The 113,779-nt window shown below is 70.4% G+C and carries 99 protein-coding genes, 6 pseudogenes and 2 riboswitches (2 of these 107 running past the window's edge); of the genes and pseudogenes, 59 read left to right on the top strand and 46 right to left on the bottom strand.

Going from position 1 to position 113,779, the window contains the following annotated elements; genetic code table 11:
* Positions 1-241, top strand: the final stretch of a protein-coding gene (locus ABZ642_RS01785) for a winged helix-turn-helix transcriptional regulator (RefSeq protein ID WP_360475404.1). Its footprint begins 629 nt before the window's first position; 241 of the gene's 870 nt are visible here — the last part of the coding sequence; its start codon lies off the left edge, out of view; the stop codon is at positions 239-241.
* Positions 242-364: 123 nt separating this feature from the next.
* Here ABZ642_RS01785 and ABZ642_RS01780 read toward each other — a convergent pair whose 3' ends face one another.
* Together ABZ642_RS01780 and ABZ642_RS01775 are read right to left on the bottom strand one after the other, a co-directional pair.
* On the bottom strand, positions 365-1,000 hold the full coding sequence (locus ABZ642_RS01780) for a molybdopterin-dependent oxidoreductase (protein WP_360475401.1): 636 nt from the start codon (positions 998-1,000) through the stop codon (positions 365-367).
* A gap of 128 nt (positions 1,001-1,128) precedes the next feature.
* Positions 1,129-1,548 (bottom strand): TOBE domain-containing protein, encoded by a 420-nt coding sequence (locus ABZ642_RS01775; RefSeq protein WP_360475398.1) that lies wholly within the window; start codon positions 1,546-1,548, stop codon positions 1,129-1,131.
* A 280-nt stretch (positions 1,549-1,828) separates the two neighbouring features.
* Between ABZ642_RS01775 and ABZ642_RS01770 the strand changes: the two genes are divergently transcribed.
* The gene (locus tag ABZ642_RS01770) at positions 1,829-2,518 is read left to right on the top strand and encodes a M24 family metallopeptidase (RefSeq protein ID WP_360475396.1); all 690 of its coding nucleotides are present in this window, start codon (positions 1,829-1,831) and stop codon (positions 2,516-2,518) included.
* A gap of 243 nt (positions 2,519-2,761) precedes the next feature.
* On the opposite strand, the gene ABZ642_RS01765 is transcribed toward ABZ642_RS01770, so the two are convergent.
* The 5 genes from ABZ642_RS01765 to ABZ642_RS01745 all read right to left on the bottom strand — a co-directional run bounded on the left by ABZ642_RS01765 (position 2,762) and on the right by ABZ642_RS01745 (position 7,728).
* Positions 2,762-3,676, bottom strand: a complete 915-nt coding sequence (locus tag ABZ642_RS01765) for a hypothetical protein (protein WP_360475393.1) — start codon at positions 3,674-3,676, stop codon at positions 2,762-2,764.
* A gap of 4 nt (positions 3,677-3,680) precedes the next feature.
* Positions 3,681-4,763: an NlpC/P60 family protein gene (locus ABZ642_RS01760; RefSeq protein WP_360475390.1), complete on the bottom strand. Its 1,083-nt coding sequence runs from the start codon at positions 4,761-4,763 to the stop codon at positions 3,681-3,683.
* A gap of 453 nt (positions 4,764-5,216) precedes the next feature.
* Complete coding sequence (locus tag ABZ642_RS01755; RefSeq protein ID WP_360475387.1) at positions 5,217-6,179, bottom strand: aminoglycoside phosphotransferase family protein; 963 nt, start codon at positions 6,177-6,179, stop codon at positions 5,217-5,219.
* A gap of 98 nt (positions 6,180-6,277) precedes the next feature.
* A complete protein-coding gene (locus ABZ642_RS01750; RefSeq protein WP_360475384.1) occupies positions 6,278-6,697 on the bottom strand; it encodes a hypothetical protein in 420 nt (139 codons plus the stop codon).
* Between the two features lie 173 nt (positions 6,698-6,870).
* The gene (locus tag ABZ642_RS01745; protein ID WP_360475381.1) at positions 6,871-7,728 is read right to left on the bottom strand and encodes a helix-turn-helix transcriptional regulator; all 858 of its coding nucleotides are present in this window, start codon (positions 7,726-7,728) and stop codon (positions 6,871-6,873) included.
* A 234-nt stretch (positions 7,729-7,962) separates the two neighbouring features.
* Here ABZ642_RS01745 and ABZ642_RS01740 point away from each other — a divergent pair, with 234 nt between their 5' ends.
* The 4 genes from ABZ642_RS01740 to ABZ642_RS01725 all read left to right on the top strand — a co-directional run bounded on the left by ABZ642_RS01740 (position 7,963) and on the right by ABZ642_RS01725 (position 11,166).
* Entirely contained in the window at positions 7,963-8,838 is an 876-nt protein-coding gene (locus ABZ642_RS01740; RefSeq protein ID WP_360475378.1) for a helix-turn-helix transcriptional regulator, read from the top strand.
* A gap of 126 nt (positions 8,839-8,964) precedes the next feature.
* Positions 8,965-9,804: an SDR family NAD(P)-dependent oxidoreductase gene (locus ABZ642_RS01735; protein WP_360475375.1), complete on the top strand. Its 840-nt coding sequence runs from the start codon at positions 8,965-8,967 to the stop codon at positions 9,802-9,804.
* 141 nt (positions 9,805-9,945) lie between these two features.
* Positions 9,946-10,728, top strand: coding sequence for an SDR family oxidoreductase (locus ABZ642_RS01730; RefSeq protein ID WP_360475372.1), 783 nt, complete (start codon positions 9,946-9,948; stop codon positions 10,726-10,728).
* A 102-nt stretch (positions 10,729-10,830) separates the two neighbouring features.
* Positions 10,831-11,166, top strand: a complete 336-nt coding sequence (locus ABZ642_RS01725; protein WP_360475369.1) for a hypothetical protein — start codon at positions 10,831-10,833, stop codon at positions 11,164-11,166.
* Between the two features lie 38 nt (positions 11,167-11,204).
* Here ABZ642_RS01725 and ABZ642_RS01720 read toward each other — a convergent pair whose 3' ends face one another.
* Positions 11,205-14,108 (bottom strand): alpha-L-rhamnosidase, encoded by a 2,904-nt coding sequence (locus ABZ642_RS01720; protein ID WP_360475366.1) that lies wholly within the window; start codon positions 14,106-14,108, stop codon positions 11,205-11,207.
* A gap of 593 nt (positions 14,109-14,701) precedes the next feature.
* Between ABZ642_RS01720 and ABZ642_RS01715 the strand changes: the two genes are divergently transcribed.
* Positions 14,702-16,321: a glycoside hydrolase family 76 protein gene (locus ABZ642_RS01715; RefSeq protein WP_360476059.1), complete on the top strand. Its 1,620-nt coding sequence runs from the start codon at positions 14,702-14,704 to the stop codon at positions 16,319-16,321.
* Between the two features lie 55 nt (positions 16,322-16,376).
* On the opposite strand, the gene ABZ642_RS01710 is transcribed toward ABZ642_RS01715, so the two are convergent.
* The 3 genes from ABZ642_RS01710 to ABZ642_RS01700 form a co-directional block, all read right to left on the bottom strand.
* Positions 16,377-17,975 (bottom strand): Na+/H+ antiporter, encoded by a 1,599-nt coding sequence (locus tag ABZ642_RS01710; RefSeq protein WP_360475363.1) that lies wholly within the window; start codon positions 17,973-17,975, stop codon positions 16,377-16,379.
* 70 nt (positions 17,976-18,045) lie between these two features.
* Complete coding sequence (locus ABZ642_RS01705; RefSeq protein WP_360475360.1) at positions 18,046-19,437, bottom strand: amidohydrolase family protein; 1,392 nt, start codon at positions 19,435-19,437, stop codon at positions 18,046-18,048.
* An 80-nt stretch (positions 19,438-19,517) separates the two neighbouring features.
* Complete coding sequence (locus ABZ642_RS01700; RefSeq protein WP_360475357.1) at positions 19,518-20,279, bottom strand: Atu4866 domain-containing protein; 762 nt, start codon at positions 20,277-20,279, stop codon at positions 19,518-19,520.
* 272 nt (positions 20,280-20,551) lie between these two features.
* Here ABZ642_RS01700 and ABZ642_RS01695 point away from each other — a divergent pair, with 272 nt between their 5' ends.
* From ABZ642_RS01695 to ABZ642_RS01680, 4 genes are all read left to right on the top strand, one after another.
* Complete coding sequence (locus ABZ642_RS01695) at positions 20,552-20,842, top strand: Atu4866 domain-containing protein (protein ID WP_360475354.1); 291 nt, start codon at positions 20,552-20,554, stop codon at positions 20,840-20,842.
* 213 nt (positions 20,843-21,055) lie between these two features.
* A complete protein-coding gene (locus ABZ642_RS01690; protein WP_360475351.1) occupies positions 21,056-21,595 on the top strand; it encodes a MarR family transcriptional regulator in 540 nt (179 codons plus the stop codon).
* Positions 21,596-21,617: 22 nt separating this feature from the next.
* Positions 21,618-22,520: a sugar phosphate isomerase/epimerase family protein gene (locus ABZ642_RS01685; protein WP_360475348.1), complete on the top strand. Its 903-nt coding sequence runs from the start codon at positions 21,618-21,620 to the stop codon at positions 22,518-22,520.
* Entirely contained in the window at positions 22,517-23,287 is a 771-nt protein-coding gene (locus tag ABZ642_RS01680; RefSeq protein WP_360475345.1) for an IclR family transcriptional regulator C-terminal domain-containing protein, read from the top strand. The genes ABZ642_RS01685 and ABZ642_RS01680 overlap by 4 nt, the downstream gene beginning before the upstream one ends.
* 30 nt (positions 23,288-23,317) lie before the next feature.
* Here the strand turns inward: ABZ642_RS01680 and ABZ642_RS01675 are convergent, their stop codons facing one another.
* Positions 23,318-24,730, bottom strand: a complete 1,413-nt coding sequence (locus ABZ642_RS01675; protein ID WP_360475342.1) for a carboxylesterase family protein — start codon at positions 24,728-24,730, stop codon at positions 23,318-23,320.
* A 331-nt stretch (positions 24,731-25,061) separates the two neighbouring features.
* Here ABZ642_RS01675 and ABZ642_RS01670 point away from each other — a divergent pair, with 331 nt between their 5' ends.
* The 5 genes from ABZ642_RS01670 to ABZ642_RS01650 all read left to right on the top strand — a co-directional run bounded on the left by ABZ642_RS01670 (position 25,062) and on the right by ABZ642_RS01650 (position 28,406).
* Positions 25,062-26,369 carry a Rieske 2Fe-2S domain-containing protein gene (locus ABZ642_RS01670; RefSeq protein WP_360475339.1) on the top strand — a complete coding sequence of 436 codons (1,308 nt, stop codon included), beginning with the start codon at positions 25,062-25,064 and terminating at the stop codon, positions 26,367-26,369.
* The gene (locus ABZ642_RS01665; protein ID WP_360475335.1) at positions 26,366-27,319 is read left to right on the top strand and encodes a PDR/VanB family oxidoreductase; all 954 of its coding nucleotides are present in this window, start codon (positions 26,366-26,368) and stop codon (positions 27,317-27,319) included. The genes ABZ642_RS01670 and ABZ642_RS01665 overlap by 4 nt, the downstream gene beginning before the upstream one ends.
* 39 nt (positions 27,320-27,358) lie before the next feature.
* Positions 27,359-27,592 (top strand): hypothetical protein, encoded by a 234-nt coding sequence (locus ABZ642_RS01660; protein WP_360475332.1) that lies wholly within the window; start codon positions 27,359-27,361, stop codon positions 27,590-27,592.
* 121 nt (positions 27,593-27,713) lie between these two features.
* A complete protein-coding gene (locus ABZ642_RS01655) occupies positions 27,714-27,986 on the top strand; it encodes an LLM class flavin-dependent oxidoreductase (RefSeq protein WP_360475329.1) in 273 nt (90 codons plus the stop codon).
* A 69-nt stretch (positions 27,987-28,055) separates the two neighbouring features.
* Positions 28,056-28,406: a flavin reductase family protein gene (locus tag ABZ642_RS01650; RefSeq protein ID WP_360475326.1), complete on the top strand. Its 351-nt coding sequence runs from the start codon at positions 28,056-28,058 to the stop codon at positions 28,404-28,406.
* 37 nt (positions 28,407-28,443) lie between these two features.
* Here ABZ642_RS01650 and ABZ642_RS01645 read toward each other — a convergent pair whose 3' ends face one another.
* A complete protein-coding gene (locus ABZ642_RS01645) occupies positions 28,444-28,977 on the bottom strand; it encodes a GNAT family N-acetyltransferase (RefSeq protein ID WP_360475323.1) in 534 nt (177 codons plus the stop codon).
* 244 nt (positions 28,978-29,221) lie between these two features.
* Entirely contained in the window at positions 29,222-29,887 is a 666-nt protein-coding gene (locus ABZ642_RS01640) for a GNAT family protein (RefSeq protein WP_360475320.1), read from the bottom strand.
* Positions 29,888-30,148: 261 nt separating this feature from the next.
* Between ABZ642_RS01640 and ABZ642_RS01635 the strand changes: the two genes are divergently transcribed.
* Together ABZ642_RS01635 and ABZ642_RS01630 are read left to right on the top strand one after the other, a co-directional pair.
* A complete protein-coding gene (locus tag ABZ642_RS01635) occupies positions 30,149-31,846 on the top strand; it encodes a stealth family protein (protein WP_360475317.1) in 1,698 nt (565 codons plus the stop codon).
* Between the two features lie 15 nt (positions 31,847-31,861).
* Positions 31,862-33,733, top strand: a complete 1,872-nt coding sequence (locus ABZ642_RS01630; RefSeq protein WP_360475314.1) for a stealth family protein — start codon at positions 31,862-31,864, stop codon at positions 33,731-33,733.
* Positions 33,734-33,784: 51 nt separating this feature from the next.
* Positions 33,785-33,945: riboswitch (cobalamin riboswitch) on the bottom strand.
* A 3-nt stretch (positions 33,946-33,948) separates the two neighbouring features.
* Here ABZ642_RS01630 and ABZ642_RS01625 read toward each other — a convergent pair.
* A pseudogene (locus ABZ642_RS01625) lies at positions 33,949-34,416 on the bottom strand (isocitrate lyase); the annotation flags it as partial.
* On the opposite strand from ABZ642_RS01625, the pseudogene ABZ642_RS01620 reads away from it, so the two are divergent.
* The 3 genes and pseudogenes from ABZ642_RS01620 to ABZ642_RS01610 form a co-directional block, all read left to right on the top strand.
* Positions 34,416-34,886 (top strand): annotated as a pseudogene (locus ABZ642_RS01620) (short-chain fatty acyl-CoA regulator family protein); the annotation flags it as partial. The pseudogenes ABZ642_RS01625 and ABZ642_RS01620 sit on opposite strands and share 1 nt — an antisense overlap.
* 14 nt (positions 34,887-34,900) lie before the next feature.
* Positions 34,901-35,078: riboswitch (cobalamin riboswitch) on the top strand.
* 53 nt (positions 35,079-35,131) lie between these two features.
* Positions 35,132-35,335 (top strand): hypothetical protein, encoded by a 204-nt coding sequence (locus ABZ642_RS01615; RefSeq protein ID WP_360475311.1) that lies wholly within the window; start codon positions 35,132-35,134, stop codon positions 35,333-35,335.
* On the top strand, positions 35,313-35,720 hold the full coding sequence (locus tag ABZ642_RS01610; RefSeq protein ID WP_360475308.1) for a (2Fe-2S) ferredoxin domain-containing protein: 408 nt from the start codon (positions 35,313-35,315) through the stop codon (positions 35,718-35,720). Before ABZ642_RS01615 ends, ABZ642_RS01610 begins: the two co-directional genes overlap by 23 nt.
* A 218-nt stretch (positions 35,721-35,938) precedes the next feature.
* On the opposite strand, the gene ABZ642_RS01605 is transcribed toward ABZ642_RS01610, so the two are convergent.
* Positions 35,939-36,604 (bottom strand): TetR family transcriptional regulator, encoded by a 666-nt coding sequence (locus tag ABZ642_RS01605; protein ID WP_360475305.1) that lies wholly within the window; start codon positions 36,602-36,604, stop codon positions 35,939-35,941.
* Between the two features lie 115 nt (positions 36,605-36,719).
* Here ABZ642_RS01605 and ABZ642_RS01600 point away from each other — a divergent pair, with 115 nt between their 5' ends.
* The 4 genes from ABZ642_RS01600 (at position 36,720) to ABZ642_RS01585 (ending at position 40,677) form a co-directional block, all read left to right on the top strand.
* Positions 36,720-37,424: a DUF2993 domain-containing protein gene (locus ABZ642_RS01600; protein ID WP_360475302.1), complete on the top strand. Its 705-nt coding sequence runs from the start codon at positions 36,720-36,722 to the stop codon at positions 37,422-37,424.
* Positions 37,425-37,601: 177 nt separating this feature from the next.
* Positions 37,602-39,869, top strand: coding sequence for an MMPL family transporter (locus ABZ642_RS01595; protein ID WP_360475299.1), 2,268 nt, complete (start codon positions 37,602-37,604; stop codon positions 39,867-39,869).
* Between the two features lie 145 nt (positions 39,870-40,014).
* Complete coding sequence (locus ABZ642_RS01590; protein ID WP_360475296.1) at positions 40,015-40,230, top strand: restriction endonuclease; 216 nt, start codon at positions 40,015-40,017, stop codon at positions 40,228-40,230.
* A gap of 9 nt (positions 40,231-40,239) precedes the next feature.
* The gene (locus tag ABZ642_RS01585; protein WP_360475293.1) at positions 40,240-40,677 is read left to right on the top strand and encodes a tyrosine-type recombinase/integrase; all 438 of its coding nucleotides are present in this window, start codon (positions 40,240-40,242) and stop codon (positions 40,675-40,677) included.
* Between the two features lie 287 nt (positions 40,678-40,964).
* Here the strand turns inward: ABZ642_RS01585 and ABZ642_RS01580 are convergent.
* Together ABZ642_RS01580 and ABZ642_RS01575 are read right to left on the bottom strand one after the other, a co-directional pair.
* Positions 40,965-41,147 (bottom strand): annotated as a pseudogene (locus ABZ642_RS01580) (CorA family divalent cation transporter); the annotation flags it as partial.
* A gap of 455 nt (positions 41,148-41,602) precedes the next feature.
* Positions 41,603-45,673, bottom strand: a complete 4,071-nt coding sequence (locus ABZ642_RS01575) for a hypothetical protein (protein WP_360475290.1) — start codon at positions 45,671-45,673, stop codon at positions 41,603-41,605.
* A gap of 734 nt (positions 45,674-46,407) precedes the next feature.
* Between ABZ642_RS01575 and ABZ642_RS01570 the strand changes: the two genes are divergently transcribed.
* Both ABZ642_RS01570 and ABZ642_RS01565 read left to right on the top strand, forming a co-directional pair.
* Positions 46,408-53,145 carry an RHS repeat-associated core domain-containing protein gene (locus tag ABZ642_RS01570; protein ID WP_360475287.1) on the top strand — a complete coding sequence of 2,246 codons (6,738 nt, stop codon included), beginning with the start codon at positions 46,408-46,410 and terminating at the stop codon, positions 53,143-53,145.
* A gap of 2 nt (positions 53,146-53,147) precedes the next feature.
* Complete coding sequence (locus ABZ642_RS01565; RefSeq protein WP_360475284.1) at positions 53,148-53,567, top strand: hypothetical protein; 420 nt, start codon at positions 53,148-53,150, stop codon at positions 53,565-53,567.
* Positions 53,568-53,874: 307 nt separating this feature from the next.
* Here the strand turns inward: ABZ642_RS01565 and ABZ642_RS01560 are convergent.
* A pseudogene (locus tag ABZ642_RS01560) lies at positions 53,875-54,012 on the bottom strand (ISL3 family transposase); the annotation flags it as partial.
* A gap of 310 nt (positions 54,013-54,322) precedes the next feature.
* Between ABZ642_RS01560 and ABZ642_RS01555 the strand changes: the two are divergent.
* On the top strand, positions 54,323-54,883 hold the full coding sequence (locus ABZ642_RS01555) for an NUDIX domain-containing protein (protein ID WP_360475281.1): 561 nt from the start codon (positions 54,323-54,325) through the stop codon (positions 54,881-54,883).
* A gap of 3 nt (positions 54,884-54,886) precedes the next feature.
* On the opposite strand, the gene ABZ642_RS01550 is transcribed toward ABZ642_RS01555, so the two are convergent.
* Together ABZ642_RS01550 and ABZ642_RS01545 are read right to left on the bottom strand one after the other, a co-directional pair.
* A complete protein-coding gene (locus ABZ642_RS01550) occupies positions 54,887-55,465 on the bottom strand; it encodes a transposase (protein WP_360475278.1) in 579 nt (192 codons plus the stop codon).
* A 785-nt stretch (positions 55,466-56,250) separates the two neighbouring features.
* Positions 56,251-57,372, bottom strand: a pseudogene (locus tag ABZ642_RS01545) (transposase); the annotation flags it as partial.
* Positions 57,373-57,445: 73 nt separating this feature from the next.
* Between ABZ642_RS01545 and ABZ642_RS01540 the strand changes: the two are divergent.
* Positions 57,446-57,910: a hypothetical protein gene (locus tag ABZ642_RS01540; RefSeq protein WP_360475275.1), complete on the top strand. Its 465-nt coding sequence runs from the start codon at positions 57,446-57,448 to the stop codon at positions 57,908-57,910.
* On the opposite strand, the gene ABZ642_RS01535 is transcribed toward ABZ642_RS01540, so the two are convergent.
* The gene (locus ABZ642_RS01535; RefSeq protein WP_360475272.1) at positions 57,907-58,116 is read right to left on the bottom strand and encodes an ATP-binding protein; all 210 of its coding nucleotides are present in this window, start codon (positions 58,114-58,116) and stop codon (positions 57,907-57,909) included. The two genes, ABZ642_RS01540 and ABZ642_RS01535, sit on opposite strands and share 4 nt — an antisense overlap.
* Positions 58,117-58,468: 352 nt before the next feature.
* Positions 58,469-59,650 carry a magnesium and cobalt transport protein CorA gene (locus tag ABZ642_RS01530; RefSeq protein ID WP_360475269.1) on the bottom strand — a complete coding sequence of 394 codons (1,182 nt, stop codon included), beginning with the start codon at positions 59,648-59,650 and terminating at the stop codon, positions 58,469-58,471.
* 192 nt (positions 59,651-59,842) lie between these two features.
* Between ABZ642_RS01530 and ABZ642_RS01525 the strand changes: the two genes are divergently transcribed.
* From ABZ642_RS01525 to dmpI, 3 genes are all read left to right on the top strand, one after another.
* Entirely contained in the window at positions 59,843-60,946 is a 1,104-nt protein-coding gene (locus ABZ642_RS01525) for a winged helix DNA-binding domain-containing protein (RefSeq protein WP_360475266.1), read from the top strand.
* 84 nt (positions 60,947-61,030) lie between these two features.
* Positions 61,031-61,897, top strand: a complete 867-nt coding sequence (locus ABZ642_RS01520) for a LysR family transcriptional regulator (RefSeq protein WP_360475263.1) — start codon at positions 61,031-61,033, stop codon at positions 61,895-61,897.
* A gap of 92 nt (positions 61,898-61,989) precedes the next feature.
* A complete protein-coding gene (gene dmpI / locus ABZ642_RS01515) occupies positions 61,990-62,172 on the top strand; it encodes a 4-oxalocrotonate tautomerase DmpI (RefSeq protein ID WP_360475260.1) in 183 nt (60 codons plus the stop codon).
* Positions 62,173-62,270: 98 nt separating this feature from the next.
* Here dmpI and ABZ642_RS01510 read toward each other — a convergent pair whose 3' ends face one another.
* The 3 genes from ABZ642_RS01510 to ABZ642_RS01500 form a co-directional block, all read right to left on the bottom strand.
* Positions 62,271-63,062, bottom strand: a complete 792-nt coding sequence (locus ABZ642_RS01510; RefSeq protein WP_360475257.1) for a serine protease — start codon at positions 63,060-63,062, stop codon at positions 62,271-62,273.
* A gap of 201 nt (positions 63,063-63,263) precedes the next feature.
* Positions 63,264-66,080 (bottom strand): AAA family ATPase, encoded by a 2,817-nt coding sequence (locus tag ABZ642_RS01505; RefSeq protein WP_360475254.1) that lies wholly within the window; start codon positions 66,078-66,080, stop codon positions 63,264-63,266.
* A 143-nt stretch (positions 66,081-66,223) separates the two neighbouring features.
* Entirely contained in the window at positions 66,224-67,057 is an 834-nt protein-coding gene (locus ABZ642_RS01500) for a helix-turn-helix transcriptional regulator (protein ID WP_360475251.1), read from the bottom strand.
* Positions 67,058-67,185: 128 nt separating this feature from the next.
* Here ABZ642_RS01500 and ABZ642_RS01495 point away from each other — a divergent pair, with 128 nt between their 5' ends.
* Positions 67,186-68,856, top strand: a complete 1,671-nt coding sequence (locus ABZ642_RS01495; RefSeq protein WP_360475248.1) for an AMP-binding protein — start codon at positions 67,186-67,188, stop codon at positions 68,854-68,856.
* Between the two features lie 2 nt (positions 68,857-68,858).
* Complete coding sequence (locus ABZ642_RS01490; protein ID WP_360476056.1) at positions 68,859-70,460, top strand: AMP-binding protein; 1,602 nt, start codon at positions 68,859-68,861, stop codon at positions 70,458-70,460.
* Between the two features lie 90 nt (positions 70,461-70,550).
* Here ABZ642_RS01490 and ABZ642_RS01485 read toward each other — a convergent pair whose 3' ends face one another.
* A complete protein-coding gene (locus tag ABZ642_RS01485) occupies positions 70,551-71,222 on the bottom strand; it encodes a hypothetical protein (RefSeq protein WP_360475245.1) in 672 nt (223 codons plus the stop codon).
* 199 nt (positions 71,223-71,421) lie between these two features.
* Here ABZ642_RS01485 and gcl point away from each other — a divergent pair, with 199 nt between their 5' ends.
* Positions 71,422-73,206, top strand: coding sequence for a glyoxylate carboligase (gene gcl / locus ABZ642_RS01480; RefSeq protein WP_360475242.1), 1,785 nt, complete (start codon positions 71,422-71,424; stop codon positions 73,204-73,206).
* Between the two features lie 293 nt (positions 73,207-73,499).
* Here gcl and ABZ642_RS01475 read toward each other — a convergent pair whose 3' ends face one another.
* The 4 genes from ABZ642_RS01475 to ABZ642_RS01460 form a co-directional block, all read right to left on the bottom strand.
* Complete coding sequence (locus ABZ642_RS01475) at positions 73,500-73,745, bottom strand: hypothetical protein (protein WP_360475240.1); 246 nt, start codon at positions 73,743-73,745, stop codon at positions 73,500-73,502.
* Positions 73,746-74,118: 373 nt separating this feature from the next.
* Positions 74,119-75,576 (bottom strand): catalase, encoded by a 1,458-nt coding sequence (locus ABZ642_RS01470; RefSeq protein ID WP_360475237.1) that lies wholly within the window; start codon positions 75,574-75,576, stop codon positions 74,119-74,121.
* A 173-nt stretch (positions 75,577-75,749) separates the two neighbouring features.
* A complete protein-coding gene (locus tag ABZ642_RS01465) occupies positions 75,750-76,658 on the bottom strand; it encodes a 2-hydroxy-3-oxopropionate reductase (RefSeq protein WP_360475234.1) in 909 nt (302 codons plus the stop codon).
* 42 nt (positions 76,659-76,700) lie between these two features.
* Positions 76,701-77,558: a TIM barrel protein gene (locus ABZ642_RS01460; protein ID WP_360475231.1), complete on the bottom strand. Its 858-nt coding sequence runs from the start codon at positions 77,556-77,558 to the stop codon at positions 76,701-76,703.
* 133 nt (positions 77,559-77,691) lie between these two features.
* Between ABZ642_RS01460 and polX the strand changes: the two genes are divergently transcribed.
* Complete coding sequence (polX, locus tag ABZ642_RS01455) at positions 77,692-79,434, top strand: DNA polymerase/3'-5' exonuclease PolX (protein ID WP_360475228.1); 1,743 nt, start codon at positions 77,692-77,694, stop codon at positions 79,432-79,434.
* 18 nt (positions 79,435-79,452) lie between these two features.
* Here the strand turns inward: polX and ABZ642_RS01450 are convergent, their stop codons facing one another.
* The gene (locus tag ABZ642_RS01450) at positions 79,453-79,881 is read right to left on the bottom strand and encodes a zinc-binding dehydrogenase (RefSeq protein WP_360475225.1); all 429 of its coding nucleotides are present in this window, start codon (positions 79,879-79,881) and stop codon (positions 79,453-79,455) included.
* Positions 79,882-80,167: 286 nt separating this feature from the next.
* On the opposite strand from ABZ642_RS01450, the gene ABZ642_RS01445 reads away from it, so the two are divergent.
* The 8 genes from ABZ642_RS01445 to ABZ642_RS01410 all read left to right on the top strand — a co-directional run bounded on the left by ABZ642_RS01445 (position 80,168) and on the right by ABZ642_RS01410 (position 86,669).
* The gene (locus ABZ642_RS01445) at positions 80,168-80,725 is read left to right on the top strand and encodes a YbhB/YbcL family Raf kinase inhibitor-like protein (RefSeq protein ID WP_360475222.1); all 558 of its coding nucleotides are present in this window, start codon (positions 80,168-80,170) and stop codon (positions 80,723-80,725) included.
* A 153-nt stretch (positions 80,726-80,878) separates the two neighbouring features.
* Entirely contained in the window at positions 80,879-81,133 is a 255-nt protein-coding gene (locus ABZ642_RS01440; RefSeq protein WP_360475219.1) for a hypothetical protein, read from the top strand.
* The gene (locus ABZ642_RS01435; protein WP_360475216.1) at positions 81,130-81,498 is read left to right on the top strand and encodes a helix-turn-helix domain-containing protein; all 369 of its coding nucleotides are present in this window, start codon (positions 81,130-81,132) and stop codon (positions 81,496-81,498) included. The genes ABZ642_RS01440 and ABZ642_RS01435 overlap by 4 nt, the downstream gene beginning before the upstream one ends.
* Before the next feature lie 126 nt (positions 81,499-81,624).
* Positions 81,625-82,137, top strand: a complete 513-nt coding sequence (uraD, locus tag ABZ642_RS01430; RefSeq protein ID WP_360475213.1) for a 2-oxo-4-hydroxy-4-carboxy-5-ureidoimidazoline decarboxylase — start codon at positions 81,625-81,627, stop codon at positions 82,135-82,137.
* A gap of 4 nt (positions 82,138-82,141) precedes the next feature.
* Positions 82,142-82,546 (top strand): hydroxyisourate hydrolase, encoded by a 405-nt coding sequence (uraH, locus tag ABZ642_RS01425; RefSeq protein ID WP_360475210.1) that lies wholly within the window; start codon positions 82,142-82,144, stop codon positions 82,544-82,546.
* A gap of 3 nt (positions 82,547-82,549) precedes the next feature.
* A complete protein-coding gene (gene pucL / locus ABZ642_RS01420) occupies positions 82,550-83,506 on the top strand; it encodes a factor-independent urate hydroxylase (protein WP_360475207.1) in 957 nt (318 codons plus the stop codon).
* 119 nt (positions 83,507-83,625) lie between these two features.
* Positions 83,626-85,002, top strand: a complete 1,377-nt coding sequence (locus ABZ642_RS01415) for an 8-oxoguanine deaminase (protein ID WP_360475204.1) — start codon at positions 83,626-83,628, stop codon at positions 85,000-85,002.
* Positions 85,003-85,280: 278 nt separating this feature from the next.
* A complete protein-coding gene (locus ABZ642_RS01410; protein WP_360475201.1) occupies positions 85,281-86,669 on the top strand; it encodes a nucleobase:cation symporter-2 family protein in 1,389 nt (462 codons plus the stop codon).
* Positions 86,670-86,885: 216 nt separating this feature from the next.
* Here the strand turns inward: ABZ642_RS01410 and ABZ642_RS01405 are convergent, their stop codons facing one another.
* Both ABZ642_RS01405 and ABZ642_RS01400 read right to left on the bottom strand, forming a co-directional pair.
* Positions 86,886-87,488 (bottom strand): exonuclease, encoded by a 603-nt coding sequence (locus ABZ642_RS01405; protein ID WP_360475198.1) that lies wholly within the window; start codon positions 87,486-87,488, stop codon positions 86,886-86,888.
* A 44-nt stretch (positions 87,489-87,532) separates the two neighbouring features.
* Positions 87,533-88,327: a helix-turn-helix domain-containing protein gene (locus ABZ642_RS01400; protein WP_360476053.1), complete on the bottom strand. Its 795-nt coding sequence runs from the start codon at positions 88,325-88,327 to the stop codon at positions 87,533-87,535.
* Positions 88,328-88,420: 93 nt separating this feature from the next.
* Between ABZ642_RS01400 and ABZ642_RS01395 the strand changes: the two genes are divergently transcribed.
* On the top strand, positions 88,421-89,284 hold the full coding sequence (locus tag ABZ642_RS01395; RefSeq protein WP_360475195.1) for an NAD(P)H-binding protein: 864 nt from the start codon (positions 88,421-88,423) through the stop codon (positions 89,282-89,284).
* Between the two features lie 40 nt (positions 89,285-89,324).
* Here ABZ642_RS01395 and ABZ642_RS01390 read toward each other — a convergent pair whose 3' ends face one another.
* The gene (locus tag ABZ642_RS01390; protein WP_360475192.1) at positions 89,325-90,779 is read right to left on the bottom strand and encodes an MFS transporter; all 1,455 of its coding nucleotides are present in this window, start codon (positions 90,777-90,779) and stop codon (positions 89,325-89,327) included.
* Between the two features lie 132 nt (positions 90,780-90,911).
* Between ABZ642_RS01390 and ABZ642_RS01385 the strand changes: the two genes are divergently transcribed.
* Positions 90,912-91,313: a helix-turn-helix domain-containing protein gene (locus tag ABZ642_RS01385; RefSeq protein ID WP_360475189.1), complete on the top strand. Its 402-nt coding sequence runs from the start codon at positions 90,912-90,914 to the stop codon at positions 91,311-91,313.
* A 109-nt stretch (positions 91,314-91,422) separates the two neighbouring features.
* Here ABZ642_RS01385 and ABZ642_RS01380 read toward each other — a convergent pair whose 3' ends face one another.
* From ABZ642_RS01380 to ABZ642_RS01360, 5 genes and pseudogenes are all read right to left on the bottom strand, one after another.
* Positions 91,423-91,845 carry an acyl-CoA thioesterase gene (locus ABZ642_RS01380; RefSeq protein ID WP_360475186.1) on the bottom strand — a complete coding sequence of 141 codons (423 nt, stop codon included), beginning with the start codon at positions 91,843-91,845 and terminating at the stop codon, positions 91,423-91,425.
* Positions 91,846-91,930: 85 nt separating this feature from the next.
* Positions 91,931-92,560 (bottom strand): hypothetical protein, encoded by a 630-nt coding sequence (locus ABZ642_RS01375; protein ID WP_360475183.1) that lies wholly within the window; start codon positions 92,558-92,560, stop codon positions 91,931-91,933.
* A 133-nt stretch (positions 92,561-92,693) separates the two neighbouring features.
* Positions 92,694-93,302: a histidine phosphatase family protein gene (locus ABZ642_RS01370; protein ID WP_360475180.1), complete on the bottom strand. Its 609-nt coding sequence runs from the start codon at positions 93,300-93,302 to the stop codon at positions 92,694-92,696.
* Positions 93,303-93,305: 3 nt separating this feature from the next.
* Positions 93,306-93,835 (bottom strand): annotated as a pseudogene (locus ABZ642_RS01365) (hypothetical protein).
* A gap of 62 nt (positions 93,836-93,897) precedes the next feature.
* The gene (locus ABZ642_RS01360; RefSeq protein ID WP_360475177.1) at positions 93,898-95,106 is read right to left on the bottom strand and encodes a pyridoxal phosphate-dependent aminotransferase; all 1,209 of its coding nucleotides are present in this window, start codon (positions 95,104-95,106) and stop codon (positions 93,898-93,900) included.
* 81 nt (positions 95,107-95,187) lie between these two features.
* On the opposite strand from ABZ642_RS01360, the gene ABZ642_RS01355 reads away from it, so the two are divergent.
* A complete protein-coding gene (locus ABZ642_RS01355; protein WP_360475175.1) occupies positions 95,188-95,814 on the top strand; it encodes a winged helix-turn-helix transcriptional regulator in 627 nt (208 codons plus the stop codon).
* A 52-nt stretch (positions 95,815-95,866) separates the two neighbouring features.
* Here the strand turns inward: ABZ642_RS01355 and ABZ642_RS01350 are convergent, their stop codons facing one another.
* The 3 genes from ABZ642_RS01350 to ABZ642_RS01340 form a co-directional block, all read right to left on the bottom strand.
* Positions 95,867-96,673 (bottom strand): hypothetical protein, encoded by an 807-nt coding sequence (locus ABZ642_RS01350; RefSeq protein WP_360475172.1) that lies wholly within the window; start codon positions 96,671-96,673, stop codon positions 95,867-95,869.
* Complete coding sequence (locus tag ABZ642_RS01345) at positions 96,673-97,938, bottom strand: VWA domain-containing protein (protein ID WP_360475169.1); 1,266 nt, start codon at positions 97,936-97,938, stop codon at positions 96,673-96,675. The genes ABZ642_RS01350 and ABZ642_RS01345 overlap by 1 nt, the downstream gene beginning before the upstream one ends.
* Before the next feature lie 107 nt (positions 97,939-98,045).
* Positions 98,046-99,551 carry an IucA/IucC family protein gene (locus tag ABZ642_RS01340; protein WP_360475166.1) on the bottom strand — a complete coding sequence of 502 codons (1,506 nt, stop codon included), beginning with the start codon at positions 99,549-99,551 and terminating at the stop codon, positions 98,046-98,048.
* A gap of 93 nt (positions 99,552-99,644) precedes the next feature.
* On the opposite strand from ABZ642_RS01340, the gene ABZ642_RS01335 reads away from it, so the two are divergent.
* The 6 genes from ABZ642_RS01335 to ABZ642_RS01310 all read left to right on the top strand — a co-directional run bounded on the left by ABZ642_RS01335 (position 99,645) and on the right by ABZ642_RS01310 (position 105,836).
* The gene (locus tag ABZ642_RS01335) at positions 99,645-101,171 is read left to right on the top strand and encodes an IucA/IucC family protein (protein ID WP_360475163.1); all 1,527 of its coding nucleotides are present in this window, start codon (positions 99,645-99,647) and stop codon (positions 101,169-101,171) included.
* An 84-nt stretch (positions 101,172-101,255) separates the two neighbouring features.
* Positions 101,256-102,077: an SDR family oxidoreductase gene (locus ABZ642_RS01330; RefSeq protein WP_360475160.1), complete on the top strand. Its 822-nt coding sequence runs from the start codon at positions 101,256-101,258 to the stop codon at positions 102,075-102,077.
* 440 nt (positions 102,078-102,517) lie between these two features.
* Positions 102,518-102,916, top strand: coding sequence for a nuclear transport factor 2 family protein (locus ABZ642_RS01325; protein WP_360475157.1), 399 nt, complete (start codon positions 102,518-102,520; stop codon positions 102,914-102,916).
* 117 nt (positions 102,917-103,033) lie between these two features.
* A complete protein-coding gene (locus ABZ642_RS01320; protein WP_360475154.1) occupies positions 103,034-104,176 on the top strand; it encodes a PP2C family protein-serine/threonine phosphatase in 1,143 nt (380 codons plus the stop codon).
* Between the two features lie 135 nt (positions 104,177-104,311).
* Entirely contained in the window at positions 104,312-105,094 is a 783-nt protein-coding gene (locus ABZ642_RS01315; protein ID WP_360475151.1) for a hypothetical protein, read from the top strand.
* Positions 105,081-105,836 (top strand): Fic family protein, encoded by a 756-nt coding sequence (locus tag ABZ642_RS01310; protein ID WP_360475148.1) that lies wholly within the window; start codon positions 105,081-105,083, stop codon positions 105,834-105,836. Before ABZ642_RS01315 ends, ABZ642_RS01310 begins: the two co-directional genes overlap by 14 nt.
* 42 nt (positions 105,837-105,878) lie before the next feature.
* Here the strand turns inward: ABZ642_RS01310 and ABZ642_RS01305 are convergent, their stop codons facing one another.
* A complete protein-coding gene (locus tag ABZ642_RS01305) occupies positions 105,879-106,811 on the bottom strand; it encodes an AraC family transcriptional regulator (RefSeq protein WP_360475145.1) in 933 nt (310 codons plus the stop codon).
* Positions 106,812-106,903: 92 nt separating this feature from the next.
* Here ABZ642_RS01305 and ABZ642_RS01300 point away from each other — a divergent pair, with 92 nt between their 5' ends.
* From ABZ642_RS01300 to ABZ642_RS01275, 6 genes are all read left to right on the top strand, one after another.
* Positions 106,904-107,524 carry a non-oxidative hydroxyarylic acid decarboxylases subunit B gene (locus tag ABZ642_RS01300; protein WP_360475143.1) on the top strand — a complete coding sequence of 207 codons (621 nt, stop codon included), beginning with the start codon at positions 106,904-106,906 and terminating at the stop codon, positions 107,522-107,524.
* Between the two features lie 32 nt (positions 107,525-107,556).
* Positions 107,557-108,978, top strand: a complete 1,422-nt coding sequence (locus ABZ642_RS01295) for a non-oxidative hydroxyarylic acid decarboxylases subunit C (RefSeq protein ID WP_360475140.1) — start codon at positions 107,557-107,559, stop codon at positions 108,976-108,978.
* A 37-nt stretch (positions 108,979-109,015) separates the two neighbouring features.
* Positions 109,016-109,276: a non-oxidative hydroxyarylic acid decarboxylases subunit D gene (locus ABZ642_RS01290; RefSeq protein WP_360475137.1), complete on the top strand. Its 261-nt coding sequence runs from the start codon at positions 109,016-109,018 to the stop codon at positions 109,274-109,276.
* A gap of 247 nt (positions 109,277-109,523) precedes the next feature.
* The gene (locus ABZ642_RS01285) at positions 109,524-110,156 is read left to right on the top strand and encodes a UbiX family flavin prenyltransferase (protein WP_360475134.1); all 633 of its coding nucleotides are present in this window, start codon (positions 109,524-109,526) and stop codon (positions 110,154-110,156) included.
* A 119-nt stretch (positions 110,157-110,275) separates the two neighbouring features.
* Entirely contained in the window at positions 110,276-111,181 is a 906-nt protein-coding gene (locus tag ABZ642_RS01280) for a HipA family kinase (protein ID WP_360475131.1), read from the top strand.
* Entirely contained in the window at positions 111,178-111,453 is a 276-nt protein-coding gene (locus ABZ642_RS01275) for a SelT/SelW/SelH family protein (RefSeq protein ID WP_360475128.1), read from the top strand. Before ABZ642_RS01280 ends, ABZ642_RS01275 begins: the two co-directional genes overlap by 4 nt.
* Positions 111,454-111,464: 11 nt before the next feature.
* Here ABZ642_RS01275 and aceB read toward each other — a convergent pair whose 3' ends face one another.
* Entirely contained in the window at positions 111,465-113,087 is a 1,623-nt protein-coding gene (gene aceB / locus ABZ642_RS01270; RefSeq protein WP_360475126.1) for a malate synthase A, read from the bottom strand.
* Positions 113,088-113,271: 184 nt separating this feature from the next.
* Positions 113,272-113,779, bottom strand: the 3' portion of a protein-coding gene (locus ABZ642_RS01265; protein ID WP_360475123.1) for a nucleotidyltransferase family protein. 92 nt of this gene lie beyond the right edge of the window; the window shows 508 of its 600 coding nt (coding positions 93-600); the start codon falls outside the window, past its right edge; it ends in the stop codon at positions 113,272-113,274.

Below are 113,779 nucleotides of genomic sequence, written 5' to 3'. Positions count from 1 at the left end.
GCAGGAGTTCGCTCGCGTCGAGGAGATCCCGTACCCCCTGCTCTCGGACGCCGCCCACCAACTGGCGGCGGCCCTGCGGCTGCCGACCTTCCGTGGCGCGGGCCGGCTGCGCCACAAGCGCCTGATCCTGGTCGTCGACGCCGAACGCACCGTACGGCACGCGCTGTTCCCGGTCGACGACATCCCGCACGCGGTCACGGAGACCCTGCGGCTGACGGCGAGGCGCGCCCGCGCGACCTGAACCGGACGCCTCCCCGCCGAAGCGGCTCGGACGTCCGCCGCCAGGAGTCGGTAACCGACGTCGACGGCGTCACGCGCCGCCGGGCCGGGGGAGCCGGAGTCGACCGGGTGCGGCCGGGTGGGGCTAGGTACCCGCGGGTGTCGGTCCGTCGGCTTCCGCCTCCTGGTAGGAGTAGCGCTGCTGCTTCCACGCGTCGGCGATGTTGTGGTAGCCCCGCTCCTCCCAGAAACCACGCCGGTCGGCGGTCATGTACTCGATGCCGCGCAGCCACTTGGGGCTCTTGTAGCCGTACAGGTGGGGGACGACCAGGCGGAGCGGGAAGCCGTGTTCGGCGGTGAGGGGTTCGCCGTTGTGGTGGGTGGCCATGAGGGTGTGCGGCGAGGTGAAGTCGCTCAGGCGCAGGTTGGCGGAGAAGCCGTACTCCGCCCAGGCCATGACGTGGGTGACCCCGGGGGCGGGCGGGACCCGGTCCAGGACGGTGGCGGCGGGGATGCCGTACCACTCGTGGCCGGTGGAGGTGGGGCCGCTCGCGCAGTGCAGGTCGGCGGCGACCGTGACATGGGGGAGCGTGGCCAGGTCGTCGAAGTGCCACTCGTGGGTCTCGCCCGAGGCGGTGGCGCCGAAGACCCGCAGGTTCCAGCGCTCGGGGCGGAAGCGGGGGACCGGACCGTAGTGCGAGACCGGCCAGCCGTGCACCAGGCGCTGGCCGGGAGGGATCCGGCCGGCGGTCTCGGCCGTGCCTACTCGGTCGCTCGCCATGCGGTTCCCCTCTCCTCACCGGTGCCCTGGTCGTGGCTGCCTTCCCTGTGCAGGGTAGGCGCTCACGCGGGACACGGCCCGACCGGGACGCGGCGGGTGTCCACAGGTGGGCCCGGCTTCGGCCGGGGTCATGCGGTGGCGAGGGAGACCTCGGTCGACTTGATCAGGGCCACGACCGGTGATCCGGCCGTCAGGCCGAGGTCGGCCACCGCGTCCTTGGTGATCGCAGAGGTGAGCTCGCCCCCGTCGACGGTGACCTTGACCGTGGCCATCGCCCCGCCCACGGCGACATCACTGACCGTGCCGGGCAGCCGGTTGCGGATGGACAGCCCCGTCACCGGGCCGGTGGCGAGCGCGACCTCGGTGGACTTCATCATGGCCCGGACGGCCGACCCCTCGGCGAGCCCCAGGTCCTTGACCGCCTCCAGGGTGATCGCGGCGGTGAGGTCCTGGCCGCCGTCCAGGCGTACCTTCACGGTCGCCATCACCTCGCCGGGGGTGACGGCGGTGACGGTGCCGGGGATCTGGTTGCGGATGCTCAGGCTCATGACTAGGCGCCTCACAGAGACAGAAGGGGGACGGTGGTGGGGGATGGGGGATGGGGGATGGGGTGAATTGCCGGGTTTGTGCTGTCGTGCGTTCATAAACTAGCCCGCTTCGGCAACATCCGTGGCGCCCCCTGTCTCATCCGCCACCGGGCTGCCCGCCCGGCCCTGGCAAATCCGAGAATGCGCTGAGACGGAGTCCTCGACCAAGCCGGACGCGCACGGGGCGGGCGAAGTCCAATCTGTTTGACTCGCGAGTGCAGCCAAACTTACCTTCGCTGCTATGGCTCATGACGAACCCACACGGGCGGCCCGACTGCTGGACGCCCAGGCCAAGGCCGAGCGGCTCTTCGCCGAGATGGAGAAGCGAGGGCTGGTGGCGCCGGGCGAAGGAGAGCGGGCGGTCAGCGACCGCGTCCGTGACCTGGCGAACGAACTCTTCGGTACGACCAGGCACTGGCACAAGCGGATCGTGCGCTCGGGCCCGAACACCCTCAAGCCGTACCGGGAGAACCCGCCGGACCGCCTGATCGGAGCGGACGACATCGTGTTCGCCGACTTCGGGCCGATCTTCGAGGAGTACGAGGCCGACTTCGGGCGGACCTTCGTACTCGGCGACGATCCGGTCAAGCGACGGCTGCGCGACGACCTGCCGAAGGTCTTCGCCGCCGGCAAACGGTTCTTCGAGGCCGATCCGGACATCACCGGGAAGCGGCTGTACGCCGAGGTGGAGCGGCTGGCCACCGAGGCGGGCTGGGAACTGGGCGGCTGGCACGCCGGCCACCTGGTCGGAGAGTTCCCGCACGAGAAGATCGACGGCGCGGACACCGAGTCGTACATCGCACCCGCCAACGACACGCCCCTGCGCCGTACCGACAAGGCGGGCCGTACCTGCCACTGGATCCTGGAGATCCATCTCATCGACCGGCAGCGGGAGTTCGGCGGCTTCTACGAGGAGCTGCTCACGCTCTGAGCCGACTCGGGCGGCCTCGCCGAGCCCCGTCCTGCCTCCGCGGGGCTCCGGCAGGGACCGCGCACCGCGCTGGGTCGCGGGCGCGGGGATCACGGTCACCGTGGTCGAGCCGGGCGGCTTCACCACCGACCGGGCGGCTCCTCCGGCGGGGCCGCCGAGCCGAACCCCGCCCACGACGAGGCAGCACGTCTCCCGCGCCGCCCACGGCTGATCCGTTCCCTCGGCGGTGCGCGCCGCGCCGGCCTAGGACGATGGCTCGGTGGACCGGCCGGGCCACCGGGTGAAGCGGCTGAGCCCCCGCCGCGTGGGCTTGAGCGGCTTGTCCTCGGGAGCGACCGGCCCCTGGCCCGCGGTCACGGCCGGAACCGTGGCCGACGCCGGTACGGACCGGCCGCCCCGGCCGAGCCGGCTCCGGACGGCCTTGGCCATGGCCTGATGGGACGGTTCCAGCAACAGGCCCTCCGTCGACAGGTGCTCCCACATGTGCAGCAACTCCTGCCCCCGGGTCGCCACCTGGCCCTCGTCGATCAGCCGCTGCCATGCCGCGGTGGCGCGGGCCACCTCGGGCGCCGCCCGGTTCAGATCGGTGCGGCAGCGGATGCGCGCGACAGTCAGCGCGAGGACGGTGGAGAGCATGTAGTCGCCGCGCTGGTACGCGAGGTACGCCTCGATCGCCCGTGCCTCCAGCGAGAGTTCGTCCTCCGCGCCCCTGCGCAGCGTGAGGTGCTCCCGCAGCGCGCTGGCGAGGACGAACGCGGCGTGCAGTTCCTCGCGCTGCGCGTGCTGGATGATCCGCTCGACGCGGGCGAGCGGCGGGAACGACTCCTCCTCCGCGGCCGTACGCTCACGCCCGGGCGGCAGGTCCTCCTCGTCGGCGATGGTCCGGCTGGAGCCGTCGGGGTACACACGCAGCCGTGCCACCTGCTGCACGGTCCGGTCGATGACGGTGGCCGCCACCGGTGCCCGCAGGGTGCGGGCGAACATGGCGATGGCGTCGAGTATCGCCTCGTTGGGCGGCCGGGCGCCGCCCATCTCCAGCAGATGGCCGTTGACCACCGTCGACCCGTCCTCGGCCACATAGGCGTCGAGCCGGATCAGCGGCGGTGCGCTGAGCGCGGGCAGGTTTCCCCCGTCACGGGGGGTCAGCGAGTAGGTCATCCGTTCAGACTCCGGGTCGGACGACACCGACGATGGGCATGGAGGCGGCCGGTGCGATCGTGACCGTGCGTCCGGGACGCGGGGCGTGCACGATCTGCCCGCCCCCTATGTACATGCCCACGTGCGTGGCGTCGTAGTAGATGATCAGGTCCCCGGGCTGCACGGAGGCCAGGCTGACCCGGGTCAGCCCCTGCCACTGCGCCTGCGAGGTACGGGGTATGGGGTGCCCGGCCGCCGCCCAGGCCGTGGAGGTGAGTCCCGAGCAGTCGTACGACGAGGGGCCCACGGCGCCCCACACGTACGGTTTGCCGATCTGGGCCATCGCGAAGTCGACGGCCCTCGCGGCCGCTCCGCTCGCCTTCGTCCCGCCGCTGCCCGAGCCGGTACCGGTCGAGGTGCCGCCGGAATCGGGGCCCGTCCACCTGGACTTGGCCTCCTGCGCCTCCTGCTTCTCCAACTGGGCGAGCTTGCGGGTCTGTTCCTTCTTGAGTCCCGCCTCGATCCGCTCGGCCTCGGCGATCTTCTTCTCGATCTTCCCCTTGGCCTCGGCCTTGTCCGCGCGGCTGCTCTTCAGCTCCCGCAGTTTCCCGGCGGCGGCGTCGGTCTGCCGGTCCAGCTCCGCGCGGGCGCTCTGCTGCGTCTCGGAGACGTCGACCAGGCTCCGCATGGCCTGGCGGGCCTGGGCGGCCTCGTCGAGGGCCTGGTCGGGGTGGTCGCCGAGCAGCAACTGGATGCCCGTGGCGTCGAGATTGCCCCCGCGGTACTGCGTCCGGGCGGCCACACCCACGAGGGCGTGCAGATCGTCCAGCTTGCTCTGGGTGCGGGTCAGATCCTTGCGGAGCGACACCAGCCGCTTCTCCTGCGCGGCCGCCTTCACGTTCGCGGTGTCGTACGCCTCGGTGGCCACCTCCGCCTGGCGGTAGAGGCCGTTCAGCTCGTTGTGGATGTCCTCGATCGACTGGTCGTTCCGTGGATCGGGTGTGCCCGGGGCCGCGTAACTCGGGCCGGGTAACAGCGTGATCGCACAGACGAGGGCTGCTGCGGCGGCACGGCTGCGCAGCCGTCCGCCGCCGGTCGACACGTTCATCGGCTCCATCTTCAGAGGTCGCGTGCAGGCGGCTCGGACGGGTGACTTGCCCATCGCGGTTGCCACCGCGGTTCTCACGGAGCACCGTTCGAGCCTCGAACACACTACCTCCCCCTGAACGGCAGCCCCTTGTATCCCCACACGTGTCGCAAACAGCACACAGTGCCTGATCGGGTGCCGGCCGCCCCGCAGTCACTCCCCGAGCCCGTGATCTCAACGACTCAACCCGCAACCGGTTGCCGGGGCAGGGGAGGAGAAAGACGCGCAGATGAACACCGGTACCGCCAGGAAGCCTTGGCCGACGTCCACGGACGCCGAAGCGGGACGCCCCGGCAGGGCCCGGACGGAGAGCGATGTACGCGTTGTCCCTGGCGGCCGGCCCGATCCGGGCCCTGGCGATCTCGTCCGGGCTGCTCTGGCTTCCGGGCTGCCGGGCTGCCTCGCCGCCCTGGCTCAGCCCAGCGCGTCCATCAGGATGGTGACGTAGGCGTCCAGCCGCTTCTCCACGGCCCGCGTCGTCAGTTCCGTCCGCCCCGCCTCCCGCCACGGCCGGGCCACCCACGGCACACCCGACGCGAACGCCAGAGCGTCCAGCAACCGCCAGTACAACCGCTCGTCCTCAGCCGCGGCCAGCACCCCACCGGCCTCCTCGTACGCCTCGGCGAACCGCAGACCCCACATCGGGCCGTGCAGCAGCGCGAGATTGGTGGAGCAGTGCGCCACATCGAGGTCCGCCGGGCCCCAGGAGGTCTGCACCCAGTCGACGACCCCGGTGATCCGGGGACCCGCCAGGCTCGGGGACGGTACGTCGAACAGTACGTTGCCGGGGTGGAAGTCCCGGTGCAGGAACCGCCCCTCGTAGGACGGCGGGGGCTTGCGGATCACGTCGGCCGCCGCGGCCCACGCCGCCGCGTCGGCGCCGATGGGAGGGACGACGGCGTCGGCGGTCGTCCACGCCTCGTACGTCCGGGGACGCTCGGCGGGTCGCAGCGCGTGCACGGCCACGAGCTGACGGGCCAGCACCGGGATGCGCGTCTCCAGTCCCTGGTCGTCAAGGACCGTCCGGCCCGCCAGATGTGTCATCAGGAGCGACGGATACTCGCATTGCGCGGCGGTGGGATCGACCGCGACCGGTCCGGGAGCCGGTACGCGGGTCCCCGCGAGGTAGGTGAGGGCGTCGGTCTCCCGGTTCAGCAGGTCCTCGGCGTGCTCCACGAAGGACGGGTCGACGAAGCTCCGCAGTACCAGGTCGCGGGTGTCCCCGTGCTGCGTGCCGATGGTCAGCCGCCGCATCTCGGCGGTGATGCCGCCGTGCAGCGCCTGGGTTCTGACGATCCGTTCGCCGGCCTTCAGCTGTCGGCTCACCCAGGCCAGGGTCGACGGTCGGACGGCCCCCGCCTCATCGTGGTCGGTCACCGGGCCACCCCACCATCCGGACGACGGCCCGCGCAAAGGCTTTCGCCGGAGGCGACGGCCGCACTCCGGATTCCGCTGCCGGCGAGTCGTCCGCACGGTCAGAGATCTCTGGACCTGATCCAGGCGACCGAGAGCACCAGAGCTGCGCCGATCACGGCGCCGCCGGCCTCCTGGGCCGCATGAACAAGCAGGTCGGAGCGGTCGGCCACGGCCCAGTCCCGGCCCGCGTAGAGCGGTATGCCCGTCACGAGCTCTTCGTCGTCCTGGAAGGACAGCCCTTCGATCTCACCCCGCCCCTGCTGTCCGCCGGGCAGCCGCCACGCGCCCCGGCACGGGCCGTCCCATGCACAGCGAACATGTCCTTCCGTCGACGTCCGGTGACCGTCGACGAACCGGTAGACGTTCTTCGCGGCGAACCACAACGGCAGCGTGAGCGCACCCAGGCACACGATCAGCACCGCTCGTTGCCACCACTTGAGCCCCGTCATCAGATCGGCGCCCCACGACCATGGGGCCATGCCCCGCACCTCGCTCTCCGCGAATCCCTGGCCTGTTCGCTCGACGTTGGCGAAGCGTGATCATGCCTGCTCCCGGTGCCGTGCGGTCTGTGGCATCGAGTGTCGGCAGCCGGGGGCACCGGAATGAAGGCCGCGTTCTTCCCGGGTGCGCCACTACCAGCCTCCGCCGGAACTCACCTGCCGGCGTCGACCGCTCCTGTCGGGGCCTGCTTCGGCCGGGTGGCCATGGCCCCCAGTGCCTCGAAGGCGGTCGCCGTCGGGCTGGCCGGTTCGGCCTGGTAGACCACCAGCTGCTGGTGCGGGGCCCCGTTGACGGTGAAAGCCGCGAACTTGATGTGCAGGTCCCCGACCTGAGGGTGTTTCAGGTGCTTGCCCTCCTGGGACTTGCTCTTGACGTCGTGCAGTTGCCAGAGCGCGGCGAACTCCGCGCTCCGGTCGGACAGTTCCGCCACGACCTCGGCGATGCGGGCGGAATCGGGGTCATGGCCGTAGGCGGCCCTGATCTCGGCGACGCAGGAGTGCGCGGCCCGCTCCCACTCCTGGTAGAAGTCGCGCCCTGCCGGGTCGACGAACACCATCCGGGCGAGGTTGTCGAACTCCTCGAAACCGCTGTGCAGGGCCGTGGCCAGGGAGTTGCCCGCCAAGATGTCGAGGGCCGGGCCGACGACGAAGGCCGGAGTGTGGTCCCATCCGTCCATCAGCTGCAACAACTGCCCGCTGACGTCGGCCACACCCCAGTCGCGCGGACGCTGCGAGGCGGCGAGGCAGAGGCGGTTGAGATGGTCGGTGGATTCCGAGTCCAGTTTGAGCGCTTGCGCCACGGCATCGAGGACCTGCGCGGACGGGCTGTTCTCACGGCCCTGTTCCAGCCTGATGTAGTAGTCGGAGCTGACTCCGGCGAGCAGCGCGACTTCCTCTCTGCGCAGTCCCGGCACCCGACGCCGCCCGTGTTCGGGCAGATCGACGTCGTGCGGCTTCAGGGCTTCTCTGCGGGCTCGGAGAAAATCACCCAAAGGCGTCCCATTGCTCATGCGGCAAGACTAGATGGATTTCGTCCTGTGAGAAGTGCCGGGCGTCCAGTATCACATCAGGTCGCGCGTTCGTCGCGGAGGGTGATTCGTGCCGGGGGTGCCGGAGAGGGAGGGCGACCGAGATGTCAGGGCGTGGTCAGACATCGCCCGGCGCCGTGGAGTCCGTAATCCTGGGTGTAATGCACCCACCGTCCGCGGAACTTTTCCGGGCGTTTTCCGCCTAGCCTCGACGGCATGGACAACGACACGCACCTCGGCTCGGTGGAAGGGCTGGGTCGGTTTCTCCGCGCCCGCAGAGAACGCCTGAGCCCCATGGCGGCGGGGCTGCCCGCCGCAGGTCGGCGACGGGTGCCCGGGCTGCGGCGCGACGAGGTCGCGACGCTCGCGGGGGTCAGCCCGAGCTACTACAGCCGGCTGGAACAGGGCCGTGAGCTCAGTCCGTCGCCCCGGGTCCTCGAGGCCATGGCCCGGGTGCTGCAACTCGGGGACGAGGACAAGCGGGAACTCTTCCGGCTGGCCCGGCCGGCGGCCCGCCGTACGAAGGCACCCGCCCGGGTCGAGCATGTCCGGCCGCACCTGCGCCGGCTGATCGAGGGCTGGAGCAGGACACCGGCGTTCATCATCGGGCACGCCCAGGACCTGCTGGCCACCAACGCGCTGGCCGACGCCCTCTACCGCGACTTCGCGGAGCGCGACAACGTCCTGCGCATGCTCTTCCTGGACCCCGCCGCGAAGACCTTCTACCGCAGCCCGGAGCGGGCCAGGCACCGGGCCGTCGCCGACCTCCAGCAGACCGCCGCGAGCACCCCGGAGGACCCCCGCATCCTGGAGCTGGTCGGAGAGCTGTCGGTACGCAGCGGCGAGTTCCGCGCGCTGTGGGCACGCGCGTACACCAGGGTCCCGCCCTACGAGATCAAGCAGGTGCACCACTCCGTCGTGGGAGACCTGGAGCTGCGGCACGAGGCCCTGAGCATCCGCAGCGTCCCGGGGCAGCAGCTCGTCGTCCTGCAGGCCGAGCCGGGCTCCCCCTCCGCCGACGGGCTGGCCCTGCTGGGCTCCGTCAGCGCGCCCGAGGTGCCGCACCAGCAGAGCCCCGCGCACGGCATCTGAGCCGCATCCTGGGTGCAGGACTCCCAGGAAAACCGCTGCCTTCATATCGACGTGGAGGAGGGACAGACTCGAATACGTCAACAGGAAATCCCCACCGAGGGGAAATCGACGAAAGAGGTTTTTCCCATGGCTACGTGGTTTGTCACCGGTGCTTCCCGCGGAATCGGCGCGGAAATCGCCCGTGCGGCGCTGGCAGGCGGTAACGATGTCGTGGTCGCCGTGCGAAATCCGGAGCGGGTACCGGACGATCTCAAGAGTTCCGACAAGGTATTCGCGGTCGCCCTGGACGTCACGGACAACGACAGCATCCCGAGTGCGGTCGAGGCGGCCGTGGAGCGGTTCGGCGGCATCGACGTCCTGGTGAACAACGCCGGCCGCGGTCTGCTCGGCGCGCTGGAGGAGATCAGCGACGCGGAGGCCCGGTCGCTGTTCGACCTCAACGTCTTCGGTCTGATCAACGTGACCCGCGCCGTGCTGCCCGTGATGCGCAAGCAGGGCTCGGGCCGGCTGGTGCACATCGGGTCCCGCTCCGGCTTCGAGGGCGAGCCGGGCGTCAGCCTGTACTCCGCCTCGAAGTTCGCCGTCGCCGGCATCAGCGAAGCGCTCTCCGCCGAAATGGCGCCGTTCGGAATCCAGTCGATGGTCGTCGAGCCGGGCGTCTTCCGCACCGACTTCCTGGACGCCAGCTCCCTGTCGGTCGCCCAGAACCGCATCGGCGACTACGACGACACCCCCGCGCACGTGACGCTCGACTGGATCGACCAGGCCAACCACGCCCAGCTCGGCGACCCCGTCAAGGGCGCCGCCCTCATCGTCGAGGTGGCCTCCGCCGAGAAGCTCCCGACCCATCTCTACCTGGGGCGCGACACCATGGAGCGGCTCGACGTCAAGTACCGGCAGGTGCAGGACGACCTCGCCCTGTGGCGCGAGAAGTCCGCGGCCACCGCGCACGACGACGCCGCCTGACGCTCCGCCGGGTGCCCGACGCGTTCGGGCACCCGCGCCGGCCCGGTGCTCCCCGCACCCCCACGAACCGACGCCTTCCGGACCCCCTGCTTTCCGAACCCTCTGTTTTCCGAACCCCACGATCAAAGAGATTGAGGTTTTGTGATGTCTGCTGCCCTGCTCACCGGTACCCCCCTCACCGGCCGTGTCGCGGTCGTCTCCGGCGCCTCCAGCGGCATGGGTGCCGTCACCGCCGAGCGCCTCGCCGAACTCGGCGCCACCGTGGTCGTACTGGCCCGGCGCAGGGAGCGCCTGGACCGTGTGGTCAAGAACATCGAGGCCGCCGGCGGCACCGCGCTCGCCCTGGCCGTCGACGTGACCGACCGCGCCGCCGTCCAGGCCGCCGCCGACCGGGTCGCCGAGCGTTTCGGCAAGGCCGACCTCGTGTTCAACAACGCCGGTGTCCAGCTCATCTCCGGTATCGAGGAGCTCAAGGTCGACGACTGGCAGCGTCAGATCGACCTCAACATCGGCGGCCTGATGAACGTGATCGCCGCGTTCGTCCCGCACCTGACGGAATCCGCCGCCGCGGGCAGGCCCGCCGACCTGATCAACACCTCGTCGATCGCGGCCACCCGCATCCTGACGAAGTTCTCCGTCTACTCCGGCACCAAGGCGTACATCAGCCACCTCACCCGGCTGCTGCGCGTCGAGCTCGGCCCCAAGATGGTCCGCGTGGCCACCATCGAGCCCGGCATGGTCGACACCGAGCTGCCCGACCACGTCACCGACCCCGACGCCTCCAAGCTGATGGCCGACCTCATCCACGACATCGACGTCCTGCAGAGCGCCGACATCGCCGAGACCGTCGCCTTCATGGCCGCCGTCCCGCGCCACGTCAACCTCACCGAGATCACCGTCCTGCCCACCGCCCAGGCCGTCTAGGCCAAGGACGTCACCGCCCGGCTCGTCGGCGGCCCCGACGGCACCTCTGAGGCTCCTCAAGTCGCTTGGTGGACGGAGGACATGGCCGTCAGGCTGGGCCTCATGACAGGAATCACGGGACTGAGCAAGAAGCACACCTTCGTGCTGGCCATCCGGGACGCGGACGTGGTCGCGGCGGCCCTGCGCCAGGCACTGGCGGAAGCCTCGCCGGAGGAACGCCCGGGCCTGGAACGTGCCGCCGCGCTCGTGGAGTCCACCGCCTCCGCCACCGAGAGCGGGCTGCGCGCCCGCTGGGTCCGCTCCCGGCTGGCCGCCGTCGGCTTCACCGGGGACATCACCTCCGTCGCCGCGGTGAAGGCGCTGCGACAGGCGGAGCCGAAGCTGAGCCTGCTCGCGGCGGTGCAGCTGCAGAAGGAGGCGGTGGCGCACCCCGAGTGAATCCGGCAGCCCGCGCGCCGCCGGAGGTGTCGTACCGCTCAGGGGGTGAGGTAGCAGCCCTTCCGGACGCCCGGCAGCGGGTCGGTGCCGCCGAACGCCGCCGTCGTGCAACCGGTCCCGCCGGTGAACGTCCGGTAGACGAAGGTGCCCCGCGCGCCGTAGGCCACGGTCCGCTGCCCGCCGAAGGCGCAGGTCCCGGTTTCGTCCGAGCAGTTCGTGGCGTACCCGGCCGGGCCGCCGGTGGCGGTGTAGCACGCTTTCGACTCGCCGGGGATCGGGTCGCCGAACGCCGCGTCGGTGCACGGGGTGTCGCCGGTGGCCTTGAGCGTGGTGAACGCTCCGAACGCGCCGTACATCACCGGCTGTCCGGCGGCGGCCGGGCAGGTGCCGTTCTGGTCCGCGCACTTGGTCCAGCCGCCGGCCGGTGCTCCGGCGGACGGCAGGTAGCAGGACTTGGCGACACCGTCGACGGGATCACCGAAGTGGGCGTTGGAGCAGGTGACGGAGCCGTTGGTGACCTGGTGCACGAAGTTGCCGTTCGCGCCGTAGACGACGTCACGGTTGTAGCCGGGCACGGCGCAGGTGCCACCCTCGGCCGCGCAGACGGTGTAGCCCGGCGGGCCGCCCGCGTCGGCGACGTAGCAGGACTTCAGGAGGTTCGGCGCCGGGTCGCCGCCGAAGGAGTCGCTGGTGCAGGCGGTGCTGTCGGTCACGGTCTGGTACGTGTACGTCCCGGCGCCGTAGGCCACCGAGCGGGTGCCGCTGAAGGAGCAGCTGCCGCCCTCGCCCGCGCACCGGGTGTAGCCCGCGCGCAGTGCACCGGTGGTGGCCGGGTCGGCGGACGCGGCCGGGTTGCCGAGGCCGGTGGCGGTCACGGTGTAGCTGCCCGGGGCGACGCCGGTGAGGTAGACGTACGTGTCGTCCTGGCTCGCGCCGGTGATGCCGGAGGCGGGCGTGAAGGATCCGCCGCGCCAGACGACGGTGCCGTTCACGGACACCGAGACGTCTCCGCCGCCGAACTTCGGCACGCCGATACGGCCACTGGTGCCGGACGGGCTGGTCAGGTGCGCCGTGTAGGTGCCGGCGGCGGGGTCGCGGGACCAGGATGCGCCGACGGCGCCCTGGGGCAGGGTGATACGGCCCTCGGCGCTGGTCAGGTCGCCGGGGTGCGGGACGAAGCGGTAGGCGCCGGCCGCCGACTCGGGTGCGGTGCCCAGCACGTCGAAGGTGAGCGTGGAGGTGGGCGCGGTGGACCAGCCGTGGGCCAGGCTCATGAACGAACCGCCGTAGGCGAGCCCGCCGTCGGCCTTGACGCCCTCCCAGAAGGTGCTCTTCGTGCCGATGTCGCTGTCGAGCATGTGACCCCAGGTACGGCGGATCTGGTCCAGGGCGGTGTAGTCGTCGTTCGCCGTGAAGCGGGCGTTGAGCTCCATGCCGCCCGCGAAGGGTGAGACGTTGCCGCCCCATTCGGGGGTGGTGGGGCCGTACGCGCCCCAGTTCTTCCCGAGCCCCGCGACGACGCTCTTCGCCTTGGCCGCGGAATCGGTCAACCCGTACCAGACGGCCAGGGAGTTGCCGTCCTGCGGGTACAGACCGCTGGTGGGGTTGTCCTTGTACAGGCCCTTCGTGGCGTCCCACAGACGGGAGTTGGCCGCGGCCTTGATCGCGTCCGCCTTGCCGGCCCAGCTCGCGGCGAGCGCCGTGTCGCCCTCGGCCGTGGCCAGGGTCGCGCCGCCCCTGAGCGCCGAGTACAGCAGCGCGTTGGCGGAGATGTTCTCACCGCCCTGGCCGACCCGGGCCCAGTCCTGGGTGCGGGTCACGTTGAGCAGGTTATTGCCGTCGATCTTGTTCGTGATGAAGGCCATCCCGCGCTTGTAGGCGGCCCATTCCGAGTCCAGCCACGTCCGGTCGGCGGTGTACGTGTAGTACGTCGACGTGCCCAGCAGCGTCCAGGTGTGGTAGGTGTCGGAGCCGGTGAGGTTGAACGGCGGCCCCGACCAGGGGATCTCACCCGCCGCCGACTGCGCGTCGTACATCGTCGTCAGCGCGTTGCGGGTGGAGGTGAGGTCGCCCGAGTACGCGTACTGCGTGGGTACGGCGATGCCCATGTCGCCGGGCCACACCGTGCGGTCGCGCTTGGCGCCGTCGACCAGGACGGAGTCACCCACCCCGACGGTCGCGCCGTTGTCCCACGCGGCGGACGGCGGGGGCCAGGCACGGCCCTGGTTCGAGGCGATCGTGTTGAGCTGCACCGTGTAGGCCCCGGCGTACCAGATACGGTTGAGCAGGTCGTCGCTGGAGTGGAAGTAGTTGGGGTAGTCGGCCGGGTCGGACTTCCCGGGCGCCGCCGTGAAGCCGAGGCTGACGCCCGTGAGGTCGACCCAGCCCGAGGTGTCCAGGAAGACGGTCAAGTAGCGGAATCCGCCGCGGAGTTGAGCGGTGGGCACCGTATAGGTGCCGTTGGCGGAGGCCGTGGCGTAGAGGGCCCCGTCCTCGCCGTCGCGGCCGCTGCTGCGGTCGCTGTTGTTGCCGGCGTACCGGGACGACTCGCTGAAGGCCAGGCCGACCCGTTGACCGCTGTCGCTCGCACTCCCGAAGAACAACGTTGTCACACCGCCGACCTCCTTGCCGAAGTCGAGGGTGACGGCCGACTGGGAGCCGGAGATCCGGGTCGGCTGTCCGCTCAGTACGTTCTGCGGATTCGCGACGCTGCCGGACGTCCGGTAGACGGCGGTCGGCTTCAGGGTGCGCGAGGTCGGCGAGTAGTTCAGCGGGTCGACCGCCGCCGCCCGGGCGCCCGTCGGGGTCACCGCGGCGGAAGCCGGTGCGACGGCGCCGGCGGCCGGGGCCGGGCCCGCGGCGAGCGTGGTGGCCGCGACGACGGCGAGGCCGAGCAGATGATGCCGGCCCGGCGGTCTGTTCAGCGGGGAGCGACGGCGCATGGAGACCTCCTGGGTGGGGGGTGCGGGTGCCGGGGGCGCAGTCTCTGAAACGATTCAAATCCGTGCCGCACGAAGCCCGTTGTCTGTGGTGGCTGTTGGATGCACGAGGAGCCTCGCCGAAGTTCCACCGATGATGGGCGCCCGGAAACGGGGTGTCAACCCGTCACGGCCACCTCTCGACTCCCTTGGAACAGAGCCTCCTTGCGGCATTGACAGGACCCCGCCAAGCCGGTTCACTGCCTCGCAGACAGGTATGGACCAGTGCTCGAATCCGGCCCGGCTCGACCAGAGCCACCGGCCCCCGTCACGCGCGTCGACCGTCGTCCCCCATCGTGGAATCGAGGCGAGTCCCGGTGTCCTCACGCAGCTCAGACATCGTTGTCAGATCACGCCTGCTCGGCTTCCTGCTGGCGGCCGCGCTGGCGTTCGCCGCCCTGGTCCCGGCCGCGACACCCGCGGCCGCCGCGACCCAGGTCTGCGTCCTGGCCTGCGACACGCTCGACCCCTCGCAGGCCCGTCAGGAGACCTTCCCGGTACCGGACAAGGACCTCAACGGCCGTCGCCTGGAACTGCACGTGTCCGACGCCGACGACATGGCGTGGGCCAGCATCGACGACGGCGTGACCGGGGACTCGGTGTGGCTGGACCGCTCCTGGGACGGTGGTGCCACCTGGGAGGGACTGCTCGGCAAGGCGAGCATCCCGGGCACCTGGACCGGCACCAGGACGCTGATGTACAACATCACGGACCCCCGCAACCACCGCCGGGGGCTGGTCCGGGCCTGCGGTGACGCGGCAGGCGTGGGCTGCACGAGCTGGGTCTATCCCACCGTCTGCGACACCCTCTGTGACGGCACGAGCGCGGACCGGGCGGCCGGCGACGACCAGCCGGTACCGTCCACCACCCTCTACGGCCGCACGATCCGGCTGCACGTCGACCAGCGGAACTCCATGGCCTGGGCGAGCATCGACACCGGTGGCGCCGGCGACGAGATCTGGCTCGACCGCTCCTGGGACGGCGGCTCGACCTGGCCGGACGGTTCCTCCCTCGGCCGTACCGCCACCCCGTCCGGTGCCACCGGCACCCGTACCGCGATGTACGCCACCCGTGACCCGCGCGGCCTCCTCTACGGCGGCGCGGTCCGCGCCTGCGGGCGGGAGGCGAGCCACAACGAGGGCAGCTGTACCGCGTGGGTCAGGCCCGCGCCGACCCGGGCGCGCGCGGCGGCGGACGCGCTGATGACGTCCTACGACCCCTACAACGGCTGGTGGCCGAGCAGTTGGTGGAACTCGGCGGCCACGCTCACCTCCCTCATCGACTTCGCGAAGACCACCGGCACGCACGACTACGACTGGATCGTCGCGCGTACCTTCGACCGGAACAAGGGCGTCTTCGCCGCCGGGGTGCGCAGCTCGGACGCGATCGAGGGCGACTTCATCAGCCGGTCCGTCGACGACTCGGGCTGGTGGGCCATCGCCTGGATCGACGCGTACGACTACACCCACGACTCCCGGTATCTCGACGAGGCCGTCACCATCGCCAACTACGTCCAGCAGTACTGGGACACCGGCACCTGCGGCGGTGGCGTGTGGTGGGACCGGGAGCGGACCTACAAGAACGCGGTGACGAACGGGCAGTACCTGTGGCTGACCACCGCACTGCACCAGCGCATCCCGGGCGACACCGTGTGGCTCCAGCGGGCGAAGACGTCCGCCGCCTGGTACCGGGCCAGCGGGATGATCAACTCCTCGGGTCTGGTGAACGACGGCCTGACCTCGTCCTGCGCCAACAACGGCTCCACCGTGTGGAGTTACAACCAGGGACTGGCCATCGGCGGCTTCACCGAGCTGTGGAAGTCCACCGGGGACGGCTCGCTGCTGACCACCGCGCGGACCCTGGCCGACGCCGCGGTCAGCCGTCCGGCGCTGACGGTCGGCGGAGTGCTCACCGAGTCCTGCGACGTCGGCTCGGCGTCCTGCGACGACAACCAGAAGCAGTTCAAGGGCATCTTCGTGCGGAACCTCGCCGACCTGGCGACCGCCACCGGCTCCAGCGCGTACCGGAGTTATGTCCAGAAGCAGGCGGACACCCTGTGGGCACAGGACCGGACCTCCCTCAACGCCCTCGGTGAGCGCTGGGCCGGCACCAGCCCCAACCAGACCGACTGGCGGACCCAGGCCAGTGCCCTCGGAGCGCTCACCGCCGCCGGGTGAGGCGGGAACCGGTCGGCGCCGGGGCGCACTTCGGGCCGGGCCGCAGCCGGGTCCTTCACGGGTACGGGGGCTCATCCGGGCAGGCCGGAGACGCGGCCGTGGGATTCGCCTTGCCTTGCAGCCGGACCTCCTCCACGTCGAGCATGCGCTGGACGCTCCGCAGGACGATGTCGTCGATGCGGCCGGCGTCGCGCAGGTCCGTGAGGGTGTCCCGCTTGACCCGGAGCAGGGCGAGTTCGAGTCGACGCACGCTCTCCCGGCGCCGCGCGGTGCCGGGAGCGGGGGCCGTATGGTCCTCGATGTCCTGGACCAGGCGCCGGGTGTCCCACTCGGGGACCCCGAACCGCTGCGCCAGCTCCGGCAGGGCGTGCAGTGCGGCACTGCTCATACGGCAGCGGACGAGGGTGAGTTCGGCGGTCCTGTCCGTGTCCTCGGGGAAGCGGGCCCGGCGGACCACGGCGGGCAGCGTGGGGCCGAGGACCGTGAGGGTGACGACGATGACGACGGTCGTGAGGAACACCACGGCGTCACGCTGCCCGACGACCTGTCCCCCGGCGGTCGTGGCGGGCACGGTCAGCGCGGCGGCCAGCGAGATGGCGCCACGCATCCCCGCCCACGCCAGCGGCAGCCGCTGGCGTCCGGTGATCCGGCGCTCGCGCTGCCGGGGACGCCGGTCCACGAGCCTGACGAGATAGGGGACCGAGTAGAACCAGGCGATCCGGGTCCCGATCACGGCGACGCTCACGGCGAGGGCGGCGAACATCGCCTGGACCAGCGAGACAGAGGTCAACGCCCGCACAGCCGCAGGCAGTTGGACACCGACGACGACGAACAGCGCGCTGTTGAGCAGATAGCTGGTCACTTCCCAGAAGGCGACCGCCTGGATGCGGGCGTCGGGACCGATGACACGAGGGCCGAACCGGGTGGTCACCAGGCCGCAGGTGACGACGGCGAGGACGCCGGACACCCGCAGGAGTTCGGCGGGCAGGTAGGCCAGGAAAGGCGTGGCGACGCTCAGCACGCTGTGCAGCAGGGGGTCGGGCAGCCGGCGCCTGACCGGGATCAGGAGCAGCGCGACCGCGCCGCCGACCAGGATTCCGCCGGCGTAGGACTCGGCGAAGGCGACCGCCGTGCCGGACCAGGAGAAGGGCCGCTCGTCGGTGACGACATCGACGGCCACGGCCAGCAGGACCAGCGCGGTGCCGTCGTTGAGCAGGCTCTCGGTGCGCAGCACGGTCAGGATGCGGCGCGGCATCGCCCTGGCGACGGCGGCGACCGCCGCGGCGTCGGTCGGGGCCAGGACGGCGCCGAGGACGAAGGCGACGGGCCAGCCGTAGCCCAGCGCATGGGCCACGGCCGCGACGGCGACGGCGGTGGCGAGGACCAGCCCGGTGGACTGCAGGGCGATGCTGCGGAAGTTGTCGCGGATCTCGCGTACCGAGGAGGTGAGCGCCTCCCAGTACAGCAGGGCGGGCAGAAAGAGGAACAGGACGACCTCGGGGGACAGCGTGAACGACGCGAAGGGCGGTGTCAGTCCCACGAGGCAGCCCGCGCCGAGCAGCAGAAGCGGTTCGCTCAGGCCGGTACGACGCGACAGCCAGCCCATCAGGAGCACGCCGACGGCGACGACGGCGATCAGTTCCAGGCTTGCCATGGCGGATTCCTTCGCTGTGCGTACGTCCGGGACCGGGCGGCCGGGGGACCACGGAACGGGGTGGGGGCCTTCAGACGGCCGGGGTGTTCAGCACGTACTCCCGCGAGGCGTGCACCTCGGAGCGCAGGGCGGCCAGGTCGACGTCGAGGACCCGGCCGTCCCACTTGCGGGGCTCGCCGTTGATGAGGACGGCGCTGATGTTGCGGGCGTCGGAGCCCAGCACGATCGTGCCGATCGGGTCGTTGAGGGGCATGTTGTTGAGGTCCTCGGCCCGGATGACCAGCAGGTCGGCCTTCTTGCCCGGGGTGAGTGAACCGGTGACACCGGCCAGGCCGTTGGTGCGGGCGCCCTGGAGGGTGGCGAAGTCGAGCACGTCGTGGGTGGTGATGCGGAAGGGCTGCCGGCCGGTGCCGTAGGCGGCGTTGACCGCGCGCATCCGCTGGATGGCGTGCAGGGCCCGCATCTGGGTGAACATGTCGCTGGCCAGAGCCACTTCGACGTCGATGCTCAGTCCGGGGCGGATGCCGACGGACAGCGCCTCGTCGACGGCGGGGACCGCGGTCTCCAGGCCGATCTGGGCGTCGGAGGTCGGCGCGAGGGCCACCGTGGTGCCGGACTCGCCCATCGCCTGCCACGCCTCGGGGGTCAGGCCGGTGGAGTGGATGAGGGTGACGTCGGGGCCGAGGATGCCGTCCTTGGCCCAGCGCAGGACCGCTTCGGAGGAGGCGGTGCCGAAGACGGCGTCCACGCTCACCCCGATGCCCAGTTCCTCAGCGACCCGCGCGAGTTCGGGGCCGTAGGCGAGGTCGGGTCCGGCGATCTCGTCGGTGGCGAGGGTCGCCAGGCGCAGGGTGAGCAGTTGGTCGTCGCTGCTGAAGTAGCGGTCCTTGAGGCGGGTGAGGTCGCCGGGCCACTGCCGGTCCCAGTCGCCGAAGTGCGGGCCCATGGAGGCGTGCACGCCACGGATGCCGGTGTCGCGCAGCGCCTGGACGGCGGCGTCGGAGTGCCGGCGGGTACGGGAGTTGTGGGAGAAGTCGAGCATGGTCGTGATGCCGCTGTCGATCGCGGTCAGGGCGGCCAGTCTGGTGCCTGTGTACATGTCCTGGGGCCGGTAGACGGTGGCGTAGCCGGCCAGGGTGGCCATCACATAGCCGCCGAGGTCGTCGACGTCCGGCATGATCCGGCGCAACTGGGCCTCCCAGGCGTGCCGGTGGGTGTCCACGAAGCCGGGGGCGAGGATCGTGCCGGTGGCGTCGACGACCACGGCGTCCGCCGCGTCGAGGCGGGGGCCGACGGCGGTGATCGTGTCGCCCTCGACGAGGAGGTCGCCGTCGGCCACGACACCGAGACCGGGGTCCATGGTGACGACGGTCGCGCCGGTGAACAGGATGCGCCGCCGGTCGGCGGGCCGACGCCGGAGCTCTTCGAGTACGGCGGCGCTGGTGGTGTCGTTGACGTTCATGAGGGTTCTTCTTTCAGTACGGGGGAGGGGGGCCGGGAAGAAGGCGGGGGGAGGACGGGGGGAGGGCGAGGGGAGGGAGGTCAGCCGAGCTTCATGACGTAGCCCGCGTGGTGGAGTTCGTCGCCCCGGAACTCGCCGTAGGCCCAGAACCCGAGGTCGTCCAGGTAGTCGATGCGGTCTCCGGCGACCCAGTAGCGGCCCTGGTAGGCGTGCGGGCGTCCGCCCCGGGTCTCGTCGTAGCGGCCGTCGGCGGTGAGTTCCTGGTGCAGGAAGTCGTTGCGGTCGATCCAGACGCCGACGCGCGGGCTGCCGGTCAGGTCCGCGGCGGCCGGTACGCCCGTCTCGGGTGCGGTGGCCCGGCCGGGGACGTCGGTGCCCGCCCACAGGACCGGGAGCCCGGTCGCGACGAGCGCGCGGACCTGATCCGGCCGGGTCAGGAGGGTGGCCACCGCGCCCGGCACGTCGTCGGCGAGTTCGTCGGGCACCACCAGGAAGTCGGCCGCGTTGCCCGGTGCCAGTGTCGCGACGTACTCGGAGCGCCGGCCGCGGCCGCCGGCCAGCGCCACGGTGTCCAGGACGGCGGGGACGATGGTCATGCCGGTGCTGTCGACGACGATGGCGTTGTCGTCCCCGGCCGCGGTGACGATGCCCGGGCCGACCCCCACGATCAGTGAGCCGACGAACAGGATGTCGGCGCCGACCATGGCCCCGATCAACGGGTCCGTCGTCAGGATCCGGGCGTTCGTGAACAGGACGGGACGCCCCTCGTCGTTCGCGAGGATCTCGTCCAGGGCCTCGGGGTTCCAGCTCATGGTGTCGGCGTCGGTGAGGGTGATGGTCATCGCGTGCTCCTCGATGGAGTCGCCTCGTATCGGAGCGTCCGCTGCGGGAGTGAGCGTCGACGCGGGTCCGAGGCGCGTGTGGGGCGGCTGGGGCAGCCGCCTGACCATCAGGTTCGTCGGGCGCCGGAACCGGAACCAGGCCGCCTTGTCCCTAGGTGTCGGGCACCCACGATCCGGCCGGCTCGCGATGGTGGGTGCGCGGTACCCAGGAAGCCCTCACCTGGGAAGACGGCGGCCTGGTCGCCACCGGCCGCCGGGCCGATCGTAGAAACATGACCAGCGACGACACGCCCCGCGACCCGCACCCGTACGTCGGGATGTGGGTGACCGGCGACGGATTCATCCGCCAGGAACTGCTCCCGAACGGCCGCTACGACGAAGCCCGCGGCAACCGCGCGAGCGCCTACACCGGCAGTTACACCGTCACCGGCAACCACCTCGACTACGTCGACGACACCGGCTTCACGGCCACGGGTGACGTCCGTGACGGCGTTCTCCACCACGAGCACCTGGTGCTCTACCGCGAGGGCGACACTCCGCACGGCTCCGTCGGCGAGGGATAGCCGAAGACCCTGGTCACGGCCCTCATGCCGACGGTGCGCTGCGTTCCGGCCGGGGTCGTGCGGCACTCGTAACCCCGGGTGGGTGGCTCCTGCGCTCGGACTCGGTGACGGCTCGGCGATTGACGTGCGACGACGCGAAGATTAGACTTCCATGGAAGTTAGCTTCCGAAGAAGTCCGATGCTCGCGGAGCTCGGTCGAGGAGAGTGGTTCTCGTGGCGCTGCGGGCGGACAGGCATTCCCGGACCGAGACGTCGGAGCTGAGCGAGAGCGCCGCTGCCTGGGCAGGCGAACTGCCCGGTCTGGATCTCACGCCCTTTCTGGTTTCCGCCGGAATCCTGCGCCTCGCGCAGCAGGTCGAGCAGGCCTTCACGGCCCTTGCGCGAAGCAGCGGTATCGGGCCCGGTGATCTCCGCGTGCTCCTGGCGCTGCGCAGGTCCCCGCCGCAGTACGCGATGAGCCCGACGGCGTTGTTCAAGCGACTGATGATCACTTCGGGAGCGGTCAGCAAGCAGGTCGACCGCCTCGCCGAACTGGGGCTGGTCGAACGCGTACCGGATCCCGAGGTGTTGCGCGGGGTGCTGATCAGCCTTCGGCCGGCCGGCCGCACGATCGCGGAGAACGCGATGCGTCGGATCGCGACGTCCTTCTGCGGCCTGGAGCACCTGAGCGCCGCCGAGGCGAGCCGGACGATCGACGTGCTCAGCGACTTGCAGCGGACGATGGACGCGGCCGCGACCACAGAACAGACATGACGGGCGTGAGACGGAGGCCATGATGCCACTCGATGTTCCCTTCGCCGTGAACGCCACCTCGATGCCGCACTCGACGGTCTGGGACGACATCGAGAACGTGACCGCGACCGGCGTGCGCGGCCTGGGGCTCTGGGAGCGCAAGCTGGCCGGCGTCTCGGACGCGGAGGTCGTGCACCGGATGCGTGCGGCCGGGATCTCCGCGACCTTCTGCGTGCCGACCGTCAACTGCGTCCTTCCCTCCCAGATCGACCCACCCGGCGCGCCCCAGGACATCCTGGCCAGACGCGACCTCATCTGCGCGAGCATCGAGCGGCTCGCGGCGTTCGGGCCGGAGGTGATCACGATCGCCCCCGGGGCGTCCGGAGACCCCGATGAACCGGCGGGTCCGCTGTCAGCCGTCCTTGAGGTCCTGCCCGACATCGCGGACGCCGCCGCGGCCTGCGGCGTCCGCATCGGACTGGAACTGCTGGCCCGGCGGAGAGGCTCGGCGGTTCCGTCGATGCACGAGCTGGTCGACCTCGTCGACGCCGTGGGCCGGGACAACGTGGGGATCATGTTCAGCGTCTTCCACAGCTGGTCGGAGCCCGGTCTGCACGAGGACCTGCGCCGGTATGCCTCGCGGATCAACAGCGTCCAGGTGTGCGACATCCGCGATCCGGAGCGATGCGCGTTCGATCGTGAGCTTCCTGGAAAGGGCCGAGGTGTCGCACCGGAGATCATGGCCACTCTCATCGAGGCCGGGTACAGCGGATGGTGGGAGCTGGAGATCTTCTCCGACGACGGAACCTACGGCACGGTACTCCCGGACTCCTACTGGGCCATGCCGCCGCGGCGTTTTCTGCGCCAGGCGCGAGAGGCCTTCGACCGGACTCACGCCGCGGCTCTCGACATCCTGGCGAGCCGGGAAGGCCGAAGGACGCGATGACCGTGCCCGAGGACATCCCCGGACGCTCGCTGCCAAGACGCATCTTCGGCCTCCTCGACATCGTCGCAACGGCCCCGCACCCCCTGACGCTGAGTGAGATCGCACGCCGCGCCGGCCTCCCGGTCTCCACGGTTCACCGCTTGCTGGGCGAGCTGCTCCAGAGCGCCGTGCTGGTCCGCACGGCAGCCGGCCGGTACCGGCTCGGGGAGCACATCTGGCGCCTCGGCGCCGCCGCGCCCTGGGAGCGGGAGCTGCGCAGAGCCGCGGCGGTGCACCTGCACGCCTTGGCGCGCCGCACCGGCGCAGGGGTGGCACTGGCGACACTCAGCGGCGATCACCTGGTGTGCCTCGACACCATTGCCGCCCCCGGCACCGGCCTTGTCCTCGCCGCTTCCGGCGACGAACTCCCCCTGACGGCCACGAGCGCGGGAAGAGCACTCCTGGCGACCACGGCACGGGACCGGCTGAGCAGCGTGCTGAGCAGACCGCTGCCACGCCTGACCCCCTTCACTCTCGTGGCACCGCACCTGCTGGTGGCACAAGTGGAACGTGCCCGCCGGAACGGCTACGCGACCGCGCACGACGAAGCGGTCGCCGGCCAGGCTTCTCTCTCGGTCGAGGTGCCTACCGGGCCGGACCGCGTGCCGATGGCACTGACCGTGCTGACGCCTGCGCCTCCCCACACGCTCATGCGGATGCTGCCCCCGCTTCGCGCGGCCGCCGCCGCCATCTCGGCCGCCGTGGCGGCCCCACACCCCCAGGCCTGACACGGTCCCACTGCCCACTCGGCTCTCGCCTCACAGGAACCGCTGCACGTAGGCGTCGCCGGGGAGCCAGGGGCGCCACGGGTGTTCGGCGGTCGCCGGGGTACCGGTGTGGAGGAAACGGGACCACGCCCGCTGCAACGTGGCGGACAGCTCCCGCGCCCGGGTGTCGCGTGCGTAGAGCACGGCGAATTCGGAAGCGGCGAAAGTGCCGAACAGCAAAGGGATCTCGATGGTGTGAGTCGCGCCGAGCCGACCGTCCCAGGCCGGGCCGGGATGCGCGTACCGGGCGCGGAACACCCTCGAACCGGTCGCCGCCGCACGGCCGGCCCACTGGTCGGCCGGCACGGTGTACAACCGCTCGGTGATGACCGCCGCCGCCGCGGAACTCGGCGTCTCGGCGTGCTGAACCGCCGCTGCGTACCGTCGCGCGACAGCCGGCCCCAGCATGGCGGTGAGCACCGAGACCGCCTTGTCCCGGCTGACGTCCGCGGGCCATTCGTCGTCGACGAAGAAGAAGGTTCCCTCGTCCGCCGTGGTCGTGATCAGAGTCGGCCGCACAGGTGCGGTGGACTGCAGATCGGCGAGCGGACTTGCCAGCCACCCGGTGGCGGTCGGCCAGAAGCGATGTTCTGCGGCGATGTCCCGGGTCGCGGAGAGGACGCGCGCACCGGGCACGGTCACCAGTTCGGGCACCCGGACGCCGAGCCGGGACGCCAACGCCTCGACCGCTCGCTCCGAAGCCGCCGGTGACTGCAGAGCCGGGACACCGCTGTGCAGCACCGCCTGGGCGAAGAGATGGCTGTACGCGGGGGCCAGGGACAGCAGGGCGACGCACATCGCTCCCGCGGATTCACCGCCCAGCGTGACGCGCCCCGGGTCACCGCCGAACGCGGCGATGTTCTCGCGCACCCATTCGAGTGCCGCCACGAGATCGCGCAGGCCGAGGTTGGCCGTGTCCGCCCCCGCCGTTTCCGCCCCCAGCGAGCCGTGACAGGCGAAGCCCAGGGCTCCCAACCGGTAGTTGACCGTCACGACCACGGCCGACGCCGCCTCCGCGAGCGACGCGCCGCGCAACGCGGGCACGGAACCCGCCCCGTTCATGAAGGCACCGCCGTGCACCCAGACCAGTACCGGGAGGCCGGACGGCGCGTCCGCCGGTGTCCACACATTGAGGCTCAGGCAGTCCTCGTCGGTGGCTCCGGGATCCCCCTGCAGCAAGCGAGCGCGGGCGCTCCCGGGTTGCAGGGGCGCCGCACCGAACCGGGTGGCATCGCGCACGCCGCCCCAGGCGGGGGCGGGCCCCGGCGGCAGAAACCTCCTTGGCCCGACGGGCGCCGCCGCATACGGGATTCCGAGGAACTCGTCGACGGTTCCCGTGCGACGGCCTCGCAGACGACCGGTGCGCACCTGGATCTCGACCGAACTCCTGGGCGTAACTCTCATGTCTCGGCCCCCAGCCGGCTATGAGCGGGCTCGACGTCCTGACCGGCCACCGCTCCTCCTGGAACAGACCGTCGGACGTTGAACAGTCCGTCCGGCGTTGAACAGGCCATTCGACGTTGAACAGGCCGTCCGGCGTTCGGCCTGTCAGCCAACGCCCTCGGCTCAGGGCTTGGCAAGCAAGGTTTTCCGCCTCGTGGGAAACGGGACCGGGCCTGCTGGGGCCGTTGACATCGACCGAATCCCCGCTTAGCTTCCAAGGAAGTTCGCTTCCATGGAAGTAGCCGCGTGGGCGGCGAAAACGGGGGACCATCAACGACGAAAGGACCCCACCATGCTCACCACCGAGGAGAACGAGATCCTCACCCGCGTGGGACCCGACACCCCCATGGGCCGCATGATGCGCCGGTTCTGGTTCCCGATCTGCACCTCCGCACAACTCCCCGCGCCCGACGGCGACCCCCTGCGGACCAGTCTGCTCGGCGAGAACCTCGTCGTCTTCCGCGACTCCGACGGCCAGGTCGGCGTACTGGAAGAGCTGTGCATGCACCGCGGCGTCTCCCTGGCCCTCGGCCGAGTCGAGAAAGGCGGCATCCGCTGCCTCTACCACGGCTGGAAGTTCGCCGCGGACGGCACGATTCTCGACACTCCCAACCACTGCAACGCCCGCTTCCGCCAGCGCATGAAGGCTCCGGCGTTCCCCGTCCACGAGGCCGGCGGACTGGTGTGGACCTACATCGGGCCCAAGGACCAGCAGCCGCCCTTCCCCCATTACGCGTTCATGGACGGCCCCGCCGAGCACCGTGCCGTGATCCGGCTCAACACGCCGGCCAACTATCTCCAGCTCTTCGAAGGCGGCGTCGACAGCTCACATGTCGGCATCCTGCACAGCGACCAGGCCAATCCGACATGGATGGACGACCAGTTCACCGCTCGCGACGACGAGGACTTCAACCCCGGCGCCCTGGCCAGCGGCGACAACGCGCCCGCCCTGGACGTCGAGGACACCGCCTTCGGCTTCCACTACGTGGCCAAGCGGCAAGGACCGCCCGCCGCGGACGGCTCACCCACCCACAGCATCCGCGTCACCCCGGCCATCCTGCCCGTCACCCGCATCATCCCCGCCCCCGCCTTCCAGTTCTTCGTCTTCGAAGTCCCGCAGAACGACACGGTCACCAGCACCTACATCGTCGCCCACGGTCCCAAGCCCATCGACCGTGCCGAGATCATCCGCATCATGGGCCTCAAGGAACCGTTCTGGAACGACGAGGACTGCGACTTCCGTGCCACCTGGGCCAACGGACTCGGCCAGGACCGCTCCCGGATGACCACCAACTGGACCGGCTTCGACGGCATCGAACAGGAAGACGCCATCCTCGCCATCAGCATGGGCCCCATCCTCGACCGCAGCAAAGAACACATGGTCGCCGCCGACCGCGCCGTCATCCACCTCCGCGCCCGCCTCCTCGAATCCGTCCGGCACCACGAAGAGGGCCACGACCCGATCGCCCACGGCATCGACCTCACCGGCGTACGGTCGCTGCCGGACACCGTGATCGCAGCCGACGACCACTGGCAGGACCTGGTCCCGGGCAACGTCGACGCCGGCGCGACCACCACGGCGGAGACCGCGCAATCATGATCGACACCGTCGTACGCAGCACACGCCAGGCCGCCGAATCCGTGCGGCTCCTCGAACTCGCGCCGGTCGACGGCGGCCCGCTCCCCGCGTTCGCCGCCGGCGACCACATCGACGTCGTGCCGGCGCCCGGACTGACCCGCAGCTACTCCCTGCTCGGCGCCCCCGGACCGAACCCGTCGTCCTACCAGATCGCGGTGGCACTCGACCCGGCGAGCAGGGGAGGCTCACGCGCCGTCCACGAGTCCGTCCAAGCCGGCTCCCGCCTGGTGATCAGCGCACCGGTCAGCGATTTCCCTCTCACCGAAACCGCCCCGCACAGCGTCCTGATCGCCGGTGGCATCGGCATCACCCCCATCCTGAGCATGGCCCGCCGGCTCACCCGGCTCAACGCGTCCTGGGAGGTGCACTACGCGGCACGCTCACGCCACACCGCCCCGTTCCTCCCCGAGTTGTCCGCCCTTGCCGCATCCGGCGCCGGCCACCTGCGGACCTACCTCGCCGACGAGGACGGGCCACGCACACTCAAGATCACCTCTCTGGTGGCCGACACCCCTGGTACAGCCCACCTCTACTGCTGCGGACCGGCCTCGATGCTGGCCGACTTCGAGGAGGCGACCCAGGGAATCGAACCGGAACGCGTGCACCTGGAACGGTTCCGGGGAGACCCGCCGACCGCCTTCGGCCGAGGCTTCACCGTCGAACTCGCACGATCCGGCAGGACGCTCCACGTAGCCCCCGACGAGACCATCCTCGACGCGGTGCTCGACGCGGGTGTCGACGTCGACTTCTCCTGCATGGAAGGCATCTGCGGCTCCTGCCGCACCCCCGTGCTCTCCGGGGAACCCGAGCACCACGACACCGTCCTGACACCACAAGAACGCGCCGCCGCCAACACCATGATGATCTGCTGCTCCGGCACCACAGGCACGCGCCTCGTCCTCGACCTCTGACCACACCACCCCAGACAGCCACCACCACAAGGGGAGCAGATGAACACCGACGGATGGATCTGCTCGGTACTCGACCGCGCCAGCGCCCAACTGCTCGCCCTCGAGTACCTCGGCGTCCACCCCACCGAACTGCGGGTCAGCAGCCCCGTCTACCGCAGCTTCCTGCGGCTGCGGCACCGCGAACTGACCGACGGCAACCCCCTCCTCGTCCTCGGCACCCCGGTCACCGAAGACCCCCGGCTCACCGCCGACGCCTTTCTTCTCCGACCGTGAACGCCCTGCCTGTCGCGGACATCTCACCAAAGGACCCGGAACACCATGGCATTCAGCTTCGGAATCTTCGACTCCTTCGATCTGGGTGACTCCACTCCCGGTCAGGTCATCGCGGACCGCCGTGCACGTACTGCCCGCCTACGACCCGCTGCGCCTCACCGAAGAGATCGCCACCCTCGACCAGATGAGTCACGGGCGGCTCGACGTCGGCGTCGGCAGCGGGGTCAGCCCCTACGAGCTGGCGTTCTTCGGCGTCGCCTCCGATCAGGCGCGCGCCCTCTACGCGGAGACACTGGAGGTCCTCACGCAGGGGCTGAGCACCGGTCGCATCGACCACCGCGGCCGCCTGCTGCGGGACTACGGCGTCGAGCTGTCCATAAGACCTGACGCCTGAAGAGGCCAGGGCCAACCTGGACGCGTTCGCGACGACCGTCATGCCCGCCGTGCGCGAGGCGGCCGCCCGATGAGCGCGCCGACACGGGCACGGGCCGTCGGCCCCGCCGCCTTCCGTTCCGTCCTCGGCACCTTCTGCAGCGGAATGACCGTCATCACGGCACTGGGCCCCGACGGACCGCTGGGCTTCTCCTGCCATTCCGCGTCGAGTGGGACACCACCCCTGGGCGCGCCGCGTCTCGGCGGTGCCCTCGCCTGGCTCGACCGCGCCGTCACCGCGGAGTACGACGGGGGTGATCACACCATCGTCGTGGCCGCGGTCCACGACCTCGCCGCGTCGCCGGACGGCACACCGTCGCTCTACTACCGGAGCAAGTACGCCGCCCTCGACCAGAACGGAGAGCGAGCGGTGTCTTCGTGATGATCCGGCGGTCGTGACGGTCGACGGCCCGGCCGTCTCACGCCTGGAACTCGGTGAGATCGATGGCGTGAACGTGCAGCGGATAGCCGTACACCGGGTGCACCGTCTCTCGCTCCGGCACCATGCCGAGCTTGCGGATGACGTTCTCGGAGGCGTCGTCACCGACACGGTTGATGCCGATGACGCGGTCGAGGCCACGGTCCTGGAGCGCGAATTCCAGCGTGGCATGGGCGGCTTCGGATGCGTACCCCTGGCCCCAGAACTGTGAGCCGAGCCGCCAGTTGATCGCCACGGCGGGCAGTACCTCCGGCAGGAATTCGGGCACGGACAGCCCCGTGAGGCCGGCGAGCTCGCCCGAACCCAGTAGCTCGACGGCGAAGAGCCCGAAGCCTTCCTCGTCCCACTCCTCCTCCCACTGCTCGATGGCTTCCGCGGTCTGGTCCAGGTCGCGCACCGAGCCGTCGTCGATCCAGCGCATGACCCGAGGGTCCGCGTCGATGTCCGCCATGGGCGCGAGGTCGTCGTCATTCCAGCGACGGAGGAGAAGGCGGGGTGTACGGATCTCGGTCATGGCGCTCATCCTGCCGAAGGCGACGGCCTCATGGGTAATCGACACCCACCCGTACCGCCGCTCCGGTACGGCCCTGAGCTCGGATTTCACGGAAGCCTCGGGTGGGCGAGAACGCCGGCGGACGGCGCCCGACGCGAACGGCACCTGTTACACGCGGTGTTCGCGACCGACGATCCGAACGCAGGGGCGGATTACTGCCGCCCTGCAGCGCTGGTACCGGCGATGCTCGACATCACCGGACAGATCACGAACCCGCACCGGAGTCCTGGCCGATGCCCAGGACGGGCAGGCACTCCTCGACGCCGGTCAGCTCGATGTCGTCCCGGCGGATCCGCTCCCACGCGTCCCGGGTGAGGTGCCACCGCTGGATCCGCGCGGGCTCACCGCGGCGGGTGTCCCAGTCCGTGCCGTTCGGTACGTAGCCCAGGCCACGGGATACGCGGTTGGACGCTTCGTTGTCGATGAAGGCGTCGCTGCCGGCTTCGCGTGCGCCCAGCCCGGCGAAGGCCAACTGCAGGATCGCCGACCGCATCTCCTTGCCGAGCCCCTGTCCGCGGCTGCCGGGGGCCAGCCACGAGAAGCTGGACACCGTGCCGAACCGCGTGAAGTTCGTGCCGATGAGGTCCTGCATGCCGACCGGTTCGCCGTCGACGAGCACGGCGAAGTACAGCCGCCACGAGTCCGGGCTCACGCGGGAGCGGCCGGCCCAGATGGCGCGCAGCCATTGCCATTCCCGTTCCGGGCTGTCGGCGTAGAACGAGATCGGGTCGTCGAACGGCCACGGTTCGGCGTCGGCGACCCCGGCCCGCACGAGCGGCACGAGACGTTCCAGCAGTTCGTCGGAGGCACCGGCCAGCGTCAGACGCGGTGTGCGGACTCCGACGTTCAGTGGGGGATAGGTATGGGCCACGCCCGGACGGTAGCCAGCCCGCCCGGCCGCCGCATCCGGTTTTCCCCAGGCGTCGGAGGGGCGCCCCACGGCCGGGGAACGCCGCGTCCTGCCACCGGTGGCGACGGGGCCGACAACCTGTAGCACACGCATGTATGAGTCTGGTGTGTGCAAGATCGGTTTTTCCTTAATTATCTGAGAAAATTTCTACAACCATCTGCTCCAGGTGTCCGTCTGGTTAACGCAAGGGTGTCTAGAGGTTGATGTAGAGGAGCTCAGAACGTGACGGTGCGTTCCTTTGCCCGGCGGGTGCGACCGCGAGTCGAGCGGAAGGCCGCCGAGAAGGTGTGGCAGCTGCGTACCCTGCGGCGCCGCCGCAGGGCAGCGGTCACGGACCCGGTGCTCCGCCCGGTGGCCGTGCGCGGCCAGCAGCTCTACGGACGGGTCGTGACCCGGTTCACCGCCGCCGAGGCGGCCGCCGCCAACCTCGGCCTGGTCCTCGCCGCGCTGGAGCAGGAAGGCATCGCCTACTTCCTGGTGCCGGCCTCGCGCACCCGCCACACCATCGGCGTGAACGCCCTCGACCGCGAGCGTCTCCTCACCGCCCTGGAGGCGCGGAACGCGGGGAAGGCGGTGTTCATCGGCAGACCGCTGCCCGGCGGAAAGCTCAAGCACCCCGCCCTGTTCATGGACGGTGTCCTGCCGGCCCCGCTGCGTACGGCCCCGGTCCTGCGCGTCGGGGAGAACCTCCTGGGCCCCGCGGGCCAGCTGCTCGCCGGCCCGGAGCTCGCCTGCGACGTCGAGTTCTGGGAGGACGGGGCAGAACTCCTCGCCACCGACAAGGGCCCCCGGCGCCTGGCCGCGGTCCAGCCGCAGGCGTCCGAGGACATCTTCGCGGAGTCCCTCGTCGCACCGCGGAACAACGGCATCACGGACGTCCTGCCGGCGTCCGAGCAGAAGCCCGCCATGGTGCGGGTCGGCGACCGGGAACTGCCGAGCTTCGCCGCGCTCACCCGGCCGACCGTGAACGACGTGACCTTCCCCGTCGACGTCGTATACACCTGGGTGGACGGCGAGGAGCCGGAGATGCGCGCCAAGCGCGCCCGGTACCAGGAGCGCGGCACCGCCGAGATCCTGGACAAGGAGACCAACGCCTCCCGCTACACCAGTCACGACGAGCTGAAGTACTCCCTGCGCTCGCTCGCCATGTACGCCGACTTCGTCCGCCACATCTACGTCGTGACCGACGGCCAGAAGCCGCACTGGCTCGACGACACGGCCCCGGGGATCACGGTCGTCGACCACCGCGACATCTTCCCGGCGGACGTCCTGCCGGTGTTCAACTCGCACGCGATCGAGACCCGGCTGCACCACATCCCCGGCCTGTCCGAGCACTACCTCTACTTCAACGACGACGTGTTCGTCGGCCGCCGCGTCACCGCGGAGCACTTCTTCCACGGCAGCGGTCTGATGAAGATCCCGGTGTCCCCGCTCAAGATAGGCGTCGGCAAGCCGCACGCCGAGGAGACGGCAACCAACTCCGCGAGCAAGAACGTCCGCCGGCTGCTGCTGGAGAGGTTCGGGCGGATGACCACGAACAACTTCATGCACACCCCGCTGCCGCAGCAGCGGGAGACACTGCGGGCCCTGGAGGAGCTCTTCCCGGAGGACATCCGCCGCACCACGGCGTCCCGCTTCCGTTCGCCGCAGGACATCGCCGTGACGGCCCCGCTGCTCTACCAGTACGCGCTGATGACCGGCCACGGCGTGCCGGGCCGGTTCGGCTTCCGGTACGTCAACATCAGCCGCCCGGACGCGGAGGCCCGCCTGGCCGATCTGCGCCGCAACCGCCGCTTCGACTTCTTCTGCCTCAACGACGTCGACGTGCCGCCCGAGGAGCGGGAGCGGGTCGGCGTCCGGATGGGCGAGTTCCTGGAGGACTACTTCCCCTTCGCGAGCCCCTTCGAGAAGCAGGACTGACGGGGGTCGGGGGACATGGACATCCGTCACCGCTTCACGGCGCCGGCGGGCCTGCGTGCCGCCGGCAGCCTTCTGGTACGCCTGTGGACCTGGGCGTCGGCCAGGCTCTGGGCACTGCGCACGATCCGGGCCCGACGACGCCTGCGGGCCGCCGTCCCCGGAACGCGGGGGATCACCCTCGGACCGACGCGGCTGTACGGCCGTACGGTCGCCGCGTACACCGCCTCGGACGCCGTCGAAGCCGATCTCGAACGCGTCTGCACCCTCCTGGAAGGGCTGCGGGTCCCGTACTTCCTGGTTCCCTCCGACCACGGGCACGGCGCGCCGCGGCAGAGCGTGGGCGTCGAGGAGTCGTACCGCGGCACGGTCCTCGCCCGGGCCGGCCAGCGCTTCGCGGGCACCGCCGGGTACGTCGGTGCCGTCGGACCGGACGGCGCCGTGACGAGCGCGGTGCTGTGGGCCGACGGCAGGCTGCCGCGGGCCCTGCGGCGGGCCACGGTGCTCCGCACCGGGGTGGTGCGCCTCGGCCCGGGAGGGCAGGTGCTCAGCGGCCTCGAAACGGGGTGCGACATCGAGTTCTGGCGTCACGGCCGCGACCTCGGCACCGCCTCGGACATGGCCGCGGGCATCGCCCCGGGTACGGCCGCGGGCATCGCCCCGGGTACGGTCGCGGGCACCGATCCCGCCTGGCTCACGGTGCCCGGCAGCCGGCTGCCGGACGTCTTCGGTCCGGCGCTCGTCGCCCCGCGCCGCAATCCCGTGGCGGAAGTGCTGCCGGTGGCCGCGCAGGAACCGGCTGTGGGCAGCCGCCGCACCGTCCCGACGTTCGCCCCGTTCGCCGAGCCGGGCATCGACGAGGTGCTGTTTCCCGTCGACGCCGTGTACACCTGGGTCGACGGGGACGACCCGGCGATGGCCGCGAAGCGCCGCGCCCATCAGGAACTCTCCGACAACGTCATCGCTCCGCGCGAGACCGGCGCCTCCCGTTACACCAGCCATGACGAACTGAAGTACGCACTGCGCTCACTGGAGATGTACGCCGGGTTCGTCCGGCGCGTCTATCTAGTGACCGACTCCCAGCTCCCCGCCTGGCTGGACGCGGACGCGGAGGGTCTGACGGTGATCGACCACCGGGACATCCTCCCGGCCGACGCGCTCCCCGTCTTCAACTCCCACGCCATAGAAAGCGGCCTGCACCACATCCCCGGCCTGTCGGAGCACTACCTCTACTTCAACGACGACGTCTTCATCAACCGCCCGGTGGGACCCGAGCACTTCTTCCACGGCAACGGCATCGCCCGTATCCCGCTGTCCCCTCTGAAACTCGGAGTCGGCGCCCCGCACCCCCTCGAACCGGCCCCGAACTCCGCCGGCAAGAACGCCCGCGAGGTGATCAGGCGCTTCCACGGCAGACACATCACGCACAAGTCACTGCACACCCCGCATCCCCAACTGCTCTCGGTCATGCGGGAGATGGAGAGCCTCGGCATCGAGGAACTCGAACGGACCGCCTACTCGCGCTTCCGTTCCACCTCCGACGTGGCCCCCGCGTCCACGCTCCACCACCACTGGGCGATGGCAACCGGCCGGGCCGTCCCCGCCGACTACCGCTTCCGCTACGTCCAGCTGGGCACACCGGACATGGGCCGCCGCCTGGCCCGCCTCACGGCCGGCGAGGACATCGACTTCTTCTGCCTCAACGACGTGGACACGCCCCCGGAGACCAGACCGGCCGCCCAGGCCGCGATCCGCACCTTCCTGGAGCGGAAGTACCCGTTTCCGAGCCGCTTCGAAGGAGCACCCCGCAGCACCACCCGCCCTGTCGCACCGCTCACGACGGGAGTCCCCTCCCAGCCGACGCGGGAGGAAGCACAGCGCCGTGAGTGAACAGGCCCGGAACCGAGCCCGGACCCCACCGAGGCGGCCGGCCGGAACACGGGAAGAATGTTCCGCACGCCCTGGTCTGCGTAGTGGCCGAGGTTGTTGGTGCGTATGACGGCGGTCGTTCCCGCTCACCGCTGCGGGGCAGTCCCGGATTCCCACCGGGTTCCCTCTTACGGCACCCCGTCTGGCGGACGGGGCGAACCAACTGCTCCGGCCACCTACGGGCTGTCACTCCGCCGGGGAGGGGATCCTCCAGCATCCGGAAGGTGCCGCGGAACGCCTGCGTGGACCGCCTCGGCGAACTCGCGGGCCTGGGCGAGGTCCGGGGTGCCGGTCTCGACCCAGATCAGGTCGGCGTACGGGGCGTGGGCGAGCCCGCGGGCGATGACCGGGGTCATGCCGTTGCGGACCCGGTAGAAGCCCTCGGAGGTGCGTTCGCCGGTGACGAACTCGGCGTCGCGCTCGTCCACGTCGGTGGTCAGGAGGGTGGCGGCCAGGGCGTCGGTGCGGGCGATGACGACGGTCGGGACGTCGGCGATGTCGGCGGCGAGACGGGCCGCGTTGAGGGTGCGGATGTGCTGCGCGGTGGGGACGAGGACCTTGCCGCCGAGGTGTCCGCACTTCTTCTCGGAGGCGAGCTGGTCCTCGTAGTGGATGCCGGCCGCGCCCGCCGCGATCATCGCACGGCGTCCCCTTCTCCTTCGTCCGCGTCGACCGGGCCGGCAACCTGTCCAAGCGCCAGTCGGCGACCGGCTTCCACTTCTCCCGGGCCGGCGGCACCTGCCCGCTGTGGAACGTCTACGAGGCGTTCGCCGCCCCCGGCCGCATCCACGTCCAGATCGCCTAAATGCCCGACGGACAGCGGTACTTGTGGACGGCCCGCGCGATCACCCGGCACCGCGGCGGCTGGGGCGAACCCGGCAGGACCTACGCCATCGGCCTCGGCTGCGAGATCCGCCACGCCCACCGCCTCGTCCACGCCGACGGCCTCGACCTCACCAACGCCTCCGCCGCCACCCCCATCGGCATGGGCTGCCGCGTCTGCGAACGCCTCGACTGCGCCCAGCGGGCGGTGCCACCGCTGGGGCGTCCACTGCTCATCGACCAGAACACCAGCACGTTCGTGCCGTACCCGGTGACCGAGCACACGGTCTGACCGTATGACGGACTTGATAGCCTCAGCGGGCCAGTCGAGCCACATCCGAGGCCAGGGAATCCGGTGCGAATCCGGAACTGACGCGCAGCGGTGAGGGGGACGGGCGGGGCCCGCACGCCACTGGGAGACCGGGAAGGCGCCCCGACCGGACGAACCCGAGTCCGAAGACCCGCTGGCACCTCCGCGCCCCGGTGCGGAGGACATCCGTAGGCCAGGCTCCGCGTACGAGCCCCGACCCCCGAGGCATGCCCGTGTTCTCCTGCGCTCTCGCCCAGGAACCCCGCGAACTCCTCCTCGACGAACCCACCGACCACCTCGACATCCGGCACCTCGCCGAGGTCACCCACCCTCCCGGCCACCCCGTGATCCGCTTCCTGCGGCCGGCGGCCACAGCGACGGGATCTCCCCGGAAGAGGAGCACGACGAGTGACGTCCGATCAGCGCCCTGAAGAAGCCCGCACGGAGCACACCCCCGCCGGACGGGCGCCGTGCCGCGTCGTCGTCTGCCGGGACTGCTGCTGCGGAACTGTGAAAGTGCCCGGAGTGGATCACGCCCAGCAGATCGCGCACCTGACCGAGAAGGTCCCCGTACGCGTCTCGGACTGCCTCGACGTCTGCGAGCACGCCAACGTGATCGTCGTCCAGCCCTCCGCCGCCGCCCGCGCCACCGGCGCCCGCCCGGTCTGGCTCGGCCTCGTCAACGATCAGGACGCCACCGAGGACATCGCCCGCTGGGTGCGGGCCGGCGGCCCCGGCGTCGCCCCATGCCCCGACATCCTCGACCTCTACGTCTTCACGCCGCCCCGGAGGGTGCGACGAGAACGAGGCAACTGAGCGACGAGGGAAAGCCCGAGGACCCGGTACCCGGGGCTCCGCCGGGAAGACGGGAGCGGGAGTACCGCGGCAGTCCGGCTCGGGGACGGTGAGAACGACGTCCCCGCGTTCCTGCTGCGTCCAGACCACCCGCGACCGCGGCATGAAGGCGTACGCCTTACCCGAGCGGCTGATCAGGCAGTTCGGACGGTCCGCGGGATTTCCCGCGGAGGTCGGCCCTACGCGGCGCCCCGCAGAACCTCGAACGCTTCCGTCAGCAGCGCGGCGAAGTCGTCGACGGAGCGATGGTCCGCGTCCCCGGTGCCGTCGTAGGAGTAGGCGATCAGGGCACCGCGGACGGCGGCGACCGCCGCGCGGGCCAGTACCGAGGCGCGCAGTGCGCGCCTGTGGGGCGGCTCGTCGGGCGCCTGCCGCGCGAAGCGCGTCTCGAGTGCGTCGGCGATGCCGTCCTCGAAGGAGGTCAGCACGTGGGTGCGCGGCGCGTTGCCCGACAGGGAGCGGGGCGGTGCGCCGACGAAGAGGATGGCCAGTCCCGAGTCCAGCTCCGCGGCGGCTGTGAGCAGGCCGTTCAGGACGGCGGAGAGCGGGGGCTCTGCCGAGGGCCGCAGGGGGATCTCCCTCTTCAACAAGGGCACCAGGTCGAGGATCTCGGCGAAGATCAGGTCTTCCTTCGAGGGGAAGTAGCGGAAGAAGGTGCGCTCGGTGACCCCGGCCGCCGCGGCGATGTCCTTGACCGCCGTCTCCTGGTAGCCGTGCTCCGCGAACATGCGGGCGGCCGCCTGCTGCAGTGCCTGGCGGGTGGCGGCCTTCTTCCGGGCCCTCCGCCCCTCCTCGGGTCCGCTTTCCACGTCGACGGACTCCGCGCGCATGCCCTGCTCGTTCACGCCCTCATCCTGTCACGCACCGCAGGCACCGTTCTGTCGCGTTCATGCCCGTCGCGTTCATGCTGCCGCGGTCCTGAAAACTGTCAGTCCTGACACTTTGTGTATCGTGTCAGTCATGACACTTTTTCGCGGTCTAGTGCGCCGGGCCCGGTCGCGGCCCCGCACCGCGGTCGCCGCGGTCACCGTCCTCGCCCTGGCCGGCGCCGCGGGCGCGGCCGAGCTGACGGTCCGCGGCCGGATGGCCGACCGGTTCGCCACCGCGGCCGAGAAGCGGCTGGGGGAGACCCCCGACGTCGGCCTGGGCGGCACACCGGCGCTGTGGCAGCTGGCCCGGGGCATCTGTCCCGAGGTCGAACTGGAGGCCGACGGGGCGTCCGTGAACCAGTTTCACGATCTCGACATCGATGCCCGGCTCCGCGACGTCCGCCCCCGCGCAGGCGTCGTCACGGTGCGGTCGACCACCGTGGACGTCGGGATAGGCACCGGGTCACTCACCGGCGACCAGTTGCGGCAGATGAACGGCACGATGGCGGCCGACCCCGCGAGCGGACGGCTGATCGTCCGCGCCGGCCCCGGAGGCGCGGTCACCATTCCCCTGAAGCCCTCCCTGCACGGCACGTCGATCGAGATCACTCCCGAGCAGCCCACCTTCAACGGCAACCCCCTGCCCGAGGCCCTGTCGGAAAAGCTCACCGAAAAGGCCCGGCGCACCGTTGAACTGGCCGATCTGCCACTGGAGTTGAAGCCGCAGCGGCTCACCGTCACCGACGACGGCCTGAGCCTGTCCCTCCGCGGCGGCCCCGCCACCCTCGACGCCTGACCCACCGATGTCCCCTCGGCCCGCCGCCTTCGACGCCTGACCCATCGGTGCCCCCGGCGGCCCGCCGCCTTCGACGCCTGACCCACCGGCGCCCCCAGACGGTCCGGCCCGCCTCTCCGGTCCTGATCCCCGGACGTGCCGCTCGCACCTCGTCACCCCCCTCAAGGAGCACGACTCATGGCTTCCCTGCTCTACCGGCTCGGCCGCGGTGCCTTCCGGCACCGACGTTCCGTGCTGGCCGCATGGCTGGCGGTGCTGGCCGCAGTGATCGCCTGTCTGGTCGCCTTCGGCGGCCAGACCGACGACGAGTTCACCATCCCGGGCTCGGAATCCCAGCAGGCCATGGACACCCTGAAGGCGTCCCTGCCCGCCGCGGCCGGAACCAGCGCGCAGATCGTGTTCGTCGCGCCGAAGGGACACGAGATCACCGAGCCGCGGTACGCGTCCGTGGTCAGCGCCACGATGGCGAAGGCCGGCAAGGCACCCCAGGTCGCCGCGGTCACCGACCCCATACAGAGCAGGACGATCTCGCCCGAGCACACGACCGCGCTCGGCCAGGTGCGGTACCCGGTCGGCAAGGCCGACCTGGCGGACACCAGCCTGCCCGCCCTGGAGAAGACCACACAGACGGCGAAGGACGCCGGTCTCACCGTGGAGGTCGGCGGATCCGCCTACGGCAGCGGCGCCGGCAGCGAGGGCGGCCACTCCAAGGAACTACTGGGCCTGGTGGTCGCCCTCTGCGTGCTGGCCCTCACCTTCGGCTCGCTCCTCGCCGCGGGCATGCCCCTGCTGACCGCCGTGACCGGGGTCGCCACCACCCTGCTCGGACTCCAGGCGCTGACCGGCGTGTTCACCGTCTCCAGCACCGCGCCCTCGCTCGCCTCGATGCTCGGGCTCGCGGTCGGCATCGACTACGCCCTGTTCATCCTCTCCCGCCACCGCTCCCAGCTCGCCACGGGCATGGACACCGAGGAGTCGGCGGCGACCGCCACCGCGACGGCCGGCAGCGCGGTCGTCTTCGCCGGACTGACCGTCGTCATCGCGCTCGCCGGACTGGCCGTCGTACGCATCCCGTTCCTCACCGTCATGGGCCTGGCCGGAGCAGCCGCCGTACTGATCGCGGTCGCCGTCGCGCTCACCCTGCTCCCCGCCCTGATGGGCTTCGCCGGCGAGCGGCTGCGGCCGAAGCCGGGCTCCCGCGCCGACCGCCGCGAGCGAGCGGCCCACGGCGCCGGTCACAGTGCCAAACGTGCCTTCGGGGAGCGGTGGGGTGCTCTCGCGATCCGCCGCCCGCTGATCACCCTGGTCACCGTGCTCGTCGGCCTGCTCGCCCTCGCCGCACCCGCGCGGGACCTGCGACTCGCCCTGCCCGACAACGGATCCGCCCCCGCGGCCAGTGGGCAGCGCAAGGCGTACGACATCGTCTCGGACTCCTTCGGGCCCGGCTTCAACGGCCCGCTGATGATCCTCGCCGACACCTCCCGGGCCAAGGACCCGCAGCAGGCCACGGCCACCCTCACCAAGGACCTCAAGGAGACACCGGGCGTCGCCACGGTCGGCAGGCCCCAGCTCACCGAGGACGGAGACGCCGTCCTCCAGGTGGTGCCGAAGACCGGACCCGACGACGAGAAGACCAAGGACCTCGTCGAGCACATCCGGGACGAGGCCCCCGGCTGGCGGGAGACGACCGGCGCCGACGTCTCGGTGACCGGCACCACGGCCGTCGGCATCGACGTCTCCGCCCGCCTCGCCGACTCCCTCCTGCCCTTCGCGCTGGTCGTGGTCGGTCTGTCCCTGCTGCTCCTGCTGCTGGTCTTCCGTTCCCTGGCCGTCCCGCTCAAGGCGAGCCTCGGCTTCCTGCTCTCCGTGGCGGCCACGTTCGGCGCGGTCGTCGCCGTCTTCCAGTGGGGCTGGCTGTCCGGCCTGCTGGGGGTGGAGGAGACCGGACCGGTCGTCAGCATCCTGCCGGTCCTGGTGATGGCCGTGCTCTTCGGCCTCGCGATGGACTACGAGATGTTCCTGGTGAGCCGGATGCGGGAGGCGTACGTCCATGGGGCGGGCCCCCGGGAGGCGATCCTGTCCGGGTCCCGGCACGCCTCGCGGGTGGTGACCGCCGCAGCGCTCATCATGTTCGGCGTCTTCGCGAGCTTCGTGCCCGGTGGCAGTTCGATGCTCAAGCCGATCGCCTTCGCGCTGGCCTTCGGCGTGCTCGTCGACGCGGTCGTGGTCCGCATGACGCTGGTCCCGGCTGTCCTCGCGCTGGTCGGCCGGGCCGCCTGGTGGCTGCCGAAGTGGCTCGACCGGCTGTTGCCGGACGTCGACATCGAGGGCGAGCGACTCAGCCGGGCGGCTACGGCGGCGGAGGGCGCCGGGCCCGATACCGACGGCCCCGGCGTGCCGGTGGGGGTGGCCGACATCCCGTATTCGCAGCCACGTATCCGATAGCGGTTCCCGTAGGCCCGTAGGCCCGTAGGCCAGGCCGGGCGACAATCCGGCCGCTGCCGCCGAACACGGTGGCAGCGGCCGGATCGGTCCGTCACTCCTCGCCCAGATACGCCTTGCGCACACTGTCGTTGTGCAGGAGCCGTTCATGCACTTCGAGGCGGACGTGGCGATCTTCGTGACGACGACGCGATTCAGCGGCCCCGCCACCGAGTTCGCGCTCAAGCACGGCATTCTCACTGTCCACCGTGACCTCTTGGGTCTGTGGAACAGCGGAGCCTCGCTGGGATCGCTGCTCGACGTCAATGGCTGGGGCCAGGGCGATGCGCGTCATCGGGCGCGGTGGAGGAAGACGTACGGGTGAGCGGGTCCGGTGCGGCGCGGGCCACCGGTCCGGCTTTGTCTTCTGCCGACGTTCAGGAACAGGCCGCTTTGCACGGGGCGTCTCGGGCTCCGGTGGATCCTTCTGATCTCGCTCGTCATCACCACGACGTACGGCAACGCCCTTCGCGCGAACATCTTCAACGTCGAGGTGTGGAAGCCGGCTCTGGCCGCCGCCGACGTCATCCCCATGCGGGATAAGGGCGAGCGGTGGAAGGCGTCGCGCAAAGACGGTTTCCACGTGCTCCGGCACACGTACGCCTCGGTCATTCTCGAAGCGGGCGAATCCGTTGTCACCCTGTCCCGCTGGCTCGGCCATTCGAGCCCGACCATCACCCTGGACTACTACGCCCACTTCATGCCGGAGGCCGGCGGCATGGGGCGCGGGGCCATCGACGCTCTGCTTGGCCAGCCTGCACTGGCCGCGTAGCCGTCCGCTCCACACGACCCACGAAACGGGTGGGCACAGCGATCTGCTGTGCCCACCCGTTTCGGCGTTCCGCACGGGGGAGTTGGCTAATCTCCGTGCCGATCAGTGCTCCCAGCCTGCGCTTCAACGGTGAGGCTTCCGCAGGTCAACGCCCGTGATCGCAGGAGACCGCCCGCATCGGAGCGCGGCTCATTCTCCCCAGATTCTCCCCAGCGGCCTGGAAGGAGTCGTCGGAGCCTGCGATCCGGGCCGTGCCCACTCCCGGGAGCGTCTTCCGAGGCGACTACTCAGAGCCAGTCTTTCCGCTTGAAGATGACGTACAAACTGGTGCATACAATCGCCATCAGGACGATGGCGAAGGGATACCCGAGCACCCAGTGCAACTCCGGCATCCGATCGAAGTTCATTCCATAGATCGTCCCCACCAACGTCGGAGCGAACAAAATCGCCGCCCAGGACGAGATCTTCTTGAAGTTGTCCACCTGGGGGTGCTGACCTGCGGTGATGACACTGGGATCGCCTCTGGCCTGGGCTGATCCGTCTTTCTGGGCCTTTCACGCTCGTGCCCGGTTACGCAGTCGATTCTCCCCACGCGCTCCCCAGCGCCGCCCGTACTCCCCAGATTCTCCCCCGAGGGGGCACGGGGATGACCGTAGCGGCGTGGTGAAGAAGGTCCGCCGACCATGTGCTCCGGTCACACCTCGTGGCCGAGAGCGGCAGGAGAGTCAGTGCTGCGACGGCCGTAGCGACTACCCCGGTGCAACGCATAACGGGCGCTCCTTTCAATTGTCCCGAATGCGACCGGTGGACTCGACGAAGTACCCGAGCGTGGGCAGGGAGCGCTGGTTGGGCGTCACTGCGCCCTTGTGCGGGGGCAGGGTGTCCGGGCGGTCTATGTCCGGGCACCCCGCCGCGTCTCTCTTTGTCAGTTGTCGGGTCCGAGGGTGGTCAGATCAAGGGCGCCGGTGGCTGCGAGGTAGCCGTTGGCGGTGAGGTTGACGTGGTCGCCGGTGTCGTAGTTTTCCGGCGCAGTACCGGCGTCGAGCTTGAGGGGCAGTGGTTCGGTGGTGGAGTTCGGATCGACGGGGATCGCCACGGCCGATTCGGTGTCCGCGTGGGTAACCTTGGGGGTGGTGAAGTCGTCCTGGTCGGTGATCCAGGTGTTGGTGTCGATGCGGTTGGCGTCGATCGCCGTGGTGCAGGGGGCGTAGCCCTGGCACGGTGTGAGGGTGGTGAGGACGACCTTGAAGCCCCAGCCGCGGAGTTGGGCGACGAGTGTGGCGTATGCCTCTTCCACGGTGGTGTCCTCGGTTCCGGCGACGATGTCTTCGAGCCCCTCGTCGACGATCACGGTGGTGACGCCGGGCAGGGTGAGGATGTCGCGGTCGAGGCGGGTGAGGGTGGCCGGTCCTCCGCGGGTCTGTTCGGTGGTGAGGCGGTTGTTCTCGATGCCGGTGGCGACGACGCCGTAGTCGGGTACGCCCTGTTGGTTCGTCCGGAGGGCGGTGGCGAGGTCGTCGGTGAGGCGGGGTGTGGTGAGGCCGGGGTTGGTGGCGTCGGCGAAAGGGTCCACGAGTTGGTCGCCGAGGACGGCCACGCTGGGCCGGCTGTCGCCGGTGGTGACGTCTATTCCGGTGAGGATGTTGGTGAAGTAGCCCGAGAACACGCCGCTGCCGGTGAACGCGGTGTCGGTGGTGTCCGCTGTGTGGTCGCCGGAGCCGACGGCGCTCACGTACTGGGTGGCGGCGCTCGCCCAGCTGTGCTGGACGAGGTAGGGGGAATCGTTGACCAGATGGAGGCTGATCATGAGGCGCTTACCGGGAGTTGCGGCATAGGCGGATGGGTCGGTGTAGATCTCTCCGCCGATTGGAATGGTGACGGACTTGCTGCCGCCGTTGAAGGTCAGGTCGGCGGGCTTGGCGGTCGGGACGGCGTCGGAGAGCTGGGTCGCCAGGGTGGCGTGATCGATCGTCAGAGGGGTGCGGCCGAGGGCGTTGGAGAGCCTCAGACGGACGCCGGAGCCCGCCACGCTGGGGTCGGCGGCGATGCGGAAGGTCTGGTCTTTGTAGTCGGTGCTTTCGTAGTTGAAGGCGCCCTCGTTCGGGCTGCTCCAGGCACCTGTCCATGTCGATCCGGCCGCTGCGGTGGTCGTGTCGCGGACGGCCATGCCGAAGAGGTGCAGTCCGGGGGTGTACTTGCGGGCGGAGGCGGTGAGGTCGGGCAGGGTGACGGAGCTGACCTTCGCTCCCGGCTTGAGGGGGATGGCGAAGGCGTAGATGTTGGTGCTGCGGGTTTCCTGCGTGCCGGTGGAGAGGTTGCGGTGGGGGAGGGTGACGGCGGCCAGCGCGTTGGAGCCGTAGACCCAGTCGGGAACGGTCAGGTGGTAGGCGGCGGTGCTGCCGTCCGCGTAGGCAATGGATCCGTAGGGTCCGCCCGCGCGGCAGTCCTCGTACTGTCCGTTGCCGAGGGTGCATTCGGTGCCGCTGACCGAGGTGCCGTCGGGGATGACTGGGCTGGAGTAGTCGTCCTCGGCGCGTTCGGAGCTGACGAGGCCGTAGGTGGAGAACCCGAGGAAGACCAGGGCCTTGCCACCGGTACCGTTCATCTGGATCGTCTGATTGGCCGCCAGGACGTTGTCGCCCGCGGCGGAGCCGAAGGCGGGCAGGGTGAAGGTGGCGCCGTCCACGGTGATCTTGCCCCCGGGCTGCCAGCCGGCAGCCTTCAGGTCTTGGAGGGACATGGTTGCGCCGTAGCCGTCTGCGTCGGCTGCGGCCTTGTTGGCGTCGTCGGTGACGGCGGTGTTGTTGAACGCAGCCTGGAGGCTCGTGTAGGGCTTGTCTGCGTTGCCTGCGTGGCCGAGCGCGGTGAACTGGTACTGCTGTTCTGTGGACACGTTCCCGGCGGAGTCGACTGCGTAGACGTACAGGGTGTGGGTGCCGGGAGCGGTGGGTGTGACGGTGATGTTGGCCTTGTTCGCGGTCGCGGGGGCGGTCTCGGAGGTCGGTGTGTTGGAGGTGGGCGGGGTGGCGTCCAGCTCGTAGAGGAACTTGGCGGCGCTGTTGGTGGTGAGGGTGAACGTGTCCGGGGTGCCCGCCGCCGTGATGCCGGGTTCGTCCTCGGGGTAGAGACCCGCCGGGTCGGTGACGGTGGGTGGGGCGGGAGCGGTGAGATCGACGGTGAAGTGGCAGGTGGAGGACGGCTTGCTGGTGTCCTTGCCGTCGCTCGCCGTGACGTTCCAGCTGACCACGTCACCCGACTTCAGACCACTCATGAACGTGGAGGAGAGCTGTTTGGGCGCGTTGGTGCCGCTGGCGACGGTGGCGCTGGCCGTCGTGGTGGCGGCGGCGCTGTTGACCCAGTACTTGTATGTCGCGGCGAGGGCGTCTTTGTCGCCGTCGCTGACGACGGCGTTGAGCGTGGGCGGTGTGGTGATCAGAGTCTTGCCGATGACGGAGGGTTTTGTCGTTCCGCAGCCGACTGAGTGCGTGCCGAACTTCGCGGCCAGCGTCCCGGGTGCCGCGGGAATGTGGTTGTACTCGATGGACATGGAAGGGTTGTTGGCGAAGCGTTTGAAGTAGTTGCCGTCGCTGCTGCTCTCCTGGCTGTTGACCAGGGCGAAGGTCCAGCTCCCGTCCTTCGCCGCGGCCTTCTTCGCGATGGTGGAAGTAACCGAGAACCCGCCGGACGGTTCGCTGGTGCAGGCGGGACCGAAGCTCTTCGTCGCCAGCAGGCTGGACAGGGCCGGCCGGTTGCTCCACGTGGTGCCCGCACCGATCGCACCCGTGAGATAGAGCTTGACGTCGGAGCTCAGGCTGCAACTGGCTGAGTAATTCTCCTTGGCGTCGACCGTGGCGGCCACGATGTGCGTGCCCCAGACGGCGGAGGGGATGCCGAGCTGGAAGTAGGAGCGCTCGTCGCCGATGCACCCGGACCAGCTGTTGTAGCCGACGCCGGGGTCCCCGTACTGGGTGGAGTCGTAGTTCTTCGCCGACGAGCAGCCCTGCTGGGTCTCCGCGTAGTGCTGCTTGCTGCCGGTCGCGTAGTGCGGGTTCCAGGTGGGGTCGATGTAGACCGGGTACCGGGTGCCGGCACCGGTGAGCAGGGCCTGGTCCGGCGTCAGCGAGAGCTCGGCGCCCTTGACGTCGTCGGCCACGTGAGCGACTTGGGCGCCGATCCCGGGAACGGGAGCGGTCGCGTCCGTGACCGCTGACGCGGTGCGCGCGTGGGCGGTCCCAGTGGACGAGGACGAGTCCCACATCAGCGGTTGCGGTGCGCTGAACATCACCTGGCCCGTCGTCGAGGTGGCCTGGAGGTTGTCGTGGCCGTCGTCGGTGACAGTCACGCCGGTCGCGTGGGTTGTCAGCTTCAGGGTGGCCAGCGCGGGGTCCTTGGCAGCGTCTGCGGTCTTCACGACGACGAGTTCGGAGAAGCCGCCGAGAATGTTGGCCGTCAGCTGCAGATCCACGTCCTTGAGCACGTTCGGGTACGTGACCGTGGCACCGGACACGGTGGGCGTGGGCAGTGACGTCGGCCAGGTGAAGGAGAGTTGCGCCGTGTCGCTGGTCATGGAGACCAGGGGCCCGGCCCCGCCCCCGGAGAAGACGAGCGGCTCGGAGGCGGCCGTCGGGCTGTAGGTGCCGTCGGCGTTCCGCTGGAGCGTGGCGTCGACGGGCCGCCACGCCCCGTTCTTCCTGACCCGTTCAGGCAGCAGAGTGGTGGTCCAGGTGACCGTGCCGGACGGATTCGCCTGCACCGTGGCGGTCTCGGTCGTCAAGGCGTCCACCTGGACGGAGCCGCCGGTGTCGGCGGCTCTGCTCTGCGCGTCGGCCAGAGCGGCTTCCTGATCCTTGGTGAGCCCTGAGTCATCCGCGGGCCGCGAGGTGCCCAGTGGACCGTCCGGGCTGCTCTGCGGCAGCGAGGGCGCAGGGGTGGACAGCGGCATCGAAGCACCGCCGTCGGCTGCGGCCGGCACCGCGGTCACCGTGGACAGCGACATCGCACCAGCTACGGCCGTGAACATGAAACGGGCGAAAAATCGTCGCCGTTTACTGGCTTGTTTTCCCGCGTAATGCGGGGTGGAAATCTCGGACATCTGCCCCCCAAATGTTGCGTCCGAATGTGAGTGCGCGATGGGCGCGAGGAGGTTACACACAAATCCTTCAAGCCGACAACCGATGACCGAAAAGCGCCCCCATCGAGCGAACTCCAGAGATGAGTGCTGTATGCAACTTGGTTCCAGGAGGAGGCAGTTGGTGAATATTTTTACCGATCGCCAGTCATACATCCTTGTATCGATGCGCTAACCGGCACTTTTTGACGCCACTCAGAGGCTTTCATGGGTATCTCTATACCAATTGATTACTGTGAAGGTCCTGTGGATTTGGATGGCGACCTGATCAAATAATCCGTCGTCGGTCGCGTTGAATTGGGGGGTCCGTGGTGCGTCGTCATGCGCTGTGGCGGATATACGGCAAGACCATGCGGTTACAGCGCATGCCCGCTCTATGGGTGATCGCGGTCACAGCTCTCGGCCTGCTGACGGGTTTTCTCGCGCCGCAATCTGCTCTGGCCGACACGAAGAGCCCCGACTACCTCGTCACTGCAAAGAAAGAACCTTCCGTCCCGGTCACGCCCGTCAAGGGCAAGCCGGTCAAGAGGCAGACGATGGGGCGCTGGAGCACTGCTCAGGCGCACCGGACCTGGCCCGCGGCCGCGACGGCCGTTGCGACTGTGCCTGCCAAGGACGCCGTGCACGCGGCGAAGCTGCCAGTCACCGTGGCCGCCGCCAGGCACGGCCATCGCGTCGCCGCAGGTACGAAGGTGCACGTCCGACTGCCCGGCCAGGCCACGGCACAGAAGCTCGGCGTCCGCGGCGTGGTGTTCACGGTCCAGCCGGATGACGCGACGGCTTCGGGTACCGCTCGGCTCGGCCTGGACTACGCGGCCTTCCGGAACGCCTACGGAGGCGACTGGGCCGGCCGACTCCGCCTCGTGCAGCTTCCTGCGTGTGCGCTCACCACTCCCTCCAAGGCCGCATGCCGCACCGAGGCTCCCCTGGCCAGCAGCAACGACGCCAAGAGCAGCACAGTCTCCGCCGATGTCACCCTCCCCTCAGCCAAGAACGCGACGGCCGGGCGAAATGCGGCCACCTCTCCGATGGTGCTCGCGGCCGTGGCTGGTGCCTCGGGTGGAGGCGGCACCTACGCGGCCACGTCCTTGGCTGCCTCCGGTCAGTGGACGGCGGGCGGTTCGGCCGGCGCCTTCAGCTACTCGTACCCGATCTCTGTGCCGGACGTGCCCGGCAGCCTGGTACCGAGCGTGTCCCTGGGATACAGCTCTCAGAGCGTGGACGGGCGCACCTCCTCGACCAACGCCCAGTCCTCCTGGATCGGCGACGGCTGGGACTACTCGCCCGGCTTCGTCGAGCGCAGCTACGCCTCCTGCTCCGACGACGCTGCGAACGGCACCCCGAAGACTTCCGACGAGTGCTGGTCCGACGACGTCGACTCACTCACGTTGTCGCTGAACGGTGCGTCCAACACGCTGGTCCACGACGACAAGACGGGTACCTGGCATCCGCAGGGCGACAACGGCGAGAAAATCGAGGTCAAGACCGACACCGTCAATGGCGACAACGACAACGAATACTTCGTCGTCACCACCACCGACGGTACGCAGTACTACTTCGGCAAGAACCGGCTGCCCGGCTGGACCACGGGCAACGCGACCACCAACTCGGTGTTCACCACGCCCGTCTACGGCAACGACACGGGCGAACCCTGCCACGCGTCCACTTTCGCCGACTCCTGGTGCCAGCAGGGCTACCGCTGGAACCTCGACTACACCGTCGACCCGCACGGCAACGCCATCAGCTACTGGTACACGCAGGAGACCGGCTACTACGGCCGGGACAACTCCACCACGCCGACCGCCTACGCCCGCGGCGGCTACCTCGCCAAGATCCAGTACGGGCAGTTGGCGGGCAAGGTCTACGACACCACCGCCCAAGCGGCGGCCCAGGTCTTCTTCGACACCTCAGAACGCTGCCTGCCCGACTCGGGCTTCGACTGCGCCTCTTCGAAGATGACCACAGCAAACGCCACGCACTGGCCCGACGTCCCCGTCGACCAGGTCTGCACCTCGTCGGGCACCTGCAACAACCACGGTCCGTCGTACTTCACCACCCAGCGCCTCACCGGCATCCGCACCCAGGTGCTGGTCGGTAGCGCCTACCAGAACGTCGACGCCTGGACCCTGACCCACACCTTCCCGCCGACCGGCGACACCGCCACGCCGTCGCTCTGGCTGAGCCAGATCGTGCGCACCGGCAAGGACGGCGGAAGCCTGGACCTGCCGCCGGTGAAGTTCGTCGGTCAGGCACTGGCCAACCGCGTGGACGGCCTGGACGGCTACCAGCCCATCACCCGCTACCGGATGACCACGGTCACCACCGAGTCCGGTGAAGTGATCACCGTCAACTACACCGCGCCCCAATGCCACCGCACCGGAACGGTGGTACTCCCGTCCAGCGAGGACAACAACACCTACCGCTGCTATCCGCAGTACTGGACCCCGCCGGGCCAGACATCCCCGCAGCTGGACTGGTTCAACAAGTTCCTGGTCAACTCCGTGACGACACAGGACCCCACCGGCGGCGGGCTGCCCGTCCAGACGTCGTACAAATACATCGGCGATCCGGCCTGGCACTACAACGACGACCCGCTGACCCAGGCCAAGTACCGTACCTGGAACCAGTGGCGCGGTTACGGCACGGTCGAGACCCGCACCGGCACGTCCCCGGAGAAAGTCACGCTGTCCCGGGAGACGTACTTCCGCGGCATGGACGGCGACAAGACATCCACCGGCACCCGGAACGTCCCACTCAACGACGACGCGGGCGACGACCCGCAGAAGGACTCCGACTGGCTGGCAGGCCAGACCTTCGAGACGCAGTCGTTCAACGGCGACGGCGGCGCACTCCTGTCCGACGGCGTCACCGACCCGTGGAGTTCGCCGGCGACGGCCACCCAGGCCCGTACGAAGGCGGGCCTGGACCCGCTGGTCGCGCGCCGTACGAACATCCAGCGGGCTCGTACCGTCACCACCAAGGCGGACGGCACCAAGCGCACCACCGAGATCGACTACACGATCGACGCAGCCAGCGGTCTTCCTAAGGCCGTGGACGACCTCGGCGACACCTCGACCGCCTCCGACGACAAGTGCACCCGTACCTGGTACGCGGCGGACTCCTCCGGAAACTCTCTGCCGATCCCGCGCCGGGTCCAGGAGGTCGCCGTCTCCTGCTCGACCACCCCGAAGTACCCGGACGACCTGCTCAGCGACGACCTCACCTTCTTCGACGGCTCCACCAGCAACACCGCCACGCCCACCCAGGGCGATGTCACGATGGTCCAGAAGGCCGACTCCGTCGCCGCCGACGGCACCCCGCACTACGTCACGGCCCTGAAGAACACCTACGACTCCTACGGCCGCGAACTCACCGAGACGGACGCGGACAGCCACGTCACGACCACCGTCTACACACCCACGACCGGTGCCTCCCCGACCACCATCAAGGTCACCCAGCCGAAGGTCACCGGTCAGACCGCCGGGTTCGCCACCACGACGACACTGGACCCGGCCCGCGGCCTCGACCTGAAGACCACGGACGCCGCCGGCTACTCCACCACCAGCACCTACGACCCGCTGGGCCGCCTGACCCAGGTATGGAACCCGGGCTTCCCCACCGACAACAACCCCAACGTCAAGTACAGCTACAACCTCTCACCGTCGGTGCCGTCGACGGTCACCACTCAAACCCTCACCGACAAGAACGCCTACGTCACGTCCATCTCGATCTACGACGCGATGCTGCGGCCGCGCGAGACGCAGACGGCGACCGTCGACGGCGGCCAGACGATCACCGACACGGTCTACGACTCCCATGGCTGGGCGGTCAGCTCCTCCGACCCGTACTACAACAGCGGGGCCCCCACCGGCACGCTCGTCGACGCGCCTGACAACAAGACTCCGTCCCAGACCGCCACGGTCTACGACGGCGCCGGCCGCGCCACGGCCTCGATCGCCTACCACTTCGCCTCCGAGACCTGGCGCACCACCACCGCCTACCCCGGCTCCGACCGCGTCGACGTCACCCCCTCCGCGGGAGCCGCACCCTTCGGGGCAACCCCCACCACCACGTACACAGATGCCCGCGGCCAGCTGGCCAAGCTGCTGCGCTACCACGGCACCACCGCCACCGGTGCTGCCGACACCGTCACCTACTCCTACGACGCGGCGGGCCACCAGACCGGCGAGGACGACGGCCAGGGCCACACCTGGTCCAGTCGTTACGACCTCCTGGGCCGCCGCACCTCCCAGACCGACCCCGACACCGGTACCTCCCACTCCACGTACGACAACGCAGGGCAACTGCTGTCCACGACCGACAACCGCGGCAAGAACATCAGCTACACGTACGACGAGATGGGCCGCAAGACGGCCGAGTACGACACCACCGGCGGCGTCGCGCAGTCGACGTCGAACGAGCTGGCCGCCTGGACGTACGACACCCTGAAGAAGGGCAAGCCGACCGCGTCGACCCGTTACGTCGGCGGCACCGGCGGGTCCGCCTACACCAGCAAGGTTCTCGGTTATGACAGCCACGGCTGGGCACAGGCCACACAGCTGACGCTCCCCGCAGCGGAAGGAAGCCTGGCCGGCAACTACATCCACCAGAACAAGTACAACCTGACCGGAACCCTGGCCAGCTACACCGACCAGGACCCCACGGCCATCAAACTGCCGCAGGAGACGGTCTCCTACACCTACGACGCCTTCGACCGCCCCATCGGCGTGGGAGGTGACACGAACGGCTGGGCCTACGTCAGCGGCCTGACCTATACCGAGTTCGACGAGCCCCAGCAGTTCACCTACGGCACCTCCGGCAACTTCGCGCAGCAGACCCTCACCTACGACGACCAGACCCACCGCCTGTCGGACTCCACCACCGTCACCAAGTCTGGTGCCGCGATCGCCGACAAGACCAGCTACACCTACCAGCCCTCCGGCAACGTCACGAAGATCACCGACAAACTGGAGACCGGCTCGACCGACACCCAGTGCTTCGACTACGACTGGGCACAACGCCTGAAGGACGCGTGGACGGCCACCGACGCCTGCTCGGCCACCCCCGCATCCGGAGCCTCCACGACCGTCGGCGGCCCGTCGCCGTACTGGCAGTCATGGTCCTACGACAGCACAGGCGCCCGCTCCGTCCAGATGGACCACGACATCAGCGGCGACACCTCCCACGACGTCACGTCCTCGTACACGCCCTTCAAGGCGGGCGAGGGCCCGGCCCACGCGGTATCGACGGTGGACAAGGTGGTCCCCGGCGACCCGACGGCCGACACCACCAACGCCTACGCCTACGACCAGGACGGCAACGTCCACACCCGCACCACCCGCGCCGGCACCGACACCTTCACCTACAACGACGAGGGCAGCCTGTCGGAACTGTCCTCGACGGGCTCCGCAGGCGACACGAAGTACCTCTACGACGCCGACGGCAGCCTGCTGCTCCGGCACAGCCCCGACGCCACCACCCTTTACACGGGCGACGAGGAGATCACCCTCAAGACCGGCGCCACCACTGCCGACGGCGTGCGCTACATCTCCATCGCCGGCCAGACCGTGGCCACCCACTCCTCCGACGGCAAGTTCACCTACCTGATCCCCGACCGCCAGGGCACCGGCGCTCTGCAGATCGACTCCCAGACCCAACAGGTCACCCGCCGCCAGTACAAGCCCTTCGGCGAGGCCCGCGACCAGAGCGGCACCTGGGTCGGACAGCGCGGCTACGTCGACGGTACCCAGGACGACAACACCGGCCTGACCAACCTCGGCGCCCGCGAGTACGACCCCACCATCGGCCGCTTCCTGAGCCCCGACCCCCTCATGGACCCCGGCTCCCCACAGAGCTGGAACGCCTACGACTACGCTGACGACACCCCGGTCACCAGCTCGGACCCTTCCGGCGGCTGCGCGGACATCGACTGCCCCACTCGCAACTGCCCGTCGTGTCTGAACCGCACTCCCACTGACAAGAACCCCAACTCGCCGGCTCTGCACGACTACCCGGGCTCGGGCAGCACGCCGACCAACACCAAGTCGTACGCGAAGAAGTACCAGGCCGACATCAGTAACAGCACCGCCAACGCCCAGGCCGAGGAGCAGGCCCTGGAGCGACAGAAAGCCACCGCGGACGCGGCGGCTGCCGCAGCCAAGAAACAGGCGTCGGGGTTCAAGCACAGATTGCTCAGTCTGGTCGCGGACGTCCTGGGAGTGACCGATGCCTACAACTGCTTCACCAAGGGCGACGTCATGGGCTGCATCAGCACAGCCCTGACCTTCGTGCCCTGGGGCAAGGTCTTCAAGGCCATCAAGGTCGGAGTCGAAGCCCTCAAGATCTGGCGCGCCCTGGACCGCGCCTACACCGCCGTGAAGGACACCGAGGAAGCCGCCAAGGTCGCCGACGACGCACTGGAAGCGGAACGCTTCGTGGTGGGAGCAGAGGGAGCCGGTGAGGACGTCGCCGTAGGATGCGGCGCGGCGGTGCACAGCTTCACGGCCGGCACCGGTGTAAGCCTGGCCGACGGCACATCAAAACCGATCAGCAAGGTGAAAGCCGGCGACACCGTCCTGGCCACCGATCCGCAGACGGGTGTCACGGCACCGGAGAGGGTCCAGCGGGTCATCGTTACGACGACGGACAAGGACTTCACCACCCTCACCCTGGCCGTGTCCCCAACCCGAGGGCCCCCGTACGGGAAGCGGGCCGGCACTGCGTCTGCGAAGCAGACCCTCACCACCACCTGGCACCACCCCTTCTGGGACACCACTCACCATCGCTGGACGGACGCCCGCGACCTCACCCCGGGCACCAAGCTCCGCACCACGGACGGCACCACCGTCACGGTGACCCAGGTCCACAACTTCCACCAGAACGAAACGACATACGACCTCACGATCGGCACTCTGCACACGTATTATGTGCTCGCTGGGAAGATTCCGGTCCTCGTTCACAACTGTAACGAAGGCTATGCGGATGTCTATTTCGACGATGTCGAGGGGCATGCGTCGATTTCCGTGACGCATGGTGATACGACGATGCACACCGAAGCGGGTTCGCGGCCTGGCTCGGATTCTGTTCCTGGTGTGCGTTCCAAGCCCCACTCGCCCGGCACCACCGTTGTCCGGGTACCCCTTCCCGAAGCCAGGAATGCGCAACTGGCACAATATGCCATGGAAGACGTGAATCTGGGACCGCATGACGTCGACACGAATAACTGCGTCACGTATTGTGCGAGGATACTCAAAGCTGGAGGGGTAGATATACCTGCCAATGATTCGCAGAACATTGCGGGGTGGCTGCTGAACTCCTCGTATCCGCAAAGGAGGCTCTAGCTGTGGCATCGGAAGGTTGGGGGGCGCTCAGGGGTCAGCCTCCCCATTGGGAGGCTCCAGAAGAGCTCCGAGTTCCAACGGCTTCAGTAGCGATCAATCTTGCTGTTCAGATGATGGGCAGCAATATGATCGGAAACGATGTAATTGAAGCTATTGCAAGTTTCGTTTCGGCGAAAGTTCAGATCGAGCTGTGGATGGGGCGCCATGATCCCCCCCTGCCGCTGCAGCGGCAGTTTGTGGTGGGTCGAGTTACGGCAGAGGCGGTCCGGGGTGTGTATGAATCCTGGGTGGAGTACGAGAAGGTGTTCCGGCTAACTGGAGGGAAAGCTTCAAAGATTGTCAGGGAGAAGGAGGAGCTCATTCGGGCCGTGCGGAAGGCTACCGATATTCTGGTGCATGCGAAGTCGGATGAGCCGGAATAACTGACAAGGTGCTCTCCTGGCCGGGGTATTCCTGTTTACAGCTTGCCTGGACGGCAGGTCCACGATCCGTATCCGCACGAGTGTGGGGCGGGATCGTGTTGCCGACGTGTACCAGGACCGCCACAGCTACGTGTGGAACAACGACCGGGATGCGACGTCTCTTCGCAACGGCCACGGCCGATTCGTGGAAGACCTTTCGTGTCACCACCCTGGCGAGGACGGCAATGGCGGTGGCGCTCAACCAACCGGGTGGGGGAGTGTAAATCTAACGGCCCTGTCTCGCATTCGGTGGTGACGGAGCGTGCTGTTATCCGAGGAGGATGCGGTGCCGGAGCAGGGTGAAGCCTGCTCGTCCGTGCATCTGGCGCGCGATCCGTTTGGTCTTGGTGTTGACGCCCTCGGTGGGGCCGTTGCTGTACGGAAGCGTGAGCCCGGCGATCACAGCGTCGATGTCCCGGTCCAGGCCCCGGGTGAAGGCGCCGTCATCACCCCGACCGCTGATCACACGCCCCAAGAGCGCCGCCACGTCGCCTTGGACGAAGACGAACTCGCTGCGCTCACCGACGGGTTCACCAAGATCCAACGATGCGACACGGAGGGGCTGGCGGTGCTGCTCCTCGGCCGCGTGGAAGGGTCGTTCAGCACTGAGTGGGTGACGCTGTCGGGGATCTTGGTTGAGCCTGAGCAAGATGGGTGTCGTACTCGGACGACAATTTTCGTCATCTGCGTCTGCCCCCCAGTGCAGGTGTTCTCGGATGCCCTCCACGAGTCGCCGGGAAGTGGCGTTGTCGGTGGCCTATGTGAGGGTGTGCGTCGTGGATGAACTGGTGGAGCATGTCGACGGTCAAGATCGTGTGCTGGGGGTGGCCAGCCGTCGGAAGGCCATCCGGGAAGGTTGGCTGCATCGGGTCGCCGTGACGGTGTGTCGTGATGAGGGTGGCCGATTCCTCGTCCACCGGCGGTCGGAGCAGGTGTCGCGCTTCCCCGGGCTCTATGAGGTCGAGGTCGGTGGCGCCGCAAATGTCGGCGAGTCCTATGAGCAGGCCGCCGCGCGGGAGTTGGCCGAAGAGTTGGGCGTCCGTGCGCTGCCGCGCTTGCTGTTCACGTTCATCAACCGCAGCGGTGTGAGCCCTCACTGGCTCGGCGTGCACGAAGCCGTGGTGCCGGATGCCGTGGTCCCCGATCCCGATGAGGTCGCGTGGCATGGCTGGCTGACGGAGCCGGAGCTGCGGTCGGCCCTACTGGAGTGGCGCTTCACTCCCGACAGCCATGAAGTCTTCGGCCGGTATCTGGCGTTCCGGACCGCGCAATCCTGACCGTCAGGATTTGCCTGTGGTGCGCCATGCGGTTGGCCGTGGGATGTCTTGCCGGTCCAGGAAGTTCTGGAGGGCGGTGGGTGTTCGAGGTTGGCGTTCACCCGTTGGTGCAGTCAGTTCCGTGTTGACGCGCTCGATGTTGACGGCGATGGCGGTCAGGACGTGCTGGACGTGGGTCTTGGTCTGGCTGCGGTAGCGGGCTTGTCGCATGCCGTGGCCGTTGACGAACTCGTTGACGGTGCTCTCGATGCCGGCGCGTATCGCGTAGTTCGCCTTCCAGCCAGTGGTCTGCTGGGCGGCTCGGGCGGCAGCCTGCCGTTCGTAGAGCTGCTGGGGCAGGAAGTTCAGCTGGCGTCGGTCGCTGCGCGTGCAGCTGGGCCTGACCGGGCACTGGCCGCAGTCTTCCTTGGCGAACTTGACCCGGACGTAGGGGGTGATCGAGAGCGGTGTCGACCATTCCCGGCTCGGCTTGCCCTGTGGGCAGACGACCTGCTGTCGTTCCCAGTCGATGGTGAAGGAGTCACGGTCGAACACGTTGCCCTGGCGTGACTGGCGGGTGCGTTTCTTCCGGCCCGGTCCCACCAGCGTGATGCCATGCCCGCGGGTGGCATGGTCCTGCTGGACGATCGAGGTGTAGCCGCCGTCGACCAGGGCTCGTCGGGCAGGAGGTCTCGCCGGGCCAGCCGGTCGTGGATGGCGGGCAGGGCCCTGATGTCGTAGAGCGTGGCCGGGGTGGTGGTCACGTCCGTGATGATGTTCACCATTTCGTCGTCGCAGGTCTCCGTGACGTGGGCGAGGAATCCCTTCCAGCGGGTGTCGTTGCGGCGGGAGTAGCGGGCGGTCAGGTCGTAGGGCGAGACGATCGCGGTGGACGAGGGCGGTAGGCCGGCCTCGTCGGGTTCACGCCACTGGACTCGTGCTCGCTCGTCGACCCAGTAGTTCTGGAGAAAGATCTGTCGCAGTGCCTGGACCTGCGGCCCCTGCCATAGAACACGTAGGTAGGTGCGGACGTAGCGCAGCAGGAGGTAGACGTCGCCCCCGGTGTTCTTGATGCGTGTCTTCGGCCGGGTCGGGGTCCGGCCGAACCGGGCCGCCCGTCCGTAGCGCTCGCCCCACTCGTCCGTCACCAGCCCGACCAGCTCCTGTGGTGCCTGACGTGCGATTTCCTCCAGGGCAGCCCGCATAGCTTCGGTGACCATCTCAAGGCGCGTCAGGTCTCGGACGGCGCTCAGGATGTGGGTGGAGTCGGTCCGCTGCCGTCCTCGTTCCCCGACCAGTCCGGCGGCTTTGATCCGTTCCAGTACGAGGTCAAGGAGCTTGTCCGCCCGGCCGTCCTCGGCCAGGCGCTCACGAAAGTCCGTCAGAACACTGTGGTGGAAGCCGGGGTCGTCCAGCTCCAGGCCCAAGGCGTATTTGAAGTCGATCCGGCAGCGGACGGCCTCGGCGGCCTGGCGGTCGGAGAGCTCCAGGAGGAACTGGAGGACCGACACGTCCTCGACACCAACGCGCTGCTGGTCGAGGCCTGCGCCCTGGCCAAGCACGCCGATCGGCAGGACCGGGTTACCGCACTGGCAGTCACCGGCCGCGCCACCCCATACATCGCCGCGCACGTCCCCGGTGAAATCGACGAACACCTGGCCAAAGTGGCCGCCGACCTCGAGGCGCCGGAACGCCAGGCACGCCGCGTGCTCGATCAGCAGATCCTGCCCGCTCTTCGGGTGGTCGATCTGGAGATCCGAGACCACCTGGCTCCGCAGACCTGGCACATTCTGCGGGTCGACCCCACGATGCCGCGGAAGTTGCGGGGCGATCCGGATGACGCGCCCACGATGGCGCTCGCGGAGTTCCTGGGGCCATGCGTCATCGTCTCCAAGGACAGCGTCTTCTCCCGCTTCGGGTTCGCCGTCATCGACTGGATCCCCGTTGCCGAGAGCGTGCTGCGCATGGCCGGCCTGGAGGCCACCGCCGCGAACGCGCTGGTACTCATCGACATTGCGTTCCAGTTGTTCGGTGCCGGCGTTCACCGCCTGGCGGTCCTCGCCGCGAACAACCCGCTGGCCGCGACGGCGGGCCGTGGGTGGGCTGCTGTGGTGGTGCCACCGCCGTGGCTTCCTGACCCACGACAACTGGAGACGTCGCCTGTCGCAGCTAGGCGGCGTAGCGAAGCCGCTGCTGGAGCTGGCGGAAGCCGGGATGACCGAGCACCAGGCGCTCAGTGACCGAGCCCCTGCTCCCACACGGGGAATACCACGACAGGGTGCGTCCGGGGAGGATCCATCGAAGGTGACAGGCCGGGGTCGGATGAACCGACGTCCGGGCTGGGGTAGTGGCTGGCTCGGTGTTGTTGGCTGCAGGATGCGGAGGGCAGGGTTCCTCCTCCAAGGTGGCCGGGCCTTCCGCGAAGGCGAGTGGTACGACGGCTGCTGCGGACGGGGGTCTGGTGCAAAGCTGGCGGCGTTGACACGCGCGCAGTTGGATAGCGCGGTCATCGCCGATGGAGATGTGGCCGGGTGGAAGGTGGCTGTTCCGAAGTCGGCGTCCGGGCCTGTCGGTGGGGCGCGGATGGTGGCCGACAAGGCCGCCTGTCAGCCCGTTGCCGACGCGTTGAGCGAGACCGGGGCGGTCAAGCCGGTGGCCTCGGTGGAGCGCAGCGCTGTGGCGGAGGACCGGTCCGGGGTCATGGTGCGGGTACGGCTGGCCTCGTACGCGGGCGGGGGAGCCGTCAAGGTCATGGCCGACCTGGCGACCGCGGCCCAGGGCTGCAAGGGTTTCGACGGGACGGGCGGTGACGGCAGGCAGCACGTCGGGGTGGCTCAGTACGGCGCCTATCTGAGTGCCCAGAGCGCTCTCGGTTTCCGGCTGACCGCGAAGGTCGGGGACCAGACCCTCCCCATCTACCTAGACATCGGCTCCTCGGCGGCACGGTGGAGTCTCGCGACCTTCAATGTCACGGGAGACGACCCCGGGACCGGGTCCACGACGGCGGAGCGGCAGCAGTCCGTCAAGCAGGGGTCCCCGACCTCCTAAGCACGCAGTTCGCACCAGACCGTCTTGCGGTCCGGAGACCGGTCCACGCCCCAGCGATCGGACAGCGCGTCGATGACGGTCAGGCCGCGCCCCGACTCCTCCGCCGCCGTGGCGGGCAGGAGGGCGAGCACCGACCGTGGAGCGGTGTCGGTCACCTCGATGCGGGTGCGGCTGTGCCCCGGCCCGCCGCTCACGCGTCCGGCCACCGGAGTCCCCTCGCCCACATGCTCGATGCCGCTCCACAGTCGGTTCCTGCCACTCGTTCGGTGACTCCCCGTCACGTGCCGCAGGGGAGGTCGGCGCGGCGGAAACCGGGGAACGGCGAGACACGGCGGGTTCGTTGTGCCTGGCGGAGGCGGGTAACGGCATTCGATTCTCCCCGGATTCTCCCCAGCGTTGACAGGCGCTCAAAAGGCCAGGTCAGAGGCATGATCTCGTGAGGGCGAGGAGATCATCCACATCACTTCTCCCCACGCACTCCCCAGAGCCCGTTCGTGCCCCAATTTTTCCAGGTGCGAGAGCAAACAGCGGAAGCTCCGCGTGGGTGGATGCTCATCCCTAAAGCCAGTCCCGTCGCTTGAAAATCACGTACAAACTGGCGCATACAACCCCCATCAAGCCGATCGCGAAGGGGTATCCGAACCCCCAATGCAGCTCGGGCATGTGTGAGAAGTTCATGCCGTAGATAGTTCCAACGAGGGTTGGAGCAAACAGAATCGCCGCCCACGACGAGATCTTCTTGATCTCCTCGTTCTGTTCGAAGCCCGCTTCTGCCAACGCTCGCATTTCCGCGTTCTGTTGCTGGGTGACCAGGGTCGCGTTGACCGTGAGGATCTCCGTGAGGGCCTGGCGGAAGCCGTCCACGCGTTCGCTGATGTGGGTGACGTGGTCGGCGACGTCGCGGAGGTAGCGCTGGAGCTCCTCGTCCGTGTCGTACTTGGCGAAACCGGCGATCAGGCTGTGCAGCATGCCGACCAGGGGGCGGGTGGCGCGCTGGAACTCGACCATCTCGCGGGAGAGTTCGTAGATGCGGCGGGAGACCTCCGGGTCACCGCGGAAGACCTCCGTCTCGATCTCGTCGATGTCGTTCTGGACACCCTCGACGACCGGGGCGTAGCCGTCCACCACCGCGTCGAGTATGGCGTAGAGGACCGCCTCCGGGCCGAGTTTGAGCAGGTCGGGGCTGTCCTCCATGCGGTGGCGGACCGCCGAGAGGTCCGGTGCCGCGCCATGCCGGACCGTGATCACGAAGTCCGGGCCCACGAAGACGTGCAACTCGGCGAAGTCGACCTCCTCCGGCGCGTCCAGATAGCGGGCGGCACGCAGGACGACGAAGAGCGTGTCGCCGTACCGCTCCAGCTTCGGGCGCTGGTGTGCCTCCATCGCGTCCTCGACCGCGAGCGGGTGCAGGTCGAACTCGGCGGCCAGGGAGAGGAGTTCGTCCGAGGTGGGGCGGGCCAGACCGATCCACGCCATCCCCGCGGGCTGGTCGCGCAGTTCGCGGTACGTCTGTGCGAGAGTCGCCGGCGTCGACACCCGCACCCCGTCCCGGTACAGCGCCGCCTCCACCACGCTCAGCGGCTCGCCCGGTGTCACCGCCGTCGCGGAGCCCGGCTCCGGCAGCTCGGCCGTGTCCTGGTCCGGCGGCAGGGCGCGGCGCCAGACGGACCTTCTGGTGGTCCGGCCGTTCCTGCCGTTCCCGGAGTTCTTCGAGGCCGGGCTGGGGCGTCGCTCGGACATCGCGGCCGCCTCTCGATGGGGACTGCGTCGGTGTGACCTGTGCGATCGTGGTGATCGGGCGTGGCCAGGCGTGATCAGTGGGTCTTGGAGCAGGATATACGGGGCATACAGGCCCGGCGGAGGGAATCAAGGACGGGATTCGGTGAGAGAAGCGGACAGGATCTGTCCGCGACGGACGTTAGCGTGCACACCATGGCGAAGACGTCACCCGGCCCGCTCCTCGGCACCCGCGCCCTCAACCGTGCCACCCTCGACCGCCAGTTCCTGCTGCGCCGCTCACCCCGGTCGGTCAAGGACGCCGTGGCACACCTCGTCGGTCTCCAGGCACAGAACGTGAAGCCGCCCTACCACGCCCTCGCCGCCCGCCTCGACGGCTTCGACCCCGAGCGGCTCTCACAGCTGATGGCGGACCGGGAGGTCGTGCGTATCGTCACCCTGCGGTCGACCATCCACACCCACACCGCCGACGACGCCCGCACCCTGCGCCCGCTCGTCCAGCCCGCCCGGGACCGGGAGCTGACCGCCTTCCGCAAGGGCCTCACCGGCGTGGACCTGGACCGGCTCGCGGTCCTCGCCCGTGACCTGGTCGAGGCCGAGCCGCGCACCATGGCCGAGCTGCGTCAGGCACTCCTCGTCGAGTGGCCCGACGCCGACCCGCAGTCCCTGGCCGTCGCCGCCCGGTGCACCCTGCCCCTCGTCCAGGTCCCCCCGCGCGGCCTGTGGGGCCGCTCCGGGCAGGTCGCCCTGACCACCGCCGAGCACTGGCTGGGCCGCCCCGCCGCACCGGCCCCGGCACCGGACGACACCGTGCTGCGCTATCTCGCCGCCTTCGGCCCGGCCTCCGTCAAGGACATGCAGACCTGGGCCGGACTCACCCGGCTGCGCGAGGTCTTCGAACGGCTCCGGCCCCGTCTCCTCGCCTTCCGGGACGAGCACGACGTCGAACTCTTCGACCTGCCCGACGCACCCCGCCCCGACCCCGAGACCCCCGCCCCGCCGCGCTTCCTCCCCGAGTACGACAACCTCCTCCTCTCGCACGCCGACCGCACCCGGGTCATCCCGCCCGAGCACCGGGGCCGCCTCTGGCAGGGCAACCAGCCCCACCGCACCCTGCTCGTCGACGGCTTTCTCGCGGGCGTGTGGAAGCCGGTGGACAACACCCTGGTCATCGAGGTCTTCGGGCCGCTGAGCCGGGACCAGCGGGCCGCCGTGCTGGAAGAAGGCGAGCGGATGCTGGCCACCCTGCACCCCGCAACGTCGTACGACATCCGGTTCGGGAGCGTCGTAGCCCGGTGATCTCTCAACTCGGCACGATCGTCGTGACGCCTCCCGCGCCCCTCATTCGGAGCACGTTCAGGCGGGGCCTCTAGAGTCGGGTCCATGGAACTGCGGCAGCTCACCTACTTCGTCGCCGTCGCCGAGGAGTTGCACTTCGGGAGGGCCGCCGACCGGCTGCACATCGTGCAGTCCGCGGTGAGCATGCAGATACAGCGGCTGGAGCGGGAGCTGGGCGCCGAGCTGTTCGACCGTTCGCCGCGCCGGGTCCGGCTCACCGGCGCGGGGGAGCGGCTGCTGCCCGAGGCGCGGGCGGTGCTGGCGGCGGCGGAGAAGGCGCGGGCCGCCGTCGCCCCGCCGGCCGGGCTCAGGATCGGCACCAGCACGGGGCTCGGCGCGCACCTGGACCGGGTGCTGGCCGCGTTCGCGCGCCACGCGCCGGACGTGCCCGTCGAGCTGCACTCGCTGCCGGTCGCCGAGCGCCTCGCCCGGGTCGCGGGCGGGCGGCTGGACGCCGCGTTCGTACGCGCCGTGGAGCCGGTGCCCGGCGTACGGGTCCATCCGCTGTGGCCCGACCCCCTGGTGGCCGCCGTCCCCGCCGGCCACCCCCTCGCCGGACGCCCGGAGATCGACGTCGGCGAACTGGCCGGGCTGCCCCTCGCGCTCACCGAGCGCCGCACCAACCCGGCCCTGGTCGACCTGGTCGTCGGTGCGTGCCGGGACGCCGGTTTCGAGCCGCTGCCCGGACCGTCGACCGGCTCCCTCCAGGACACCCTCGCCAGCATCGGCACCCGGCCCCTGTGGACGGTCGTGTACGCGTCCCACGCGCGCGTGCTGCACAGCCCGAGGGTGACCTTCGTACCGTTCCGGGCGCCCGGCCTGGCCCTGCCGACCGGCCTCGCCGTGTCCGCCGTCGCCCCGCCCCCGCACCTGGACGCCCTGCTGCTGGCCTGCGACGATCACGAACGCTGATCGCTGTGGTCGCGATCTGCTTCTTGGCCGCGGACGCACCGTGCGATGGAGTGGACCCACCGAACAGGAAGCGCACTCGGAGGAGTTCAACGATGCCGATCGTCACCATCCAGCAGGGCCCCCGCGACACCGAACTCAAGCGGGACCTCGTCAAGCGGGTCACGGACGCCTTTGTCGACGCCTACAAGATCCCCGCCGAGACCGTGCAGGTGTGGATCCACGAGGTCCCGGCGGACAGCTGGGGTGCGGCGGGCAGGCTCACCGCCGACAAGTAGCCGGGCCGGGACATGGATAGGGGGCGTTGCGGGCTGCTCGTGGTAGCCCGCAACGCCCCCTGGTCACTCACCCGAGCGAGGCTCGGGAGGTCTTCTGGTTACGAGTTGACCTGTGTGGTCACCAGGTTCGAGAAGGTGGTCAGCCGGGTGTAGACACCCGGGTAACCGGCCTCCGCGCACCCCTCTCCCCAGGAAGTGATCCCTGCCAGGACGCCCCCGATGAGCAGGGGACCGCCGCTGTCGCCCTGGCAGGTGTCTACGCCGCCGGATGTGTATCCGGCGCAAACCATGTCGGTCTGGACGAAGTCCGAACCGTAGGAGCTCTTGCAGCTGGTGTCGGACACGATCGGGACGGTCGCGGTCCGCAGCTGGTTGGAGGAGCTGCCGTTCTCCGAGGTGGTGCCCCAGCCGAGGATGCGGGCCGTGGTGCCGGCCGCGTACACGCTGGTCTGGGAGGAGCTGACGTACGACGCCGGGGTGTACGACATCGCCGTCGAGAGGGTGAGGACCGACACGTCGTCGCCGTTGGTGGCGTCCGTGTAGTCCGGGTTGATCCAGATCTTGCTGACCCGGCTGACCGTGCCGTTGGTGCCGTTCAGGTTCGTACGGCCGCCGACCACGCGGACGCCGCTGGTGGTCTCGCCCTCCATGCAGTGGGCGGCGGTCACCACCTTGGTGGCCGACACCAGGGTGCCGCCGCAGAACTGGCTGCCGGACGCATCCGTGATCTGCATCATGAACGGGTACGCGGTGGTCGTGGTCGTCGTGCCGCCGACGATCGGCTGGGGGGCGGCTGACGCGGTGGGGGACGCGATCAGCGCGGTCGCTGCGGCGGCAGCCGTCGCCGCCAGGACGGCGGCGGTCTTTCTGGCGCGGTTGAGCCCGAACATGAGTCTCCTCAGTGGGGGTTGCCGGTGGGGGGTCGCGCGGGTGTGGGGGTGCACGGGGGTCGCGGGACCGACCCCCGTATGCCCGGGCGAGCGGCACATCCATAAGCTAGAACCCGGAACCCCACCCTCCCAATGAGGGAACCCCCTAGGGGGATGGGGGAGGGAAAACCCTCGGTCCGCCTCAGTTAACCGGGAGCGCTCTCACTTCGCGCGCCGCCCTGCCGCCAAACGGACTATGTCCACGCGCGATCGGATGCCCAGCTTGCGGTAGACCCGGGTGAGCGTCGCCTCCACCGTCTTGACGCTGATGAACAGCCGGGCCGCGATCTCCCGGTTGGTGGCGCCCTCCATGACCAGCGCGGCGACCTGACGCTCCATCGCGGCCAGTCCCTCCAGGGTCGCGGCCGGCTCGACCGGCGCCCCGACCGCCGGCTCGGGCTCGGACTCGGGCGTCGAGACGGCCTCGTCCACCTGGCGCAACCACGGCAGCGCCCGGCACCGCCGGAACAGCCGGGTGGCCTCGTCGTACGCCGTGGGGGAACGCCGCTCGCGCAGCGAGGCCAGGGCGAACGCGGCCCGGGCCTCCTCCAGGCCGTAGCCCAGTTTGGCGAACCGGTCCTGAGCCGAGGTCAGCTGGGCGACGGCCGCCTCGTGCTCGCCGCGCGCCGCCCGGACGAGTGCCTCGGCCCGGTCCAGTACGGCGAGAACACTCTCCCGGCCGAGCCTGAGCGCGTGCGCCCGGGTGACGTCGATGACGTCCTGTGCCTCGGCCGTCTCACCCACCCGGACCAGTGCCTCGGCCAGGTCGCCCTGCCAGCGGCCGCGCGCCGGGTCGGTGATGCCGAGGCTCTGTTCCAGCTCCCGCACCCGGCGCAGCGAGCGCACGGTGCCCGCCGGGTCGCCTGCCACCAACTGGGCGTATCCGAGGGCGCCGAGAGCCCGGGACAGGTACATGGTGTCGCCGTCCTGCTCGGCGTGGTCCACCGCCTCCCGGGCCAGCGCGAGACCCCGGTCCACGTCACCGCCGGAGGCCTCGGCCAGCGAGGTGAGCATCGCGGAGGCGGTCTCGCCGATCCCGCAGTCGTGGGCCAGGTGCAGACCCTCGCGGGCCAGGTCGAGGGCCCGGCCGCAGTGCCCGGAGCGCAGTTCGGTCTCGGCGAGTCCGCGCAGGAAGTGCACCTCGCTCTCCACCTGGCCGCGCCGGCGGACCTCGCGCAGCAGCGCGGTGACCGTGGCCCGGGCCTCGGCCAGCTGGTCGCCCATCACCAGCCAGCGGAACCGGGCGCTGCCGGCCCCGTTGTGATGGCACGACACGTTCGGGTCCTGCGGCTCCTTCAGCGCGCGCTTGATGGTGGCGGGTGCGGCCGGATGGCCCATCAGGGTCTCGACCTGGGCCTGCAGGGACAGCGCGAGCAGCTCGGTGCGCCGGTCGTCGCCGCGCGCGGCCAGGCCGGCGGAGTGCGCGGCCGCCTGCCGGGCCTCGGTGAAGTCGCCCTCCACGATCAGGGCCCGCCAGGCCAGCTGGTAGTGGACCTTGCCGAGCAGCCGCGGGTCGTCGCCGGCGTCGGCGAGGGCGTGCGGGAAGGCCGCGTCGACCTCGGTCATAGTGTGGCCGGCGGAGTCGATCACCAGGATCCAGGCCCGCACCCGGTCGGCGGGCCGGGTGGCCCGGGTGAGCACCTCGCGGGCGATGTCCTGGGCGAGGTCGACCTCGCCGGCGCTGATCGCGTCCTCGGCGGCCAGCAGCCGGCGCTCGTCCGGGCCCGGTCTGTTGTCGCCGGGGGTGTGCCGGGCGGCGAGCAGTCCGAGCTGTGCGGCCACCGAGGGCGCGCCCCGGTCCCGGGCCTGGGCCGCGGCCTCGGCGAGCCGGGCGGCCACCTCCGGGTCGGTGCCGGTGGTGGCCAGGGCCAGATGCCGGGCCCGTTCGATCGGGTCGGAGGCGGCCGTGGACAGCGCCGCGTGCGCGGCCCGGCGCTCCTGCGCGGGGGCCTCGGCGTACAGCGCGGCGGAGATGAGGGGGTGCGCGAAGCGGACGGCCGGGCCCTCCGGCTCGGTGGCGAGCAGCCCGAGTTCGGCCGCCTGGGCGCACTCGGCCTCGGCGTTCTCCCGGCCGGCCGCGTGCAGCAGGGCGTGCGTGGGCCGGGCGCCGGCGCTGGCCACCAGGAGGGTGCGGCGGGCCTCGACGGAGAGCATGTCCAGGCGGGTGAGGACCAGGGCGCGCAGCGAGGTCGGCACCGGCAGCGGCTCGCCGGGCCGGGGCGGGGTGGGGTTCTCCGCGAGGGCGCGGCCGAGCTCCAGGGCGAACAGGGGGTTGCCGCCGCTGGTGCGGTGGATCTCCCGGACCGCGGCCCGGGTCAGCGCCGCGTGGCCGCGGTGGTCGAGGAGGTCGGCGACCTGCCTGCGGGTGAGCGGGCCGAGGCGGACGGCGACGGTGTCCGGGGGCGACGCGCGTAGGTGACGGTCGTACTCCTGGCCCTCCGTGCGGACCGCGCACAGCAGTTGGACCGGGATGCCGCCGAGGCGGCGGGCGGCGAAGCCGAGGAGTTCGGCGCTGGCCGGATCCAGCCACTGCAGGTCGTCGGCGACGATCAGCACGGGGCCCTCGGCGGCCAGTGCGCGTAGCGCCGACAGCACCGCGAGGCGCAGGGCGAGGCCGTCGCGCTGGAGGGTGGACTCGCCGCGGCCGGTGAGCGCCGACTCCAGGGCGGTGCGCTGGGCGCCGGGCAGGTGGGGCGCGACCTCGTCGAGGACCAGTCCGAAGAGGTCGGCGAGGGCCAGAAACGGAAGATGGGATTCGGACTCGGTGGCCGAGCAGCGCAACACGGTGCGGGCGGCGCCGGCGTATTCGGCGTCCAATGCCCGCAGGACGGTCGATTTCCCTATTCCGGCGGGCCCGTGCAGGAGCACGCTGCCGCCCGAGGCGAGCTGTTCACGCGCGGCCGAGAGCAGCTCCGCCCGACCGATGACCAGGTCGGGGCGGCATCGGGCAGGCTCCTGGAAGTCCCGTCGCACGGTCACCGCTCCCCTCGTGTGTCGTGTTCGGGCCAAATTCTAGGCAACGAACCCTGAAATCCGGCCGAACGGCATGGTGAGGGAAATAACAGCGGCCTTGCATCGGGTAATTCAAAGCGCGCATGCATGAATGGAATTGCTTCCCTCCGCTACGGCAACAACCCCGTCCGACGAGCCGCCGACACCGCCTCCCCCCGGGTGTGCGCGCCCAGTTTCCGCATCGCCGAGCGCAGATAGCCCTTGACCGTCTCGGGCCGCAGTCCGAGTCGCTCGGCCACCGCCGCGTTGGTGGCACCGGCCGCCACCCAGGCCAGCACATCCAGCTCCCTGGGCGCCAGCGTCCTCTCGGCCGCAGACGCCTGGGTGGTCAGCAGTCCGCAGGCGGCGAGCAGTTCGGCGCGCAGCCCGGGGTCGGCGATCCGCGGGGCCAGCGCCCGCAGTGCGGCATGCGCCTCCCGCACCTGTTCCCAGGCGGCCCCCGGATCCGCCACCGCGGCGGGCTCCGGCCGCGCCGCCGCCAGCAGGCCCCGGGCCTCGTCCCGTACGACGAGGGCCTGCTCCACGTCCCGCGCCGCCGCCACCGCCGCGCCCAGCGTGCGGTCACCCAGCGGCTGGGCGGTGCGCAGCGCGCCGTACAGGACGCCCCGCACCCGGCGCCGTACCACCACGGGCACCGCGAGCACCGAGCGGATGCCCTCGGCCGCCACCGGGATGTCGTACTCGTGGCTGATCTGCCGGGAGACGGAGTAGTCGGTGACCGCGCACGGCCGGGCCAGCATGACCGCCTTGCCGCCCAGTCCGTTGCCCGAGCTGACCGCGAGCGAGCGCAGGGCGGCCGTGTTGGCGCCGGTCAGCTCGCTGATCCGGACCTGCGGCCGGTCGGCGTCGACGAGCCCGCCGAAGGCGATCGGGAGCCCGGTGGCGCGCCGGAGTCTGGCCAGCGCACCGCGTATCTCCACCGCCCCCGCGACCTCTGCTGCCACCTGTCCTGCCCCTTCGACCCCGGCTTCGTGCTGCCCACACCCCCGTTCGGGGGTAGTGAGACCTGCATCACGGATTACACGATGCCAGAGAGCCGCCCGGCAATGGTCCGGTACCGAAGGAGACGCGTATGACGAGTGCGACGGAGGACTTCCGCAGGGCACGGGACTTCCTGCTGGAACACCGGGCAGACTATGCCGCCGCCTACGAGGGCTTCGCGTGGCCGCGGCCGGACCACTTCAACTGGGCGCTGGACTGGTTCGACGTCATCGCCGAGGGCAACGATCGCACCGCCCTGCACATCGTCGAGGAGGACGGCACCGAGACGAAGCTGTCCTTCGCCGAGCTGTCCGAACGCTCCGACCGGGTCGCGAACCATCTGCGGGCGCGGGGCGTCGAGCCGGAGGACCGCGTCCTCGTCATGCTCGGCAACCAGGCCGAGCTGTGGGAGACCGCGCTGGCCGCGATGAAGCTGCGCGCCGTCGTCATCCCGGCCACCCCGCTGCTCGGCCCGGCCGACCTGCGCGACCGTGTAGACCGGGGCCGGGTGAAGCACGTCATCACGCGCGCCGCGGACGCCGCCAAGTTCGCCGAGGTACCGGGGGTGTACACCCGGATCGCGGTGGGCGGACCGGCGGAGGGCTGGGAGGCGTACGAGGACGCGTACGTGGCGCCCGCCGAGTTCCTGCCGGACGGGCCGACGCTCGCCGACGACCCGCTGATGCTCTACTTCACCTCGGGCACCACCGCCCGGCCCAAGCTGGTCGAGCACACCCACACCTCGTACCCCATCGGCCATCTGGCCACCCTGTACTGGATCGGCCTCAAGCCCGGCGACGTCCATCTGAACATCTCCTCGCCGGGCTGGGCCAAGCACGCCTGGTCGAACCTGTTCGCGCCGTGGAACGCGGAGGCGACCGTCTTCATCCACAACTACAGCCGCTTCGACGCGGGCCGACTGATGGCCGAGATGGACCGGCACGGGGTGACCTCCTTCTGCGCTCCGCCGACCGTGTGGCGGATGCTGATCCAGGCCGATCTGACCCAGCTGCGCACCCCGCCCCGTGAGGTGGTGGCGGCCGGCGAGCCGCTCAACCCCGAGGTGATCGAGCAGGTCCGGCGGGCCTGGAACGTCACCGTCCGGGACGGGTTCGGGCAGACCGAGACGGCCGTCCAGGTCTCCAACAGCCCCGGGCAGCCGCTGAAGACCGGGTCGATGGGCCGGCCGAGCCCGGGATACCGCGTGGAACTGCTCGACCCGGTGTCGGGTGCGCCGGGGGCGACGGAGGGCGAGATCGCCCTCGACCTGTCGGCGCGGCCGGTGGGCCTGATGACCGGCTACCACGGGGACGCGGACCGTACGGCGGAGGCGATGGCCGGCGGCTACTACCGCACCGGTGACATCGGCGCCCGGGACGAGGACGGCTACATCACCTATGTCGGCCGCGCGGACGACGTGTTCAAGGCGTCCGACTACAAGATCAGTCCCTTCGAGCTGGAGAGCGCGCTCCTGGAGCACGAGGCGGTGGCCGAGGCGGCCGTCGTCCCGGCGCCTGACGAGCTGCGGCTGGCCGTGCCCAAGGCGTACATCGTCCTCGCGGCGGGCTGGGAGCCCGGCCCGGACACCGCGAAGGTGCTCTTCGAGCACTCCCGCCAGGTCCTGGCGCCGTACAAGCGGGTCCGGCGGCTGGAGTTCGCGCCGCTGCCCAAGACCGTGTCCGGAAAGATCCGGCGGATCGAACTGCGCGAGGCCACGGCGACGGGGTCGGCCGACGAGTATCGCGAGGAGGACTTCCGGTGAGCATCTCGTACGTACACGGCACGAGCGGGACGGTGCTGCTCGGCGACACGATCGGCGCCAACCTCGACCGGGCCGTCACGGCCTGGCCGGACCGGGAGGCACTCGTCGACGTGCCGTCCGGGCGGCGCTGGACGTACGGCGAATTCGCCGCCGACGTCGACCGGTTGGCGTACGCGTTGCTGGCGAGCGGCATCGCCAAGGGCGACCGGGTGGGCATCTGGGCGGTCAACTGCGCCGAGTGGGTGCTGGTGCAGTACGCCACCGCGCGCATCGGCGCGATCATGGTGAACATCAACCCGGCCTACCGCACCCACGAGGTCGAGTACGTCCTCAACCAGGCGGGGATCTCCCTGCTGTTCGCCTCCCTCCGCCACAAGAGCAGCGACTACCGGGCGATGGTGGAGGAAGTGCGGGGCAGGTGCCCGGAGTTGCGGGAGACCGTGTACATCGGGGACCCCGGCTGGGATGCGCTGATCGCGCGCGGCACCGCGGGGCGGAGTGCCGAACTGGCGGCCCGCACGGCGGAGTTGTCCTGCGACGACCCGATCAACATCCAGTACACCTCGGGGACGACCGGCTTCCCGAAGGGGGCCACCCTCTCCCACCACAACATCCTCAACAACGGCTACTTCGTCGGAGAGCTGATCTCCTACACCGAGCAGGACCGGATCTGCATCCCGGTGCCCTTCTACCACTGCTTCGGCATGGTGATGGGCAACCTGGCCGCCACCTCGCACGGCGCCTGCATCGTGATCCCGGCCCCGTCCTTCGACCCCGAGGCCACCCTGGAGGCGGTCCAGCGGGAGCGCTGTACCTCGCTGTACGGCGTGCCGACCATGTTCATCGCGGAGCTGAACCTCCCCGGCTTCGCCTCCTACGACCTCTCCACGCTGCGCACCGGCATCATGGCGGGCTCGCCCTGCCCGGTCGAGGTGATGAAGCGGGTGGTCGCGGAGATGCACATGGCGGAGGTCTCCATCTGCTACGGCATGACCGAGACCAGCCCGGTGTCCCTGCAGACCCGTATCGACGACGACCTGGAACACCGCACCGGCACGGTCGGCCGGGTGCTGCCGCACCTGGAGGTGAAGATCGTCGACCCGGCCACCGGTGTCACCCGACCCAGGGGAACGGCAGGCGAGTTGTGCACCCGGGGCTACAGCGTGATGCTCGGCTACTGGAACGAGCCCGAGAAGACCGCGGAGGCCGTCGACCCCGGGCGCTGGATGCACACCGGCGACCTGGCGATGATGCGTGACGACGGATACGTCGAGATCGTCGGCCGGATCAAGGACATGATCATCCGGGGTGGCGAGAACATCTACCCGCGCGAGATCGAGGAGTTCCTCTACGCCCACCCGAGGATCCGTGACGTCCAGGTGGTCGGGGTGCCGCACGAGAGGTACGGCGAGGAGGTCCTGGCCTGCGTCATCCCGCACGACCCGGCCGAGCCGCTCACCCTGGAGGACCTGCGGGCCTTCTGCGAGGGCCGCCTGGCCCACTACAAGGTGCCGAGCCGGATCCAGATCCTGGAGACCTTCCCCATGACGGTGTCGGGGAAGGTACGGAAGATCGAACTGCGGGAGCGGTACAGCGCCGGGTGAGGGACCGCGCCCCGTAAGGGGCGCGGGGCCGTGCCGGTGTGCGGCCACCGGCGCGTGGGCGCGCCAGGCCCCCCGCCGGCCCGCAGGCGGTCACGCACCTGTGCCGTGCAGTTCGTCGGCGGGACTGTTGACCGGCTGCGGCGTCCCCGCGAGGTCCAGGACGAAGAGCGGTATCCCCAGCGCGTCGGCCCGCTCACGCGCGTCCTCGGCGTACCCCGCGAGGGAGAAGTACACGCAGCCGGAGTCCTCCGTCATCGCCGTCAGCCACAGGCACTCCACGTCCCGCAGCGAGGCCGGCCGCACGGTCGGGTCCACCTGGGCGACCAGACCGCGCGCGGCCAGGCCTATGCCGGACGGCGGCCGCTGGTCGGCGCGGCGTATGTCCCGGTAGCCGAGCCAGCGCAGATAGAGCGCGGCGGCGGTGACCGCGTCCCGGGCGGTCCGGATCGTGACCGGCTGGAAGGGCGACCGCGGCTCGGGGGCCGGCGCGGGCGCGGACTCGGTCCCGGCGACCGGGACGCGCAGCACCGCCCCGCACGGGCAGCCCAGCTCCGGCTGTGGCCACTGGTCCCGGCGGCCGCAGGAGCCGCAGCTCACCGTCACCCAGTCCTCGTCCCAGGCGCGGTGCGCCACCGGGGTCGGCGCGGTCCCGCCGTCGAGGCACGGGGCGACCGGGGCGCCGCAGGCGCACGGGTACGAAGGCGCGGTGTAGACGTGCTCGCGCCGACAGGCCGGACAGCGCACCGGCACGGTCTCGGACATGGCCCCCACCCCAGGCGTCGCGTCGGTTCAGCGGTCCCATGGTGCTCCTGCCGGGGCCCGGTTGTCCGTCCCTTGACGACGTTCGTCCCCGCGCCTACATTGATTTCAGATAGTAGAAGTTAATTTCCGTATTGCGGAATTATGCTCACCGCGGGGCGCGACGGGAGCAGGCATCCGACAGCCGAAGCAGGAGTACTCCATGGCTCGAATGACCGCTGCCCGCGCGGCAGTTGAGATCCTCAAGCGCGAGGGCGTCAGCGCCGCGTTCGGGGTGCCGGGCGCGGCGATCAACCCGTTCTACGCGGCGCTCAAGGCCTCCGGAGGCATCAACCACACCCTCGCCCGCCATGTGGAGGGCGCCTCGCACATGGCCGAGGGCTACACCCGGACCCGTCCCGGCAACATCGGCGTCTGCATCGGCACCTCCGGTCCGGCCGGCACCGACATGATCACCGGGTTGTACTCGGCCACCGGCGACTCCATTCCGATCCTCTGCGTCACCGGCCAGGCGCCGACCGCGGTGATCCACAAGGAGGACTTCCAGGCCGTCGACATCGCCTCGATCGCCAAGCCGGTGACGAAGATGGCGGTCACCGTGCTGGAGGCGGCCCAGGTCCCCGGCGTCTTCCAGCAGGCCTTCCACCTGATGCGCTCCGGCCGCCCCGGCCCGGTCCTGATCGACCTGCCGATCGACGTCCAGCTCACCGAGATCGAGTTCGACCCGGAGACCTACGAGCCGCTGCCGGTCTACAAGCCGGCCGCGACCCGCGCCCAGATCGAGAAGGCGATCGGCCTGCTGAACGCCTCCGAGCGGCCGCTGATCGTCGCGGGCGGCGGAGTCATCAACGCCGACGCCGCCGAACTGCTGGTGGAATTCGCGGAGTTGACGGGGATCCCGGTGGTCCCCACCCTGATGGGCTGGGGCGTGCTCCCCGACGACCACGAGCTGAACGCCGGCATGGTGGGCCTGCAGACCTCGCACCGCTACGGCAACGCGACCTTCCTGGAGTCCGACTTCGTCCTCGGCATCGGCAACCGCTGGGCCAACCGCCACACCGGCAAACTGGACGTCTACACGGCCGGCCGGAAGTTCGTGCACGTCGACATCGAGCCCACCCAGATCGGCAAGATCTTCGCCCCCGACTACGGCATCGCCTCCGACGCCAAGGCCGCGCTGGAGCTCTTCGTCGAGGTGGCGCGGGAGTCGAAGGCGGCGGGCAGGCTCCCCGACCGGAGCGAGTGGGCCGCCGCGGCCCAGGAGAAGAAGGCGACCCTCCAGCGCCGTACCCACTTCGACGACATCCCGATCAAGCCGCAGCGGGTCTACGAGGAGATGAACAAGGCCTTCGGCCCGGAGACCCGGTACGTCTCCACGATCGGCCTCTCGCAGATCGCCGGCGCCCAGATGCTGCACGTCTTCAGGCCGCGGCACTGGATCAACTGCGGCCAGGCGGGCCCCCTCGGCTGGACGATCCCGGCCGCCCTGGGCGTGGCCAAGGCCGACCCGGAGGCCTCCGTGGTGGCCCTCTCCGGCGACTACGACTTCCAGTTCATGCTGGAGGAGCTGGCGGTCGGCGCGCAGCACAAGATCCCGTACGTCCACGTCCTCGTCAACAACTCCTACCTGGGCCTGATCCGCCAGGCGCAGCGGGCGTTCGACATCGACTTCCAGGTCAACCTGGAGTTCGAGAACATCAACTCGCCCGAGCTCGGCGTCTACGGCGTCGACCATGTGAAGGTCGCCGAGGGCCTGGGCTGCAAGGCGATCCGGGTGACCGACCCGAACGAACTGGGCGCGGCCTTCGAGCAGGCGAAGAAGCTGGCGCAGGAGCACCAGGTGCCGGTGGTGGTGGAGGCGATCCTGGAGCGGGTCACCAACATCTCGATGTCCACGACCAACGACATCGGCAACGTCGTCGAGTTCGAGGAGATCGCGACCGAGCCCGGGCATGCGCCGACGTCGATCAGGACGCTGAAGGTCTGAGCCGCCAGGACGCCTGAGGTCTGAGCCGCCAGGACGCTGAAGGTCTGAGCCGCCGCACCACAGCCGGGCACGACGAGCGGGGCACCGGGGCACGAGAACCGGGGCACAACAGAGCGGGCGGTCCATCCGGAAGGATGGGCCGCCCGCTTCGCGCTGTGGGTGACACGGGGGCCGCCGCCCCCGTGCCGGCGGCCTCCGTGTGCAGTGAATATGCCCCACGACCGGGGCGGTTGAAGCATGTTGAACATGATTCAGAGCTTGATTTGAGGATTCGCCATCCGCTTTACCTGGGTTCAGGGGCTTTCGGGATGCTCGGTGAGTCCCGGCCAGTCGTCCGGTCCGCCGCCCTGCCACTCGATGAGGTCGCTCTCCTCGACCTCGATCCGGTCCAGATCGGCCATCCGCAGGATCTCGACCACGTCGTCGAGATGCGAGGCGATCCCCAGGGTCACGTCTGCCTCGGTGACCCGTCGGGAGCCGTCCAGGGCGGGAGCGTGCACGACGATGTGCGGGAACTCCGTGGGTGGGTGTGCTGTCATGCCTTCAGCCTGCTGCGGCCGGGGCGGATGCGCACGCCGAAGCGCGGACGCGGGTACGCCGAAGCGCCGGAGCGGAGGACGCGGACGGTTCCGCATCCGGCGCTCCGGCGCTCGGTGGGCTTCTTCGGCTGTGGCCGTCCGACGGCGCGAGGCTGGGCGCGACAGGTCGTTCGCGCCGCCGGACGGGGTCCGGAACGGCTGGGACCGCGGCGGGTGCGACGGAGCCCGGGCTCGCTTCCCTCAGGTCGAGAAGGGCGCTCGGTTCCTTCACCACCGCACTGGCTCGCACGCCGCCGCGGTCCTTGCCACGCCCGCGCACCTCCGGCCGGCCACCCCTCATCCGGGCCGTCCGGCCGTGCGCGGGCCGTCTGTGTCAGTCCTCGCGCAGGGCGCGGACCGCCTCCTCCACGCGCTTGCCGTACTCGGGGTCGGCGGCGTGGAAGTGGGCCAGGTTCTTCTCGATCACGTCGTCGCGGGAGACCTGCGAGAGGCCACCGGCGATGTTCGCGACCAGACGCCGCTTCTCCTCCTCGGACATCAGCCGGTACAGCTCGCCCGCCTGGTGGAAGTCGTCGTCCTTGGTGTGCGCCGGGGCCTCGTGGGTGCCGGTGTGGCCGGTGACGGCCAGCGGGGCCGCCAGCGGACGGCCGGTCTCCACCGGGCCGTCGTACGAGTTCGGCTCGTAGTTCCTGGCGTGCCGGCCCTGCGGGTTGACGGCCATGAAGCCGTCCCGGCCGTAGTTCTGCGCGGTCGTCGCCCTCGGGGCGTTGACGGCCAGCAGGGTGTGGTTGACGCCCAGGCGGTAGCGGTGCGCGTCCGCGTAGGCGAACAGCCGGCCCTGGAGCATCTTGTCGGGGGAGGGGCCGATGCCCGGCACGAAGTTGTTCGGGGCGAACGCGGCCTGCTCGACCTCGGCGAAGACGTTGTCCGGGTTGCGGTCCAGGACCAGGCGGCCGACCCGCTGGAGCGGGTGGTCCCGGTGCGGCCACACCTTGGTCAGGTCGAAGGGGTTGAAGCGGTAGTCCGCCGCCTCGGCCGCCGGCATGATCTGGACATACAGGGTCCAGGACGGGTTCACGCCCCGCTCGATGGCCTGGAGCAGGTCCGTCTGGTGCGAGTTGGGGTCCTTGCCCGCGAGCTCCGCCGCCTGCTCACCGCTCAGGCTGCGCACGCCCTGGTTGGTCTTGAAGTGGTACTTCACGAAGAAGGCGGCGCCCTCGGCGTTCGTCCACTGGTAGGTGTGCGAGCCGTAGCCGTTCATGTGGCGGTACGACGCCGGGATGCCGCGGTCGCCCATCAGCCAGGTCACCTGGTGCGTGGCCTCGGGGGAGTGCGCCCAGAAGTCCCAGACGTTGTCCGGCTCCTGACGGCCCGTGAAGGGGTCGCGCTTCTGCGAGTGGATGAAGTCCGGGAACTTGATGGGGTCCTTGATGAAGAACACCGGGGTGTTGTTCCCGACGAGGTCGTAGTTGCCCTCCGCCGTATAGAACTTGACGGCGAAGCCGCGCGGGTCGCGTACGGCGTCGGCGCCGCCGAGGGAGTCGGCGACCGTCGAGAACCGCAGGAAGACCTCGGTGCGCCTGCCGACCGTGCTCAGGAAGTCGGCGTGGGTGAAGCCGGTGACGTCGTCGGTCACCTCGAAGTAGCCGTAGGCGCCACTGCCGCGGGCGTGCACCACGCGCTCCGGGATCCGCTCGCGGTTGAAGCGCGCGAGCTTCTCCAGGAGGTGCTGGTCCTGGAGGAGGAGCGGGCCGCCGACGCCGGCGGAGGCGGAGTTCTGGTTGTCGGCGACCGGGGCGCCGGACTCGGTGGTGAGCACGCGCTTCGACATCGTGGACCTTCCGTGCGAGTGTCAGCGGAAATCAATTTCCGCTTTGTGGAGCCTAGGATCGGGTCGGCTGGGACGTCAACAGTTTGTTGAAGTGGTTTCCGGGCGGCGCCGTCGCCTGGGCGCGACAGGACAGTTGTCAGCGACGGCGCCGCCCGGAAGTCGTGGGGTGCGGCTCAGACCTGGGCGCCGGAGAGGCGCTCGACCGCGCGCAGCAGCGCGGAGTGGTCCAGGCCGCCGTCGCCCTGCGCGCGCAGGGAGGCGACCAGTTGGGCCACCACGGCACCGACCGGCAGGGCCGCGCCGACGTTGCGGGCCGCGTCGGTCACGATGCCCATGTCCTTGTGGTGCAGGTCGATCCGGAAGCCCGGGGCGAAGTCGCGGTTCAGGAAGTTGTCCTTCTTCCGCGTCAGCACGGTCGAGCCGGCCAGGCCGCCGTTCAGTACGTCCAGCGCGGCCGTCAGGTCCACGCCGGACTTCTCCAGGAAGACCACGGCCTCGGCGCACGCCTGGATGTTCACGGCGACGATCAGCTGGTTGGCGGCCTTCACGGTCTGGCCGGAGCCGTGCGGACCGCACAGCACGATGGTCCTGCCCAGCGCCTCGAAGATCGGCTCGGCGGTGTCGAAGTCGGCCTGCTCGCCGCCGACCATGATGGACAGTACGGCCTCGATCGCCCCGGCCTCGCCGCCGGACACCGGCGCGTCCAGGACGCGGATGCCCTTGCTCCCGGCCGCCTTCGCCAGGTCGACTGAGGTCTGCGGGGTGATGGACGACATGTCGATCAGCAGCGCGCCGGGCTTCGCGTTCTCCAGGATGCCCTCGGGGCCGTAGGCGATGGCCTCGACCTGCGGCGACGCGGGCACCATCGTGATGACCACGTCGGCGTCGCGCACGGCCTCGGCGATCGAGGAGGCCGCGGTGCCGCCGGCGGCGGTCAGCCGGTCCAGCTTCTCCTGTTCCAGGGTGAAGCCGGTGACGTCGTAGCCCGCCTTGATCAGGTTCTCGGACATGGGGGAGCCCATGATGCCGAGACCGATCCATGCGATCGCCGGGCGGGTCGGGTTGGAGGAATGGGTGCTCATGATGGCGGTGCCTCTCTCAACTGCTCTGCGAAGTCGGGGAGTTCAGCGGGTGGCGCGGGCGTCGCGCGGGAGCCAGTCGAAGGCCTCGGCGCTCGGGCGGTCGCCCGGCTTGTACTCCAGGCCCACCCAGCCGTCGTAACCGGCCTTCGCCAGCTGGTCGAGCAGCTCCGCGAGGGGGAGCGAACCCGTGCCCGGGGCGCCGCGGCCGGGGTTGTCGGCGATCTGCACGTGGCCGGTCTTCGCGGCGTACCGCTCGATCACCGACGGCAGGTCCTCGCCGTTCATGGACAGGTGGTAGAGGTCCATGAGGAAGCGCGCGTTGCCGAGTCCCGTGGCCTCGTTGACCTTGTCGACGACGTCGACGCCCGCCGGTGCGCTCACCAGCGGGTACCGCGGCGACTCGGGCCGGTTGAGGGTCTCGATCAGGAGCACCGCGCCGATCCGGTCGGCCGCGCGGGCCGCCAGTGCCAGGTTCTCCAGGGCCAGCGCGTCCTGCTCGGCCGGGTCCACGCCCTCGACGCGGTTGCCGTACAGCGCGTTGAGCGCCCCGCAGCCGAGCGACTGCGCGAAGCCGGCCGCCACCTCGATGTTGGCGCGGAACCTCTCCGACTCCGCGCCCGGGATCGACAGGGCACCCCGGTCGGGGCCGGGCAGCTGTCCGGCGTAGAAGTTCAGGCCCGTCAGCCGCACGCCCGCGTCCTCGATCGCACTCTTCAGCGCGTCGAGTTCGGAGCGCTCGGGGGTGGGGGAGTCGACCCAGGGCCACCACAGCTCGACCGCGCCGAAGCCGGCCGCGGCGGCGGCCGCGGGGCGCTCCAGGAGCGGGAGTTCCGTGAAGAGGATCGACAGGTTGACGTTGAAGCGCTGCTCTGCGGCTGCGCTCAATTCAAATCCTGGCATGGGGGTCGGCGCTCCCTTCCGCTGTCTGTATTTCCGTATTACGGAAGTTGATTTCTGCTTAACGGAAGACTGCCTGCGACCGGGGAGCGCTGTCAAGAGCGCCCGCGCAAAACCCGCGCCCTACGCTGAAGGCATGGCACGGTCCAACGACGAGGTCGCCGCGCTGCTCCAGGAGTACGCGGACCTGATCTCCATCACCGGTGGGGACGCCTTCAGGGCGCGGGTCTACGAGAAGGCCGCCCGCGCGGTCGGCGGTCACCACGCCGATGTCGCCACGCTCGACCTCAAGGGGCTCCAGGGGATCCCGAACGTCGGGAAGTCGATCGCCCAGAAGGTCCTGGAGTTCTTCGACCGGGGCAGCGTGTCCGCCGTGGAGGAGCTGCGGGCGAAGATCCCCGCCGGGGTACGGCGGCTGACCGCCATCCCCACCCTCGGCCCGAAGAAGGCGATGACGCTCTACGAGGAACTGGGCGTCGCCTCGGTCGAGGAGCTGGCCGAGGCCATTCACCAGGAGCGGCTGCGCGACCTCAAGGGCTTCGGGCCGAAGACCGAGGAGAACCTCCTGCACGGCATCGAGCTGCTCCGGTCGGCCGGGGGCCGGGTGCGGATCGACGTCGCCATGGACCTGGCGGAGAGCATCGTCGAAGCGCTGTCCGCGGTGACCGGCTGCGAGAAGTGCGCCTACGCCGGTTCACTGCGCCGCCGGCGCGAGACGATCGGTGACATCGACATCCTCGTCGCGGCGGAGAAGTCGGCGCCGATCATGTCGGCGTTCACCGGGCTGCCGTACGTCACCGAGGTCATCGGGCAGGGCGAGACCAAAACGTCGGTCCGCACCGACAAAGGGCTCAACGTCGACCTGCGGGTCGTGCCGCCGGACTCCTGGGGCGCGGCGCTCCAGTACTTCACCGGCTCCAAGGCCCACAACATCCGCACCCGCGAACGGGCCGTGCACCAGAAGCTGAAGCTCTCCGAGTACGGGCTCTTCGACGTCGAGAGCGGCGAGAAGATCGTCTCGGAGACCGAGGAGGAGGTGTACGGCCGCCTCGGGCTGCCCTGGATCCCGCCGCCCCTGCGCGAGGACCGCGGCGAGATCGAGGCGGGGCTGCGGGACGAGCTGCCGGAGCTGGTCACCGAGGCCGACCTGCGCGGCGACCTGCACACCCACACCGACCTCACCGACGGGTTCGCTCCGCTGGAGGAGATGGTGGCGGCGGCCGCCCGGCGCGGCTACGCCTACTACGCGATCACCGACCACGCGCCCGACCTGGCCATGCAGCGCATGACCGACGAGCGGATGCTGGCCCAGCGGGAACGGGTGCGCGAGCTGGACGGCACGTACCCCACCAAGGGCCGGCGCGGCGGACTGCGGCTGCTGCACGGCACCGAGCTGAACATCGGCCCCGAGGGCGGGGTGGACTGGCCGGACGACTTCCTCGCCGGGTTCGACCTGTGCGTGGCCTCGATCCACTCGCACTTCAACCAGGGGCGCGACGCCCTGACCCGGCGGCTCGTGCGGGCCTGCGAGAACCCGTACGTCCACATCATCGGCCACCCCACCACCCGCCTCATCGGCAGGCGGCCCGGCATCGACGCCGACCTCGACGCGGTCTTCGCGGCCTGCGCCCGCACCGGCACGGCCCTGGAGATCAACGCCCACCCGAACCGCCTCGACCTGCGCGACGAGGACATCCTGCGGGCCCGGCGGCACGGCGTGAAGTTCGCCGTGAACAGCGACGCCCACGCCGTCCCCCAGCTGGCCGTCATGCGCTACGGCATCGGCACCGCCCAGCGCGGCTGGCTCACCAAGGACGATGTGATCAACACCTGGCCGGAGCGGCGCCTGCGAAGCTTCCTGCGCAAGAAGCGCGGCTGAGCCGGGAGGACGCGGGGTTCAGTCGAAGACGATGACCTGGCGTCCAACCACGTCGCCGCGGCCCAGGGCCTCCAGGTTCTCGTTGACGTCTTCGAGTCCGACCTCGGTGACGTTCTGCGTGACGAGGCCGGCTTCGGCGAGGGAGAGTACCTCGACGAGGTCCAGGTGGTTGCCCCAGAAGGAACCGAGGTAGGACAACTCCGTGCCGACGAAGGGGAACTGGCGGTGTTCGACGCGGTCGCTCATGAGGCCGACGGCTGCCAGTGCGCCTTCCGGGCCCAGCAGGTCGAACCCCATGGAGATGGACGCCTCGCTGCCGACGCAGTCCAGGACGGCGTCGATCGTCCGCCGGCCGGTCAGGCTCTCCAGTTCGTCCTGGACGGCCTCGGTGGACTTGTCCCTGACGTTGATCCCGTAGTCCGCGCCGTCCGGCCCTGGATCGGGCACGGGGACCTCGTCGATGCGAAGGGGTTGCCGGTATCCGTGCATCCGAGCTGCTCGCATCCGCATCGGGCGGCCTCGCTTTCGTCCGGACCAGTGGATGCCGTTGCTGACCCGCGAATACAGGAACATCAAGTCTGAGCGGGCCACCCGGGACCGGCAACTCGGGGCCGATCGGGGGACGTACGCGATGCGGCGCACTGCGGGAGCGGTGCATGATCGAAGATCCGGGGAGCGACGAGGAGTTGCTCGGCCGGCTTGCGGAACAATCCCGGATCTACGAAGGATTGCCATGATCAAACCCTATGGCCCATACGATTTCATGCCGGAGATCAGGACCTTCTCGTTGACCTCGGAATCCGTGGCCGACGGCGGCCGACTGGCCCGCGAGCAGGTGAGCGGCATCCTGGGGGCGGGCGGGGCGGACGTCTCACCGCAGCTGAGCTGGTCCGGCTTTCCCGAGGAGACGCGGAGTTTCACGGTGGCGATGTTCGACCCCGACGTACCGACCGCCTCCGGCTTCTGGCACTGGGCGGTGGCCGACCTGCCCGCCTCCGCGACCGGCCTTCCGGCCGGGGCGGGAGACGGCAGAGCCCTGCCCGGAAACGCGCTGACGCTGGCCAACGACGCCGGCTACCGGAGGTACCTCGGCCCCGCGCCCCCTCCGGGCAACGGCCCGGACCGCTACTTCCTCGTGGTCCATGCCGTCGGCGTGGCAGAACTCGGGGTCTCCGAGGCGTCGACCCCGGCCGCCATGGACTTCCTGCTGTTCAGCCACGCGATCGCGAGGGCCACCATGTACGGCACATTCGAGCGGGCCCTGGGCCGAGCCACCGGACGAACGGCCTGACAGACGGCCGGGCGCAGGGGCGCCCGGTTCGGCTAGGGTCGGCTCGTGGCGGACGCAGCGGCTCCGTCGCGGTGGAATTGACTGGCCCGGGACGCGTCGCGGCTGTGCAGCGGTCGGCCGAAGCGCAGGTCAGGGACGTTTTCTGGGGGCGCAATGCGATTGAGAGTGGAGTTCACGACCGAGCCCTTCGATCTAGACGAGGCACCCGCACACGCGCTGGTCGCCCGTGAGGTCATCGAGGGTGCTCAGCTGGACGCGGTGGACGTCGGACCGTTCGGGAACACGGCGGAAGGCGGCGCCGACGCCGTGCTCACCGCCGTGGACGCGCTGCTGCGTCAGACCCTGGAGGCCGGGGCCACCCGGATCTCGCTCCAGGTCAACGTGGTGGGGGAGGACGGCGACAAGTGACCGGAAACGCGGACGAGCCCTTCATCACGGCGGTGAAGCCGCTGGTCGACGCCATGGGCGGCGAGTTGCTCCCGCCCGACGAGGCCGGCGCCGACGACGTCGTGCTCGCCTGGGAGGGCGTCGACGTGGTCGCCGTACGGCTGCCGCAGCTCGCCGACTCGCTCGACCACATCCTGGCCGCCATGGAGCGCAAGCAGGGCAAGCCGCTGGCCGACCTGGACCGCAAGGCGAAGCAGGAGGTCGTGCGCATACTGGAGGCGCGGGGCGCCTTCTCCGTACGGCACGGTGTGGAGACCGTGGCGGGCGCGCTCGGCGTGAGCCGCTTCACCGTCTACAACTACCTCAACCGCGAGAAGGAGAGCTGACCCGCGGGTCGGACCCCGGGGTTGTTACGCGGAATTTTCAACAAAGTGTTGACGCTGGGTTCCGGAGGGCGTTAGCTAACGGCAGCCCGTTCAGCACGAAGGCCGCCTACGGCCACGGAGGCTCCCGTGACGTCGACTTCCACGCCCCCGGGTCTGGCCCGGTTCAATGATCTGGAGGAGCACGCGGCCTTCGCCGCCCTCCACGAGGCGTGTGCCTCCACCGCATGGGCCCGGCGCCTGCTCGCCGCCCGCCCCTACGCCACCCCCGAGGACCTCTGCTCCGCCAGTGACGCGGCCATGGCCGACCTGGGCCCGGCCGACCTGGCGGAGGCCATGGCCGGTCACCCGCCGATCGGCCGCCCCAAGCCCGGTGACCCCACCTCGGCCCGCGAGCAGTCCGGCATGGCCGGCGCCGCCGAAGCGCTCAAGGCGCAGATGCTCGAACTCAACCTGGCGTACCAGGAGAAGTTCGGCCATGTCTTCCTGATCTGCGCCACCGGCCGCAGCGCCGAGGAGATGCGGGACGCGGTCGAGGAGCGGATCGGCAACGCGCCCGAGCAGGAGCGGGAGATCGTCCGCGCCGAACTGGGCAAGATCAACCGCATCCGGCTCGCCCGACTCGTCGCAGAGGACGCCTGACACCATGAGCACCAGCACCACCGCCTCCGTGTCCACTCACATCCTGGACACCTCGCTCGGCCGTCCCGCCGCGGGCGTCGCCGTCCAACTGTCCGCCCGCGAGGGCCGTGACGCGGGCTGGCAGGCGCTCGGCGGCAGCGCGACCGACACCGACGGCCGGTGCAAGGACCTGCCGGCGCTGCCGGAGGGGACCACCCACGTACGGCTCGACTTCGCCGTGGAGCCGTATTTCGAAAAGTTCGCGAAGAAGCAAGCCGATGCGCAGCAGGACGCCCCCGCGAATCGGGACAGCGGACCGGCCGTGTTCTTCCCGGAGGTGGCGATCACGTTCGCCGTCGTGCCGGGCGAGCACTACCACGTACCGCTGCTGCTCAACCCGTTCGGCTACTCCGTTTACCGAGGGAGCTAGCTAATGACCGCCAATTCCCGCCCTGCCCACTCTGTCACCCTGGGACAGAACCAGTACGGCAAGGCCGAGAACCGGGTCGTGAAGATCACGCGGGACGGTGCCACCCACCACATCAAGGACCTGAACGTGTCGGTGTCGCTCTCCGGCGACATGGACGAGGTCCACTACTCCGGCTCCAACGCCAACGTCCTGCCGACCGACACCACCAAGAACACGGTGTTCGCGTTCGCCAAGGAGCACGGCATCGAGTCGGCCGAGCAGTTCGGCATCCATCTGGCCCGGCACTTCGTGACCAGCCAGGAGCCGATCCAGACCGCCCGGATCCGGATCGAGGAGTACGCCTGGGAGCGCATCGAGGCCTCCGACGCCAACTCCAAGTTCATCGGCGCGGAGGAGGTCAAGCACTCCTTCGTACGCAAGGGCCAGGAGACCCGGCTCACCCAGATCACCTACGACGGTGACTCCTGGGAGGTGATATCCGGCCTGAAGGACCTGGTCGTGATGAACTCGACCAACTCCGAGTTCTGGGGCTACGTCAAGGACAAGTACACGACCCTCCCCGAGGCCTACGACCGCATCCTCGCCACCCAGGTCTCCGCCCGCTGGCGGTTCAACTGGACCGACGACGAGCAGAAGATGCCCAACTGGGAGAAGTCCTACGAGCAGACCAGGAAGCACATGCTCCAGGCCTTCGCCGAGACGTACTCCCTCTCGCTCCAGCAGACGCTGTACCAGATGGGCTCGCGCATCCTCAACAACCGCGGCGAGATCGACGAGGTCCGCTTCTCGCTGCCGAACAAGCACCACTTCCTGGTCGACCTGGAGCCGTTCGGACTCAAGAACGCCACCGAAGACGGCGCCGTGTACTACGCCGCCGACCGGCCCTACGGCCTGATCGAGGCGACCGTCCTCCGGGACGGCTGCCCGGCGAAGATCCCGGTGGATCTCACCAACCTCTGATCCACGCCACATTCTCGGCACCCGCGGCCGGTGACGCCCAGCGATCCGGCCGCGGCACTCAAATTCCCAGGGTCCTGCCGTGCCCTCACCACAAGTCCACTGAGCGAAAAGGACGAATCATGGCAGCAGACCAGCGCACCGTCATCGAGAACTGTTCGATCGCGACCGTCGACGCCCACGACACCGAGTACGCGAGCGGGTACGTCGTCATCGCCGGCAACCGTATCGAGTCGCTCGGCGCGGGCCGGGCACCCGAGGGCCTGGAGAACGTCGTACGCCGTATCGACGCCACGGGTCATCTGGTGACGCCCGGCCTGGTCAACACCCACCACCACTACTACCAGTGGATCACCCGGGGCCTGGCCACCGACCACAACCTCTTCAACTGGCTGGTCGCGCTGTACCCGACCTGGGCGCGCATCGACGAGCCGATGGTGTACGCGGCCGCCCAGGGCTCGCTCGCGATGATGGCCCGCGGCGGCGTCACCACCGCGATGGACCACCACTACGTCTACCCGAAGGACTCCGGCGACCTCTCCGGCGCCATCATCCGCGCCGCCCGCGAGACCGGCGTCCGCTTCACCCTCGCCCGCGGCTCCATGGACCGCAGCGAGAAGGACGGCGGACTGCCCCCGGACTTCGCCGTCGAGACCCTCGAAGGCGCCCTCGCCGCCACCGAGGCGACCGTCGAGGAGCACCACGACCCCTCCTTCGACGCGATGACCCAGGTGGCCGTCGCCCCCTGCTCGCCGTTCTCCGTCTCCACCCAACTCCTGCGGCAGGGAGCCGAGTTGGCCCGCCGCCTCGGGGTGCGACTGCACACCCACGGCTCGGAGACCGTCGAGGAGGAGCAGTTCTGCAAGGAGCTGTTCGGGATGGGCCCGACCGACTACTTCGAGTCCACCGGCTGGCTCGGCGAGGACGTGTGGATGGCGCACTGCGTCCACATGAACGACTCCGACATCGCCGCGTTCGCCCGCACGAAGACCGGTGTGGCGCACTGCCCGTCCTCCAACGCCCGCCTCGCGGCCGGCATCGCCCGCGTCCCCGACATGCTCGCCGCCGGCGTCCCGGTCGGTCTCGGCGTCGACGGCACCGCGTCCAACGAGTCCGGCGAACTCCACACCGAACTGCGCAACGCGCTGCTGATCAACCGCCTCGGCGCGCACCGGGAGGCCGCCCTCAACGCCCGCCAGGCGCTGCGCCTCGGCACCTACGGCGGCGCCCAGGTCCTGGGCCGCGCAAGCCAGATCGGCTCCCTGGAACCCGGCAAGCTCGCCGACCTGGTGCTCTGGAAGCTGGACACCCTCGCCCACGCCTCCATCGCCGACCCGGTGACCGCCCTGGTCTTCGGCGCGGCCGCCCCGGTCACGGCCTCCTTCGTGAACGGCCGTCAGATCGTCGAGGGCAACCGCCTGCTGCACGTCGACGAGGACGAGATCGCCCGCGCCACGCGGGCCGAGGCCCAGCGGCTGGCGCACCTCGCCGCACGGTAACTCCTGACCCCCGTACGTCACTTCAGTCATACGACTGCTCAGCTCCGGCCAGGAGGGACGGCTCCCGGCCGGCAGCCGTGGCCCCCAGCGGGGTCCACGGCGGCCGTCTCCTGGGCGCGTGCTTCCTCGCGCGCGCCCAGGAACGGTCACCCCGTCCCCCTCGGTCCCTCCCCCACTCTCGGCCTCGCTCGAGCGGGAGGTGTCCCCATGACCAACACGCACCACCTCCCTGAAACCCGCGTCAGAGCCGACGCGTACCCGACCGGAGGAGAGCCGCCGTGTCCTCGCACCCTGTCGACGAGAAACTCCCGCCCCTGAAAATGGCCACCACGGGCCTTCAGCACGTGGCCGCCATGTACGCCGGAGTCGTCGCCCCGCCCCTGATCGTCGGCGCGGCCATCGGCCTGTCCGGCACCGAACTGACCTTCCTCACCGGAGCCTGCCTCTTCACCGCGGGCCTCGCCACCTTCCTGCAGACCCTCGGCATCTGGAAGATCGGCGCCCGGCTGCCCTTCGTCAACGGCGTCACCTTCGCCGGGGTCGCCCCGATGACCGCGATCGCCGCCTCCACCCACGACAAGTCCGACGCCCTGCCGGTCATCTTCGGCGCGGTGATCGTCGCCGGCCTCCTCGGCTTCCTGGCCGCCCCCTTCTTCAGCAAGGCGGTCCGCTTCTTCCCGCCCGTCGTCACCGGCACGGTCATCACCCTCATCGGCGTCTCGCTGCTCCCGGTGGCCTTCGGCTGGGCGCAGGGCCCCGACCCGGCGGCGCCCGACTACGGGGCGGCCAAGTACCTGGGCCTGGCCGCCGCGACCCTTCTCGTGGTCCTGCTCCTGCGCCGCTTCACCCGGGGTTTCGTCAAGCAGGTCGCCGTGTTGATCGGCCTGGTCGTCGGCACGGTCGTCGCGCTGCCGTTCGGCGTCACGGACTTCGGCCCGGTCGCGGACGCGGACGTCATCGGCTTCCCGACCCCCTTCCACTTCGGCGCCCCGCAGTTCCACATCGCCGCCGTCCTCTCCATGTGCGTGGTGATGGTGGTCTCGATGACCGAGTCGACCGCGGACATGCTGGCGCTGGGCGAGATCGTCGAACGGCCCGCGGACGAGCGGACGATCGCGGCCGGGCTGCGCGCCGACACCCTCGGCTCGGCGATCAGCCCGCTCTTCAACGGGTTCATGTGCAGCGCCTTCGCCCAGAACATCGGCCTGGTCGCGATGACCCGCATCCGCAGCCGGTTCGTGGTCGCGGTCGGCGGCGGCTTCCTGGTGCTGATGGGCCTGTGCCCGGCGGCCGCGTCGCTGATCGCCGTCGTGCCCCGCCCGGTGCTGGGCGGCGCGGGCGTGGTCCTCTTCGGCTCGGTGGCGGCCAGCGGCATCCAGACCCTGGTCAAGGCCGGGCTGGAGAAGGACGAGAACGTGCTGATCGTCGCCGTCTCACTCGCCGTGGGCATCGTCCCGATCACCGCGCCGGACTTCTACCACGCCTTCCCGGAGACCGCCCGGATCGTCCTGGACTCGGGCATCTCGACGGGCTGTGTGGCGGCCGTACTTCTCAACCTCGTCTTCAACCACCTGGGCCGGCGGCACACGGAAGCGAACGGCACGGACTGCGAAGCCCCGGAGAACCCGGGGGCCGTGCCGGTCGTGTCGCCTCAGTCGATCTCGTAACCGCCCCCGTGGACCTTCGCGGATGCCGCCGAAGCTGACGGCGTCCGTGCCGGGCCGGTGCATGACCAACGCGCCGGAGCAGACGAACCGGCCGAGCGTGCCGGGACCGTCCTGCTCGGCGGGCACGACGGCCGGGTCGAAGCAGACGCGGTATCCGAAAAGGCGGTTGGGACCGGCGCGACAACCTCGGAATGCCGTTCGGCTGCCGACAGGAGGTCACTGCGAGTCGGGGGGACCCGGCCAGGCCATGAGACCGGCGAGCAGGTCCGCCTGCTCGATCGCGTCGTCGAGGGCGTGGTGCGTGTGCGGGCGGGCCGAGAGCAGCCGCGCGGGCATGGTCCGCTTCGCCACCGCCCGCAGCGGCAGCCCCGCCTTCGTCGCGTAGAGCGTCTTCATGTCCAGGCAGCCGGAGTGCCCGAAGGGGCTCGAACCGGTGAAGCGGATCAGGTACCAGTACAGGAACATCCAGTCGTACGACGCCGGATACCCGCACATCACCGGCTGCGCACCGGCGCTCACCGCACGCACCCAGTCGCCGAACTCGGCCAGCGCCACGCCGGGTTCGGCACCCTCCGCCGCCAGCCGCGCCCGGTCCAGGCCGCTCACGGCGAGCGCCTCGGGGTCGAAGTCCGCGCTGATCGGTCGCAGTTCGCGGTAGAAGGTGTGTTCCTCCGGGTCCGCCGGGGTGAACCCGTCGGCGTCCTGCGTGCCGGCGACGGCCGCGCCGATGCTCAGCATGGAGTACGGCCCCGGGATCGGGCCGTCGGCCTCGATGTCGACGGAGATGCAGCAACTGGGCCTGACACGACGGGCGGACATGATCACGCAGCATGGCAGCCACGGCCGCCGTCGCGCATCCGAATTCAGCCCGCGGTCCGGGCACCCCGGCAGGGGCTGAGTGCGGGGAGGCGGCCGGTCAGGTAGGAGCGGGGCGGGACACCCATCAGGGCACGGAAGTCGGTCGTCATGTGCGACTGGTCGAAGTAGCCGGTGGCGGCCGCCAGTTCGGACCAGCCCGCGCTGCCCGCCCGTGCGGCGAGGGTGCGGACACGGTCGATACGGGCGTAGTGCTTCGGGGAGACACCGACGCCGTCGGTGAACAGGTTCCGCAACTGACGCTCACTCACCGCCAGTTCCCGGGCCACGTCCCGTACCTGGGCGGGCGCCCGGTCCAGCCGCACCGACAGGGCCTCGACACCCGCCCGCAGCAGCGCCGTCCGGGCCGGATCCGGCTGCTCCGACAGCATCCCGGGCAGCACCTCGGTGATGCGCGGCAGCGCCTCCCGCGGATCCAGCCACCGCACCTCGCGTGCGAACCGGCGGGCCACCCCGCCCGGCAGGGCGTCCAGCGGCACCACCCGGCCGACCAGCCCCGCGGCCGGAACACCCAGCAGGGGTCGGGCGGTTCCCGGAGCGAGACGCAACTCCACACACGCGATGTGCGCCTTGCCCTCGTGGTAGGTCGCCCGCACCCGTGGCCCGACGGCCAGGACGTCACGCGTCCCGTCCCCCGTCACCCGCAGCACCACCTTGGTCACCGCGTCCGGCAAATGGACGAACGTCCCCTCGGGCCGCTCGGCGAAGGACATGGTCCGCACCTCGGCGACCCACGGGCGCAGCCCCTCGGGCGGGGTCGGAAGCGACTGGGCGGTGGTCATCGGCACGCTTCCACGGTAAGCGAGCCGCGCCACCGTCCGGGCGGCCCGGCCGTGCCGGAATTTCCAAGAGCCGGCCGCCCGGACCCGCCCATCGTGGTCCGCATGATTCTGGTGACGGGTGCCACGGGCACCATCGGCAGTGACGTCGTACGACAGTTGGCCGCGCGCGGTACGAAGGTGCGCGCGCTCACCCGCGACCCGGCGAAGGCGCGGGTGCCCGCCGGGGTGGAGGTGGTACGCGGGGACTACGGTGACCCCGCCTCCCTGGACGCCGCGCTGGCCGGGGCGACGGCCGCGTTCCTGCTCCGGCCGCCCGGTCCCGACGGGGGAGCGGACGCGGCGCTGGTCGCCGCGGCACGGACCGCGGGCGTGCAGCGGCTGGTGAAACTCTCCGCCATCGCCACCGGCGATCCCGCCTCCGGCCCCTCCGCGCAGTGGCATGTCGACGGGGAGCGGGCGGTGCGGGACAGCGGGCTCGCCTGGACGGTCCTCCAGCCGTCGTCCTTCGCCTCCAACACGCTGACCTGGATGAAAGCGCTCGGGGCGGGCCAGCCGGTGCCCAACATGACCGGGGACGGCGCCTCGGGCGTGATCGACCCGCGGGACATCGCCGAGGTCGCGGTGCGGGCCCTGCTCGACGCCGGGCATGCCGGGCGGACATACGTCCTGACCGGTCCCGAGGCGATCACCGTGCCAGGCCAGGCCGCCGTGCTCGCCGCGGTCCTCGGCCGCCCGGTCCCGACCCGGGACCTTTCCCCGGACGAGACCCGTGACTTCCTCCGCACGGCCTGGGGCATGGACGGGAGCCGGGTGGAAGGCGTCCTGGCCGGCCTGGCGTTCGTCCGCGCCGGAGGTAATGCGTCGGTCACCGAGGACGTGGCCGAGGCGCTGGGCCGCCCGGCCCGGACCTTCCGTACCTGGGCCGATGACAACAGGGGTCTCTTCGAGGCGAGTTGAGGCGCACCGACGCAGGGCCCGCGGCGGCCGTGGTGCCGGCTCACCGGTTCCGCGGCCGCAGGACCGCCGCCGCCAGCACCAGGGCGGCCAGCGCGATCCCGGTGGCCGCCCCGAACGCCAGCCGGTAGCCCTCCGCCGTGGCGGGGATCAACTCCGCACCCCGGTCGAGGAGTCCGCCGGTGCGGCTCGCCGCCAGCGTGCTCAGTACCGCGAGCCCCAGCGAACCGCCCACCACCTGCGTGGTGTTGAACAGCCCGGACGCCAGACCCGCGTCCTCCGCCCGCGCCCCGGACATCGCCAGCCCGGTCAGCGCCGGCATCGCCGCGGCGAATCCGGCGGCGAGCAGCAGCAGCGGCGGCAGCACGTCGACGGCGTACGAGGCGTCGACCGGTATCCGGCTCAACAGGGCCGTCCCGGCGACGATCAGCACCAGACCGCAGAGCAGGACCCGGTACGCGCCGTAGCGGGCGATCGTCCGCGCGGACAGCCCCAGCATCAGCAGCCCGATCGCGACCGGCGCCGGCAGGAAGGCCGTGCCGGTCGCCAACTCGCCGTAGCCGAGGACCCGTTGGAGGTACAGCGCGCCGAGGAACTGGAAGCCGTACATCGTCGCGATCATCAGCACCTGTACGCCGTTGGCACCGGCGAGCAGCCGGGAGCGCAGCAGCCGCAGGCGCAGCAGCGGGCGCCGGGCACGTGCCTGCCGGAGGACGAACGCCGTGAACAGGGCGACGGCCAGGGCCGCCAGGAGGAGAGTGGCCAGCGGGCCGCGGTCGCCGGCGCCGACGATGACGTAGACCGTGAGCATCAGGGCGCCGGTGACCAGCGCGGCGCCCGGGAAGTCGGCGCCCTGACGCAGGCTGGCGCCCCGCTCCGGGGCGAGGATCCGGGTGGCCGCGAACCAGCCGGCCAGCCCTGTCGGCAGGTTGATCAGGAAGATCCAGTGCCAGCCCAGCGCCTGGGTGAGCGCCCCGCCCAGGAAGGTGCCGAGCGCGCCGCCCGCCGCGCCGACCGCGCTGAACACCGCGATGGCCCGGCCCTGTTCACGCGGCTGCGGGTAGAGGGCGACCAGCATGCCGAGCACCACCGCGGAGGTCATCGCCCCGCCCACGCCCTGCATCGCCCGCGCCGCGATCAGCACCCCCTGCCCGGTCGCCACCGCGCACAGCAAGGAGGCGACCGTGAACAGTGCAAGGCCCGTCGTGAACATCCGCTTGCGGCCCAGCAGGTCGCCGAGACGCCCCGCCAGCAGGAGCAGCCCGCCGAACGGGATCAGATACGCGTTCACGACCCAGGCCAGCCCGGGACCGCTGAAACCCAGGTCGCGCTGGATGGCGGGCATCGCCACCGTGACGATGTTGCCGTCGACGACGGTCATCAGGGTTCCCGCGCACAGAACGGCGAGGGACGCCCAACGGGGGTATGTTCGTGGGAGTGTCACCGGGGCCGCCGGTGTCGGCGGTGTCGGCGTCGGTTTTCCGGTCGTGGTCGACATGGCCTCGGGCCTCCGCAATCGCCGTAGAAACTCACCGGGCAGCTGAACAGGAACCGATCGTGCACAAGGTGCACGACTTGTAACGGAGTTCATGGTGAGTGACCATGGGGGGAGACGTAAGGAGGCAGCTCGATGTCCCAGAGGAACACCGGTGTAACCGTCCAGGTCGTGAACGCGGGCACCTGCCCGGTCCGCGAGGTTCTTGACAGGGTCGCCGGCAAATGGAGCGTCCAGATCCTGGTCGCGGCCTCGCACGGCCCCATCCGCTTCACCGAGCTGGAGCGCGGAATCGAGGGCATCAGCCGCCGGATGCTGACCCTCACCCTGCGCAACCTGGAGCGCGACGGGCTGGTGACCCGCACCGTGTATCCGACCGTGCCGCCGAAGGTGGAGTACGGACTCACCCCGGTGGCTCTGGAACTGCACGAGACGCTGCAGCGGCTGACCGACTGGGCCGAGCGCAACCGCGGTTACATCGCGCAGGCGCGGGCGGCCTACGACGCCGAGCACCAGCCCGAACTGCTCGACGCGTAGCCGGCGTCGACCGCGTGGCCGGCGTCGACCGCGTGGCCGGCGTCGACCGCGTGGCCGGCATCGACCGCGTGGCCGGTGCCGGACCGGGCGGTGGCGGTGCGCCGGGCCCTCAGAAGCCGAACAGGTCCGGGTCCGAGGCCAGTTCCCTGAAGACCTCACTCGGACGGTCGATCAGCCGCCTGGCCTTGAGGTCCAGCAGCCCGCCCACCGCTTCCACCTCGGCGGCCGGCGTGCCGTCCGCCTTGGTGATCGACTGGAGCAGCCGGAACGTCTTGCCCTCGCTCCATTCGAACACGCAGGTCACATCGACCTCGTCACCGGCGAGTAGCTCCCGCTTGTACCGGATGGTCGTCTCCAGCGCCACCGGGCCCAGGCCCCGCCCGCCCAGCCCGGCCTGGGTGATCCCGGCGGCCTGGAGCAGCGACCAGCGGGCGTGCTCGGCGTAGTTGAGGTACACCGCCTGGTTCAGATGGCCCTGCACATCGGTCTCGTAGCCACGGACCGTGACGCGCACGGAATACGGTTCGCTCACGACTTCCCCTTCTCGTGTACGACGTCTCGTGCACGACGTCTCGTGTACGACGCACTGATCCTTTGTCGGCATCCTGGCACAGCCGTCACACCCGGCGCGGAGATGCCAGCAGATAGCGCGTTCGAGTCCGCGGCTCCGTGTACTCGCCGGTCTGCCACCCCGCCCGCTCCAGGGTGGCCGCGCATGCCCGCAGCGGCTCGCCCGCCGGCGCGTACACGGCGACCGCCTCGGGCTGCGGGGTCGCCCGCACCCGGTAGCCGGTGGTCGTCGGTCCCTCGGGCGGGTGCCCGGCCGCCTCCAGGGCCAGCGCGGCGGCCCGCACCAGATGCTTGCGTTCCCAGCCGCACGGCCGGTCCGTGGCACCGTCGGGGTTGGTCATCCGGCGCAGCTCCAGGAGCCCCTGCCAGGCGCTGTGCACCTCCCGTGCCCGAGCGGGCCCGTCGGCGGCGGCCTCCTCACCGCCGACCCGCGCGGCGAACACCCGGTCCGGCTCGGCCGGGGCCATCGCCGGGGGCTGCGGAGCCGCCGTCTCCTCCTCCCGTATCCGATGCCCCGCGGGCGTCAGGAAGTGGTCGTGCGGCGGCCGTGGATGCCGAAAGGCGAGCCCTCGTCTCACCAGCGCCGCCAACTGCGTCTCCGTGCCCCGCAGCCGCCCGCTCACCGGATCGGCGGCATCGATGACCCGCCGTTGCGCGGCGGTGGGCGGTCGGGTCACGGCGGGCTCCTCCCGGGCGTCGATCCGTACGGACGACCCGTACGGACGCGTATCGATCCGTGTCTCGAAGGCTACGACCGCGCACTGACACTCGACCGGACGAAGATCATCGACCGCCGACCGCCGACCGCCGTTACCTGCCCGGCTCGCCCGGTCGGATGTTCCACCCGGCGATGACCGGGCGGTCGTGTTCCGTGCCGAGGCGGCACAGGGTGCCGGTCGCCAGTTGGAAGAGGGCGCCGTCGGACGGGGGCAGTCCGAGGCGGCGGGCGGTCAGAACGCGCAGGAAGTGGCCGTGGGCGACCAGCAGCACGACCCCCTCCGTGTTGGCGAGGGCGGCCTCGACCTTGGACAGCATCCGGTCGGCCCGCTCCCCGACCTGCTCCGGGGTCTCCCCGGGGTGCTTCGGCGGACCGGGCGCGACCCCGTCGGTGAAGAGGAACCAGCCCGGCCGGGTGCGCTGGATCTCCACGGTGGTCACGCCCTCGTAGCCGCCGTAGTCCCATTCCCGCAGGTCGGTGTCGACCCGGGCGTCGGGCACCCCGATCAGCTCGGCGGTCTCCCGGGCCCGCTGGAGCGGGCTGACGAAGGCGGCGCCGATGCGGTGCGAGCGGATCAGCGGCAGCAGCCGCCGGGCCTCCTCCCGCCCGTGCTCGGTCAGGGGCACGTCGGTCCACCCGGTATGCCGTCCGGACCGCGACCACTCGGTCTCACCGTGCCGGACGAGAAAGACATCAGCCATACGTCAGAGGCTATGAGCCCAGCGTTCCAGTTCGGCGAACTCACGCGCCCGTAGACCGTGGCGGGGGTCGACCGGAAGGAGTAACGCGGGGGCGTCGTGGTGCTCGGCGACATGGCGGACGTCCAGGTCGGTGACCATGTCGTCCACCCAGACGAACGGCCGCCCAGCCGCCCACGCCACGACGGTCCGCGTCTTCCAGTACAGCCCGTCCGGATCCCTGGCGAACAGCTCGGGCCACTCGATGACGGGCAGTTCGGGCAGCCCGACGGCCGGACCGATCATCTCGTTGGCCTCATGCATCCAGGTGGTGGCCCAGGCCGGCTCGTACGGCAGCGTGAGCAGCCGCGCCCCGTGCCCCGGGTGCAGCCGCACCCGCAGGCCGCGGCGCAGCCTGCGGGAGCCCGGCTGCTGGCGGGCGGACCAGTTCGCCGGGTGCAGTCGTGGGTCACGTACCCGCGGTGCCGGAGCAGCCGGGCCCGGAACGGGTTGAGGGGTCCGTCGACGTCGAGGAGGAGCAGCGGGCGCTGGGTCATGGGGAGGGGTTACCCGGGTTGCCCGGCCCAGGCACGGTTCTATTGCCGGTATCCGCTCAGGCCTACTGCCGGTATCCGCTCAGGAACCGCCCGATCCGGCCGATCGCGGTCTCCAGGTCGTCCGCGTGCGGGAGGGTGAGGATGCGGAAGTGGTCCGGGGTGGGCCAGTTGAAGCCGGTGCCCTGGACGACCTGGATCTTCTCCTGGAGGAGCAGGTCGAGGACGAACTTCTCGTCGTCGTGGATCGGGTGCACCTTGGGATCGATGCGAGGGAAGGCGTACAGGGCGCCCTTGGGTTTGACGCAGCTCACGCCGGGGATCTCGTTGAGCTTCTCCCAGGCCACCGTGCGCTGCTCGTGCAACCGGCCGCCGGGGACGACGAGTTCGCGGATGGACTGGCGGCCGCCGAGCGCGGCCTGGATGGCGTACTGGGCGGGCGCGTTGGCGCACAGCCGCATGGAGGCCAGCATGGTGAGGCCTTCCAGGTAGTTCTTCGCGTGCTGCTTGGGGCCCGTGACGACCAGCCAGCCGGAGCGGAAGCCGGCCACCCGGTAGGTCTTGGACAGGCCGCAGAAGGTGAGGACCACCAGGTCGGGGGCGAGGGCCGCGGCCGAGTGGTGGACGGCGTCGTCGTACAGGATCTGGTCGTAGATCTCGTCCGCGAAGACCATCAGGCCGTGCCGGCGGGCCAGGTCGAGGATGCCCTCGACGATCTCCTTCGGGTAGACGGCACCCGTGGGGTTGTTGGGGTTGATGATGACCACGGCCTTGGTGCGGTCCGTGATCTTCGACTCCATGTCGGCCAGGTCCGGGTACCAGTCCGCCTGTTCGTCGCAGAGGTAGTGCACCGCCTTGCCGCCGGCGAGGGTGGTCACGGCCGTCCAGAGGGGGAAGTCCGGGGCCGGGATGAGGACTTGGTCGCCGTCCTCGATCAGCGCCTGTACGGCCATGGAGACCAGTTCCGAGACGCCGTTGCCGAGGAAGACGTCGTCGACGCCCACCTCCAGGCCGAGTGCCTGGTAGCGCTGGGCCACGGCCCGGCGGGCGGAGAGGATGCCGCGCGAGTCGGTGTAGCCGTGTGCCTGCGGGAGCATCCGGATCATGTCCTGGAGGATCTCCTCCGGTGCCTCGAAGCCGAAGGCCGCCGGGTTGCCGGTGTTCAGGCGCAGCACGCTGTGGCCCGCCTCCTCCAGCGCGTTGGCGTGTTCGATCACCGGCCCGCGGATCTCGTAACAGACCTCGCTGAGCTTGTTGGACTGCCGGAACTCCATGCGCCCCTCCGGAAACTCGTGTTGCTTGGTTTTACCAAGTAGCAGCTTGGAAAGTCCAACATCTTGTCTAGACTGCGTCGCATGTCACCTCGCCGAAGCTACGACCAGTACTGTTCCGCGGCCCGCGCCCTCGACGTGGTGGGCGACCGCTGGACCCTGCTGATCGTCCGGGAGCTGCTCGCCGGTCCCCGCCGCTACACCGACCTGCACGCGGATCTGCCGGGGGTCAGCACGGACGTCCTCGCCTCCCGGCTTAAGGACATGGAGCGGGACGGGGTCACGACCCGGCGTCGGCTGCCCCCGCCGGCTGCGGCGTACGTCTACGAACTCACCGCGCGTGGGCGGGAGTTGCTCCCGGTGGTCCAGGCGCTGGGCAGGTGGGGGGAGCCTGAGCTGGGCGAGCGCCGGCCCACCGACGCGGTCCGCGCCCACTGGTTCGCGCTACCGCTGCTGCGGGCCCTGGACGGCGAGGGGCTGGTCGAAGTCCGGCTCGGGGAGGGCGACTTCCATCTGTACGCCGGTGCGGAGGACGGCCCGGTGTACGGCGACGGTCCCGCGCCGCGCGAACCCGACGCACGGCTCGTGCTCGACGCCGGGACGTGTACGGCCCTGGCCCGGGGGGAGTTGAGCCTGGTGGACGCGGTCCGGGCCGGGCGGGTGACGGTGACCGGGGACGGCGCGCTGGCCAAGGGGCTGCAAGACGCCTGAAACGGCGACCGGGCCCGCCGCGAACGGGGGCCCGGTCACCGGATTCGTCAGGTCAGGCGCCCGGCGGCACCCGGTACGGCCGTCCCGACCCTCGGGTCAACGCGTATCCGCCGATGCCGGCCAGCGCGGCCAGCACCCCGCCGATCCCGGTCCACACCCAGCGGTCGGTCCACCAGCCGGAGGACCAGCCGTCGTCGGAACCGAAGCTGGAGAGCACCGCGGTCTTCTTGTCGCCGTCGTCGCTCTTCTCGGAGGTGACCGCGATCCCGGGCACCAGTGGCTTCGCCAGCGCACCGTCCACCGCGGCCGAACCGCCGATGTCCTTCGAGTCCACCCGGACCTCGGCGCTCACCGGCTGGCCGAGGTCCGCGTTGCCGAGGTCCACCACCGTCAGCCGGACGTAGTACGTGCCGGGCAGCGGGTCGTTGGCCCACGGCTCCGACCAGGCCCGGACGGTGCGCGTCACACAGGCCAGCCGCACCGAGGTGGTGCCCTGCGCGACCGCGCGGGTCCCCGTGCCGTACTGGCAGGCCTGGCGGCGCCGCAGCCCGTCGTACACGTCGAGCTGCCAGGTCTGCGCCGCGTGCGAGTCGGGCAGCTTCACCGTCGCCTCGACGTCGGGACGCTGGCCGGCGTCGGCGGGGAAGGACCAGTACAGGTAGTCGCCGGTCGATCCGCCGGCGGTGGCCTGCTGTCCCTGGTCGAGTTCGGTCGCCGTACGGAAGGACGTGCCCGCCTGGGTGGGGGCGCCGCCGTCCTCCGAGGCGCTGGGGGAGGGCGAGGCGTCGTCGGCGACCGCCGGGCCCGCGGCCAGGCCAACCGCCAGCAGGGCGGCGCTCAACACACGTGTGATCGACATCAGTTGGTCCTCCAGACCGCTACCCGCCAGCGGGACACCCAGCCCCACACCAGACCCGCGAGGAAGCCGGTCAGCACCAGCGCCCCGAGCAGCCACCAGCCGCGGCCGAGACCAAAGGAGGCGACGTCGGACGCCTTCGACGGTCCGTCCACCACGTCGACCGTCAGCTCGACGGGCAGACCGGGGCTGGTCTTCACGCCGGACGCGGCCGAGAAGGAGTTGGTCACCTGGAGACAGACGGTCTCCGGGGTGGTGTCCTCGTCGTCGTCGCTCTCGGCCTTCGGGTACCGCAGACCGGTCGAGATGACATCCGTACGGCCCGTGCCCGACGCCTCGCCGCGCACGATCTCGCGTCCTTGCAGGGTCACCGCGCGCAGCAGTACCCCGTAGTCCGGGTTGACGGCCCGGTCGGCGGCGACGCTGACCGAAGCCCGCAGCTCCTGGCCGGGGTTGACGTCGACCTTGTACCAGCGCTGCTGCCCGAACTCCTCGCGGTCGGTGTACAGCCCGGACTTCAGCGCGGGTGCCGAGGAGCACTGGCCGGTGCCGTTCGTGGCCACCGGCGTCACCACCGGATCGGCGGCCCGGTCCACCAACTGCCCGACCCGGTCGGTCAGTTCCTCCTTGTGCTGGACGGAGGTGTAGGTGCCGCCGGTCGCGTCCGCGATGCAGCTCAGCTGGTCCCGGGTCTTGGCGTCCGGCACCAGGCCGAGCGTGTCGATGGTCAGGCCGACGCCCTTGGCGGCGATCTCGCGGGCCACCACGCACGGGTCCAGCGGCTGGCAGGTGTCCTCGCCGTCGCTGATCAGGACGATACGGCGGGTCCCGGCACCGCCTTCGAGATCGTCGGCCGCCTTGAGCAGCGCGGGGCCGATCGGGGTCCACCCGGTCGGCGTGAGCGTGGCGACGGCGGTCTTCGCCTCGGTGCGGTCCAGGGTGCTGACCGGGTAGAGCTGCGCGGTGTCCTTGCAGCCGGTCTTCTTGTCGTTTCCGGCGTAGTTGGCGCCGAGTGTGCGGATACCGAGTTGGACCCCCTCGGGCGTCGCGTCGAGCACGTCGTTGAACGCCTGCTTGGCCGCGGCCATCCGCGTCCCGCCGTCGATGTCCGCCGTCCGCATGGAACCGCTGACGTCCAGCACGAGCTCCACCTTGGGAGCGGGCTGGTCGGTCTCGTCGGCGACCGCTCCGCCGGGGAACGCGATCCCGGCCGCCAGGGCGGCGAGCAGAGCGCAGACTCCTGCCGCCGTCCGATGTGTTCTGATCATCGGCGGATCCTATTGATCAGAGGGGCCGGGCTCCAAAACGAGGTCCGGACGCCAAAAGGAGAGCGGCCGGCAGGCCAACGGAGGGTGGCGGGCGGGAAGGTGAGCGCTCACCGCCCGTCGGCCAGCGGATTCGGCAGTGCCGCCCAGTGGTCGCCGGGTGCCTCAGGCGACAGCCGCATCAGCGTCAACGCCTTCGCCGGCACCGGGCCTTCGAGCAGGGCCGTCAGGTCGGGGGTGGCGGGAAGGTCCCGTACGGCCGTCTCCAGCGCCGCCCCCAGGGCCGGTCCGGAACCCGCCGTGCCCGCCAGGGCGCCCGCGACCAGGGAGCCGAACAGCTTGCGGCGCAGAGTCGTCTCGTCGTCCGTGACCAGGCGTCCCGTCAGCTCGGGCGGGGTGATGCCGTGCCGGGTCAGACGGGCCGGGCTGAGGCGGATGTCGGCCAGGTCGCGGTAGACCAGCCGCAGCGGTGCGCCGGCCTCGGACAGCACCACCAGGAGGTTCTGGCCGTGCGCTTCCAGGGCCACGCCCAGGTCCAGCAGCCGCAGCCCCACGGTCAGCGCGAGCCGGGTGAACTCGGCCAGCCAGGAGGGCGATTCAGGGAGGGTGGTGGTGGCCAGGGCGGCCACCGGCAGGACCCGTTCGCCCGGCGCCGCGTACGCCTCGGGCGACTCGCGCAACACGGCCGCCAGGTCGGGGGAGTCGGCGGTGGCCGCGCCCAGGGTGCGGGTGACGTGCAGGAGCCCGTCCGTGCGGGACGCCAGATCCGTGGCGAACGACGACAGGGTCATGGCCGCGTCGATCGAGTACGTCGAGATGTCCCGGACGGACGAGGTCAGCCGGGCGCTCAGCGCGGTCTTCACATGCGGTCCGCCGGGCAGGGCGAGGGTGCGCAGGGACATCAGGGGGTGCGCGGTCCGCCAGGGCTCGCCGGGGCCGCCCTTGAGGACATGGGCGGTCTGCCATGGATGCACCGGAATCAACAGCCGCCCGGCATCACGGAGTTCGTCCGGCCAGTCGCCCGTCAGCAGACACTCCCCGGCCGCCACCGGAACCGTCTCCAGCCGTACCGCCGGCCGGTGCTCCGGCCCGTAGGCGAGCTGCTCCACCGCCGAGAAACCGGGCCGGGACCGGCAGTTGGGGTGGAAGGGATGCCCGTCGACCACCCGCTGCTCCCACTCCCAGTCCTGCCCGGGCCACTCCGTCGCAGGAGACCCCCGGTCCGCCCGTGAGAGCGCCAACGACGCCGCGCTGTGCCCGAGTTCGGCCGCGAACCCGGCCGAGTGCGGCCACCCCAGATCGGTCATCAACCGCGCCGGATCGTCGTACGACACCCCGTCCAGTCGTACGGCGGTCACATACGCGTCGGTGGCGTACGGATCCGCGCGCGGGCCGTGCAGCGCGCGCCCGTCGGCCAGCCACAGGGCCAGGCTGTGCGCCCCGCGTACCCGGCGCGCCACCCGCGGCAGCGGTTCGTGCGCCAGCGCCCGCCACAGCCGGGTCAGCACCGCCGCCCGCGCACCGGGCAGCTCGGCCGTGTACCCGGACACCAGGTCCGGCCGCGCCTCGGCCAGCTCCGTGGCGAGCTGTGTCTCGATGGGGGAGGGACGGTGCACGGGTGGACTCCTCGGGGACGGGCTCGACGGTCATGATGGCTGATGACGGCAGACATACTGATCGTGATCGGACTGTGTGGACGTAGAGAACGAATGGAACGCGTGGATCTCATGCCCCCCGGCGACGGCATCGGCGAGCGCGCCGACGCGTACGCTGCCGCGCCCCTGCTCAACTGCCTGCTGCGGGAGGTGGCCGAGCCGCTCCCGGAATCCGGGGACGAGCCGTTCCCGGACACCGGGGAAGGGAGACCGCGGGTCTGCCGGCTGCCCGGTGGCGGACGGCTGCTGCGGGTGCGCGGCGCGCGCCGGCCGGCCGCGCCCGAGGTGTACGCGGCCGGCCGTTGGCACCGCCTCGGCCACACCGAGCTGGTGAAACTCGTCGCCGAGGAGCTGCGGGCGCACACCGGGCTGTCCAACGGCGATCTGCCGGCCGAGATGATCGACAGCCGGGACGTGGTCGCCGCGCTTCTCACGGCACGCGCCCGGGCGACGGCGCCCGACGACCCGTATCTGCGCTCGGAGCAGTCCCTCATCACCGGCCATCCCTACCACCCCGCCCCGAAGGCGCGCGGCGGCGGTCCGGTGACCGCCTGGTTGCCGTATGCGCCCGAGGCGCACGCCCGGTTCCCGCTGGTGCTGCTCGGGGTGCGCGAGGACCAGGTGGCCGAGGAGGGCGACACGTCGGCGCTGGACGCGCTGGGCGCCGTACCGCCGGGCTACCGGCTGCTGCCGGCCCACCCCTGGCAGCTCGACCTGGTCGCCCGTGACCTGGCCCCGGCCTTCGCCGACGGACGTCTGGTACGACTGCGGGAGACCGACTTCGCGGTCTGGCCGACGGCCGCGATCCGCACGGTCCACGAGCCGGAGCGCGATCTCTTCCTGAAGTTCAGCCTGGACGTCCGGATCACCAACGACATCCGCCGGCTGTGGGCGCACGACCTGCGGAAACTGCGCCGCACGGACACGGCCGCGACCGCCGCCTTCGCCGCGATGGACGGGCCCGCGGCCTGGCTCGGCGACCGTGGCTACCGCACCGCCCGCTTCGCCTTCGAGGAACTCGCGGTCGTCGTCCGGGACGGCCTGCGCGGGTCACTGCTGCCCGGGGCGACCCCGCTGCTCGCCGCCGGCCTGGTGGAGGGCTTCGAGGGCAGCCCCCTGGCCGCGGCGGCGGATCCGGGGGCCTGGTGGCAGGCGTACCTGCGCGCGGTCGTACCCCCGGCGCTCACGGCCTTCGCCGACCACGGCGTCGTCATCGAGGCGCATCTGCAGAACACCCTGGTCGCCGTGGACGGGGACGGTACGCCGGTGCAGGCGCTGTACCGGGACGCCGAAGGCGTCAAGCTGCTGGGCGACGTGGAGCGGGCCGCCGGGTGGGAGCGGCTGGTGTACTGCCTGGTCGTCAACCATCTGATCGAGGTCGCCGCCGTGCTCGCCGAGCGCCACCCCGGGTTCGATCCATGGCCCGCGGCCCGCCGGGAGCTGGCCCGGCACCGGTTCCCCGAGGTGGCCGAACTGCTGGCGTCGCCGACCCTGCCCGGCAAGACGAACCTGCTGCTGCGCTGGACGGGAGCGGACGGCGCCGACGCGCGCTACCTGCCGCTGCCGAACCCCTTGGCCTGAAGCCGTGGCGGTCGGCGGGGCCGCCCGGTGGCTCCGCCTAGGATCAGGGTGCCCGATCCCCGGCTGGTGAGGAGCCCAACGGCCATGGCCGACGCGCATGTTGTCGTCATCACGGGTGGCGGAACCGGCATCGGTGCCGCCACCGCCCGGTTGCTGCGGGCCGCCGGGCACCAGGTCGTCATCGGCGGGCGGCGGCCCGAGCCGCTGCGGCGACTGGCCGACGAGACCGGCGCCCTGGCGCACCCCGGCGACCTCTCCGACCCGGCGGCGGTCCAGGACCTGATCGACACCGCGGTCGCCCGCTACGGCAGACTCGACGGACTGGTCCTCAACGCGGGCATCGGCCGCAGCGGCGCGGTCGGGGACCTCTCGGACGAGACCTGGGACGAGGTGCTGCGCACCAACCTGACCGGCCCCTTCCTGACCCTCCGCGCGGCCCTCCCGCACCTGCTCGAGGCCCGCGGCGCGGTGGTCGCGGTCGCCTCGGTCGCGGCGCTGCGCAACGGGTGGGGCAACGCCGCGTACGCCACCTCGAAGGCCGCGCTCCTCCAGCTGTGCCGCTCGGTGGCCGTCGACTACGGCAGCCAGGGGGTGCGGGCCAACACCGTGTGCCCCACCTGGGTGCGCACCGAGATGGCCGATGGGCGGATGGCCCGGTTCGCGGCGGACGAGGGCATGGCCGGCGGGGTCGAGGAGGCGTACACGCAGGCCACGCGGCTGGTGCCCAGCGCCCGCCCCGGCGACCCGGCCGAGGTCGCCGAGGCGATCGGCTGGCTGCTGTCGCCCGCGGCTTCGTTCGTCAACGGCGCGACCCTCACGGTGGACGGCGGGATCACCGCCCTCGACCCGGGAACGGTGCCGTTCGGCTTCCGCGTCGAGAGCCGCGGCGGGGACGCCGGTCACTGAACACCCGAGGGTGGAAACGAGCACGCCGCCGCCGTCGGAGACCGGTTCCAGCGCGCCGGCCGGCCCGATCGCGGGCACCGCGGCCCTGGTCGTCGCCGTGGCGGGCACCGGCGCGAACTCGGTCATGGTGATCTCCTTTGTGCGGTCCATTCGGGGAGATCTGGAAAGGACTCTTCCGGGAAGGGTATTTCCGTTCTTATCGCGGGAGAAGTTCATTCCCTGGCCACCAGTATTGCCTTCGGTGCCTCGGTGCGGCCCCTTCGTGCAAGCCTTCCTGAACCTAGGTCCGACTGGTCCACCTTCACCGCGCCCTCGCCGCGCCGCGGGAGCCATACTGGCCATATGAAGCACAACGGCGAACCGGGTGACTTTCTGCGCTCGCGGCGAGGCTTCTCGCCGGGGCGAGGTCACGGGAATCACATCGATCACCGGAGGCTCGCATGACAACGCCTGCACAGAACAAAGAGCTGGTACTGAATGCTTTCGACACCCTGTTCGGAAAGCGTGATTACGCGGCAGCCGAAAAGTTCTGGTCCGAAAAGTACATTCAGCACAGCCAGCATATTCCGCCGGGCCGCGAGGGGCTTTTCGGTCTCGTCCGAGATCTTCCCGACACCCTCCGCTACGAGAACCAGTTCGTTATCGCCGAAGGCGACTACGTCATGCTGTACGGCCGCTATGCCGGCAGCGGCGCTCCCGTCGCCTCGGTGGTCGCCGACGTGGTCCGGGTCGAGGACGGCAGACTCGCCGAGCACTGGGATGTCTGGGAGGGCGAGGCGACCCGACCGGAATCAGCGGGAGGGTGGCCGATGTTCGGCGACCGATTTCCCGCCGAGTGAGCCCGGTGCCGGGAACGGCCCGGCCGGTGCAGGGGGTGGTGCCCGGGAATGGGGGACATGTCGGCATGTGTTCCGAAAGGAGGACGACGAGCACCGGAGCACGACGTGAGCGCTGCGATGATCACTGCATCTGTGGTCGAGACCCTGCGAGCATGGCGTCATTCGACACGCCCTCTGTGGCTGGTCGGGCCTCTCCTGCTGATCGTCGCGATCCCGGTGGCCGACGGGTTCCTGCCGCCGGACATCCATCTCGCCCACCTCCTCGTCGTCGCCGTCGCGGTGACCGCGGTCGGCGCCGGGCCGCGCGCCACCGCGCTGATCGGGGCACTGGCGGTCCTCGCACTGGTCTACGCCGGCCTGGAACGAAGGTCACTGACCACCGAGAGCGTTCTCGTCGAACTGGCCGCCCTGCTCGCCGTCTGTGCCTTCTTCGTCCTCTTCACCCAGCTGCGGGACCGGCGCGACCGCGAGCTCGTCCGGGTGCGCTCGGTGTCCGACGCGGCACAGGGCGTCGTACTGCGGCCCCTGCCGCAGCGGGCCGGTCCCGTCACTCTCGCGTCGCAGTACCGCAGCGCCGAAGCGGACGCGACCATCGGCGGCGACCTCTATGCCGCCGCGCGGATCCCCGGCTCCACGCGGCTGCTCATCGGGGACGTCCGGGGCAAGGGACTCCCCTCCATCAGTGACACGGCGATCGTGCTGGGCGCCTTCCGTGCCGCCGCCCACCGCCAGATCCCCCTGCCGGAGCTGGTCGCCTACATCGAGGACGCCGTCCAGTGGGGGCTCGCGGAGTTCTCGGAGCCGAAGGAGGACGCCGCCGAGCGCTTCGTGACCGCCGCTGTCCTGGACATCCCGGACGACGAGTCCGTGGTGCATCTGATCAGCTGCGGGCACCCGCCGCCCTTCCTGCTGCGCGGCTGCACCAGGTCGGCGCTGGCACTGGCGGTTCCCGAACCGTCGCCCCCGCTCGGCCTCGGCGTGTGGCCCGCCGACGCGCACGGCACGGACGGTGCCGGCGCCCGCTATGTGCCGGCGACCTTCCCGTTCGAGCACGGCGACAGGCTGGTCCTGTACACCGACGGCGTCAGCGAGGCCCGGAACGCCGACGGCGACTTCTATCCGCTCGCCGAGCGCGCCACGGCCTGGGCGGACAAGGCGCCCGGCCCGCTGGTCGAGCGGCTCGCCGCGGACGTCCGGGCGTACACGGGCGGCCGGCTGAACGACGACATGGCCATGATCGTCGTCCAGCGCGACGCGTAGGACGGTGTCGCGATGCCTGCGCCGGCGGCCACGGGAGCGATGAGGGATCGCCGGCCGTCCTGATACCTCTGGATTCCGGTTCGGATATCCGTTCGCCAAGCCGAGGTCCCCGGGCCGAGACTGATGAGCCCCCCAGTGGACAGAGAAAGCGGGACGGCGCTGACGTACAACCGAGACACCCTGCCCCTCCCCGAGAACCTCGTGCCGCCCGCCCCTGGCATGGGGAATTGGGAGGACATCGACCCGGCCCGCCACCCGTTCGGCTGGGACGAGGACGAGGAGGCCCGCCTTCGCGCGCTGGTCCACGTCTGGGTGCCACCCGTGCTCTCCGGCATGGCGGGCTGGTGGCAGGCCGAACGCTGGTGCGAAAGGCAGCTGGACGCGATCGTCCGGGACCGCTACGGGAACTGGGCTCAGGGGTGGAACTGGTGCTACCGGTACGGCGGGCCCATCGGCAGCTGGGTGACCGGGCCAAGCTCGGTGACGACCCCTGAGGAGACCGCGACCCGCGTCGTGGCCGCGCTGCTGGAGTGGCGCCAGTGGCTGGAGGCGATGGCCCAGCGGTTCGCGGAGCTGGCGCCGCCGCCGGAAGCCTCTCCCGAGCATCGCAGCTGGTATCTGGAGCGGGCCTGCGTCCGGTTGGTGACCCTCACGCTGGACACAGGCGCGGAGGGCGCTTGGTACGGGCAGGCCGCGCTGGTCCTGCGCTGGTTCCTCGGTACCACCGGTATGGACCGGGGCGAGGCGGAGCAGGCGGTGGAGAGCGCGATCGGCGGCCGGTTCGAGAGCTGGATCACCCCCGGCCACGTGCTGATCGAATCAGTCGGTGAGGACCTCGCCGTCGGCCTCACCGGCCATGCCCCCTACCAGGACCACCGTGCACGGGAGGGGCTGGAGAATCTCCATGACCGTCCCTGACAGCCTTGCGGCCTGGCTGCGCGTTCGCCGTGAGACCGCCTGGCACCGAGCACCCGCCCTACGGCGGGTTCCGCATGCGCGTGACGGATTCCGGGCGTGGTGCGAAGGGCCGGTCCGCCGACGGGACCCCGTCCGTGCGCAGCGTCTGCTCACCGCCCATGCCCTGGCCCGCGCCGATGCCGCCCGCCACGCCCCACTGGACTTCACACTGCTGTCCGCCTGGCAGCGCGAGGTCCTCGGCGAACCGGAGACACCGTTCCGCGCGAACGACGCCTACGCGAAGGCCGGCCGCGAGCGCTACGCCCTGACCTCGCACACCCGGGCCGACTTCGCCACCTGCCTGCGCGAGGCGACCGACCCGGAGCTACCGCTGGCGGCCCGCGCGGCCCGTGCGTACCTCGACGTCGCGTTCTTCCACCCTTTCACCGACGGCAACGCCCGCGCGGCTCTGCTGACCTTGGTCCACATCCTGGCCCGCGAGGACATCGTCCTTCCCGAGGTCGGTCCTCTCCAGACCACCCGCTACGCTGACGACCCCGCGGGCGCCGCGGACCTGGCCGCTCTTGTCGACGTACTCAACCGCCGCCGACAGCACGCGAGATCGACGGCGGCCTCCGTGAGGACGCAGCTCGGCGCCTTGTGCGACACGCTTCGGGGCTCCGACGGAGCGACGCGAGGCGTGGCCGGCTCCGAAGGCGCGGCGCGAGGCGCGGCCGCTGGAGACGGCGCGGCGAGTCCGTGACGTGACCAGGCAGGACGTCCCTTCGCCTCACGATCGCACGCATCACAGGCCGCCGGGCCCGCTCTCCGGGCGGACGGCGTCACTTCCGCGGCTCCGCCCCGAGGCGTGTGAACGGTAGTCGGTGGGGGTTTCGCCGGTGTGGTGCTTGAAGAACTTCGAGAAGGCCGTGGGAGTGGGGAAGCCGAGCCGTCCGGCGACCGCCGAGGTCGGCAGCTCGGTGTGGACGAGGAGGCGCCTGGCCTCGAGGACGATCCGGTCGTCCAGGTACCGCTTCGCGGAACCTCCCGTCGCCGCGAGGCAGGCGCGGGTCAGCGTCCGCGAGCTGTAGCCGAGCGCCCGGGCATAGTCGGCGACCGTGCGGCTCTCGGCGAAGTCGCGCTCGACCGCCGCGTGGAACGCCCGGAACGCCTCGCCGGTCCTGGACGCACCCCGCTCGCGAACGTACAGGTGCGAGAGGCGCAGCACCAGCGCCGCCAGCAGATGCCGGATGAGTTCGATCTGCGCGTCCAGCCGCAGTACGCCGGTCTCCCTGTACGCCTCCATGAGCAGTTCGAGCGTCCGCTCTATGGGCGCGGCCTCGTGTCGGGAGGGCTGCAGCGCGCCCCACGGAAAGGGCGGGTCGACGCCGGCGGCGGCGACGGTGGCCGGGTCGAGGAGGCCGAGCTGGAAGAGGATCAGGGTGCCCTGCGCATGCTCCAGCCCCTCGTCGAAGCGGTAGACCTGCTCGGGCCGGATCCACAGCCAGGCGCCGGGCGGCACCGGCAGCGGTTCCCCGTCCACGGTGAGCCGGACGATCCCTTCCTCGACCATCAGCAGATGGTGGAACGCGGCCCGCGCGGGCGTCCGCGGATCGAACCCGTGCCCGGCGGCCCGTCGTGCGAGCCGGGCCAGCGGCAGCACCTCCAGGCCGGGCAGCGCGCCGGCGGCCGGGCGGAACGGGATCTCCGCAATCCTGGACTGTCCGATTTTGAACACCTCCTGTCCAGACCGTACCCGCGATGACCCGCGAAGGCGCCCTAGCGTGGAGACCGAAGCGGAATCCACCTGACGTATGAAGGAAGGCAGTCATGCGGCTCATTGTGGGGATGACCGGGGCGACTGGGGCGCCGTTCGGGGTACGGCTGCTGCAGGCGTTGAAACAGCTTCCCGAAGTGGAGACCCATCTGGTGCTGTCCCGTTGGGCGCGTACCACTGTCGAGTTGGAGACCGGCTTCTCGGCCCGCGAGGTGGGCGCGCTCGCCGATGTGGTGCACAGCCCGGAGGACCAGGGCGCGACGATCTCCTCGGGCTCGTTCCGCACCGACGGCATGGTGGTCGTGCCCTGCTCGATGAAGACACTGGCAGGCATCCGGGCCGGCTACGCCGACGGGCTGGTGGGGCGCGCCGCGGACGTGGTCCTCAAGGAGCGCCGCAAGCTCGTGCTCGTCCCCCGGGAGACCCCGCTGAGCGACATCCACCTGGAGAACATGTTGGCACTGTCCCGGATGGGCGTGCGGATGGTGCCTCCGATGCCCGCCTTCTACAACCACCCGCGATCGGTCGACGACATCGTCGACCACGTCACCGCCCGCATCCTCGACCAGTTCGACCTGCCCTTTCCGGCCGCCAGGCGCTGGGAGGGGATGCGCTCCGCACATGCTCTCGCGCCCGGTGAGGCTCCTGTTCCCGACCGCGTGCAGGCTCCCTGACACCTCGTCATCACACCTGAAGGAGAACGGACATGGCCTACGACGACCTTCGCAGCTTCCTCGACGCCCTGGACAAGGAAGGCCAACTGCTGCGCATCACCGAGGAGGTGATGCCGGAGCCGGACGTCGCCGCCGCCGCGAACGCCGCCAGCCGCATGGGGGAGGCCGCACCGGCGCTGTACTTCGACAACATCGCCGGCTTCAACAGCGCCCGGATCGCCATGAACGTCCACGGTTCCTGGGCCAACCACGCCCTGGCGTTGGGCTTGCCCAAGAACACCGGCACCAAGGAGCAGGTGGAAGAGTTCATCAACCGGTGGGCGGAGTTCCCGGTCGAGCCGGAGTGGAGGGACCACCCGCTGTGGGCACAGAACTCCGTCGAGGGCGAGGACATCAACATCTTCGACATCCTCCCCCTGGTCCGGCTCAACGACGGCGACGGCGGCTTCTACATCGACAAGGCCGGCATCGTCTCCAAGGACCCCGACGACCCGGAGAACTCCGGGAAGCAGAATGTCGGCATCTACCGCATCGAGGTCAAGGGCCCACGCAAGCTCGCCATCCAGCCCGGACCGGTGCACGACATCGGCCTGCACCTGCGCAAGGCCGAGGAGCGTGGGGAGGACCTCCCGATCGCCATCACCCTGGGCAACGACCCGGTGATCTCGATCGTGGCGTCCACGCCGATGGAGTACGACCAGAACGAGTACGAGCTGGCCGGCGCGCTGCGCGGCGCCCCCGCACCGATCGCCGAGGCGCCGCTGACCGGACTGCCGGTGCCGTGGGGCTCCGAGATCGTCATCGAGGGTGTCATCGAGGGCCGCAAGCGGGAGGTCGAGGGCCCGTTCGGCGAGTTCACCGGGCACTACTCCGGCGGCCGCAACATGCCGGTGATCCGGATCGACAAGATCTCCTACCGGTCGGACCCGGTCTTCGAGCACCTCTACCTCGGCATGCCGTGGACCGAGATCGACTACCTGATGGCCGCCAACACCTGCGTGCCCCTGTACGAGCAGCTGAAGAGGGACTTCCCCGAGGTCCAGGCCGTCAACGCGATGTACACCCACGGACTGGCCATCATCGTCTCCACCAAGAAGCGCTACGGCGGCTTCGCGAAGGCCGTCGGTCTGCGGGTGCTGACCACCCCGCACGGCCTCGGCTACGCGTCCACCGTGATCGTGGTGGACGAGGACGTCGACCCGTTCAACCTCCCCCAGGTGATGTGGGCACTGTCCACCAAGATGAACCCCGGCGACGACCTCGTCGTCGTACCGCACCTGTCGCTGATGGAGCTCGCTCCCCAGTCGGACAGTCCCGGCACCGGCGCCAAGCTCGTCATCGACGCCACCACCCCGGTCAGGCCGGACAACCGCGGCAACTACGGCAACCAGGTCCGCGACCTGCCCGAGATGGGCGAGTGGCTCACCAAGCTGCAGCAGCTCGCCAAGCAGTGACCGCCCGCCGACCCCTCTGAAAGGAGATCCCACCGCCATGGCCACCAAGACCACGAAGAACGCGTCGCCCGCCGAGTGCCCGCGCTGCGGCCACGACAAGCTGGACCTGATCCACACCTCGCCCGTCGCCGGGGTCTGGGAGATCTGTCACTGCCGGCAGTGCCTGTACATGTGGCGCACCTCCGAGCCGGCCCGCCGCACCCGGCGCGACGCCTACCCGGACAGCTTCAAGATGACCATCGAGGACATCCGCGACGCGGTGGAGTTGCCCGTCGTCCCGCCGCTGCGGAAGTCCTGAACAAGCGGGTCACGATTCGCGCGTCGCCGGCAACGGGGACGGCGCACGTCACCGGGGTGATGGGTGCGGGAGGGGTATCCGCCGGTCGAGTGACCGCCAGGATTTGACGGTCACCGGGCGAGGTACCGATGAGCGTGTGTGCCGGACCCGGCCCCTGTGCCGGTCCTCGACTCCCGCGGGCGGGACGGCGCCGGCCCGGTGAGTCAGAGGCGACTGCTCTTACGGCGAGCCACGAAAGGGGATCATCGTGACCCAGCAGAACGTGACGGTCGCTGTCACGGGCGCGGGTGGCACCGGCGTGGCCAAGGCCTTGCTCGCCGCGCTTCAGCGGGATGACCGGGTCGGCCATGTCGACCTTCTGGTGTCGGCCAACGGGCGCAAACTCGTCGCCTTCGAATTCCAGACCGGAGAAGACCCGGACTCGGTGGTCCGGGCACTGGAGGCGACGTCGCCGAAAGTGCGCTTCCTGGATCCGGCCGACATGTCCGGGCCGGTGACCAGCGGCAGCTATCCGAGCGACGCGATGATCATCCTGCCGTGTGCGGCCGGCGTCCTCGGGCGCATCGCTCACGGGCAGGCGGAGAGCCTCGTCGAGCGGGCCGCGGACGTGATGCTGAAGCAGCGGCGCCGGCTCGTCCTCTGTCTGCGGGAAGCGCCGCTGAACCTCATCCACCTGCGCAACATGGTGGCCGTCACCGAGGCGGGAGCCACCGTGTACCCCATGATCCCCACGTACTACAACGTGCCGGAGACACTCGCGCAGCTGCGGGACGAGTTCGTCGAACGGGTCCTGCAATTCGTGGGCCTGCCCGGCACGGACCGTTACCAGTGGGACGGCAGCGACACCGCGGCGCGACGCGAGCAGAACCGGACGCGGTGAGGAGCCGGCTGCCCCACGACGCGAAGACGGGCCGCGGTTCCTCGTGACATCCTTCTCACCCTCGTATTCTTTCGCTCCGCTGTTGACCGCACGGCTGAACCGCTGAATAGCCTGGGGAAATGCTCAGAGAAGTCATCGCCACCCGCTACACCACCTCCCTGCGTGAGGGTGGCTCGCTCCCCGGGCTCGTCGAGGCCGACGACCTCGGGACGTACGTCGTGAAGTTCACCGGCTCGGCGCAGGGCCGCAAGGCGCTGGTCGCCGAGGTGATCGTGGGGGAGCTGGCGCGGGCGCTCGGACTGCGCTTCCCCGAGCTGGTGCTCGTGCGCTTCGACCCGGCGATCGCCGAGGACGAGCCGCACCAGGAGGTACGCGAGCTGCACGCGGCCAGCGCCGGGGTGAACCTGGGGATGGACTTCCTGCCCGGGGCGAAGGACTTCACCCCGGAGCTCGCCGAGGTCTTCCCGGTGGGCCCGCTGGAGGCCGGCCGGATCGTCTGGCTGGACGCGCTCACCGTCAACGTCGACCGTACGGTGCACAGCTCCAACCTCATGGTCTGGCCGACGTTCGGCACCGCGCCCGCGCACCTGTGGCTCATCGACCACGGAGCGGCCCTCGTCTTCCACCACCGCTGGGACGCCTCGGCACCCGAGAAGGCCTACGACTTCCGCCACCACGCCCTCGGCAGGTACGGCCCCGACACCCGGGCCGCCGACGCCGAACTCGCGCCCAGGGTCACCGAGGAGCTGCTCAGGGACACCCTCGCCGAGGTCCCGGACGCCTGGCTCACCGACTTCGGCACGCCCGCGGAGATGCGCGAGGCCTACGTCGGCTATCTGCTGGCCCGGGTCCGGTCCTCCGCGCAGTGGCTCCCCACCGATTTCCCGGGGCGCGACCAGCTCGCGGCCGAGGAGGCCGCCCGCGCGGCCAGGACACAGCAGGGACGTCCGGCCTGGCTGAAGCAGGTTCCCGACCTGCACGGCAAGCCCGCGGCTCAACAGGATTGGTCGGTACACCTCGGATGAGTGACAGCCAGCGCGTCGAGATCGAGTACTGCACCCAGTGCCGCTGGCTGCCCCGCGCGGCCTGGCTGGCGCAGGAACTGCTCACCACCTTCGAGGCCGAGCTGACCGAACTGGCCCTGAAGCCCGGCAAGGGCGGGATCTTCGTCGTCCGGGTGAACGACGAGGTGGTCTGGGACCGCAGGGAACAGGGCTTCCCCGAGCCCACGGCGGTGAAGCAGGCCGTACGCGACCGAGTGGCCCCGGGGAAGTCCCTGGGCCACTCGGACAAGTGAGCCTCTGAAGATCAGCCGCGCAGCTGCCGGTACGCGGGCAGCGTCAGGAAGTCCGCGTAGTCGTCGTCGAGGGCGACGGTGAGCAGCAGGTCGTGGGCCTGCTGCCAGTGGCCGGCCGCGAAGGCCTGCTCGCCGATCTCCTTGCGGATGGCGTCGAGTTCCTCGGCGGCGATCTTGCGGGCCAGCTCCGGCGTGGCCTTCTCGCCGTTCTCGAACTCGACGCCCGCGTTGATCCACTGCCAGATCTGGGAGCGGGAGATCTCCGCGGTGGCCGCGTCCTCCATGAGGTTGAAGATGGCCACCGCGCCGAGGCCGCGCAGCCAGGCCTCGATGTAACGGATGCCCACCTGGACGGCGTTGACCAGACCGGCGTAGGTCGGCCTGGCGTCCAGCGAGTCGACCGCGATCAGGTCGGCGGCCTCGACGTGGACGTCCTCGCGCAGCCGGTCCTTCTGGTTCGGCTTGTCGCCGAGAACCCGGTCGAAGGACTCCATGGCGATCGGGACCAGGTCGGGGTGGGCGACCCAGGAGCCGTCGAAACCGTCGTTCGCCTCGCGGTCCTTGTCGGCGCGGACCTTCTCGAAGGCCACCTTGTTGACCTCCGGGTCCCGCCGGGAGGGGATGAAGGCCGCCATGCCGCCGATCGCGTGCGCACCGCGCTTGTGGCAGGTGCGGACGAGGAGTTCGGTGTACGCCCGCATGAACGGGGCGGTCATCGTCACGGCGTTGCGGTCCGGCAGGACGAACCTGGGCCCGCCGTCACGGAAGTTCTTGACGATGGAGAACAGGTAGTCCCAGCGGCCGGCGTTCAACCCGGAGGCGTGGTCGCGGAGTTCGTAGAGGATCTCCTCCATCTCGTACGCGGCCGTGATGGTCTCGATCAGCACGGTGGCGCGGACGGTGCCCTGCGGGATGCCGACGTGGTCCTGGGCGAAGACGAACACGTCGTTCCACAGCCGGGCTTCGAGGTGCGACTCGGTCTTCGGCAGGTAGAAGTAGGGACCCTTGCCGAGGTCGAGCAGCCGCCGCGCGTTGTGGAAGAAGTAGAGCCCGAAGTCGACGAAGGCGCCCGGCACCTGCTCGCCGTCGACCTCGATGTGCCGCTCGTTCAGATGCCAGCCGCGTGGCCGCATCACGACCGTCGCCAGCTCCTCGTCCGGGCGCAGGGCGTACGACTTCCCGGAGCCGGAGTCCGTGAAGTCGATGTTCCGGGTGTAGGCGTCGATCAGGTTCAGCTGGCCCAGGACGACGTTCTCCCAGGTCGGCGCGGAGGCGTCCTCGAAGTCCGCGAGCCAGATCCGGGCGCCCGAGTTGAGGGCGTTGATGGTCATCTTGCGGTCGGTGGGGCCGGTGATCTCGACCCGGCGGTCGTTGAGCGCCTCGGGGGAGGGGGCCACCCGCCAGGAGTCGTCCGCGCGGATCGCGGCGGTCTCCGGGAGGAAGTCGAGTGTGGAGGTGCGGGCGATCTCGGCGCGGCGCTCGGCCCGGCGGGCGAGGAGTTCGGCACGGCGCGGCGAGAACCGCCGGTGCAGCTCGGCGACGAAGGCGAGCGCCGCGTCGGTGAGGACCTCCTCCTGCCGGGGCAGGGGCTCGGCGTCGACGATGGCCAGCGGAGACGGCGCTGGTGCGGACATGAGCTGTCACTTCCTTCAGCGGTGGCACCGGGTGCCAGTCGTTCCGGGTAGAGCGAAGCACACCCGATCAGGGGCCGGGAGCTTCTGAACAGTGGATACTAGTTTCCTCATTGTGGAAGTTCAATGGTTTGTTGATGTCGAGATTCTCCGGGTCGAGCCAAGGTGGCGCTCAGTGCCATCCCGTTCACTCAAGGTGGCCCAGATCCGCTTCGGTGTCGATGTCGAACGGCTCGGCCACATCTCCGCACTCGACCAGGGCGATGGCCGCCTCGTGGGCCTTGAGGTAGGCGCGGGCGCCCCGGTCCCCGGTCGCGCTCGCGGCGATCCCCGGCCAGTGCCGGGAGCCGAACAGCACGGGATGGCCGCGCACCCCGTCGTAGGCGGCCGCCACCAGCGAGTTCTCGTCCCGGTACCCGCCGAGTACCCGGGCCACCGCCTTGCCCCCGATCCCCGGCTGATCCACCAGCGACACCAGGGCGGCCCGCACCCCCGTCCCGGCGAGCGAGGCCAGCCCCACCCGCAGCGAGGACCCCATGCCCTCGGCCCAGTCCGGGTTCTCCACGACCACGCAGCCGCCCAGCTCGGCCCGCTCCCGCACGTCGTCCGCACAGGCCCCCAGCACCACGTGCACCGGCCCGCAGCCGCCCGCGCGCAACACCCCGACCGCGTGCTCAACCAGGGGGCGCCCGCGA

The sequence above is a fragment of the Streptomyces sp. NPDC007157 genome, from assembly GCF_040634235.1.
Taxonomy (GTDB): Bacteria; Actinomycetota; Actinomycetes; order Streptomycetales; family Streptomycetaceae; genus Streptomyces.
Note: the sequence above shows the minus strand (reverse complement) of the source record. Positions and strands in the feature narration are given on the sequence as shown.

Bases quoted from the DNA above. Each gene is read 5' to 3' on its own strand.
- ABZ642_RS01320 (WP_360475154.1), top strand. From the start codon at position 103,034: ATGATCACTGCATCTGTGGTCGAGACCCTGCGAGCATGGCGTCATTCG.
- ABZ642_RS01415 (WP_360475204.1), top strand. From the start codon at position 83,626: ATGGCAGCAGACCAGCGCACCGTCATCGAGAACTGTTCGATCGCGACC.
- ABZ642_RS01750 (WP_360475384.1), bottom strand. From the start codon at position 6,697: ATGGCCCCATGGTCGTGGGGCGCCGATCTGATGACGGGGCTCAAGTGG.
- ABZ642_RS01765 (WP_360475393.1), bottom strand. From the start codon at position 3,676: ATGACCTACTCGCTGACCCCCCGTGACGGGGGAAACCTGCCCGCGCTC.
- ABZ642_RS01715 (WP_360476059.1), top strand. From the start codon at position 14,702: ATGGCGTGGGCCAGCATCGACGACGGCGTGACCGGGGACTCGGTGTGG.
- ABZ642_RS01325 (WP_360475157.1), top strand. From the start codon at position 102,518: ATGACAACGCCTGCACAGAACAAAGAGCTGGTACTGAATGCTTTCGAC.
- ABZ642_RS01405 (WP_360475198.1), bottom strand. From the start codon at position 87,488: ATGTCCGCCCGTCGTGTCAGGCCCAGTTGCTGCATCTCCGTCGACATC.
- pucL (WP_360475207.1), top strand. From the start codon at position 82,550: ATGACCGCCAATTCCCGCCCTGCCCACTCTGTCACCCTGGGACAGAAC.
- ABZ642_RS01510 (WP_360475257.1), bottom strand. From the start codon at position 63,062: ATGTTCGGGCTCAACCGCGCCAGAAAGACCGCCGCCGTCCTGGCGGCG.
- ABZ642_RS01650 (WP_360475326.1), top strand. From the start codon at position 28,056: ATGAGCGCGCCGACACGGGCACGGGCCGTCGGCCCCGCCGCCTTCCGT.
- polX (WP_360475228.1), top strand. From the start codon at position 77,692: ATGGCACGGTCCAACGACGAGGTCGCCGCGCTGCTCCAGGAGTACGCG.
- ABZ642_RS01390 (WP_360475192.1), bottom strand. From the start codon at position 90,779: ATGTCGACCACGACCGGAAAACCGACGCCGACACCGCCGACACCGGCG.
- ABZ642_RS01595 (WP_360475299.1), top strand. From the start codon at position 37,602: ATGGCTTCCCTGCTCTACCGGCTCGGCCGCGGTGCCTTCCGGCACCGA.
- ABZ642_RS01300 (WP_360475143.1), top strand. From the start codon at position 106,904: ATGCGGCTCATTGTGGGGATGACCGGGGCGACTGGGGCGCCGTTCGGG.
- ABZ642_RS01725 (WP_360475369.1), top strand. From the start codon at position 10,831: ATGACAGGAATCACGGGACTGAGCAAGAAGCACACCTTCGTGCTGGCC.
- ABZ642_RS01475 (WP_360475240.1), bottom strand. From the start codon at position 73,745: ATGACAGCACACCCACCCACGGAGTTCCCGCACATCGTCGTGCACGCT.
- ABZ642_RS01485 (WP_360475245.1), bottom strand. From the start codon at position 71,222: ATGTCCGAGACCGTGCCGGTGCGCTGTCCGGCCTGTCGGCGCGAGCAC.
- ABZ642_RS01630 (WP_360475314.1), top strand. From the start codon at position 31,862: ATGGACATCCGTCACCGCTTCACGGCGCCGGCGGGCCTGCGTGCCGCC.
- ABZ642_RS01680 (WP_360475345.1), top strand. From the start codon at position 22,517: ATGACCGTGCCCGAGGACATCCCCGGACGCTCGCTGCCAAGACGCATC.
- ABZ642_RS01590 (WP_360475296.1), top strand. From the start codon at position 40,015: ATGCACTTCGAGGCGGACGTGGCGATCTTCGTGACGACGACGCGATTC.
- ABZ642_RS01310 (WP_360475148.1), top strand. From the start codon at position 105,081: ATGACCGTCCCTGACAGCCTTGCGGCCTGGCTGCGCGTTCGCCGTGAG.
- ABZ642_RS01575 (WP_360475290.1), bottom strand. From the start codon at position 45,673: ATGTCGCTGTCCACGGTGACCGCGGTGCCGGCCGCAGCCGACGGCGGT.
- ABZ642_RS01460 (WP_360475231.1), bottom strand. From the start codon at position 77,558: ATGCCAGGATTTGAATTGAGCGCAGCCGCAGAGCAGCGCTTCAACGTC.
- ABZ642_RS01520 (WP_360475263.1), top strand. From the start codon at position 61,031: ATGGAACTGCGGCAGCTCACCTACTTCGTCGCCGTCGCCGAGGAGTTG.
- ABZ642_RS01445 (WP_360475222.1), top strand. From the start codon at position 80,168: ATGATCAAACCCTATGGCCCATACGATTTCATGCCGGAGATCAGGACC.
- ABZ642_RS01355 (WP_360475175.1), top strand. From the start codon at position 95,188: ATGTCACCTCGCCGAAGCTACGACCAGTACTGTTCCGCGGCCCGCGCC.
- ABZ642_RS01400 (WP_360476053.1), bottom strand. From the start codon at position 88,327: ATGACCACCGCCCAGTCGCTTCCGACCCCGCCCGAGGGGCTGCGCCCG.
- ABZ642_RS01280 (WP_360475131.1), top strand. From the start codon at position 110,276: ATGCTCAGAGAAGTCATCGCCACCCGCTACACCACCTCCCTGCGTGAG.
- ABZ642_RS01710 (WP_360475363.1), bottom strand. From the start codon at position 17,975: ATGGCAAGCCTGGAACTGATCGCCGTCGTCGCCGTCGGCGTGCTCCTG.
- ABZ642_RS01290 (WP_360475137.1), top strand. From the start codon at position 109,016: ATGGCCACCAAGACCACGAAGAACGCGTCGCCCGCCGAGTGCCCGCGC.
- ABZ642_RS01330 (WP_360475160.1), top strand. From the start codon at position 101,256: ATGGCCGACGCGCATGTTGTCGTCATCACGGGTGGCGGAACCGGCATC.
- ABZ642_RS01740 (WP_360475378.1), top strand. From the start codon at position 7,963: ATGGACAACGACACGCACCTCGGCTCGGTGGAAGGGCTGGGTCGGTTT.
- ABZ642_RS01525 (WP_360475266.1), top strand. From the start codon at position 59,843: ATGGCGAAGACGTCACCCGGCCCGCTCCTCGGCACCCGCGCCCTCAAC.
- ABZ642_RS01530 (WP_360475269.1), bottom strand. From the start codon at position 59,650: ATGTCCGAGCGACGCCCCAGCCCGGCCTCGAAGAACTCCGGGAACGGC.
- ABZ642_RS01540 (WP_360475275.1), top strand. From the start codon at position 57,446: ATGGTGGCCGACAAGGCCGCCTGTCAGCCCGTTGCCGACGCGTTGAGC.
- gcl (WP_360475242.1), top strand. From the start codon at position 71,422: ATGGCTCGAATGACCGCTGCCCGCGCGGCAGTTGAGATCCTCAAGCGC.
- ABZ642_RS01675 (WP_360475342.1), bottom strand. From the start codon at position 24,730: ATGAGAGTTACGCCCAGGAGTTCGGTCGAGATCCAGGTGCGCACCGGT.
- ABZ642_RS01695 (WP_360475354.1), top strand. From the start codon at position 20,552: ATGACCAGCGACGACACGCCCCGCGACCCGCACCCGTACGTCGGGATG.
- ABZ642_RS01780 (WP_360475401.1), bottom strand. From the start codon at position 1,000: ATGGCGAGCGACCGAGTAGGCACGGCCGAGACCGCCGGCCGGATCCCT.
- ABZ642_RS01470 (WP_360475237.1), bottom strand. From the start codon at position 75,576: ATGTCGAAGCGCGTGCTCACCACCGAGTCCGGCGCCCCGGTCGCCGAC.
- ABZ642_RS01775 (WP_360475398.1), bottom strand. From the start codon at position 1,548: ATGAGCCTGAGCATCCGCAACCAGATCCCCGGCACCGTCACCGCCGTC.
- ABZ642_RS01335 (WP_360475163.1), top strand. From the start codon at position 99,645: ATGGAACGCGTGGATCTCATGCCCCCCGGCGACGGCATCGGCGAGCGC.
- ABZ642_RS01275 (WP_360475128.1), top strand. From the start codon at position 111,178: ATGAGTGACAGCCAGCGCGTCGAGATCGAGTACTGCACCCAGTGCCGC.
- ABZ642_RS01700 (WP_360475357.1), bottom strand. From the start codon at position 20,279: ATGACCATCACCCTCACCGACGCCGACACCATGAGCTGGAACCCCGAG.
- ABZ642_RS01720 (WP_360475366.1), bottom strand. From the start codon at position 14,108: ATGCGCCGTCGCTCCCCGCTGAACAGACCGCCGGGCCGGCATCATCTG.
- ABZ642_RS01670 (WP_360475339.1), top strand. From the start codon at position 25,062: ATGCTCACCACCGAGGAGAACGAGATCCTCACCCGCGTGGGACCCGAC.
- ABZ642_RS01495 (WP_360475248.1), top strand. From the start codon at position 67,186: ATGACGAGTGCGACGGAGGACTTCCGCAGGGCACGGGACTTCCTGCTG.
- uraH (WP_360475210.1), top strand. From the start codon at position 82,142: ATGAGCACCAGCACCACCGCCTCCGTGTCCACTCACATCCTGGACACC.
- ABZ642_RS01705 (WP_360475360.1), bottom strand. From the start codon at position 19,437: ATGAACGTCAACGACACCACCAGCGCCGCCGTACTCGAAGAGCTCCGG.
- ABZ642_RS01760 (WP_360475390.1), bottom strand. From the start codon at position 4,763: ATGAACGTGTCGACCGGCGGCGGACGGCTGCGCAGCCGTGCCGCCGCA.
- ABZ642_RS01615 (WP_360475311.1), top strand. From the start codon at position 35,132: ATGCCCGTGTTCTCCTGCGCTCTCGCCCAGGAACCCCGCGAACTCCTC.
- ABZ642_RS01600 (WP_360475302.1), top strand. From the start codon at position 36,720: ATGACACTTTTTCGCGGTCTAGTGCGCCGGGCCCGGTCGCGGCCCCGC.
- ABZ642_RS01735 (WP_360475375.1), top strand. From the start codon at position 8,965: ATGGCTACGTGGTTTGTCACCGGTGCTTCCCGCGGAATCGGCGCGGAA.
- ABZ642_RS01645 (WP_360475323.1), bottom strand. From the start codon at position 28,977: ATGACCGAGATCCGTACACCCCGCCTTCTCCTCCGTCGCTGGAATGAC.
- ABZ642_RS01660 (WP_360475332.1), top strand. From the start codon at position 27,359: ATGAACACCGACGGATGGATCTGCTCGGTACTCGACCGCGCCAGCGCC.
- ABZ642_RS01440 (WP_360475219.1), top strand. From the start codon at position 80,879: ATGCGATTGAGAGTGGAGTTCACGACCGAGCCCTTCGATCTAGACGAG.
- ABZ642_RS01295 (WP_360475140.1), top strand. From the start codon at position 107,557: ATGGCCTACGACGACCTTCGCAGCTTCCTCGACGCCCTGGACAAGGAA.
- ABZ642_RS01745 (WP_360475381.1), bottom strand. From the start codon at position 7,728: ATGAGCAATGGGACGCCTTTGGGTGATTTTCTCCGAGCCCGCAGAGAA.
- dmpI (WP_360475260.1), top strand. From the start codon at position 61,990: ATGCCGATCGTCACCATCCAGCAGGGCCCCCGCGACACCGAACTCAAG.
- aceB (WP_360475126.1), bottom strand. From the start codon at position 113,087: ATGTCCGCACCAGCGCCGTCTCCGCTGGCCATCGTCGACGCCGAGCCC.
- ABZ642_RS01345 (WP_360475169.1), bottom strand. From the start codon at position 97,938: ATGATCAGAACACATCGGACGGCGGCAGGAGTCTGCGCTCTGCTCGCC.
- ABZ642_RS01555 (WP_360475281.1), top strand. From the start codon at position 54,323: ATGCCCTCCACGAGTCGCCGGGAAGTGGCGTTGTCGGTGGCCTATGTG.
- ABZ642_RS01465 (WP_360475234.1), bottom strand. From the start codon at position 76,658: ATGAGCACCCATTCCTCCAACCCGACCCGCCCGGCGATCGCATGGATC.
- ABZ642_RS01685 (WP_360475348.1), top strand. From the start codon at position 21,618: ATGCCACTCGATGTTCCCTTCGCCGTGAACGCCACCTCGATGCCGCAC.
- ABZ642_RS01360 (WP_360475177.1), bottom strand. From the start codon at position 95,106: ATGGAGTTCCGGCAGTCCAACAAGCTCAGCGAGGTCTGTTACGAGATC.
- ABZ642_RS01385 (WP_360475189.1), top strand. From the start codon at position 90,912: ATGTCCCAGAGGAACACCGGTGTAACCGTCCAGGTCGTGAACGCGGGC.
- ABZ642_RS01370 (WP_360475180.1), bottom strand. From the start codon at position 93,302: ATGGCTGATGTCTTTCTCGTCCGGCACGGTGAGACCGAGTGGTCGCGG.
- ABZ642_RS01770 (WP_360475396.1), top strand. From the start codon at position 1,829: ATGGCTCATGACGAACCCACACGGGCGGCCCGACTGCTGGACGCCCAG.
- ABZ642_RS01350 (WP_360475172.1), bottom strand. From the start codon at position 96,673: ATGTCGATCACACGTGTGTTGAGCGCCGCCCTGCTGGCGGTTGGCCTG.
- ABZ642_RS01665 (WP_360475335.1), top strand. From the start codon at position 26,366: ATGATCGACACCGTCGTACGCAGCACACGCCAGGCCGCCGAATCCGTG.